Source organism: Streptococcus sp. FDAARGOS_522 (assembly GCF_003812445.1).
GTDB lineage: Bacteria > Bacillota > Bacilli > Lactobacillales > Streptococcaceae > Streptococcus > Streptococcus agalactiae.
Window position 1 is genome coordinate 807,399 of record NZ_CP033808.1, and the last position, 115,343, is coordinate 922,741.

107 protein-coding genes and 13 pseudogenes (2 of these 120 cut by a window edge) are annotated in these 115,343 nt (G+C 37.3%); 16 read left to right on the forward strand and 104 right to left on the reverse strand.

The annotated features are described in order from the left end of the window. From EGX70_RS03940 to EGX70_RS03995, 11 genes are all read right to left on the reverse strand, one after another. Positions 1-183: the start of an HAD family hydrolase gene (locus tag EGX70_RS03940; protein ID WP_000228641.1), read on the reverse strand. It extends 630 nt beyond the left edge of the window; only the first 183 of its 813 coding nucleotides appear in the window; the start codon lies at positions 181-183; its stop codon lies off the left edge, out of view. Between the two features lie 152 nt (positions 184-335). Beyond that, a complete protein-coding gene (locus EGX70_RS03945) occupies positions 336-1,175 on the reverse strand; it encodes an SDR family oxidoreductase (protein WP_000034790.1) in 840 nt (279 codons plus the stop codon). Between the two features lie 123 nt (positions 1,176-1,298). Next, positions 1,299-2,345 carry a mannonate dehydratase gene (uxuA, locus tag EGX70_RS03950; RefSeq protein ID WP_000426044.1) on the reverse strand — a complete coding sequence of 349 codons (1,047 nt, stop codon included), beginning with the start codon at positions 2,343-2,345 and terminating at the stop codon, positions 1,299-1,301. Between the two features lie 17 nt (positions 2,346-2,362). Beyond that, positions 2,363-3,763: a glucuronate isomerase gene (gene uxaC, locus EGX70_RS03955; protein ID WP_123947945.1), complete on the reverse strand. Its 1,401-nt coding sequence runs from the start codon at positions 3,761-3,763 to the stop codon at positions 2,363-2,365. Between the two features lie 16 nt (positions 3,764-3,779). Then, on the reverse strand, positions 3,780-4,397 hold the full coding sequence (locus EGX70_RS03960; protein ID WP_000934329.1) for a bifunctional 4-hydroxy-2-oxoglutarate aldolase/2-dehydro-3-deoxy-phosphogluconate aldolase: 618 nt from the start codon (positions 4,395-4,397) through the stop codon (positions 3,780-3,782). 116 nt (positions 4,398-4,513) lie between these two features. Next, a complete protein-coding gene (locus EGX70_RS03970) occupies positions 4,514-5,185 on the reverse strand; it encodes a FadR/GntR family transcriptional regulator (RefSeq protein WP_000113632.1) in 672 nt (223 codons plus the stop codon). A 28-nt stretch (positions 5,186-5,213) separates the two neighbouring features. Beyond that, positions 5,214-7,013, reverse strand: a complete 1,800-nt coding sequence (gene uidA / locus EGX70_RS03975; RefSeq protein WP_000966723.1) for a beta-glucuronidase — start codon at positions 7,011-7,013, stop codon at positions 5,214-5,216. Between the two features lie 16 nt (positions 7,014-7,029). Further along, a complete protein-coding gene (locus tag EGX70_RS03980) occupies positions 7,030-8,055 on the reverse strand; it encodes a sugar kinase (RefSeq protein WP_001062634.1) in 1,026 nt (341 codons plus the stop codon). A 66-nt stretch (positions 8,056-8,121) separates the two neighbouring features. Beyond that, positions 8,122-9,672, reverse strand: a complete 1,551-nt coding sequence (locus EGX70_RS03985) for an MFS transporter (RefSeq protein ID WP_000416102.1) — start codon at positions 9,670-9,672, stop codon at positions 8,122-8,124. 205 nt (positions 9,673-9,877) lie between these two features. Then, on the reverse strand, positions 9,878-10,870 hold the full coding sequence (locus tag EGX70_RS03990) for a D-lactate dehydrogenase (protein WP_000770077.1): 993 nt from the start codon (positions 10,868-10,870) through the stop codon (positions 9,878-9,880). A gap of 13 nt (positions 10,871-10,883) precedes the next feature. Further along, positions 10,884-11,942 (reverse strand): PTS transporter subunit IIC, encoded by a 1,059-nt coding sequence (locus EGX70_RS03995; protein ID WP_123947947.1) that lies wholly within the window; start codon positions 11,940-11,942, stop codon positions 10,884-10,886. Between the two features lie 192 nt (positions 11,943-12,134). Here EGX70_RS03995 and EGX70_RS04000 point away from each other — a divergent pair, with 192 nt between their 5' ends. After that, positions 12,135-13,019, forward strand: a complete 885-nt coding sequence (locus tag EGX70_RS04000; protein ID WP_000354837.1) for a LysR family transcriptional regulator — start codon at positions 12,135-12,137, stop codon at positions 13,017-13,019. Positions 13,020-13,055: 36 nt separating this feature from the next. Here EGX70_RS04000 and EGX70_RS04005 read toward each other — a convergent pair whose 3' ends face one another. From EGX70_RS04005 to EGX70_RS04015, 3 genes are all read right to left on the reverse strand, one after another. After that, positions 13,056-13,874, reverse strand: coding sequence for a hypothetical protein (locus EGX70_RS04005; protein WP_000600997.1), 819 nt, complete (start codon positions 13,872-13,874; stop codon positions 13,056-13,058). Positions 13,875-14,037: 163 nt separating this feature from the next. Beyond that, positions 14,038-14,811: an iron export ABC transporter permease subunit FetB gene (fetB, locus tag EGX70_RS04010; protein ID WP_000011926.1), complete on the reverse strand. Its 774-nt coding sequence runs from the start codon at positions 14,809-14,811 to the stop codon at positions 14,038-14,040. Beyond that, complete coding sequence (locus EGX70_RS04015; RefSeq protein ID WP_000121095.1) at positions 14,808-15,464, reverse strand: ATP-binding cassette domain-containing protein; 657 nt, start codon at positions 15,462-15,464, stop codon at positions 14,808-14,810. The genes fetB and EGX70_RS04015 overlap by 4 nt, the downstream gene beginning before the upstream one ends. Positions 15,465-15,680: 216 nt before the next feature. Here EGX70_RS04015 and EGX70_RS04020 point away from each other — a divergent pair, with 216 nt between their 5' ends. After that, complete coding sequence (locus EGX70_RS04020; RefSeq protein ID WP_000478529.1) at positions 15,681-16,319, forward strand: VTT domain-containing protein; 639 nt, start codon at positions 15,681-15,683, stop codon at positions 16,317-16,319. A 77-nt stretch (positions 16,320-16,396) separates the two neighbouring features. On the opposite strand, the gene EGX70_RS04025 is transcribed toward EGX70_RS04020, so the two are convergent. After that, positions 16,397-17,182, reverse strand: a complete 786-nt coding sequence (locus tag EGX70_RS04025) for a DNA/RNA non-specific endonuclease (protein ID WP_000825437.1) — start codon at positions 17,180-17,182, stop codon at positions 16,397-16,399. Positions 17,183-17,442: 260 nt separating this feature from the next. On the opposite strand from EGX70_RS04025, the gene EGX70_RS04030 reads away from it, so the two are divergent. Beyond that, positions 17,443-18,888, forward strand: a complete 1,446-nt coding sequence (locus EGX70_RS04030) for an FAD/NAD(P)-binding protein (RefSeq protein ID WP_000750939.1) — start codon at positions 17,443-17,445, stop codon at positions 18,886-18,888. A gap of 56 nt (positions 18,889-18,944) precedes the next feature. Here the strand turns inward: EGX70_RS04030 and EGX70_RS04035 are convergent, their stop codons facing one another. From EGX70_RS04035 to EGX70_RS04180, 32 genes are all read right to left on the reverse strand, one after another. Continuing rightward, entirely contained in the window at positions 18,945-19,616 is a 672-nt protein-coding gene (locus EGX70_RS04035; RefSeq protein WP_000462434.1) for an ATP-binding cassette domain-containing protein, read from the reverse strand. 211 nt (positions 19,617-19,827) lie between these two features. Continuing rightward, a complete protein-coding gene (locus tag EGX70_RS11135; RefSeq protein ID WP_000560510.1) occupies positions 19,828-20,022 on the reverse strand; it encodes a hypothetical protein in 195 nt (64 codons plus the stop codon). 8 nt (positions 20,023-20,030) lie between these two features. Then, a complete protein-coding gene (locus EGX70_RS11140) occupies positions 20,031-20,159 on the reverse strand; it encodes a hypothetical protein (protein ID WP_000962057.1) in 129 nt (42 codons plus the stop codon). Positions 20,160-20,259: 100 nt separating this feature from the next. Next, entirely contained in the window at positions 20,260-21,054 is a 795-nt protein-coding gene (locus tag EGX70_RS11280) for an ABC transporter permease (protein WP_001868413.1), read from the reverse strand. A gap of 9 nt (positions 21,055-21,063) precedes the next feature. After that, positions 21,064-22,293 carry an ABC transporter permease gene (locus EGX70_RS04050; RefSeq protein ID WP_001055322.1) on the reverse strand — a complete coding sequence of 410 codons (1,230 nt, stop codon included), beginning with the start codon at positions 22,291-22,293 and terminating at the stop codon, positions 21,064-21,066. Between the two features lie 123 nt (positions 22,294-22,416). Then, positions 22,417-23,478: an alpha/beta fold hydrolase gene (locus tag EGX70_RS04055; RefSeq protein WP_001033959.1), complete on the reverse strand. Its 1,062-nt coding sequence runs from the start codon at positions 23,476-23,478 to the stop codon at positions 22,417-22,419. Between the two features lie 34 nt (positions 23,479-23,512). Beyond that, positions 23,513-24,532, reverse strand: coding sequence for an alpha/beta fold hydrolase (locus EGX70_RS04060; RefSeq protein WP_001033939.1), 1,020 nt, complete (start codon positions 24,530-24,532; stop codon positions 23,513-23,515). Between the two features lie 34 nt (positions 24,533-24,566). Beyond that, positions 24,567-25,598 carry an alpha/beta fold hydrolase gene (locus EGX70_RS04065; RefSeq protein ID WP_000790430.1) on the reverse strand — a complete coding sequence of 344 codons (1,032 nt, stop codon included), beginning with the start codon at positions 25,596-25,598 and terminating at the stop codon, positions 24,567-24,569. Between the two features lie 31 nt (positions 25,599-25,629). Beyond that, complete coding sequence (locus tag EGX70_RS11155; protein ID WP_071659942.1) at positions 25,630-25,812, reverse strand: M13-type metalloendopeptidase; 183 nt, start codon at positions 25,810-25,812, stop codon at positions 25,630-25,632. Beyond that, positions 25,737-26,555 carry a M13 family metallopeptidase gene (locus EGX70_RS04075; protein ID WP_001865683.1) on the reverse strand — a complete coding sequence of 273 codons (819 nt, stop codon included), beginning with the start codon at positions 26,553-26,555 and terminating at the stop codon, positions 25,737-25,739. The genes EGX70_RS11155 and EGX70_RS04075 overlap by 76 nt, the downstream gene beginning before the upstream one ends. A 20-nt stretch (positions 26,556-26,575) precedes the next feature. Then, positions 26,576-27,661 carry a peptidase M13 gene (locus EGX70_RS04080; RefSeq protein ID WP_001868414.1) on the reverse strand — a complete coding sequence of 362 codons (1,086 nt, stop codon included), beginning with the start codon at positions 27,659-27,661 and terminating at the stop codon, positions 26,576-26,578. Between the two features lie 183 nt (positions 27,662-27,844). Beyond that, a complete protein-coding gene (locus tag EGX70_RS11040; RefSeq protein ID WP_172581983.1) occupies positions 27,845-31,162 on the reverse strand; it encodes a hypothetical protein in 3,318 nt (1,105 codons plus the stop codon). 45 nt (positions 31,163-31,207) lie between these two features. Continuing rightward, positions 31,208-33,865 carry a S8 family serine peptidase gene (locus tag EGX70_RS11045; protein ID WP_000165742.1) on the reverse strand — a complete coding sequence of 886 codons (2,658 nt, stop codon included), beginning with the start codon at positions 33,863-33,865 and terminating at the stop codon, positions 31,208-31,210. Between the two features lie 51 nt (positions 33,866-33,916). Beyond that, positions 33,917-34,432 carry a putative cross-wall-targeting lipoprotein signal domain-containing proteiin gene (locus EGX70_RS11050; protein WP_000145149.1) on the reverse strand — a complete coding sequence of 172 codons (516 nt, stop codon included), beginning with the start codon at positions 34,430-34,432 and terminating at the stop codon, positions 33,917-33,919. Between the two features lie 33 nt (positions 34,433-34,465). Then, complete coding sequence (locus tag EGX70_RS04090; protein WP_001288731.1) at positions 34,466-34,807, reverse strand: hypothetical protein; 342 nt, start codon at positions 34,805-34,807, stop codon at positions 34,466-34,468. A gap of 342 nt (positions 34,808-35,149) precedes the next feature. Next, positions 35,150-35,725 (reverse strand): hypothetical protein, encoded by a 576-nt coding sequence (locus tag EGX70_RS04095; protein WP_001068960.1) that lies wholly within the window; start codon positions 35,723-35,725, stop codon positions 35,150-35,152. After that, on the reverse strand, positions 35,694-36,905 hold the full coding sequence (cylJ, locus tag EGX70_RS04100; RefSeq protein WP_123947949.1) for a glycosyltransferase CylJ: 1,212 nt from the start codon (positions 36,903-36,905) through the stop codon (positions 35,694-35,696). Before cylJ ends, EGX70_RS04095 begins: the two co-directional genes overlap by 32 nt. A gap of 4 nt (positions 36,906-36,909) precedes the next feature. Next, positions 36,910-39,105: a beta-ketoacyl-[acyl-carrier-protein] synthase family protein gene (locus EGX70_RS04105; protein ID WP_000118223.1), complete on the reverse strand. Its 2,196-nt coding sequence runs from the start codon at positions 39,103-39,105 to the stop codon at positions 36,910-36,912. Next, the gene (locus EGX70_RS04110) at positions 39,102-40,055 is read right to left on the reverse strand and encodes an aminomethyltransferase family protein (RefSeq protein ID WP_001092618.1); all 954 of its coding nucleotides are present in this window, start codon (positions 40,053-40,055) and stop codon (positions 39,102-39,104) included. Before EGX70_RS04110 ends, EGX70_RS04105 begins: the two co-directional genes overlap by 4 nt. After that, positions 40,052-42,055, reverse strand: a complete 2,004-nt coding sequence (locus tag EGX70_RS04115) for a hypothetical protein (protein WP_000650748.1) — start codon at positions 42,053-42,055, stop codon at positions 40,052-40,054. Before EGX70_RS04115 ends, EGX70_RS04110 begins: the two co-directional genes overlap by 4 nt. Beyond that, the gene (locus EGX70_RS04120; RefSeq protein ID WP_000462408.1) at positions 42,052-42,930 is read right to left on the reverse strand and encodes an ABC transporter permease; all 879 of its coding nucleotides are present in this window, start codon (positions 42,928-42,930) and stop codon (positions 42,052-42,054) included. Before EGX70_RS04120 ends, EGX70_RS04115 begins: the two co-directional genes overlap by 4 nt. Continuing rightward, positions 42,923-43,852 (reverse strand): ABC transporter ATP-binding protein, encoded by a 930-nt coding sequence (locus tag EGX70_RS04125; protein ID WP_123947951.1) that lies wholly within the window; start codon positions 43,850-43,852, stop codon positions 42,923-42,925. The genes EGX70_RS04120 and EGX70_RS04125 overlap by 8 nt, the downstream gene beginning before the upstream one ends. Then, positions 43,842-44,318: a 3-hydroxyacyl-ACP dehydratase FabZ gene (gene fabZ / locus EGX70_RS04130; protein ID WP_000164166.1), complete on the reverse strand. Its 477-nt coding sequence runs from the start codon at positions 44,316-44,318 to the stop codon at positions 43,842-43,844. Before fabZ ends, EGX70_RS04125 begins: the two co-directional genes overlap by 11 nt. Beyond that, the gene (locus EGX70_RS04135) at positions 44,302-44,607 is read right to left on the reverse strand and encodes a phosphopantetheine-binding protein (protein ID WP_000611493.1); all 306 of its coding nucleotides are present in this window, start codon (positions 44,605-44,607) and stop codon (positions 44,302-44,304) included. Before EGX70_RS04135 ends, fabZ begins: the two co-directional genes overlap by 17 nt. Next, positions 44,600-45,322, reverse strand: coding sequence for a 3-oxoacyl-ACP reductase FabG (fabG, locus tag EGX70_RS04140; protein ID WP_123947953.1), 723 nt, complete (start codon positions 45,320-45,322; stop codon positions 44,600-44,602). Before fabG ends, EGX70_RS04135 begins: the two co-directional genes overlap by 8 nt. After that, positions 45,319-46,167 carry a CylD gene (locus EGX70_RS04145; protein WP_123947955.1) on the reverse strand — a complete coding sequence of 283 codons (849 nt, stop codon included), beginning with the start codon at positions 46,165-46,167 and terminating at the stop codon, positions 45,319-45,321. Before EGX70_RS04145 ends, fabG begins: the two co-directional genes overlap by 4 nt. After that, complete coding sequence (locus tag EGX70_RS04150; RefSeq protein ID WP_000533775.1) at positions 46,167-46,472, reverse strand: hypothetical protein; 306 nt, start codon at positions 46,470-46,472, stop codon at positions 46,167-46,169. Before EGX70_RS04150 ends, EGX70_RS04145 begins: the two co-directional genes overlap by 1 nt. 624 nt (positions 46,473-47,096) lie before the next feature. Beyond that, the gene (locus EGX70_RS04160) at positions 47,097-47,882 is read right to left on the reverse strand and encodes an ABC transporter permease (protein WP_000170564.1); all 786 of its coding nucleotides are present in this window, start codon (positions 47,880-47,882) and stop codon (positions 47,097-47,099) included. Between the two features lies 1 nt (position 47,883). Next, the gene (locus EGX70_RS04165; RefSeq protein ID WP_001080088.1) at positions 47,884-48,702 is read right to left on the reverse strand and encodes an ABC-2 family transporter protein; all 819 of its coding nucleotides are present in this window, start codon (positions 48,700-48,702) and stop codon (positions 47,884-47,886) included. 2 nt (positions 48,703-48,704) lie between these two features. Continuing rightward, entirely contained in the window at positions 48,705-49,697 is a 993-nt protein-coding gene (locus tag EGX70_RS04170) for an ATP-binding cassette domain-containing protein (protein WP_000061734.1), read from the reverse strand. A gap of 199 nt (positions 49,698-49,896) precedes the next feature. Continuing rightward, positions 49,897-51,048: a serine hydrolase gene (locus EGX70_RS04175; RefSeq protein ID WP_000251790.1), complete on the reverse strand. Its 1,152-nt coding sequence runs from the start codon at positions 51,046-51,048 to the stop codon at positions 49,897-49,899. A 60-nt stretch (positions 51,049-51,108) separates the two neighbouring features. Continuing rightward, the gene (locus EGX70_RS04180) at positions 51,109-51,303 is read right to left on the reverse strand and encodes a hypothetical protein (RefSeq protein ID WP_223297781.1); all 195 of its coding nucleotides are present in this window, start codon (positions 51,301-51,303) and stop codon (positions 51,109-51,111) included. Positions 51,304-51,314: 11 nt separating this feature from the next. On the opposite strand from EGX70_RS04180, the pseudogene EGX70_RS11160 reads away from it, so the two are divergent. Continuing rightward, a pseudogene (locus EGX70_RS11160) lies at positions 51,315-51,642 on the forward strand (transposase); the annotation flags it as partial. A gap of 1,080 nt (positions 51,643-52,722) precedes the next feature. Here the strand turns inward: EGX70_RS11160 and EGX70_RS11030 are convergent. The 3 genes and pseudogenes from EGX70_RS11030 to EGX70_RS04210 form a co-directional block, all read right to left on the reverse strand. After that, positions 52,723-52,899 carry a hypothetical protein gene (locus tag EGX70_RS11030; RefSeq protein WP_000557949.1) on the reverse strand — a complete coding sequence of 59 codons (177 nt, stop codon included), beginning with the start codon at positions 52,897-52,899 and terminating at the stop codon, positions 52,723-52,725. 386 nt (positions 52,900-53,285) lie between these two features. Next, positions 53,286-53,759: pseudogene (locus tag EGX70_RS11165) on the reverse strand (CHAP domain-containing protein); the annotation flags it as partial. Between the two features lie 237 nt (positions 53,760-53,996). After that, positions 53,997-54,602 (reverse strand): prealbumin-like fold domain-containing protein, encoded by a 606-nt coding sequence (locus tag EGX70_RS04210; RefSeq protein WP_000090279.1) that lies wholly within the window; start codon positions 54,600-54,602, stop codon positions 53,997-53,999. 70 nt (positions 54,603-54,672) lie between these two features. Between EGX70_RS04210 and EGX70_RS11170 the strand changes: the two are divergent. Then, positions 54,673-55,018, forward strand: a pseudogene (locus EGX70_RS11170) (transposase); the annotation flags it as partial. Between the two features lie 33 nt (positions 55,019-55,051). Here EGX70_RS11170 and EGX70_RS04215 read toward each other — a convergent pair. The 6 genes and pseudogenes from EGX70_RS04215 to EGX70_RS04240 form a co-directional block, all read right to left on the reverse strand. Beyond that, positions 55,052-55,654, reverse strand: a pseudogene (locus tag EGX70_RS04215) (class C sortase); the annotation flags it as partial. Positions 55,655-55,694: 40 nt separating this feature from the next. After that, positions 55,695-58,367, reverse strand: a complete 2,673-nt coding sequence (locus EGX70_RS04220; protein WP_001868236.1) for a SpaA isopeptide-forming pilin-related protein — start codon at positions 58,365-58,367, stop codon at positions 55,695-55,697. Between the two features lie 81 nt (positions 58,368-58,448). Continuing rightward, positions 58,449-59,300: a class C sortase SrtC2 gene (srtC2, locus tag EGX70_RS04225; protein ID WP_000746885.1), complete on the reverse strand. Its 852-nt coding sequence runs from the start codon at positions 59,298-59,300 to the stop codon at positions 58,449-58,451. Then, the gene (gene srtC1, locus EGX70_RS04230; RefSeq protein WP_000529914.1) at positions 59,257-60,174 is read right to left on the reverse strand and encodes a class C sortase SrtC1; all 918 of its coding nucleotides are present in this window, start codon (positions 60,172-60,174) and stop codon (positions 59,257-59,259) included. The genes srtC2 and srtC1 overlap by 44 nt, the downstream gene beginning before the upstream one ends. A gap of 1 nt (position 60,175) precedes the next feature. Next, positions 60,176-61,099, reverse strand: a complete 924-nt coding sequence (locus tag EGX70_RS04235; protein WP_000815035.1) for a collagen binding domain-containing protein — start codon at positions 61,097-61,099, stop codon at positions 60,176-60,178. An 88-nt stretch (positions 61,100-61,187) separates the two neighbouring features. Next, the gene (locus EGX70_RS04240; RefSeq protein ID WP_000777399.1) at positions 61,188-62,852 is read right to left on the reverse strand and encodes a SpaH/EbpB family LPXTG-anchored major pilin; all 1,665 of its coding nucleotides are present in this window, start codon (positions 62,850-62,852) and stop codon (positions 61,188-61,190) included. Between the two features lie 381 nt (positions 62,853-63,233). Here EGX70_RS04240 and EGX70_RS04245 point away from each other — a divergent pair, with 381 nt between their 5' ends. Together EGX70_RS04245 and EGX70_RS04250 are read left to right on the forward strand one after the other, a co-directional pair. Then, positions 63,234-64,442, forward strand: coding sequence for a YSIRK-targeted surface antigen transcriptional regulator (locus tag EGX70_RS04245; RefSeq protein WP_123948145.1), 1,209 nt, complete (start codon positions 63,234-63,236; stop codon positions 64,440-64,442). A 193-nt stretch (positions 64,443-64,635) separates the two neighbouring features. Continuing rightward, positions 64,636-65,130, forward strand: a pseudogene (locus EGX70_RS04250) (Hsp33 family molecular chaperone HslO); the annotation flags it as partial. 1 nt (position 65,131) lies between these two features. Here the strand turns inward: EGX70_RS04250 and EGX70_RS04255 are convergent. Together EGX70_RS04255 and EGX70_RS11060 are read right to left on the reverse strand one after the other, a co-directional pair. Beyond that, positions 65,132-65,360, reverse strand: a pseudogene (locus EGX70_RS04255) (plasmid mobilization relaxosome protein MobC); the annotation flags it as partial. A gap of 9 nt (positions 65,361-65,369) precedes the next feature. Continuing rightward, a pseudogene (locus EGX70_RS11060) lies at positions 65,370-65,558 on the reverse strand (hypothetical protein); the annotation flags it as partial. A gap of 81 nt (positions 65,559-65,639) precedes the next feature. Here EGX70_RS11060 and EGX70_RS04260 point away from each other — a divergent pair. Continuing rightward, positions 65,640-66,783 (forward strand): annotated as a pseudogene (locus EGX70_RS04260) (IS3-like element ISSag5 family transposase). A 120-nt stretch (positions 66,784-66,903) separates the two neighbouring features. On the opposite strand, the gene EGX70_RS04270 reads toward EGX70_RS04260, so the two are convergent. Further along, positions 66,904-67,236, reverse strand: coding sequence for a YSIRK-type signal peptide-containing protein (locus EGX70_RS04270; protein ID WP_000944932.1), 333 nt, complete (start codon positions 67,234-67,236; stop codon positions 66,904-66,906). Positions 67,237-67,418: 182 nt separating this feature from the next. Between EGX70_RS04270 and EGX70_RS11175 the strand changes: the two genes are divergently transcribed. Together EGX70_RS11175 and EGX70_RS11180 are read left to right on the forward strand one after the other, a co-directional pair. Then, positions 67,419-67,727, forward strand: a complete 309-nt coding sequence (locus EGX70_RS11175; RefSeq protein WP_001876114.1) for a TetR/AcrR family transcriptional regulator — start codon at positions 67,419-67,421, stop codon at positions 67,725-67,727. 28 nt (positions 67,728-67,755) lie between these two features. Further along, positions 67,756-67,944 (forward strand): TetR-like C-terminal domain-containing protein, encoded by a 189-nt coding sequence (locus EGX70_RS11180; protein ID WP_001878804.1) that lies wholly within the window; start codon positions 67,756-67,758, stop codon positions 67,942-67,944. Positions 67,945-68,072: 128 nt separating this feature from the next. Here the strand turns inward: EGX70_RS11180 and EGX70_RS04280 are convergent, their stop codons facing one another. The 41 genes and pseudogenes from EGX70_RS04280 to EGX70_RS04475 form a co-directional block, all read right to left on the reverse strand. Further along, positions 68,073-68,591 carry a ClbS/DfsB family four-helix bundle protein gene (locus EGX70_RS04280; protein ID WP_001267096.1) on the reverse strand — a complete coding sequence of 173 codons (519 nt, stop codon included), beginning with the start codon at positions 68,589-68,591 and terminating at the stop codon, positions 68,073-68,075. A gap of 320 nt (positions 68,592-68,911) precedes the next feature. Continuing rightward, positions 68,912-69,649: an acid phosphatase AphA gene (gene aphA / locus EGX70_RS04285; protein WP_123947957.1), complete on the reverse strand. Its 738-nt coding sequence runs from the start codon at positions 69,647-69,649 to the stop codon at positions 68,912-68,914. A 117-nt stretch (positions 69,650-69,766) separates the two neighbouring features. Continuing rightward, positions 69,767-70,012, reverse strand: coding sequence for a helical hairpin domain-containing protein (locus EGX70_RS04290; RefSeq protein ID WP_338322624.1), 246 nt, complete (start codon positions 70,010-70,012; stop codon positions 69,767-69,769). 216 nt (positions 70,013-70,228) lie between these two features. After that, positions 70,229-71,734, reverse strand: a complete 1,506-nt coding sequence (locus tag EGX70_RS04295) for a serine/threonine-protein kinase (protein ID WP_000247957.1) — start codon at positions 71,732-71,734, stop codon at positions 70,229-70,231. Between the two features lie 13 nt (positions 71,735-71,747). After that, the gene (locus tag EGX70_RS04300; RefSeq protein ID WP_000504420.1) at positions 71,748-72,521 is read right to left on the reverse strand and encodes a hypothetical protein; all 774 of its coding nucleotides are present in this window, start codon (positions 72,519-72,521) and stop codon (positions 71,748-71,750) included. A gap of 69 nt (positions 72,522-72,590) precedes the next feature. Continuing rightward, complete coding sequence (locus tag EGX70_RS04305; RefSeq protein ID WP_000102375.1) at positions 72,591-73,877, reverse strand: recombinase family protein; 1,287 nt, start codon at positions 73,875-73,877, stop codon at positions 72,591-72,593. Next, positions 73,840-75,081 (reverse strand): recombinase family protein, encoded by a 1,242-nt coding sequence (locus tag EGX70_RS04310; protein ID WP_000290969.1) that lies wholly within the window; start codon positions 75,079-75,081, stop codon positions 73,840-73,842. Before EGX70_RS04310 ends, EGX70_RS04305 begins: the two co-directional genes overlap by 38 nt. A 307-nt stretch (positions 75,082-75,388) precedes the next feature. Next, positions 75,389-75,496: a putative holin-like toxin gene (locus tag EGX70_RS04315; RefSeq protein WP_000123549.1), complete on the reverse strand. Its 108-nt coding sequence runs from the start codon at positions 75,494-75,496 to the stop codon at positions 75,389-75,391. A gap of 138 nt (positions 75,497-75,634) precedes the next feature. Then, positions 75,635-76,552: pseudogene (locus tag EGX70_RS04320) on the reverse strand (LysM peptidoglycan-binding domain-containing protein); the annotation flags it as partial. 108 nt (positions 76,553-76,660) lie between these two features. After that, a pseudogene (locus EGX70_RS11185) lies at positions 76,661-77,038 on the reverse strand (glycoside hydrolase family 73 protein); the annotation flags it as partial. A 1-nt stretch (position 77,039) separates the two neighbouring features. Continuing rightward, complete coding sequence (locus EGX70_RS04325) at positions 77,040-77,438, reverse strand: holin family protein (RefSeq protein ID WP_000661349.1); 399 nt, start codon at positions 77,436-77,438, stop codon at positions 77,040-77,042. 17 nt (positions 77,439-77,455) lie between these two features. Further along, the gene (locus tag EGX70_RS04330; RefSeq protein WP_000796413.1) at positions 77,456-79,312 is read right to left on the reverse strand and encodes a DUF859 family phage minor structural protein; all 1,857 of its coding nucleotides are present in this window, start codon (positions 79,310-79,312) and stop codon (positions 77,456-77,458) included. 12 nt (positions 79,313-79,324) lie between these two features. Next, positions 79,325-82,240: a phage tail spike protein gene (locus tag EGX70_RS04335; RefSeq protein WP_000966173.1), complete on the reverse strand. Its 2,916-nt coding sequence runs from the start codon at positions 82,238-82,240 to the stop codon at positions 79,325-79,327. Further along, positions 82,240-82,965: a hypothetical protein gene (locus EGX70_RS04340; protein ID WP_000589859.1), complete on the reverse strand. Its 726-nt coding sequence runs from the start codon at positions 82,963-82,965 to the stop codon at positions 82,240-82,242. Before EGX70_RS04340 ends, EGX70_RS04335 begins: the two co-directional genes overlap by 1 nt. Further along, positions 82,962-86,081 carry a phage tail tape measure protein gene (locus EGX70_RS04345; RefSeq protein WP_000918338.1) on the reverse strand — a complete coding sequence of 1,040 codons (3,120 nt, stop codon included), beginning with the start codon at positions 86,079-86,081 and terminating at the stop codon, positions 82,962-82,964. Before EGX70_RS04345 ends, EGX70_RS04340 begins: the two co-directional genes overlap by 4 nt. A gap of 294 nt (positions 86,082-86,375) precedes the next feature. Then, positions 86,376-86,795 carry a hypothetical protein gene (locus EGX70_RS04350; RefSeq protein WP_001249617.1) on the reverse strand — a complete coding sequence of 140 codons (420 nt, stop codon included), beginning with the start codon at positions 86,793-86,795 and terminating at the stop codon, positions 86,376-86,378. An 11-nt stretch (positions 86,796-86,806) separates the two neighbouring features. Continuing rightward, positions 86,807-87,376 (reverse strand): major tail protein, encoded by a 570-nt coding sequence (locus EGX70_RS04355; protein ID WP_000818569.1) that lies wholly within the window; start codon positions 87,374-87,376, stop codon positions 86,807-86,809. Positions 87,377-87,378: 2 nt separating this feature from the next. Next, a complete protein-coding gene (locus EGX70_RS04360) occupies positions 87,379-87,705 on the reverse strand; it encodes a hypothetical protein (RefSeq protein ID WP_001209972.1) in 327 nt (108 codons plus the stop codon). Between the two features lie 8 nt (positions 87,706-87,713). After that, a complete protein-coding gene (locus EGX70_RS04365) occupies positions 87,714-88,082 on the reverse strand; it encodes an HK97 gp10 family phage protein (RefSeq protein ID WP_123947959.1) in 369 nt (122 codons plus the stop codon). Then, positions 88,075-88,413, reverse strand: coding sequence for a head-tail adaptor protein (locus tag EGX70_RS04370; protein ID WP_000684963.1), 339 nt, complete (start codon positions 88,411-88,413; stop codon positions 88,075-88,077). Before EGX70_RS04370 ends, EGX70_RS04365 begins: the two co-directional genes overlap by 8 nt. After that, positions 88,413-88,670 carry a head-tail connector protein gene (locus EGX70_RS04375; protein ID WP_000988604.1) on the reverse strand — a complete coding sequence of 86 codons (258 nt, stop codon included), beginning with the start codon at positions 88,668-88,670 and terminating at the stop codon, positions 88,413-88,415. Before EGX70_RS04375 ends, EGX70_RS04370 begins: the two co-directional genes overlap by 1 nt. Beyond that, positions 88,667-89,875 carry a phage major capsid protein gene (locus tag EGX70_RS04380; protein WP_000040499.1) on the reverse strand — a complete coding sequence of 403 codons (1,209 nt, stop codon included), beginning with the start codon at positions 89,873-89,875 and terminating at the stop codon, positions 88,667-88,669. The genes EGX70_RS04375 and EGX70_RS04380 overlap by 4 nt, the downstream gene beginning before the upstream one ends. A 13-nt stretch (positions 89,876-89,888) precedes the next feature. After that, the gene (locus tag EGX70_RS04385) at positions 89,889-90,587 is read right to left on the reverse strand and encodes a head maturation protease, ClpP-related (protein WP_001225239.1); all 699 of its coding nucleotides are present in this window, start codon (positions 90,585-90,587) and stop codon (positions 89,889-89,891) included. Continuing rightward, positions 90,580-91,868: pseudogene (locus EGX70_RS04390) on the reverse strand (phage portal protein). The gene EGX70_RS04385 and the pseudogene EGX70_RS04390 overlap by 8 nt, the downstream one beginning before the upstream one ends. Before the next feature lie 67 nt (positions 91,869-91,935). After that, positions 91,936-92,262 carry a hypothetical protein gene (locus EGX70_RS04395; protein WP_000149740.1) on the reverse strand — a complete coding sequence of 109 codons (327 nt, stop codon included), beginning with the start codon at positions 92,260-92,262 and terminating at the stop codon, positions 91,936-91,938. Positions 92,263-92,287: 25 nt separating this feature from the next. Next, entirely contained in the window at positions 92,288-92,659 is a 372-nt protein-coding gene (locus tag EGX70_RS04400) for a type II toxin-antitoxin system death-on-curing family toxin (RefSeq protein ID WP_001221830.1), read from the reverse strand. Then, complete coding sequence (locus EGX70_RS04405; protein ID WP_001166641.1) at positions 92,656-92,913, reverse strand: type II toxin-antitoxin system Phd/YefM family antitoxin; 258 nt, start codon at positions 92,911-92,913, stop codon at positions 92,656-92,658. The genes EGX70_RS04400 and EGX70_RS04405 overlap by 4 nt, the downstream gene beginning before the upstream one ends. A gap of 70 nt (positions 92,914-92,983) precedes the next feature. Next, positions 92,984-94,576 carry a terminase large subunit gene (locus tag EGX70_RS04410; RefSeq protein ID WP_000220988.1) on the reverse strand — a complete coding sequence of 531 codons (1,593 nt, stop codon included), beginning with the start codon at positions 94,574-94,576 and terminating at the stop codon, positions 92,984-92,986. Next, positions 94,573-95,046 (reverse strand): phage terminase small subunit P27 family, encoded by a 474-nt coding sequence (locus EGX70_RS04415; protein WP_000290862.1) that lies wholly within the window; start codon positions 95,044-95,046, stop codon positions 94,573-94,575. The genes EGX70_RS04410 and EGX70_RS04415 overlap by 4 nt, the downstream gene beginning before the upstream one ends. A gap of 51 nt (positions 95,047-95,097) precedes the next feature. Next, on the reverse strand, positions 95,098-95,547 hold the full coding sequence (locus EGX70_RS04420) for a DUF4314 domain-containing protein (protein ID WP_000342208.1): 450 nt from the start codon (positions 95,545-95,547) through the stop codon (positions 95,098-95,100). A gap of 10 nt (positions 95,548-95,557) precedes the next feature. After that, positions 95,558-95,812, reverse strand: a pseudogene (locus EGX70_RS11285) (hypothetical protein). A gap of 77 nt (positions 95,813-95,889) precedes the next feature. Continuing rightward, positions 95,890-97,143 carry a DNA cytosine methyltransferase gene (locus tag EGX70_RS04430; protein WP_000176353.1) on the reverse strand — a complete coding sequence of 418 codons (1,254 nt, stop codon included), beginning with the start codon at positions 97,141-97,143 and terminating at the stop codon, positions 95,890-95,892. Beyond that, a complete protein-coding gene (locus EGX70_RS04435; protein ID WP_000211619.1) occupies positions 97,140-98,396 on the reverse strand; it encodes a site-specific DNA-methyltransferase in 1,257 nt (418 codons plus the stop codon). Before EGX70_RS04435 ends, EGX70_RS04430 begins: the two co-directional genes overlap by 4 nt. Beyond that, positions 98,368-98,823 carry a hypothetical protein gene (locus EGX70_RS04440; protein ID WP_000999418.1) on the reverse strand — a complete coding sequence of 152 codons (456 nt, stop codon included), beginning with the start codon at positions 98,821-98,823 and terminating at the stop codon, positions 98,368-98,370. The genes EGX70_RS04435 and EGX70_RS04440 overlap by 29 nt, the downstream gene beginning before the upstream one ends. A gap of 288 nt (positions 98,824-99,111) precedes the next feature. Next, the gene (locus EGX70_RS04445) at positions 99,112-99,477 is read right to left on the reverse strand and encodes an HNH endonuclease (protein WP_001138025.1); all 366 of its coding nucleotides are present in this window, start codon (positions 99,475-99,477) and stop codon (positions 99,112-99,114) included. Position 99,478: 1 nt separating this feature from the next. Further along, positions 99,479-100,516: a methionine adenosyltransferase gene (gene metK / locus EGX70_RS04450; protein ID WP_000578149.1), complete on the reverse strand. Its 1,038-nt coding sequence runs from the start codon at positions 100,514-100,516 to the stop codon at positions 99,479-99,481. 47 nt (positions 100,517-100,563) lie between these two features. Beyond that, positions 100,564-100,746, reverse strand: coding sequence for a hypothetical protein (locus tag EGX70_RS04455; protein ID WP_000166942.1), 183 nt, complete (start codon positions 100,744-100,746; stop codon positions 100,564-100,566). A gap of 179 nt (positions 100,747-100,925) precedes the next feature. Beyond that, positions 100,926-101,435, reverse strand: a complete 510-nt coding sequence (locus tag EGX70_RS04460) for a hypothetical protein (protein WP_000373917.1) — start codon at positions 101,433-101,435, stop codon at positions 100,926-100,928. Further along, the gene (locus EGX70_RS04465) at positions 101,428-102,804 is read right to left on the reverse strand and encodes a DEAD/DEAH box helicase (RefSeq protein WP_000777509.1); all 1,377 of its coding nucleotides are present in this window, start codon (positions 102,802-102,804) and stop codon (positions 101,428-101,430) included. Before EGX70_RS04465 ends, EGX70_RS04460 begins: the two co-directional genes overlap by 8 nt. After that, positions 102,785-103,066 (reverse strand): VRR-NUC domain-containing protein, encoded by a 282-nt coding sequence (locus EGX70_RS04470; protein WP_001208304.1) that lies wholly within the window; start codon positions 103,064-103,066, stop codon positions 102,785-102,787. The genes EGX70_RS04465 and EGX70_RS04470 overlap by 20 nt, the downstream gene beginning before the upstream one ends. 350 nt (positions 103,067-103,416) lie before the next feature. Next, positions 103,417-105,696, reverse strand: coding sequence for a phage/plasmid primase, P4 family (locus EGX70_RS04475; protein ID WP_001160916.1), 2,280 nt, complete (start codon positions 105,694-105,696; stop codon positions 103,417-103,419). A gap of 287 nt (positions 105,697-105,983) precedes the next feature. On the opposite strand from EGX70_RS04475, the gene EGX70_RS11260 reads away from it, so the two are divergent. From EGX70_RS11260 to EGX70_RS04495, 6 genes are read left to right on the forward strand one after another with little or no spacing between them, the layout of a single operon-like run. Beyond that, the gene (locus EGX70_RS11260; protein WP_001262782.1) at positions 105,984-106,118 is read left to right on the forward strand and encodes a hypothetical protein; all 135 of its coding nucleotides are present in this window, start codon (positions 105,984-105,986) and stop codon (positions 106,116-106,118) included. Next, a complete protein-coding gene (locus EGX70_RS04480; RefSeq protein WP_000041407.1) occupies positions 106,093-106,416 on the forward strand; it encodes a hypothetical protein in 324 nt (107 codons plus the stop codon). The genes EGX70_RS11260 and EGX70_RS04480 overlap by 26 nt, the downstream gene beginning before the upstream one ends. After that, a complete protein-coding gene (locus tag EGX70_RS04485) occupies positions 106,409-107,530 on the forward strand; it encodes a DUF2800 domain-containing protein (RefSeq protein ID WP_001868547.1) in 1,122 nt (373 codons plus the stop codon). Before EGX70_RS04480 ends, EGX70_RS04485 begins: the two co-directional genes overlap by 8 nt. Before the next feature lie 4 nt (positions 107,531-107,534). Beyond that, positions 107,535-108,098: a DUF2815 family protein gene (locus tag EGX70_RS04490; RefSeq protein ID WP_000208946.1), complete on the forward strand. Its 564-nt coding sequence runs from the start codon at positions 107,535-107,537 to the stop codon at positions 108,096-108,098. Positions 108,099-108,114: 16 nt separating this feature from the next. After that, positions 108,115-108,279, forward strand: coding sequence for a hypothetical protein (locus tag EGX70_RS11065; RefSeq protein WP_000464240.1), 165 nt, complete (start codon positions 108,115-108,117; stop codon positions 108,277-108,279). 49 nt (positions 108,280-108,328) lie between these two features. Next, positions 108,329-110,284, forward strand: coding sequence for a DNA polymerase (locus EGX70_RS04495; protein WP_000905644.1), 1,956 nt, complete (start codon positions 108,329-108,331; stop codon positions 110,282-110,284). A gap of 38 nt (positions 110,285-110,322) precedes the next feature. On the opposite strand, the gene EGX70_RS04500 is transcribed toward EGX70_RS04495, so the two are convergent. The 4 genes and pseudogenes from EGX70_RS04500 to EGX70_RS11265 all read right to left on the reverse strand — a co-directional run. Then, on the reverse strand, positions 110,323-110,892 hold the full coding sequence (locus EGX70_RS04500; RefSeq protein WP_001122250.1) for a hypothetical protein: 570 nt from the start codon (positions 110,890-110,892) through the stop codon (positions 110,323-110,325). 408 nt (positions 110,893-111,300) lie between these two features. Beyond that, entirely contained in the window at positions 111,301-113,169 is a 1,869-nt protein-coding gene (locus EGX70_RS04505; RefSeq protein ID WP_000459852.1) for an ImmA/IrrE family metallo-endopeptidase, read from the reverse strand. A 238-nt stretch (positions 113,170-113,407) separates the two neighbouring features. After that, positions 113,408-114,626, reverse strand: a pseudogene (locus EGX70_RS04510) (amidohydrolase). Positions 114,627-114,938: 312 nt separating this feature from the next. Next, positions 114,939-115,343: the 3' portion of a Rib/alpha-like domain-containing protein gene (locus EGX70_RS11265; protein ID WP_301182246.1), read on the reverse strand. 648 nt of this gene lie beyond the right edge of the window; only the last 405 of its 1,053 coding nucleotides appear in the window; the start codon falls outside the window, past its right edge; it ends in the stop codon at positions 114,939-114,941.

A 115,343-nucleotide genomic window follows, 5' to 3' on the forward strand; every position in this document is an offset into this window, starting at 1 on the left:
AGTTCTTGAATAAAGATTGACTCTATCCCACTCTTTTAAAAAACTTGTTCTTTCTTGTTCTGATATCCCAAATATATCTGCAGCAATTGGACCGAAAAAGAGTTGATGCTTATATGTCATTGTATCCATTGCGCAACCATCGGAATCTATGCAAAAAGCGATTTTGTGATTTGTATCTACCATATTATCTCCAGTTTCTAAATTTATCTAACTTATGAGGATTTTCCAATTAGCAACCTACCCATCATTTAGTGGTAAGAGCATTAAACAAATTTCCTTAAAAAACCACTCAACTCAATAATCTCTTATATGTTAAGTAGCTATTATCTTATAAATTAAACACCAGAGTAAGCAGCAAATCCACCATCAATCGGAAGGACAACGCCATTAACAAAACTTGATGATTTTTCATCTGCTAAAAAGAACAATCCGCCAATCAGCTCACTTGCTTCTCCAAATCTTCCCATTGGTGTATTATTAAGAATTTTCTCAGCACGCGCAGTTGGCTGACCGTCCTCAGTAAATAACAAGCTTCGGTTCTGATTTGTTACCAAGAAACCAGGTGCAATAGCATTACAACGGATACCAACTTTTGAGAAATGAACAGCTAGCCATTGTGTGAAGTTACTAATAGCTGCTTTAGCTCCAGAATAAGCTGGTATTTTGGTCAGAGGGGTGAAAGCATTCATTGAAGAGATATTAATAATATTCGCTCCTTCACGTCCAACCATATCTTGGGCAAATACTTGCGTTGGCAATAATGTTCCTAAATAATTTAAGTTAAAAACAAAGCTAATACCAGCTTCATCTAACTCAAAGAAGGTTTTTGTTTCTGAAGGTAAGTCTAATTCGTGAAATTCATTATCAGTTGTGGCTTTAGGATTGTTGCCTCCTGCACCATTAACTAAAATATCAGTTGGTCCAAGATCCTCTAAAACGGCTTGATGTACTTCTTCAAGGTTTTCTTTAGACAAAACGTTAGCTTTATAAGCCTTAGCGATACCACCTTCTTCTACAATTTCATCAGCAAATGTTTGAGCAGCTTCTTGATTCAAATCTAATAATGCCACTTTAGCGCCTGCTTTCGCAAATTCTTTAGCCATATAACCACAGAGAACACCGCCTGCACCTGTTATGACGACAACTTTATTGGTAAATGTAATTATTTTTGACATCTTATCCCTCTCACTAACTTCTATAAGTATTCTACTCTTAGCTAAGTACAATCATATTATGATAATAACTTTCCAAATTTCTCTTGCAGGAGATTGGAACAGGAGAAATTTGGAAGCATCGCCTTATTTTGAACCTTTAATAACAGCTTCGTATAAACCAGAAAGGTAAGTGGCTCCTAAAGCTCTATCGTATAGGCCATATCCTGGACGACCTGTTTCTCCCCAAATCATACGCCCGTGGTCAGGTCGAATAGCACCCTCAAACCCAAATTCATGGCATAACTTAATAACTTCATACATGTCTATTGACCCGTATTCTGATGGATGAGCCGATTCTTTAAATGACTTTCCATCACCTAATTTAATATTGCGAGCATGAACAAAGTTTACACGATCTAACTCAAAAGCACGTCGCGAAATCTCTAAAACATCATTCTGGGGATCAGAAGCGTAAGAACCCACACATAAAGTGATGCCATTACTTTTACTATCGTACAATTTCACAAAACGCTCAATAGCCTCTAACCCAGTAATAATGCGAGGTAAACCAAAAATAGAATATGGTGGGTCATCCGGATGAATGGCCATTTTAACGCCTACGGCTTCCGCTTCAGGAATAATACGTTTAATAAAATAAGTGAGATTTTCCCAAAGTTTTTCCTCATCAATTTCAGCATAGGCATCCATGATAGCCTTCATTTCTTCTTTACTATAGCTGGCATCCCATCCTGGCAAAGATAATTCACCGTTTACTGGATCCATTTTTTTAGAAACCGTCTCATCAAATATCAAAGCTGTAGAACCATCTGGATATTGATATGCTAAATCAGTGCGTGTCCAGTCAAATACTGGCATAAAATTATAGCAAATAGTATCAATACCTTCCGCAGCCAAATTTTTGACGGTTTGAATATAATTATCAATCAAGAGGTCACGTGTTGGACGTCCCAATTTGATATCTTCATGAACAGGAACTGATTCGATAACCGAAATTTTAAGCCCTGCTGCCTCTACCTTTTCTTTCAGCTGTTGAATGCGCTCACGTGACCAAACTTCTCCTACTGGTACATCGTATATCGCTGTAACAATCCCTTTCATTGTTGGAATTTGACCAATATTTTCTAAAGTAACGGGGTCGTCTTCACCATACCACCTAAATGACATTTCCATGATTTCACTCTTCCTTTTTAGTTCTTAAAATAATTAACTGCATTTTGATAAGCAATGTCTTTAGCCATACTTCCTAAAGCTTGATAATCTTCTGGAACTTCTCCTTCTTCAATCCATTCTCCTAAGTAGGTACATAAAATACGTCGAAAATAGTCATGACGTTGATAAGATAGAAAACTTCTAGAATCTGTTAACATACCAATAAAATTCGCCAACATGCCTTGCTCTGCTAAGGCATTCATTTGACTAATCATCCCTAATTTAGTATCTGCAAACCACCAACCTGCACCAAATTGAAGGTAAGATCTCACTCCAAGTTCGTTAGCTTGAAAATTTGCCAAAGTGTTAGCTACTGCTATATTGTAAGCTGGATTGAGATTATACCAAATCATTTTAGGCAGACTATCTTTTTTAACCAAGGAATCCAATAAACGGTTCATATTAACAGTTAAAGCCACTTGGTCACCAAGTGAATCCACACCCACGTCAGCTCCCAATTTTTCCAAAATAGTAGAATGATTATTTCTCAAAGCTCCAAAATGCACCTGTGTTACAAAACCATATTTTTTATATAATCGGCAAAGTTCCATAAAAACAGCTGTTTGCCATTTGCTGATTTCTGATTGATTTGGGATATAGCCTTCACAAACTTTATTAAATAAATCGTTCAACTCCAATTCATCAGTTTGTTCAAAGACGATTTCCGTAAAACTGATATCGCTAGCCCTACAACCATTTTGAGCAAAATACGCAATGCGTTCTTCCATTGCTGCTATAAATGTTGAAAAATCTGTAATCTCTTTTTGAGTAATGTCACCCAGTTTAGTTATAAAATCAACAAAATGTCGATGTTCAATAAAAGCTTCATCCGGCCTAAATGTCGGAGCAACAACTGTTTTAAAACTCTCATCAGCAGCCAACTTTTTATGCCACTTGAGAGTATCAAGAGGATGGTCTGTAGTACCAATAAACATAACTTTGCTATCTGCAATTAAACGTCTAGGACTTATTTTATGCTCTTTCAAGAAATGATTTAAACGATGATAAATTTCCTCAGCATTTGATTCTGTCAAAATCTCATTAACACCAAAGACATTTTTCAATTCCATAGCAGACCAATGGTAAACAGGATTACCGTATGCTCTTTCTAGTGTTCTAGCAAATGCTTTAAATTTCTCAAGGTTGGATGCTGGACCTGTAATTTCTGCTTCAGAAATACCATTAGCCCTCATAAGACGCCATTTATAGTGGTCACCACTAAGCCACAAATCCACAATATTATCAAAAATACGATCTTCAAAAATGTCCTTTGGATCTAAGTGGCAATGATAATCAAAAATAGGTTGCCTCTTGACCTCTTCATACAGCTGTATAGCTGCTTGATTTTTTAACATAAATGTTTCAGTATTAAACGTCATATTCTTCTCCTACTCACTAATCAAGTGCAGAAACAAACTGTTTAGCTATTTTAGTAACACTATCATAGCCTTCTGTGGCTACTTTACTAGATAATGCTGAGCCAACACCAACCGCAACTGCTCCTGCTTTTCTCCATTCAGCTACATTTGAAACAGAGACGCCACCTGATGGCATTAAATCAACATCTGGAATAGGACCATGAATATCTTTGATAAAATCTGGGCCCACAACTCCACCTGGAAAAAGCTTTATAATCTGACATTTATACTTTCTAGCTACCACGATTTCTGTTGCCGTTGCACAGCCTGGGAAATAATAAACCTTGTTTTCATTAGCTAAATTAGCAATATCTGAATCAAAGTGTGGGCTAACCAAAAATTTAGCTCCAGCATCAATAGCATCTTTAGCAAGTTCAGTTGTCATAACCGTTCCGGCCCCCACAATAATTTTTTTATTATTTTTAAAGTCATCTGATAATTGTTTGATGACTTTGCTTGCTTCAGGAGTCGAAAAAGTTACTTCAATATTCCGAATACCACCTAAAATAGCATGCTTTGCGATTTCTAGTGCATCCTCAGATGATTTTCCTCGAATAACAGCGAAGAAATAGTTGTTTTTCAATTGATTTAACATAATACCTCCCAAAATGTAACCGTTATCTTTATCTATATTATATAAGTCGTCTGATGAATTGTCAAGAAGAATACTAAAAAAATAGCTATTCAAGAATAGCTATTTTTCTTCTTATATTAAGCTTTCAATGCTGAACGTCTAACACTCATGATATGCATAAGCATAGCATCATGTGCAGCTACTGGATTTTTTTCTCGGATTGCTTTGATAATTTCTCTATGTGCTTCTAAACTATCCGACTTCATCTGACGATTTGTATAATTCGCATTTATCAGATGAATTGACTGGTTGATGACTGGCAAAAGGCTATCCATTGCAATATTACCACTGTATTTAGCTAGCATGGAATGAAATTCCACATCTAAAAGTAAATGTTTCGGATCGCCTGCGTGAACAGCATCTTCAATATCTCCAACAAGCTTTTCGAGTAATTGTAACTGATCATCTGTAATTCTATAAGCTACCAGCTCCGCTATTCGAGGTTCCAATAAAAGGCGTAGTTCAAAGAGATCTGATGTCAACCTATCTGTGTCCTTTATTAGAGAGAACCCTAATGGATCCTCAGAAACACCCTTTTTAGAACTAATATATGTTCCAGAGCCCTGTCTGACTTCTAAAATATTACGCGTTGCTAAACTTCTGACTGCTTCTCGGATTGTGCTGCGACCAACATCTAGATCTTCCGCTAATTCATATTCATTGGGGAGCTTAGCACCAACAGGGTATTCTCTTTCTAAAATTAAATGCAATAGACGATCTGCTGTTTGTTCTACTAAGGGTCTAGCCATATCATCACCTCTTCTAAAATAACTACCCCTATTTTACACTATTTTTTTTATTATGGTAATGAGGAATAGTCATCCAGCGTTTTTTAAATTCTTTGACGACTTGTTTTGGCTGGCGATTCCTTGAAAAGAGACCTTTGTGATTCCCCTGTACACGAAGTATCATCAGATTAGTTTCAAAGTCTGCAAAGTTCCAGACTTGCTCACCAACTAAATTAGGAATACCATCAAAAACACGATGACTCATTTCATAAAAATCACATTGAAATTCTTCTGTATATGGAATATTCCAAGTAGAGTGTAATCCCGGCAACGTATCAGCGCCATACTCCGTTATGATAATTGGTTTGTCAGGAAATTTATCTTGCCATTCTAATAACTCTTTTCTTAGACCTACTTCTGCATTTGTTAAATCACCGTGGTCAACGTACCAACCATAGTAACGATTAAGGCAGACAACATCAACCAGGTCCATCACTTGGTCTCTATCTGGGGTTGCCATTAAAATATTAACCAAGGTGACAGGACGTTTTTGAGGGTCTAAATCTTTATAAAGTTTTACTAATGGCTCAAAATAATCGTGTGCTCCCGCTTCATGACTAGCCGGTTCGTTAGCGACTACCCACATCACGACGCTAGGATGATTTTTATCACGCTTCACTAATTCTTGGATAGCTTGTTCATGCGCAGCTTTTGTTTGCATCAAACTCCACGTACCATTATCTTTTGGTGACAAATCTAAGGAAGCGTTAAAGTTTTGAAATAACCCTACTGCTGGAACCTCATCTATCACTAACACTCCCATTCGATCTGCTAAACGCATCATTTCTTCAGAATAAGGATAGTGGGATGTTCTAAAAGAGTTTGCCCCTATATCCTTCAAAAGATTCAAATCCATTAAGTTAGCAGCTTCATTCAAACCTCTGCCATTAATGAACGTATCTTCATGTTTACCAAATCCTTTAAAATAAATAGGTTTGCGATTCAATAGGAATTGACCATTTGTCACTTCTATTTCTCTAAGACCAAAATTTTCCTCATAGACATCTTGGAGTTGATTATCAACAAAAATTTCAACACGCGCTGTGTACAGATAGGCATTTAAAACTTCCCAAAGATGGACATCACTAAGAAATAATCTGCTATCCTTCGTTTCACCCACTAGTTTGTTATCTTCATCAAAAACGCTAATTCTAACTTCGTCAACCTTTTGATTAGTCTCAACTAAAAAATGTAAATCTGCTGACTGTAAATCATCTGATAGACGACTTGTAATTGTAATATCAGAAATATGATTTTTAGGACGTATCATCAACTTAAGAGGACGATGCACACCTGCATAATTGAAGAAATCAAAATTCTCACGTACTTTCTTCTTAATGCTACCATCTTCTTGAATGATTTCACTATAATTTCCGACCGGAAGCGTGGTATAGTCTAAAACGTTATTAGCACAAATTGATACCTTAATTTTCTCATTATTGTACTTACATTCAGGAACAAGAACTTCAAAAGGAGTAAAACCTCCCTTATGCTCCCCTACCAATATACCGTCAACATAAATTTTAGCTTGATGTGTCACTGAGCCAAAACGTAGCACCATCTCTTCACCCTCTGATACTTTAGGTACTTCAATGACTTTTTCATACCAAAAATCACCTATATAATCACGTTTTTCTTTACTTACCATCAAATCATTAAATGAAGTCGGGATAACCATGACTTCATCTGAAGGTAGTAATTCATTTGGATTATGTTCTCCTAATTTAAAGTTCCAAATACCGCCTAAATCATAAGTATTTCTTGTTTTTGTCAATAATGGATATAACATACACTCTCCTTTTACACTATCGTTTAATATCATTTGTTTCTTTTTCAATGAGGTAAGCAATATCATCTCGTGTCATGATATTGATATCTCCTTGAATGGTATGTTTGTATTTAAATGTAGTCATAGCAATTTCTAAGGCCCTTTGAGGAGTTTCTTTTTCCAGAAGCGCATGAATTAAACCTGCAGCAAAGGCATCTCCCGTCCCCACACGATCTAATACTTCAACGCCAGTTTTATCAGTTTGATATAACATATTATTATGATACAAATATGATTTTAACATATACTGATTAGTATATCCCATTTCCCTTTGAGTAAAGGCAATATAGTCTAACCCATATTCTTGAACAATCTTTTGAGTTATCTTTTCAAGTAATTCAATATCAAGGTAAGGTCTGGATAAGCCCAACTCATCTTTTAAATCTTCACTTTCACCAGCTAAATAAATCGGCTCTAAGCCAAAGCAAACATCTGATAATCCTAATAGTGGCGATAATTGCTCACGCGCCTCTTGAAAAGATGACCATAAACTCTCACGAAAATTGAGATCAATCGATACTTTTACACCTCCTTCTTTAGCTTTTGTCATAAGGAACCGAGTCACCTCATATAAGTCCTTGGTTAGTGCTGGAGTAATTCCAGAAACATGAAACCAATCCACTCCCTTAAAAATAGAAGTAAAATCATAATCACTCAAGGTACTTTCCCAAAAAGATGAATAGTTACGATCGTAGATAACCTTATTTGTTCTTACCGAAAATCCTTGTTCATAATAATAAATTCCTAGTCGTCCTTCTTTTTTAATTATAGCAGCTGGACTAATTTGCTGTGACAATATAAATTGTCTTGCCATCTTACCCAAATCATTATCAGGCAAAGCTGAGACTAATCCTACATGGTGACCTAGTTGAGCAAGGCTTGCTAAGACATTAAGTTCTGAACCACCAAATTGGCATTTTAGGTGATTAGCCTGCATCAGTGTGTGATATTGAGGTGGAGATAATCGCAAAAGAACCTCACCTAATGAAATAATTTTTGCCATAAGAATCCTCCAATGGTAGCTCTTATTTAACAAAATAGCTGCTCTATTGAAGAGCAGCTAAACTTTTTAATCTTTATCAATAGGATATTTTGTTACATCAACATAATCCATATCTGTCAAAGGAACATTACGAGCAATATCTTTAGCACGTTCCTTAGTAGTTGCTGCTTTCATAACTTGAATCTTCTCTTGAATACGAACCATTTCTTCTTTATCTAGTTTGTAAAATTTTATTAAAAGAAGGGCTATAGACAAAGCTATAAATGGAATGGCCACAAGGAGACTAATAGCTGCCATTTTTAAATCAGGGGTCAGTGGTGTTTCGATAGTTGGAAACGATTTTGAAAATCCAATTCCTGCTAACACAAAACCTACTACCATAGGAGCAAATGAAGAAGCAATCGAATCTGTTAAGGAGAAGATAGTTCCAATCATTCCTGATACATAACGACCGGATTCAGAAGTTTCATAGTCAGAAATATCTGCTCCCATAGTCAATACTAAACTAGCAGGTGCTTGTGAAGCGTATCTCGCAATAATATTAGTAACGATAAATAAAATAGTATAAAGATTTAGGCTTGTTAAACTAAGGTCACCAGGCTTACCAACGTAAAGAACTGCACCAAAAGCAAGTAAACCAATCATACCGATCTGAATTGCTCTGACATATGAAAAACGAAGACCTTTTTTACGAGCAATTGTTGAGAACAAAATATTAATAATAACACCAGGAACAATGAAAAGAAGTGAGAATTGTCCTGATAAAGCATAATTACCAAATAAAATACCAAACAATAGAACCATAACAACGGAATCGCCAAAGAATTGGATGGCAAATTTTACCAAAGCTGCAGCAATGGATAATATCTGAAGCGGTTTATTTCCTTTCAACACCTTCCAGTAATCTTTTAGAGCAGTCTTTTGGGTATTTTCTCCTAAACCAAAGAATTCTTTTCTGTCTTTTGCCCAAATCCCAATAATTGCAACGATTGCTAAAATAGCTGAAATAAGAATTGTTCCAAAAATAAGGACATTGAAGAATTGAGGTGTAAAATTACCAAATTTTGGTACTAAGAAACCTGAAACGACAAACTGACCGCCTGTCATTAATGATGTTGTCATAACTGCATCAACGATATTAAAAATAGGACGTTGCTTAGGGTCATTTGTCAGTGCTGTTTGCCCTGCTTTAGTTATTGTCTGTTGCATTGAGTATCCAATTTTATGGATAATTAGAACAAGGACAAATAATGGGAAACGAATATTTTCATCGACACCTCTCAATGCAAGAAGAAAAATCAATGACAAAGCCGTAATAACGTTCCCAATAATCAAAATAGGACGATACTTACCAAATTTTGTATCAGTTTTATCAATCATAATACCAATAGCTGGATCAATAAAACCATCAAAAATACGGATATAACCCATAATTTGACTGACAAAAATGGCTGCCAAGCCAAGAACGCCAGTTGAGAAATAGGTAACAAACATAAACGTAAATAAGTATATATTTGTAGAAGCATTGTTCATGGCAAACATAACTAACTGCCATACTTTCGCTCGGTTATAAGATACAACTTCTTCACGTTGTTCCATATCCATTGTTTTCTCCATGAGAGAACCCTCCTTGTTTTTTGTAAACGCTTTTATGATTAAATAATACTATTCATCTGATGTTTTGTCAATATTTTTATAAAAAATATCTTTTTTTATTATAAAAAAGACTTTTAAGCTATAAATACATAAGATGTTTTTTACTTTAAGATTCATAATCGTCATATGTTTTGTTAGTCCACAAAAAAAGATGCCTAAGCATCTTTTAGTTGACTCTCGTAGTAGTTGTTCCCGTTTCAACCACTTCTACACAAGCATTTAAGGCACCCTCTACTAGATTTTTGACCGCTTCATCTGTATAATAAGCCGCATGAGGAGTGTATATTACTTTCGGATGGTTAATCAGTCTTAGGAAATCCTTGTCTGAAATGTCCTGACCTTGACAATTTTTAGGTATATATGGCCCCTCAAATTCATAAGTATCAATACCAGCTCCCTCCAAAAGCCCTTGATCTAAAGCCTCAAGAAGATCTTTGGTTTCCACCAATGCTCCACGTGCCATATTCATTAAAATAGCACCTTTTTTAAACTGTTTAAACATATCTAAATTAAATAGATGCGTATTTTCAGCAGTTGGTGGCATATGTAAGGACACAAGATCAGCTTTTTCAACAGCTTCTTCTACCGAATTGACATACTCAAGGATACCATCTGCCATTGGATTATGGTAAATATCATAACCAATAACACGACATCCGAACCCTTTAAAAATTTTAGCAGTCGCTAGACCAATGCGACCAGTTCCTATTATAGCCACAGTCATGTTACCTAGGACTCGTCCTCGAATTGGCAAGGTCCATGAAAAATTCTGTTCACGAACATTAGCTCTAATAAGCTCAACTTTTCGAATAAGGTTAAGAGCGATTGTCACTGTAAATTCTGCAATAGACTCCGGTGAGTAACTTGGCACATTGCTAATGATAATACCATGTTGCTTAGCTAACTCAAGATTATACATATCGACACCAGCACTGCGCTGAGCGATTTGCTTAATTCCCATTTCTTTGAGAAGAGGATAAATAGCATCATCTAAAGGCCCAATCTGTGCATTAGCAATCCCATCAAAACCTTCTACCTCATTAACAGTTTCCAATGTCAAAGGTCCTTCACTCATAGAAAGTTCCACATGATTTCGGTTTGCCCAATCTTGTGCTAATGTTGCTTCTTCTTCTCTAACATTAAATACTTTGAGTTTCATCACTAATATCTCCTTAAATATCTAATTTATAGTCCATTGGATCAATAATTTTAAGTACTTTTATAAAGAGGTAATTAAAAATTAAATTCAATATAATTGGTGCAGCAACAAATATTATAATTATCAATAACATATTCATAACTGACCATCCACCTTTTGCTAAATTAAGAGCATTAATCGGTCCAATCAAACCACTGATACCAAAACCTGCACTAGCTGGTGTTCCTTGAATATTAAAGAGAGCTCCGAGAATTCCTAGTATTGCTGCTGAAGATATCATAGGTAGCATAATCTTCGGTTTTGCTAATACATTAGCCATCGAAATCTTAGGAGACCCTAAAACATGCGCTAAGGCTGTCCCCTTAGAATTGACTGACCACCCAGCCATACAAAGCCCAAAACTAGCAGCACAGATACCTAAATTAGCAGCACCAGAACCAATTCCGGACAAACTAATTGCCAAAGCAATCCCAACTGTTGTGATTGGAGATACGATCAAGAAACAGAAAATCATCGCAATTAAAATTGACATCAAAACAGGTTGTAAACCAAGTAATGAAGCAATCCCTTGTCCAATCATGGTGGTAATCATTTTGACATAAGGTAATAACACATGACCTACTCCTCCAACTAGTAAGAGTGTTACTGTTGGAATGACAATCAAAGTGAATGATTTCGTCTTGTCAGATAAAAATTGGATCAAAAGGACACCTAAGGCAGCAGTAATTCCCATATTAATGATATCGCCTGTTCCTTTTAGCATAATAGCGCCTTTAAGGAAGGTTGCAGCTCCACCTGCAAACATAACCGCTAATCCTAGTGATGCTGATTGAATGGGATTAAATTTAAAATTGAGACCAACCATAATACCAATAACAAGCCCCATCATACTTGTTGCAACTGCTGTTGCAGCGATTAAAGTTGCAAATCCGCTCCACATTGGCAGTAAAGCTTTCATTAATTCTCCAAGGATTGCTCCTGGTATCAAGACAATAACAGTCCCTAAAGCTAAACCATTTAATACGTTCATTATAAACGATTTAGCTGTTTGTTTTTCGACAACATCCGACATAAGATGCCTCCTACTAATAATGATTGTTTGTGATTTCACTAACTATATTAACTATATCATAGCTATTTGCAAAAGGAAAATTGGAAAAAATTATATAAGTATAGCTTTTACTAATATTATTGTGGAAATAATCATAAAGGTCAGATTGATAGACTTGTGCTATACTATTACTAAGAAAAAAGGACAGATATTATGGATATTAGACAACTTACTTACTTTATTGCTGTTGCAGAAGCAAAAAATTATTCACACGCTGCAAAAAGTCTTTTTGTGACCCAACCTACACTTTCACAATCCATTAAAAAATTAGAAGCAGAATTAAATACTATTTTATTCTTACAAAATGGTCGTCAACTCGCTTTAACTGAAGCAGGAGAAATTCTCTATGAGAAAGGACAATTGTTGATGACTAATTTTAATCAAATGGTTACGGAAATCCAGCAATTAAATCAAGAAAAAAAGGAAGGTATCCGTGTAGGGCTTACTTCTCTTTTTGCTATTCAATTTATGAAACAGATTTCAACTTTTATGGCTACACATTCAAATGTTGAAGTATCTTTGATTCAAGATGGTTCCCGTAAATTACAAGAATTGTTAGCAAAAGGAAAGATCGATATTGGCTTATTGTCCTTTCCAAGTACCCGCAATGATATCACTATCGAACCACTGCAAACCTCAACTAAAGGATATAAAGTAAGCATTGTCATGCCAAAATCGCATCCTCTTGCAACACTTCCTGAAATTGAACTTAATGATTTAAGAGATTACAAAGTTGCCTCACTCAACGAACATTACATGCTAGGAGAGATGTTGCCTCGTAAATGTCGTGCTTTAGGATTTGACCCCCATATCGTCTTTAAACACAATGACTGGGAAGTTCTTATTCATAGTTTACAAGACCTCAATGCAGTCACTATTTTACCAAGTGAATTTGAAAGCATTAGCCAAGTTCAAGATTTATGCTGGGTCCCACTTAAGGATAAAAATAATTTTTATCCGATTGGTATTGCTTACCGAAATGATACTTCTTTTAGTCCTATGATTGAAGAATTTTTAAGTCTTTTAAAGACCAATTAATAGCAGTTAAACCAAAAAGTTTAAAACTTTTTGGTTTTATTTATTTTCCAAATGACAAAGAAAATCATAAACTTTTTGATTCCACTCATAAAGTGTTTCGTTACAGTAATCTAAATAATAAACTCTGTGTTTCAAGTCATTAGGCACAAGGCTTTGATAATCTTCTTGATAATGTTTTGGGATAACACATGCAACTAAATGTTCTGCTAAAGAAAGTTGATTTTTAATTTTAGCAGGATGATAACCATCAAAAATAGAATCAGGATGATTGATGATATCTTGATAATTAAAATGAAAGCTGACCCCTGGCTTAAAAGCTACTGTTAACTCCTGTTCAGATGGTGCTTTGCCTAACAATCTTTCCATTACTAAACGATAACCAGAATTGGTATTTGACCAGTTCAACATCACATAGTCAAAGTAATCTTTAGGGTCTCCAGCAGCATTCCTCTTATCATTTACCAGTACTTCAGCAGGCTTATTAAAGGCTTTAACTGCTGATAAGATTTTACCTTCTTTAAAAATTAGTTTTGCAGTTTCAATCGTACATGTATGGCTTAAAAAATCAGAAGTTAAACTAATACCATCCTCATTAAAAGTAGCTGCCGCTTCTCTATATTTGGGAATATAGGGAAAAGTAAAACTATTGTATTTTAAAAAATGAACAATTTTTGTGAGGAGATGTTTATCGTCACATTGTATCTCAATTTTTCTTTTATATTGTTTCTCGTAAGCTATGAAAGCTCCTATCCTTTCCAATTCAAACGCCTTAATTCGAGGATAATCCAGCAAAGCTAATTGGTAAACACCTCCCCATTGTAAACTATATGCTGCACGACAAATTTTTAAAATCATTTCTTCCTCCTTTTGATAATCCCTATAACAATTTCTATTAAATAGTAGCATTTAAACGTAATCGACTCAATAACTTAGTCAATTTTCGATCAAAAATAAGATTAAGATACCAAAAAAGCCTGGACTATACTTACCAGACTAACATACTGTTTATTAAAATGAATCAATCTTTTGTTACTACTAATTGCTTACGATTATTAAAGAAAATTTTATAAGCCAAATAAGTAGCTACAAAAGAAGCTATCGAAGTCGTTGCTAATAGCATAAACGTCACCATCATTTGGTATTTAACCGCTTGGATAGGTGAAGTTCCAGCAAGAATTAACCCTGTCATCATCCCTGGCAAAGATACAATCCCAAGTGTTTTAGCTGAATCAATTGTAGGTACCATACCGGTTTTGATAACATCACGAATAATATCAATCGAAGCTGGCAAAATATCTGCTCCTAAAGCTAATTTTGTCTCCACTTCCTCTTGTTTACTTCTAAATTCGGACAATAATTGTTTATAGCACAAACCGATTGCTACCATAGAATTACTAATAATCATACCACCTACAGGAATCATTTGATTCGGAACAAATTTTAAAATTCCTGAAAAAATCAAGACAGATAAAGTGATTATAGTCCCTGACCCAATAGCTATAAATGAAATAACAAACCCTTTATTAATCCCTTTACCACGCTTAGCTGCGTTATAAGAAGCATTAATAATCATGAATAGCATTAAAAGAGCTGTGAAAATAGGATTTTGATAACCAAATATATAGTCTAGCAAAAACCCCACTGCTAATAATTGAATCACTGCTCGGATAGCGCTAATAATCACTTCTTTTTCTAGGTTTAACTTTTGCCAGTAAGAAAAAAATAAAGTAATCAAAACTAATGATGATGCCATTAGTAATGACATTAAAGAAATAGAATTTGCACCGCTCATTTTATAACCTCCATTGCTTCAATACTACCATTGACAACTTTTAAGACTTTATTGGCAAATCGACGACTCTGCTCCTCATCATGCGTAATCCACAAAATCGTTATTCCTTTGTCATGTAATGATTTAATAACCTTTTCAACAATAACTTTATTATGATTGTCTAAAGCCGAAGTAACTTCATCTAAGAGTAAAACTTTAGGTTCAAACAATAATTGCCTAATCAGAGCAATACGTTGCTTTTCTCCTCCTGATAGTTTTTTGACATCCTGTTTCAGGTAAGACTGGTCCATTTCAAAACGTTGAAATAAATCATCAACGCGTCTATAATCTACTTTTTCGTGTCGAATGTGGTAAGGAAAACTAATATTGTCTTCCACTGTATTACCAAATAAATGTGGCGTTTGAAAACAGTAAGAAATCATTTTTCGACTTTCAATCGGTTCTAATTGGTTCAAATCTTTTCCATCAAAGAAAATATGACCTGCAGTAGGACTCATTAAACCACTGGCCAATTTTAAAACAGTACTCTTACCACTTCCAGATGGTCCTACAATAGAAACAAAATCACCTTCATCAATTGCAAAGTTGATATCATTTAAAACCAACTTATCATCCGTTTTAAAATCAACGTGTTTAAAGGTTAAATAGGACATTGTTAAGCTCCTTTACTTCTTATTTATAATCATTATAATTAAGTCTAACATAAAAATCAAAAAAAAGCTCTTTAGAATAATTCTAAATTAATAAGTAAACTTATTTTACCTCTTATTAAAAATTTTCTGATAAAATAGGCTTTGTAAGAGGCCTTATAAACAAGATAGTTATCATCCAAGTCTCTGCACTTTAGTTGATCAATAAAGGAGACTCCTATGTTTTTAATCGATTTTATTTTACATATTGATACTCATATCTATGCTATGGCTAACACTGTTGGTAATTGGACCTATCTATTGCTCTTCCTCGTTATTTTCGTTGAAACTGGGGCTGTCATCTTTCCATTTTTACCAGGTGATAGTTTATTATTTGCTGCTGGAGCCCTTGCTGCAAATCCAAAAATGTCCTTCAATATTGTAACTTTCCTTATTATTTTCTTTATTGCAGCATTTATTGGTGATAGTTGCAATTTCTTGATTGGTCGTACATTTGGTTACCGTTTTATCAAACATCCTTTCTTTCGTCGTTTCATTAAAGAAAAAAATATTCGAGATGCTGAGCTTTATTTTGAGAAAAAAGGTACTGCTGCCATCATTTTAGGGCGCTATATCCCTATTATCAGAACCTTTGTTCCTTTTGTAGCAGGTATTAGTCAGCTCCCTCCAAAAGTATTTATCAAACGCGCCTTCATTGCAGCATTATCTTGGTCAGTTATTGCAACAGGTTCTGGTTTTCTCTTTGGTAATATTCCTTTTGTGAAGCAGCACTTCTCGCTTATTATCTTGGGAATTGTATTTGTTACCTTAATTCCTGTCCTTATTTCTGGTGTCAAATCATATCGGAACACTAAGTAATGTATCCAAAAATTTCTATTTAACACTATTAATCACTAAGAATGACAACAAAAAAAGAGCAATTAGTTGCTCTTTTATTAATTTAGTGTTATTTCTCCTGTTGCATAATCCATAGTGTATGATGCTTGTGTGTTTGGAATAGCAACATTAAATTCTAATGTGCCATCTTGTGATTTAGCTTCTAGGTGCATTGCAAATGGAACTAAATCAGTATCATTACGGTACAATGGAGTTACACGGTAACGAACACGTTTGTTTTGGTCAACCGCCTTACGAACTAAGCTTTCATAATAATTTTGTCCACGATTGATTTTTTGATTTGATTGGTTGGAATGAGCTGTTTGTGTGACAACATTTTGAGGATTTGACACGGAAGCATCCCAACCTTTGAAATTTCCAGCTAAAGCATAGGCAATTAAATGCCCCTTGTCGACTGCATGCCCATAATGGTCATTAGTAGCTACTTGATGCCAACCTAATGGTTTCCAATTTGCATCGGGAAGAGTGGTATCTCTGCGATTTTGATATTGACGAATGGTTCTATCAAGCATTGCATTAGCAGTTGATGGTCTTTGTTGATTGTCAATTGTATTTTGAACATACGCTTTAACATTGACATCAGCATTTAAATTTGTTTGATTATTATTTAATTCATAAATACCATTAACATATTGAAATGGTAGGTTACCAATAGCATTTTTTAAATTATTTTGAAATTCCTGGCTCGTATCAACAGATGAATTGACATCAGCATGTACTATCGGTGTTACGTTTTGCGGCTGCGTTGGAAGACCAAAGGTCATTACCCCCAACATACCTAATGTAGCAATTACGGTTATAAACAGTTTATGTAATCTTTTCATAAGCTTTACCTCTTTCTAATTACATTAAACAAGCGTCTACCATATTGATATCCGTTTTAGCTAATTGCTCTCCTTTTGTCACAACCATATCATATGCCTATTATTTAAGCATGTCAATCATTTATTTAATCTTATCTTAATTTAATATTACTTTAAATTTAATTTACTCGTTAAATTAGAAATTCTGCAAATAATAGCTTTGTTCATCCCCTAACTTAAATCAAAATTTATGCTATGATAGTGGTAAGGAGGCTTGTTCTGTGAAAAAAACAATTGGTATTATAGGTATGGGAGTTAGTGGTTTAGCTGTTCTACTAGCACTTTCTCGTAAAAAAGAGAAAGAGTTAAAACAGTTAGCTATTTTTTGTTTTGATGATACTGTCCACTTTGGACGAGGAATTCCTTTTCAAGAAGACGTTGACTCAGCTTTAATCAATTCCCCAATCAACGATATTTCATTTGATTATCGCCATATGTCTGACTTCATGGATTGGTTAGAAGAAAATTACTATGACACAAATCTAACCTATGTATCAAGGACACTTTACGGACAATACCTTTCAGAAAGAACTAAATTACTTTTAGATAAACTCCCTGTCACGGTTATTAAAACAAGAGTGGATAAACTAAACTATTTATCAGATAAGCAACAATGGCAAGTCTATATTCAAGATAAGCTTTTTCCTGTCACATTTGATGAATTACATTTAGCTTGTGGTGCTCTGCCTGTTATAGACCCTTATCATTTGGAAGGGAAGACTGATTATATCAAAGACCCTTATCCTATCAAACACTTGGCTCAGGAAAATTGGAAGGGAAAAACAGTTGCTATCATCGGGACTGGTCTAGCTGCAATTGATGTTATAAAATGGTTGCTACTCAATACACAATCTTCTGTTAAAGCATTTTCAAGAACCAACTACTTCCCTAGCGTCCGTATTGTTAATGATTTACCACTTACTTGGCACTTTTTTACCAATGATAACCTTAAAGCATTTCTATCACATCCTTCAAAAACCTTCACTATTGCCGATTTTAATGATTTGATGTCTGGTGAATTGGAGCATCTTGGCTTTAAAAACTGGAAAAATACAACAGAAACCTTTTTATCCCCAGGAATTGATGGTCTCAAGCGAGCCTTTAAGTACCCTAAGCAACTCTATCTATTACAACAACTAGCTTCACGAATCACTGTCTGGTTAACTGACCTTTGGCCACTCATGTCATTATCAGATAAGAAAGAGTATAAAGCACTATATGGAAAAGCGATTATTAACTTGCGAAATCCTATGCCTGATGAATCTGCTAAAGTAATTTTGAAAGCTGCACAAAAAGGGACTTTTTCCCTGATCAATAACGTCAAGACAATTGCAAAAAATGACGAAGGATTTTCAATAGAAAAAGAAAAACAAAATCATATATCTGTCGATCGCGTCATTAATGCTACTGGTTACCAGTTAAATACTAAAAACTGGACAAAAGCCAATCCACTCCTAAAATCGCTCATCAATCAAGAATTTTGTCAAATTGACGATCAAGGAGGGATTACTATTTTAACTGAAAATGCACAAGTTTTGTCTCCAAAATATGGTCCAATGCCAGGTTTATATGCGCATGGTGCACTGGTTAATGGTGTCGTTTATCAGAATAACTCTACAATTAAAATTCAACAAATGGCAGAGCGAGCCTTTTCTGATAATAAATAACCATTTCTAAAAAATACCTCCTCTTTTATTATTTAAGAAAGGGAGGTATTTTTTTATTATAAATTCCTTTGTTGTAATATAGACTGTGCTATACTTTCTTTTGATAATTCTTTTAAGTTATCTCCTGTCAATTGTAAAGCAGTATCAGCCATATGAGCGATTTCTCTACTATGTGTCACCATAATAACACATCGTTTTTCCTTATGCGCAAAATCTTTAAGACGCATCGTAATATCACGTGCAATGTCAAAATCTAAATTCCCCGTAGGTTCATCAAGTAAAATAGCTGGTGTTCCTGCAACCAAAGCCCTCGCAATAGCTACACGTTGTTGTTGCCCTCCTGATAATCTCAAGATATTTCGCGTTAACATATCTTCTTTTAAACCTAAATCCAACAATAATTGTTTATCTGCAGTAGGTTTTACCAACTGAACATTTTCCAATGGGGTTAGATAGTCTAAAAGGTTATAATTTTGAAAGACCAAAGCTATATTCTTTTTGCGATGCTGAGCATAACCTGCTTCTTTAATATCTTTTTTGTTAAATAATACTTGTCCCTCAGTGGGCGAATCAAGACCTGCCATCAAGGATAGAAGGGTTGTTTTACCTGAATCAGAATTCCCTAATATAGTATAAAATACCCCTGACTGAAAACTATAATTGATATTTTCTAATGTTTTATTGTCGTTCCCCTTATAACGATAAGCAATATTTTTTAATTCGAACATAGATTTCCCTTTCTTGAGCTATGTATTCAATAGCAGAGCATATTCATTTTAACCGTTAATATAGATGTCACTATTGGTCGGTATACTTATGGCACTTTAGGACAGTTTTGATAAGATTTCCCTTGGTTTGTAGCGAGCAATAATTAAACTAGTAGTAATAATAGCAAATAAGACGATTGCTAAACCAACTAGAATTACTAACCAGACTTCCTCAGGCTTCACTTGTACATTTCGTTTGCATAAACATATCTGTATCACTATCAGACCCAAGCTGCATATTCCCAAACCCTTTCATAAAGTCTGCTCTGACAGTTCTAGAGGCCTGATACACTAAGGAGTCTGCTAATTTTTGACCAATAAATTGACTGATAAGTACTGATAAAGCAAAGGCTGGAATAGCAATCATTAGTACTTCTACTGCGTACTGACAATGATAATTGCTTTAGACTTACCAATAGCTAATAAAATACCTGTCTCATGGGTTCTACCACCAATCCAGAATAGCAGAGCCATCATCACTAGAATAATAGATACTACTAACATGCCGCCTTGTAGAGAAGTAATTAATTGATTCAAGACATCTATACTTTTTGCATAACTTGTTAGCAAGGTTGCTGTAATTGTCAGTTGGTATTTATTCCAATCAATAGGATTGTTTTTTGATAAAACTTTTAAGAGTTTCTATATCAGCATTCTTTTTAGGATATACAGTTGTTTGGCGATAAAAGGCCTTACCTTTAGAATAGCCGTATAAATCCTTAATCAATTGCGTATCTGAAAAGGCTGTATTTTCTAGCATCTCATAAGGGTAATTTGATTTTTGTACCGTTTTACCTTTATATATGCCAACAATAGTTGCTTCAACTAATGTTTTATCCTTACTGTTTCTAACGGGGTCTTTTGAAAACATTAACTTATCGCCAACTTTAAGATGATTTGTCTTCGCAAAAGCCTGATGAACAATTATAACTCGCTGATCTTTCGGCGTGATATGTCGCCCTCCCTTAAGAGAAATCATCCCCGCTGTGTATTTAGGATCTGTATCGGAGTAACTATTACCATGAACTTGTAAAACTTGTTCTTTATATTGTTCTTTATCATTTGGTCGTGTAACCATTTTTTCCGAGGTTAGTCCAGCATAAGCCATCAAATTATTATTAACGCGCTTAACATTTAGATTACTTGCTATGTTAACTATTGCTTTTTCAGGGATTTCTCCAGATCCGTAACCATCACCAACAAGGTCAGTACTATCCGATGAAATATGCAAAATTGATCCAGTTTGCCTTGAAAATGTCTTCTTAGCAGTAAGACCAGCATTTTTTACCGCAATACCGCTAATTAATGTAGAAGCAACTAGCCATAAACATACGAATAAAGTGATACTCTTACGCTTTTTACGGCTAACATATAAAAAGGAACGTTTAAATAAATTCATATTAACCTCCTATGACATTCGTGACAATATTTGCTTTGGTTGTAGTTTAAGAATAGAATAACTAGATAATACAACTGCAAATAAGCAAATTAAAGCACCCTGAGCATAGAGTCTAAAGACATCCATTACTCCAACAGAAACAGCGAGGTTATCAATTCTATCAATAATTAGACTACTATTTTGTACAATTTGTGAACTCACACCACCATTAACTTGTGATAAAAGGCCAGCTGCAAATGTTTTTCCAAGAAAGACACCACCAATAATAGATAGTGTGAAGGCAGCACCTGCTACTAACAGTACTTCTATCAGATAATGACCTATGATTTCAAACTTAGTTTTTCCGATAGCGAGTAAAATTCCCGTCTCTTTAATGCGGTTATTAATCCAAAATGTTAGCATGACAACTAATATTGCCATCGCCACGAGACTAACAATAAGAATGATTCGTCCCACTAGACGATGCAATGTCTCGATATTACGATAAGAATCTCCATAAAACTCTTTAGCTGTTTGAACATCTAATTTCCCGAAATCAAGCGGCCATTGTTTGATGTTTTGGATAACTGTATCCACTAAACGTTTATCACTTAAGCGCACTGCAACCGTCTGATAACCTTTTTGTTTACTAATCTTCCTAACCAATGTTGCCTGAGCAATCAATGTATTATCAATATTGGGATTAAAAGTATTTTTAGACTTAGCACTATTCGCATCATAAATTCCTGCAATAGTAACATTTTCTTTGCCTAATCTCAATTTGTTACCCACACTTAAATGATTCTTTTGTGCTAATTTCAATGAAACTAGTACTTGTTTTGTATTATCGGCCGCTAAATGGCTTCCTTTCTTTAAGACCAATGCTTTTGTCTGAAAAGCTCGTAAATCTTCTGTACTTTGATAACCTGCTAATGTAACTTGATTCTCTTCTTTAGAAGAGTTATATGGTGATACAGATTTTAAACGGCTACCAACATCAATGCTTAAACTTGCCTCTACTGACTCAACCATTTTTGCTTTTTTCAAAGCTTCGTATGCTTGTTCAGGCCAATAAGCCTTTTCTTTGGAGGTTAAATAAATGCTTTTCCCTTGTTTTGTTAGGATATTTTTTTCCAAAGAATGCTGAATACTCATCAGACTGATTAAACATGTGCCTATAGTTAGAAAAACTAAGAACAAGGTTACTGTTTTCATTTTTTGACGTTTCAAATAAGCTAAACTTAATGTCCATAGGTTCACTATTTTCCCTCCTTTTTCTATCTTAATAATCTCTAGAATAACGATAGAAGTCGTTAGATATTCTCTATCGACTTCTACGTTATCTATCAATTAGTGATTTTATAGCACTGTTTCTAAAAACAATTATTTCTCAAATGTTTTCATAAATTGGTTAGTATAATCAATTACTTCTTTAAGGTTAGTATCATAAATTTGGTGAGTTCCGTCTAGTGTATGAATAGAGACTTCTTTTGGATCTTCTGATAACTCCTTATGTTGCTCTTGCCAACTGCCTTTAATTGGTATATCTAAACTACGTAATTGAAGCCCTAAGTCACTTTCACGTGCTAATAAATACATAGCAGGAATTCCCTTTGGAATCTTATAGTTGGCACTTTCGTTAATCATATTAGAAGAATTCTTCGCTTCTTCTTTCATATTAGAATTATTAAGTATCTTATGTCCAATAGCAAAAAATTGTGCATTAATATCGTCGGATACTTTAGGAATTTTAGGTAATTCTTTTAACACTGGAGCAGCGAAATCAACTTGCTTACCACCTTCCATACCCGGCGTTGATGTATCTAAACCTATTAATCCTAGCACTTCCTTTGGATAAGTACTGATGTATTTAAGGGCATAAACACCACCAATTGAATGAGAGGCAATTACATATTTTCCGGTAATACCAACTTTTTGTAAAGCTTCGTGGATATCTGAGGTAATATTAGCTAGATTTCGTGGTTGGTCAATGACATCACTTAAACCTGAACCAAATGGCTCAACTACCACAACCTTATGAGTTTTACTTAAATTACTAATCAAATTATGGTACTGATGTTTGGCAGTCACCGTCCCTTGACCAGGAATAAAGACAATTGGTACTTTACCTTCTCCAACAGTATAGACATTCATCTTCTTGCCTTTGACTTCAACCTTTTGACCATATTCTTTGATAGGTGTTTTGATATATTTTTGATATTGTTTGTTACTAATAAAGCTCTCTGTGCCTTTATTATATTTTTCAAGTTCTTTCGTTAACTTCATTCGCTTGGCTGCTGTTGCCTTGTCTTCCTTCGAATTTGCAGTTACGTTTTCTTGCTTAGGATCCTCAGTTTTAGTTTTTTGATTATCTTTATTGGTAGAACATCCAACGCAAAGCATTAAAGTCAGGGCGATGGTTGATAATGTCGTTATTTTATTCATCTTTTCTCCTTAGTAAAATAATTGGGGGGAATAATTATTTTTTATGCGATTGAATCCACTCGTCAATAGCCTTCGCCATATGTTTATATTGCGTATGATAAATCAAGTGGCTAGCATCTAGTGTCTCAACAGAAACGTCTTTTGGATCTTCAGATAAGTCAATATGTTGTTGTTCCCAGCTTTTAAGCTTAGGGAATATTTTTTTACGCATTTTTATATCTTCTGCTGACTCATTAGCTAAGAAATACTTAGCTGGCATACCTTTAGGGAACTTAACTTTTTCCATTTTATGAAGATTGTCACTAACACGCCTATCTTCATCGCGCTCTGTTTTATTACCTGATTTTTTAGCACCGATTGATAAGTATTGTTCATTGGTTTTCTTATCAACTTCTGGAATGGATTCTGCCCATTTTAAGGTTGAAGCTGAAGATTCTCCAGTTGTGCCATCACCTTCCATATTTGGTGTGCTTGTATCCATGCCAATGAAACCTTTGACATCGTTAGAATATGTCTTAGCATAATTTAGACCGTATATGCCACCTAACGAGTGAGCCATAAGATAGAAATTTTTGACACCGACTTTTTCAAGAGCTGTATGAATCTCTTTGGTAATATTTTCAATCGTACGTGGCTTATCTGTCATATCACTAAGCCCATAACCGAGCGGTTCAACCGTATAAATTTTATATTTTTTCCCTAATCTATCAAGCAAGTTTTTGTAAGCATAACGTGGTGAAATTTCAGCTTGACCAGGGAAGACTACTAGCGGAATTTTCCCTTGACCCATTGTATATATGTTCATTTTTTTACCGTCACCGACATCAATTTTTTGTCCGTAATCTTCAATTGGTTTCGCTTTATATTTAGTTAGGTCAATAGCACCTTTAGCAATCATAGCTTTTTCTGCTTCTCTCTCTTGTTTTTGCTTAGCGATTGACTTTTCTTGCTTAGGCTGCTCAGTTTTAGTTTTTTGATTATCTTTATTGGCAGAACATCCAACGCAAAGCATCAAAGCGAGGGCAACGGTTGATAATTTCGTTATTTTATTCATTTTTTCTCCTTGACTTAGGTATTTCATTCAACGATTACTTTTGATGGGATTGGATAAATCCATCAATAGCTTTAGCCATATGTTCATATTGTGTTTGGAAAATATTGTGACTACCTTTAAGAATTTCAACGGAAGCATCTTTTGGATCTTCAGATAAATCAATATGCTGCTGATCCCAATTTTTCAAACCTTTAAAATCTGCTTGACGTAGCTTGATTCCCTCCACAGATTGATCAGCAAGAAAATACTTAGTTGGCATCCCTTTAGGGAATTTTACATTCTTCAATTTACCAAGATTATCACCTAAGCGCTCATCTTCATCTCGTTGAGACTTATTGCCGTTAATTTTTTTCGCAATTGACAGATACTGTTCGTTAGTCTTATCATCAACATCTGGTAATTTCATTGCCCATTTAGCACTTTCAGGGTCATACTTTGTTTTTTGTTCCCCTTCCATCCAAGGTGTACTGGTATCCATACCAATAAATCCTCTGACTTCTTCTGGATAATTTTTAGCATAATTTAAAGAATACATACCGCCAAGTGAGTGAGCTGCAAGGTAGAAATTTTTAACTCCAATTTTATTTAAGCCTGTGTGAATTTCTTTTGTAATGTTTTCTAGCGTACGTGGTTTAGTAGGAATATCACTGAGACCATAGCCTAATGGTTCTACTGTATAAATTTTATATTTTTTACTTAACCGCTCAATTAAATTCTTATAAGCATAGCGTGGCGAAATCTCAGCTTGACCAGGAATAAAAACAATTGGAATTTTTCCCTGACCAGTTTCATAAATGTTCATTTTCTTGCCATCACCAACATCGATTTTTTTACCATGATCTTTGACCGGTTTTGCCTTATATTTTGTCAAATCAACAGCGCCTTGGGGATGCATCTCTTGATCAGCAGCTTCTTTGTTTTTGGGTTCTTCTTTTTGCTTATCTGTGAGTTTAGTTTGTTTAGGATGATGAGACTGTGTTTTAGATGTAGACGTGTTTGATGCAGCACACGCCGTACAAAGTAGTAGGCTTAAAGCAACAGTTGATAGCTTTGTTATATTCTTCATGCATTCTCCTTATTGTCTGGAAAACATAGCTTTACCAAAGTGTCAAACGTTTTTCTGGTTTTAGATACATTGAATCGCCTTTTTTAACACCAAAGGCATCATAAAATTCTTGGAAATTACGTACTGGGATGTTAGCTCTCAATTCATATGGTGCATGAACATCTGACTGAATTGAGGACTTACTTTGTTCTTTGGTTGCTTTTTGACGCCAAATACTTGCCCATGATTCAAAAAATTCTTTATAGTTTGGATTTTTTCAGTCTTAAGAGCTTCTAGAGATGCCATAACACCACCATTATCTGCAATATTTTCTGCTAAAGTTAATTTACCATCAACTTTACCGCCATCTGCTTTAAGGCCATCCCATTGGTCAATCATAGCTTGTGTTTTTTTCTTATAATGTTTTAAATCTTCTTTAGTCCACCAATCGTGAAGATTCCCTTTCTCGTCATATTTCATACCATTAATATCAAATGAGTGTGAAATTTCATGACCAATAATTGCTCCGATAGCTCCATAATTTTGACTAACTGTTTTAGTTTTATCGTAGAGTGGTGATTGAAAAATCGCTGCTGGAAAGACTATGGAATTGGTATTAGGATCATTATAAGCATTTACAGCATTGGCACTCATTTGCCAATGTTCACGTTGATTAGACTGGTTAAATTCTTCAAATGTTTTCTTGTTCGATAATTTTCTGTAGTTATCATTGTTTTCAAAGAAGCTTGCTTTACTATCAAATTGGTACTGACGATAAAGATCAGGATAATCTTCTGGATAGCCAATCATTAATCTCATGTTATCAAGTTTCTTAATGGCCATTGCTTTTGTATTTTCTGATAACCAAGTGTTGTTTTTTAACCGTGTTTTATAGACATTAATGATTTTCTTAGCCATATGTTCGACGTCTTTTTTAGCTGCCTCACCAAAATATTTCTTACCATAATAATCACCCAAAATATGGCCAAAAGTATATTCTAATTGGGTGTAAGCATTTTTTCTTTCGATTCAATCTGAGTCAAACCAGACGCAACATTCTTAAAAGCACTCGCTGCTTGACGATTTTGTTCTCCTAGAAAATCTGATTGATCAACTAGCATAGAAATCATCATCCATGCTTTCATATTGGCTAATTGTTTACTATTTATAACATCATTAACCTGTTTAAAATAAGTTTTATCTTCTACATTGACTGCCTTATTCGTTGGCCCAACTAGTTTTTCAATCAATTCTTTAAAGTCAAATTCCTTGGCGTAATTGTGAACCGTTTCCATACTTTCAGGGTTATATCGCCCCGCAGCTGTCTCACTTTCAGCTGTGATTTTACTTTGATCAACTTGCGTTTTTTCTGATAAGAGTCTATCAAATGCTATAGCTTGTTTAACTAGTTTTCTATCTTCAATGTTACTTTTTCCAGCTTGTTTAAGCAAAGCCATTGCTGAAGTACGGTAAGCTGATAATTTAGCCTCACCTTCTTTATTGCCCTTCTTATATTGGTCAGGTGATTCAAGTAATGCGGGTGCTTGACGAAGCACCAATTGCTTTTGGCTATTATCTCGAGCATTGGTTTCCACAGTCAAACCAAATGGTAAAACAAAACCACTCATCACAAAATCATGGGCCAAACTTTGAAAGTCTTTCATTGAAGAGACTGCTTCAAGTTTTTGTAAAACTGGTTTTAGAGGTTTGAGACCATTTTTATCTCTTGTTTTAAAGTCCATACCTTGTTTATAGTATGCAACCATTTTTTTCTGTTCATCATTGGTTGTTTCAATCTTTCCTGAGGCCATTTTAGCCATATCAGACACTAACAGTTGCTTTAATTTATCCTCAATTTCTGAAAAACTATTAACACTAATCTGCCCTTGTTTGAGTTTTGTATTGGCTAGCCAATTATCATTGACAGCCCTGTAGAGATTTTCTCTCGGACTGACATTATTTGCTTTCTTCTCACTGGCAGATACTGCATGTAACATAGCAATATCTTTAACCACATATCCTGATATAAGACAAGCTGTTAAAGTAAGAACACTCATGGATTTTAAATAGGATTTTCTTTGCATAAATGACACCTCTCTTTCTTATTCACTTTTAGTATAGCAAGTAGGGTGTTAAATTCTTGTTAAGAATTCACTTTTTTACACTTATACAAAAAAGTAGTAGCTAATGAGCTACTACTTTTGATTTAAGAGATAAAACCTTTTATCCATCACAATTAATGTTGCTAAATAGATTTTATTTTATCATTAATATTTGCTTTTAAACTTTTTAGCTAAACTAAATAATACACTCAGCATAACGATAGCCATTCCAGTGATATAATAACCACGTTTGCTGTCACCAGTGGATGGCAATGTATTTTTAATTTGTTTTTCAACATGTGTCTGATGTGAAGTTATCTGTTTATTGTCTGTTCTAGCCATATGAACTGCGGAAACTGTCTTAGTCTTTGGTAAATCAGACGCTTTAACTGTAGTATCAGTTTGATGAACGTTATTAACCTTGTAGCCTTCTTCAACTATAGGTGCTTCTTGGGTTTTATGTCCCTCTTCAGCTTTACGTGCTTCTTCGACTTTATGTGCTTCTTCAGCTTTACGTACTTCTTCAGCTTTATGTGCTTCTTCAGCTTTACGTGCTTCTTCAGCTTTACGTGCTTCGTCAGCTTTATGTGCTTCTTCAGCTTTACGAATAGCTTCTAAGTCAACTACTTTAATCGGAACATCAACTTTATCAACACCACCATTTACATAATGAATCGATACTTTAGCGTTTGTTAACATTCCTGATTCATTTGTGTTTGGAGCTTCGTCGATTGTTAATGTATAAGCTCCTGCCATTTCTGGAACAACTAAGTGCTTCATCAACATATCCACAGTTACTTTAGCTCCTTTGTCAGCTGTCATTTGGCTTGCTTTAACATCAAAACGGTTTCTATAGATATGAAGGGTCTCATTACGACGATAATTTGATAAGTCAACAGCAGATAACTTAATAATATTATCTCCAAATTCTAGTGGTACTGTCATATCTTTAGTGATTTCTACACCATTTCTAAAACTATAAAGACCGGTTTTATCAACAGATTCAAGTAATGAATCATCTTGATATAATTTTAGTTTTAGAGAGTCATCTTTGGCAACGATGTGGATAAGAGCAGTATCAGAAGTCAAATCACGTTTAGCAACTGCTGTGTTAAGCTCTGGAACTGATTGGTCAAAGAACATGCGACGAACAATACTTGCTTTCTCTCCTGCTTCTGTTACCACTTCAACCCTAATCCAAGTGTTAAAACGACTAAGTGGTAATTTAGCCCGGAACTCATATTGTTTACCGGCATAAAGTACTCTACGTCCACTCATTAATGGTTTTGTTCGATTAGTCAAGTCTTTACCTTGAATAATAACAGGGGTTCCTAGCATGTCTCCATTTTCATTCACCATTTTGACTTCAACATGCTTGCTTTTATCACCATCCTTGATGTGACCGATAATACCAGATGCTGTGATTTCCTTACCATTTAGAGTTGCCTCACTAGCAGTTTCCAATAAGGCAGGAGTTAAGAGAAATACTGATGGGTATTTATGTTCACTAACAGGATCATCTTGTGGTCCAGCAACTGCAAACTGTCTCATCATCATATTTTCAGTAAGAGCACTCGCTCCTTTAACAGCATTAAAATTAAGTTTAGTATCTGCAGTGAGATTAATTCGAAGGACTAGACTGTCACTTGTTTCGTAATACGCTGAATCTTTTTGCATAGTAAGTAGCATATCCCTCATATGCTTATTTTTAGATAATCTAGGACTTAAAGGAAGTTGTTGAACTTTCTTACTTACACTACCCGTCTCCATAATCAAACTTTTAACATTTAATGAATTTTCTGTTTTATGTAATACAAATGTTGTCCATCCTTTAGTTAAAGGTAACTCACTACCTTTACCAACTTCTTTTCCATTCACAGTAACCTTACTATAATGTGACCAGTCAATATTAGCAAAGGTTACTTTTGCTGTATTTTCATTGGCTTGAGTTGAATGACTGAGCTGTTCACCTTTTTTAGTCATATCTTCTTTCTGATGACTATATGGATCTTCTTGCCCTTTATAAACAACTTTAAGACTTGCACCACTGGTTAATTTAAATTTAAGGTTAATTGCATCTTTATAAATATAGTATCCATCTATCTGACTTTCAGTTAAACCAAAACTAGAGTCAAATTTTTTCAATTCATTTGGAACACCATTTTGGATAAGGTATATTTTTTTAATAATTGAAGCTGGGTCTTGAGATTGTTTGAAAAACATATCTAATTCAACTGTTCCAGTTTTTGCAATAAGTTGTCCCTTAAATTCAGAATCCTTTCGTCCAAGTCGAATAGTTTTAAACTTACTCATGTCCATATCGTTTATATCCAAAGAAACATCTTTTTGTTCAACCAATTCTGGCATCTTTCCATCTTTGAAAGTGGTCATGATTTCTGAACTTGAGTTAATGTTATTAATAGTAAACTCTAGACGACGATTTGTCGGGTTGTATTTTAATTGGTAAGTTTTGCTGAGATTAATGTCTTGTTCATCATTTTTCAAGATATTATCAACAGTTTTAACCTCATTCAAACGACGAACAGATAAACTATCAATATGTCTGACATCATTTGGTAATTCAATACCAATCTTAACAGATTTATCTTTAAGCGCTATACGAGAAGTTTCTTGCAATTTATCGTTAACATAAATCTTACCACCCTTGTCTTTAATAGCAGCAAAGCTTGAAAATACAATGGCATGGTAATCTACTGTTTCACCAGTAGCTAATTGCTCAAAAGTAGTATTGCTCAAATAGTCAACCGCTGTGATATTGACATATTTTGTATCTGCAAAATAATCTGTTGTGATAGTAATTTCTTTATTGCGATTATTATTACGATAAATTTTAAGACTAGTGTCATCAAATTGATTAGCTGACAAAGCATTTCTAGGAATGACTAATTTGCCATCAGATTCGACTTGTAATATTTTGCCATTTACTTTGCTAGCTAAAATAGGGTCATCAACAAAGCTAAGTTGAAGAGACTTAGCATATTTAATTGCTCCTGATTTATCTTCAATAGCGTCTTTTTTACTATCCTTTGGTGCTTCATCCGGCGGCGTGTTTAAATCTGGGAAACCTGGAGGAGTTGATAAACTATCTTTGGGTTTGCTTGGCTTAGTTCCCGGTGGGGTTGAATAATCAAAACTTCTCATTGAAGTTGGTGCTGGTAAATCAATTCCTGGTGGACGGTCTAATTTTGGGTTTTCAACTTTTTTATCTTCTTTTTTAAATCCTGGAGGTGTGATAAGGTCTAAATTATTATTGCCACCACCAACATACTTAACAGATTGAAGATAAACGTCTTTCAAACCAATGCCAGTATCCTGAACTTTGAAAGTAATTTTTTTCCAGCGATCTTCTAACTTCTCTACAGTAGTCTTATCTTTGGGACTTAAGTAAGGTTTATTGTTGTCCATTTTGATATAGTATTGATAAATTTGGACACCATCGCCACCGACACCTTTATTATTCAACTGTACTTTAATTTGATAAATGTATTGTTTATCCCCTTTTGCAATTTAATCTTTAATCTTACCATCCCAAATAGAATCTGGCATCATGGCAAAACTATTACGATAATCTAGGCGATAAAGTTTTCTAACGTCGTGTGATCTACCAAGTACACGAACTTCTTTATTGGTATCTGGATCTATAATAGAATATTGAACATACTCCATATTACGCAAAGCTGCAATACGAACTCCTGCTTTGTCATAGAAAGGACTATTAGGAGAGAAAAATACTGTATTGTTATAGATTGGAAGACTCAACATGCCGTTAGTTGTAAAGGTTGATGAGGTCTTGTTGGTTTCTTTATTAACATAGAATTGAACGCGACGTTTTTTGTCACCGTTACCAATTTCAGAAATGCCTTCAAAAGCATCAATAGCTTTTTGCTCTGTCCATGAACCGTAAAAACCTAAAAATGGTAAGTGTAAATCGGCTACACCTTCAGTATCTTTTAAGTTAAGATAACCTTCCAAGAAATTATTGCGAGTTAAAGCCTCTGCATCAGAATAATCCACATCAAGGTCAACAGCTAATGTCTTACCTGCTTCTACAGTAACTTTCCTTGTAACTGCATCAGCTTTTTTTGATACTAGGTGTTCTGAATTTTGCGTACGAAATCCTTTTTCATCAACTGGGTCCGCAATCGCTTCTGATGAGATGATATACGTTTTATTAGTTTTTCCAAAGTTACGAAGTAGAATGCGTGCTTTAAATTTTTTCTCTTTTAATTCACGTAACTCCAACTTACCATCTGCATTATTATCGTTAGTCCCTGTTACAGTTGCAACGACTGTCGTAACAAGAGCTTTGGCAAGATTCATTGCTCCGCTACCTTGTTGGCGCACAAAGTAAGGTGTTTTGCCATCTTTTGATTGTTTATTGATAATTGGCTGTGCAGTGTTCATCAAGAGTAATTTAATAAAATCAGCAGCATTATCAACAGGAATTTTTTTATCTGTAATGTATTGTTTTAAAACTGCAGCTGCCCCAGCTACCTGAGGTGCAGCCATTGATGTTCCTGATTTATCAGCATATTGATTATCCTCCACAGTTGAGAAAATATGACCACCTGGAGCTGTAATCTCAGGTTTTAGACGTAAGTCTGGTGTAGGTCCCCAAGAAGAATAAGAAGATAATTGTCCTGCTAAACTATTATCAATAGCTTGACGCTCTGTTAAAATAGTAATAATTTTATTGCTATTATTTTTGATATTGTTATACGTGCTTCTGGTAATGCGAGCAATATTAAATTTAGCTGCTTCTGATTCAACTAATAATTGACTGCCTAAATCATCTTTAACCTTCGCATTATTGTAAAGCAAGATAGCAGCTGGATTTAACTTAGTAATCGCCTGTACTTTTTCTAAAAATCCATTAGATTTATTATCTTCTGGAATTTCAAGCATGGCGATTTTACCACTTAAATCAAAATGTTTTGACAATTCCGAAGGAGCTCCTGCTCCCAAATCTACAGCCAATCCAATAATAGTTTTTGAAGCGTTTGGGGCAACATGAAGATTAATGACTTCTGTAACTTCTGTTCCAGATTTTTTATCTTTAAATTTCAAAACATGAGCATGCTTTTTAAGGTTCTCCATAGAGGCAACAGCCAAGGTATTATCATCGAGGGCTGGGTTGGCAATCAAGGCTGTATCATAATTTTCTGCTAGCGGCTTAACACCATAAGTATTACCGTCAGTGATATTTCCTTCATTACCTGCTGCTACTGCAATGACGATTCCTGCCTTACACGCTCTTGCAATAACTTCAAGTTCAGGATAGTCTTTCCCCTCATGTACAAATCCAGCAGGTGTTCCAAGACTCATATTAACAACATCAGCTTTTAGTAAAATAGCATCGTCTAGAGCTTTTAGCCACACATCTGTGAAGGTTGTGGGATTTTGTTGGTCATCTGAAAATACCTTCATCGCTAAAATTTGAGCATTTGGTGCAACACCATACAATTTTTGATTATCATCATTAGCTCCTACGATACCTGTTACATGCATACCATGCATTACACCGTAGCTATCCTTGAGGTTATCATTATAGTCATAATAGTTATAACCATAAGGTACTTTTTCGGAATAGAATTTTCCTTTGAGATTCTTTTCATGAATCAGTTTTTCAATACTAGTTTTATTATACTTAGCACGATTTGGTTCTTTGATTTTTAGTGCTTGGTGTTTGAAATCAACCCCTGAATCAATAACTGCAACAACAGTTCCCTCACCTTTATACTGGGAGTTGTTCCAAACTTCTGGCAAACCAATAAGTTGCCCTGAGGAAGATAGTAAAGGTTTTGTCTGAACATATTCTTGTGAGACATAGACCCTTCTAACATCAGCAATCGTTTTTAATTTTTCAATTTCTTGAGCTTGAATATCAAGTGCGACACCATTAATAATAGCATCGTAACGCTTCACTTTGCTTGAATCAAAGTGAACACTTTTTTCAATATTCTTAAGAACTTTATCTTGCTCTTGCTTGATGCTTTGTAATTTTTTCTCAACATCAGCTTGATTTAACTGTGCAACTGTTTTTTTCTGTTCTGTCGCATAATCTAAGATAGATTCCTTATTAAATTCAACAATTACTCTTACTTTTTGAGGCTTTGGCACAGCCGGAGTAGCTTTCTCAGCAACCGCCCCCTGTGGTTTAGTCACAGTAACTGCCTTAGTTGCTTCTGTACTCTTATTGCCTTTCTCTGAGTTTTCTTACTCGTATTTAGGCAACTGCTTTGGCTGATTAACAACTTCTGGTGTAACAGTTACTTTTGGAGCTACCTTCTTAGTATCTTGAGCTAAGTTAGGAATCTCAACTGTTTTTTCATTAATTGTTGGGGGTGTGGTTGTAATAGGTTGGCTAACGTCTGAGTTAACACTAGCTTTTACTGTTTCTGGCCTTTCTACTACCTTATCTCTAGGCATTACTCGGCTCTCAGATTGAACAGTTTCACTTTTGACAACCTTATTCTCCTTAGCTTCAACAGGAGTTGTAGTTGCTTGTGTACTGTGAGTCTTAGAGGTATTTAGAGCTGTTGTGTCTGCTTGAACTGGCTGAGGTACTTTCGTTACAGTGGTAGGTGAGGTTGTTGCTTCATCAGCGTGAATCTCTGTACTTGCTGTAGCTAGACTAACAACTGCTACTGTACCCAATAAAGCACCGCATAGGCTGCGGCACACTTTACTTTTCCTAAATCCAAATTTGTCCGTCTTTTTATAAAATGTCATGGCTTCCTCGTTTCTAAATTTTTGTCTACATCTTTAATCATCATTAAGAAATAATCCATGCTGAATACTCGGCAACGGATCAACCATATCATCACCATTGTCATAAACAATATGATTATCTAGCCCTAAATTGGTTATATTATCAACGGTACTATTTTTCAAAACAACAGTTACATACCGACATATGTCTGAAAATTCTAAATAATGAAGACGTGAATCCATAAAAAAGACTTTGATAGGCTCTTTTTGAGGAGGAATTTCGACAACAACTTTTCCATCATAGTGATGAATATATTTCGTATTCTCTATAATTCTTAAAATAGTATTAGATGAATCATTATGACCAATAGGTTTGGCTGAAAGGAATTCACTCATAAAAGAACCTCACATTACTTAACCGGTTTGTTAACCAGCTAACGAAATTTTAGCACTCCTCTAAGTACTTGTCAATGGCAAATGTTAAGTTAAAATCGTTTTCAGCAATAAGTTCTTTTATCTTTTTTTACATTAGAAAATATTTCAGTTTTTATTATTTCTAATTATTATCACAAAAAAACACCTCTATTTTCTGATTTTCTCATAAAATGTGGAAATGATCAGTTTATCATATCAACTCTAACCATAATTGTTAAAGACTACCCAAGGTATTATAAAAAGCCCTTGAAATACTTCAAAGTGCTTTTTATAGATGCATATGTAGGAACAACATGTTGCGAGTTAGTTATCTGGTAATAATTCTTTTAAGTAAACCGCTTCTACTTTAAAAGTATTATCAAAAGCATAACCATAAATATAGCCATCTATCATTGTTTGATAGGTAATATCTATAGATTTCCCACATTTATAGGAAATTTCTTTTTGTAACCATGCCTTATAAAATAATAATTTAGAATCCATATCACTACTAACTGATTCTCCTAGGTAGTTTTGGTAGGTTTGTTCTGATCTATCTTTGTATTTCTCAATATCAACCCCAGTTGAACCACTGGGAGCATAGGTTAGAATATGATAGTCACCAGAATTAGAGTAACTAATTTTCCCCTTTGGCAAACCAATTAAATAACTACTAACACTAGAAAAAGATTCCTGACAAATCTTATTGGTAAAACCTAACTTTTTTAAGCATTGGTACACAAAATAACTCCCTGTTAACAGTTTATCTTTGCTTACCTGTCTATTTGCTTGTTGATATCTCATCAACCGATCGCCAGATAAATTATTCTCCAATGTAGACTGCCTATTTTTATAAATCATAATATAGTTAACTTTGTCTTTTTCTGATAAAGGATTCAATTTCTGCCTCCGCTTTTTGTAAAGATGCCTCTGCTTCTTCTTTAATTCCTTGGCTTAGTCTTATCATATAACTTTTATAGATATCATAGTCTCTTTCAAGACAGCTAATTGCTTTACGTATCTCTCTTACATCAGGTTTCTTTACCAAATAAGCGCACTTTTCTTTACTGAACTTCTTAATATTCCAAAATTGTTCGTTAAAGAAAGGGATACCTATAAAGGGAATACCTTGTGCAGCCATCGCATAAACTGTTCCTTGCCCACCGTGTATAATAGCGAAATAAATCTCTTTATCTATGGTTTTAAAATCAATAAAATCAACTATCTCAATATAACTTCCTGGAATGTTTATAGCCTCACCACAGCTTGTCAGTAAATAATGATAATGCCTTGGTAATGTCTTTAAAAAAGATTCCACCCAATCTCGTTTAAATGAAGTACCAAAGCTGAGCAGTACAGTCTTATTGTCTTGATTAATTTGGCTGCATTTTGGAAAACCTACATTATCTATCAAAATAGGTCCTATCGTTTTATAGGACGAATCTTTATCAAATTCATAAAACAAAGAGTAATCTGTTACCAAGTTTAGATCACCAGTAAATAATTCTAAAGCATTATTAAAAGGTTTGCCACCATATTTTTTAATATAGTTATTCCACGTTTTAACATTTGTTGAATAAGTAGTGATTACTCTTTTGATAAAATCCTTTGTTTGAGGCTTACTAGCTTTACTTATCTTCCCATTAGGCAATATTCCTTCTGAGTTTTCAACAATTTCACTGATATGCGTTGCCCCTGAAATAATCCAAATTAATGGTATGCTTTCTAAACGACAACTTGTAACAATAGATAGACGGTAACCTGTCAATACAGCATCAAATTTTTCTTGGCGTAACAAGTCTCTTTCAATAGAACAGATGCGTTCAATTTCTTCTTCTGATAAAAAATTAAAGTCTGTTGAAAGAGAAAAGAAAGCATCATATCGCTTACTATTATAAACAGATTTATCTTCTACACAGTGGTGATAGCGATAAGCATCATTATTAAATAAAAATGGATAATAATTGTCTCCAAGGATATGAATATCATGTCCTTGTTCATATAAACAATTAGCCAGTTTTGATAATCTTTGGCTCTCTCCTAAATTCATCATGAAAGGAGCAAATAAAAATTTACTCATTTTATCACCTTTTTTCAATAATAGCAAAAGAGATACCACCGAAGATCGAATAAGATAGGACTAAATAATAGCCCTTTTCTATACTTTCATTAACAGTATAGTCCAGTTCTTCACCAGCACCATTAGATGAAAATCCAAACTGACCAGAAGCAAGGTTTGGCATATTATAATACTCAGACAAGTTCGCTAAGAAATCATAATCTGAACTAACTGCCTTCTTCCGCTCATTCCAAACGAAACCTTTGATATCTTTTATGGTTAGTCCTAAGTCTGATAATAAATTTTGAAGCGCAGCATCAAAAATAGTCATCACATCTGTGAATGTTTTATGGCTATATTTTAATTGTTTACTACCTAATATTATAGGAGAATTATCCAATGCTTGACGAGAGAGGACTTGTGCTGAACAATAATCAGAACCGACAAACATTTGACTATCATAGTTTAATTGTTGCCACCACATAAAACTCATGTCTGTCCACTGATTAGCAGAAACAAGAATCACATAGTCTAGATTATCGTTACGCATCATTTCCTTGGCATATTGTATACCATCAAGCGCTCCACTATTTGTCGAAATGACAGATAAAGGACCTGTTATTTTAAAAATGATAGAAAGCATACCAGCTGCTGCATTCATTACTGTAAACGGGAATCGTGAAGCAGAAACATGTGCATATCCTTCTGTTGTGATTTGCTTTTCAATACCTTCAACAACCTCAACTGGTCCAGAAAGTGTTGTAAATACAATTCCTACTTTTGAAGTATCTTGTTTTTTTAGATTAATATTGCTTTCTATTAGTGCTTGAGCTGTTGTTACGGCAACCATTTTGGAAAAATCATCCATTTTCCTAAATTGTGCTGGGTTGACAGTTTTGGGTGGTCTAGCCCCTTTAAAGCGTAATGCTTCAAAGTCGTTGAAATTACTAGCAACTTTTTCATAGGTTATAGAAAGTGATTCATTCTTAGAAATGGAAGCAACAGATGATAAGATAGCCATTTTAAGATTTTCTCTAGCAGGTAATGTTTCTAGAGGTGAATCTAAAGATGACAATAAGACACCACTATTATTTCCACCAAAAGCAAACGAAAAATTTAAAGCATTTCTTATTGGGTATTCTCTCTTTTGATGATAGACAAAATTTTCTGGAAAACCTTCTATCCCAATCTCATTTTTAGTTGCTGGTACAGTCTGTTCCTCTATTGCCGCTAAACAATTAATCAATTCGATAATACCTGCAGCCCCTAGAGTATGACCCGTTTGCCCCTTGGTACTGCTGATCAATGTCGTTGTCGGGAAAAACTTACCATACATATTTTTTTCCATTTTATCATTAGCTTGAGTACCTGTACCGTGACCGTTAATATAGTCAATCTCACTGTAGTCAATACCTGCTTGAGTCACTAGCTGCTTTGCAATCTGTGCCGCCCCTTCACCTGTTGGCTTAGGTGCTGTTATATGATAACCATCTGAAGTAATAAGACCACCGATAATTTTTCCATATTTAGCTAAGGACTGATCTTTGACAAGAACAACAAAACCAGCGCCCTCACCCAAATTGATTCCTTTTCCAGAAGAATAGGGCTGACATGCCATTTCTGTATTAATAGCTCCTAGTGATGTGAAGCCTGCTAAAGAAATATCACTTAACTCATCACAGCCACCACAAATAGCTAAATCACAATCGCCATCTTGAAGTAATTGTGTTCCTAATATTACGGCATTATTACTTGCAGAACAGGCGGTTGAAATAACATACGAAGCTCCCACAATATCATGATAAGCCATCAATTCATCAGCAATATGGTAAACAGATGCTTTTTCTAATAAACTAGCATCTACTTGACGCTCTCCTTCTTCAAATTGATACAAGGCATTTTGACCAGCACTCTTTCCCCCAAGTGAGGTCCCTAAACACACAGCAATATTATGATAAGCTTTTAAATTAACACCTGAAGAAGCAAGAGCCTCTTCAAAAGCGGTAAAAGCAAATTTAAAATTACGTGTCTCATCTTTGTATTGCTCAGGAACCTCTGGGTCACTAGTTATGCTTCCTGTATAAGATTCTAAAATAGAGTCGTGATTTTTATATAAATGTTTAGAAATTCCTTCTTTTAAGTCGAAGAGATGCTGTTTATGCTCGCTATAATTCTTTCCCAAAGAAGAAATAATTCCTATTCCACTAACATATACGCTCATTCTTTGTTCCAACTTTCTGGGATACAATAAGGGCTTGATTGTGTTTTCAAAATTTGGCCATCTTCTGTTACAAAAGTAACTCCTGAATGAGCATATGTTTGGTTAACAATCATCAAACCTAGGTAATTTTCCGAAGAGTCTTTCTCGTCTGCTATCCAAAAAATCTTTCCAACAATTTGGTCATCAAATAGCACTGGTGTTCCTGAAGCGAGTTTTTCCTTCGTTGAGAATCCAACACTTTTAACTGTTGCTGATCTGATGTGCTCTAACAAGCTATCGCGACCTCTAAATTCTTCCTTTGTGAAATCTAGATTCCAAGAATAACCTATTTCATATAAAGAATATTCTTCTTGTTGATAAATATCAGTAATGGGTTGTCCCACTTCAAACCTTAAATATCTATCAAGTTCATCCCCATACTCTGCTATACCTTCACAGACATCCGAAACAAAAGTAGCAAAAATAGAAGATGGTAGGAAAAATTGATAGCCAAATTCTCCAGAAAAACCAAATCTAGCAAGATAACCTTTCTCACCTTTATAAGTCATCTCTATCAAAGTACGAAAATTAAGTGTTGAAATATCATATTCATAAAATGACTGAGCAATTTCTCCCGAATATCTTCCTTCAATTTGCAGCATTTTATACTCGTCAGAAATATCTGTTACGGTATAGTCAAAATTGATGTTGTCTAAATAAGAATCCAAAGCTTTATGACTAGCCAACCAATATTTATCATCAAATTTGTAGAAAGTCACATCATCATAAACTGTTCCATCTTCATTGAGTAAAAAAGTGTAGCCACAAGTATCTGTATCTGCAAATACAATATTCTTAGGAATCACAAGGTCTAAGGCTTCTTCACATTCTTCACCAGTAATTTCATATAAATACCCCTCATAAACTTTATAACCTTTATCTGTTCTCAATGTATTATAAATAGTATTCATTTTTCTTCACACTTTCTATATTCTGTAATGCTCACATTTGTAGCATAAGGTGAGTTCCTTTTAAACATGCACCTTATTTTTAAATGATTGTTCTCTTTGTAAGAATAAAATATTCCATTTTTAGCAGAAATTAGTATATATTTATCATCGCTAGCTACATACAATACTAATTGTTGACTATTTTCCAAAACATAGGATTTATTATCATATTTGACATGTTCCCCTTGGCGGATTTGGACAAACTTTCCTCTAATTCGATAATCAAAAGAAATAGAATATAATTCACTGTCTCTTGGAATTTCATTCTTAGGCAAAACAATCTGATTATAGGCTAAAACCAGTTTGTGACTAGGATAATGCTTTCTGTTAGCTATCATTCTCTTGATGCCATAATCCTTCTCTTCTTCTAATGTTAGGTTAGAGATATGTTTTAAAAGGTCAGTTGCTGACGCTTGGTAGTTGCTGTCCCATATTGGCTGTTTTTTTAGATTGATTAACGCCTCCTCCGATGATGCTTGTGAAATCCTAAAATGATAAGTCAGTGGAAAAGAAAGGCTATCTGTATCAATAAGACATAAGGGTCTAAATTGCATTTGATTGCTGGCTTTGCCAGGAGGAGAATAGGAAATCATTTTATCTTCATTCGGGAGGTAATAATGGAATTGTCTATCTTCAAACTTATCTGCTCGAAGAAAATCATCATGCTCAATCGGGTAACTTCCTGGAACATTCACAAGATAACCTTCACTATCTCTAATCAACTGCTCTTGGCAGTGTAACTTGAAAGTCTGTTTCAATAATTTTGGGAACATCTCTTTAGCCTTTTGATTACATTTATAAACACAAGTGATTTCTTCGTCACTTGTAAATGTCATGATTTTCTCAATTAAAGCACCTTGATAGAAACATTTGATTGTAATGTGATTTTCTTCTTCTTTTACAACTAATTTCTTGTCCAAAGGTTGGCTAAAAATCAAAAAACTATCTTCAAGTATCTTTCTTTTCTGCTTTTCAAAAATAAGGCTGCCATTTGGAGAGATAAGTAAATCATAACCTTGAAAAGTTCTCTTAAGACAAATAGTTGCATCTCTATAATGCTTTTTTCGACGTTCCAGTTGAACATCGATATTACCATAAAGGGTTTCCACAGTTGCTTGAATGTAATAATAATTGGCAAAACGACTTAAAGTTAGGCTAGGGTGAGCCCTCGTTAAGTTTGCCAAGTGATATTTTCCAGTTTTAACCCGAACCCTCTTTACTTGTTCCGATAAAAAGTCAACTTGTAAAACATAACGGTTATCTAACCTAGCAATTTCCATTTGAAACAAGCTCATTTTTAAATAATAAGGAAGTGAAGCACTATCTTCTGCTTTAAATAATATTTCTTCATCAGAGACTTTGGTCCTAATTTCTGTCTCCTCTTCCAAGGGATTTTCAATTTCCTCCATAATTTGAAAAGTTGATATGTCGTATGTTTTACCATAATAATTCGAAATACGAAACGTATTCAATATCTTAGGGAGGTGACTACGCAATGATCGACAATGCAGTATGTCTTCATATGTCTTATCATACTCTTTGAAGCCATTCAATTTTGATAAAGCTAAGGAGGGTTTATTGTAGTTACTGATTTCGGTATAGATATTAGAAAACTTCAGTTTTGTTATCTTCTTTAAGATAGTTTTATATAGATAAGTGATTGCCTGTCCACTACGACTTTTCGAATCAATTAAAAGAAAACCACTAAAGCTACTATTCCAATCTAAACAACCATAGGTAATAAATTTAAAGAAAGCTGATGTTCCAATCAAAACACCATGATTTTTCAGTAAAAATAAATGTGTCACTTCTTTAACTTTTAACGTTAAATCAAGGTCATCAACAGTTAAAGGACTACCGTCTGGAAATTGATAAACATGATTCCTATTAAATAAATGAACCACTTCAGAATAATCTTCTAAGGAAGCTTCAGAAATCTTTAATTTATTATCATCTTTCATTTTTTAACCTTTTTAATAATAAAATGAATTGCCAATAAAATAAGAATGAGGGCAATGATATAAATCAACATAAAGTGATTACTCAGCCTTTCTCCATCAGCATTACGCAAAACAACACCATATGATTCTTTATAGTTAGAGACAGTGGCTTCGTTGGCTTTGTCAAATACCTTCGCAATAGAACCCTTCATTAAGACCTGTTTCAAAAGAGAATTGATTTGAGTCAATGGAAACCATGTCATAACCTGTTGTAATGCTTTTCCTACCGAGCCAATTGAGAGATATACTCCTGAAATAAAACCAATAAAAGTCCCTACAATTGTGCTAAGAGTCGTAAAAGCTGAACTAGTATGAATAAAGGCTAAAATAGGTAAAATCATCGCCGCAGATAAAACAGTCCCTAAGGAAACGATCCCTAAAATAGTTAAATAATCCATAGCTGAATACTCTAGCAAGGAATTAAAGCCGTTAAAAATACCGATAGCAAAGATGCAAGAGAACATCGTCATGACAATACCAAATAAAACGGCAAATATAGCATAGGACAATTCAATTTTGATATTTGATATAGGACTGACCTTAAAATCTTCATTTAATTTTTTTTCTTTGTCGGACACCATAACTCCAAAGGCACCTAATGTACTAGTCATTGAAATAATAGTCGTCAAACCTGCAATGAGCCAATAATTAACCATGTGAATAGTATCACTGGATACTGTATTACTCCTCAATGCTGCTTTTATAGCATCTAATTGAATTTTTCCCAAGAAAATCTGATAGACCAAAATTAAGATAATAACTGATAAAAAAGACATGAAAAACGCTAACCGATCTCGCGTGTAAACTTTACGATTTCTAGAAATTAGTTCAAACATTGTTTTTCCTTTCTTTTTCTCTAAGCAAGTTGAGATACGCCGCCTCTAAGTTCGAATATTCAACATTAAATGTCTCAATAATAGATTTATCTTGATTGTCTGAGATAACCTGCATCATTTCCTCAACAGAAATATCCTTAAATACTATCTCCCTTTCTGAAAGGACTTGACATTTATTAACAAAATCAGCTATCGAAAGTTGGTCTAATGACTTTTCTGGTTTCAATACCACATTCAAGTTTGTTGTGGAATGTTGCTCAATAAAGCTTTTAATATCTCCCGAATAATAAATGTTTCCTTCAATAAGAACATTTAAAACATCACAAGCAGACATTTCTTCAAGATAATGAGTAATTAGTACAACTGTCATCTGCGATTGTTGATTTAGTTGTGCGATAGCATCCCATAAATCGCGACGAGATTGAGGGTCTAAACCAGTCGTTGGTTCATCTAATAATAATAGAGAAGGTTGTGGCAGCAAGGCGCGTGCAATATCAACTTTTCGTTTTTGACCTCCTGATAAACTGCCATATTTTTGGTTTTTTATTGCTGTGATATCTAGATACGTTTGAAGATCTTTAAGGCGATTACGTACTTGTGATTTAGATAAACCGTACAAAGCACCTCTAGAAATTAGATTTTCCTCAACCGTTAAATTATCATCTAAGCGATTACTTTGGAAGACAATACCAATGTGACGATAAAAATCTTTAATAGATAGAGGTTTTCCATCCACCTCCCACTTAATATCGCCTGACGTTTGCTTAAAATTTTGAATTAAAAGGTTAAATAAAGTTGTTTTACCAGCTCCATTAGGTCCAAGAAGGCCATAAAATTTTCCCTCTTCAAAGATGAGATTAATGTCTCTCAATGCTTCAAAAGAACCATATTTTTTTCCAATATTTTTGAGTTTAATTTCCATTTTCTGATACCAACATCCTTCCTGAGGCAACCTCTTTTTTATTCTCATCTCTAATAACGACTTGAATTTCTAAAAGATGCCCCAATTTTGATTGAGATTTACATGTAATGTTTAGCTGGTCTCCTGGAGTAACAATTTTCTTGAATTTGAAATTCTTCACACTGGCTAAATAACCTACTTTTTCTGCTATTTTCTCTGCTGTTAATTCATCAAGAGAGGGGAGGCTACCATCAAGTGCATCTAAAATATAAAGTAAAGCTGCAGATTGAGCTGCCATCTCAATCATCAAAACACCCGGAACTATAGGACGTTGTGGAAAATGTCCTTGAAAGTAAGGTTCGTTGATAGTAATATTCTTACGACATTCAATGATACCTTTTTTATAACTCTGCACTCTATCCACCATTAGAAACGGATAGCGATGAGGTAACATTTTTATAATTTCTTCACTACTTAGCTTGGTCATCTATATCCTCACTATTTTCAATCACAAAATCTGCTAGTCTATTTACTGATGATAATATTGAAATATCATCATCATTTAGTTCAACACCAAACGTTGTTGAAATCCCTATTGACAGTTCTAGGGCATCAATAGAGTCTAGCTCTAATCCACGACCAAATAATGGTTGATCATTCATAATCAGATCTTTATCAATATCCAACATTAAAGAGTCAATCAAAATACCTTTAATTTCATCAACTACTTCTTGACGTGTTTTTATTATTTTACGTTCTTCAGCCCAGTTAATCATTAATCATTCCTCCATCAATCACAATATTTTTTCCTGTAATATAGTTTGCCTTCTCACTTGCTAAAAAGCTTACGAGCCAAGCCACCTCTTCAGGTTGTCCAAACCCTTTTAGAGGAATAAGATGCTCTTTTAGCTCTTCTTTATTTTGCAATTCATTTGTCATATCTGTTTCAATGAATCCTGGACTTACACAATTAATCGTAATACCATCTGATGCAAATTCTTTCGCTAGAGTTTTAGTAATGGAAATGATAGCGCCTTTCGTTGCTGAATAGTTCGCTTGCCCTATCTGCCCTGCTATACCACTAGTTGAAGAAATATTGATAACCTTTCCCTGTATACGCTTAGCCTTCATGATTTTTAACACGGCTTTACTCATGTTAACTAGCCCCATAATATTTATGTTAATGACATCCATCCATTTTTCCTTAGACATCATCAAGAAAAAGCCATCTCTAACAATACCAGCATTATTAACTAAACAATCAATACCGCCATATTCTCTAAAAATTTTAGTCACCAATTTTTGTACTGCTTTTGCATCTGAAATATTGCATTTATAAACGTCTAATTTTGGTAACTCCTCTTGTAAAGCTCTTGCCTTAGCATCATTGCTATTATAAATAGCAATGACTTTGTAACCTTCTTTGTATAACTCTTTTGTAATAGCCCTTCCAATTCCTCTGGTACCACCAGTAACTATTGCTACTTTCATAACTGTTTCCTCCCCCTCTTTTTCATTTTTTGCAACTGACTAGAAATAAACCTATTAGGAGAAATATCAATAATCTCCGCATCCTTTTCTATGATAGTTTCCTTAATCGCACGCCAGTTAAAGAGATTGGTCCACTGATATAAAATTTCATCTACCAATTGATCACAATGAAAAATATAGTCATAGTCATCATTTTGCGAAATATCTAGGCTTTCAATCAATTGTTTATACTGCTCTTTAGATTCATTTAAAAAATCAGTATGATATGGTGCTTTTACGCCTAACTGCTTTAATTTATAAAAATAACCTTTGTTAGTCATCACGTCATCAAAGAAAGAACGGTTGACTTGATCCATAGCAATTACACCAGCTCTATCATCAGTAATAATAGCTAATTTTACTTTCTCAGACTGTTCTTTTAAAACATCCTTACTAAACATATCAATGTTTTCAACCATCAAAAGCCAAAGCTCTTCAGACACATGACAATTTTCTATAAGTTGGGCACGACGTTTAATAAAGTGAATAATGTTTTCCAAACTAGTACTACCACTAGCATATAACACATTGAAAATACCGGCGCTATGAGCTGAAAATCCTATCCCAGATACTATTTTTTCATCGTTTGTTAGCCAATCATTATATAAAAAATTTGCTAACATAGACGCATGAACATTGTCTAAACTTACCTTGTGGTTAATGACATCCATCATTAACTGATATGATTCTAAATCAGTTGCTTGTAACTTTGAAAAAAGAATTTCACCTTTTGGAGTTTTAACTAGTTGACAAAGGTGTTTTGACTGAACATTACCCTGTCCTCCATATATTATTACTGTTTTCATTATTCAATCCTTTCCATTAATAGTATTGGCATGTTATAATCAACGACACTGCCATCAGCACAGTACTTCTTGATTACTTTGATATCCCCATAACTTTTATATTCATAAGAAATTCCTAAGGTTATAACTTCCAACAAGGTTTCTCCCTTATGATATACACCACCTTCCGTAAGAAACTCAGAATACCTAATATTTCCAACCAGTTGGACTACTAATAGTAACTTGTCTTTAAGCCGCGTTTTATACAAGCCACATTGATTATCAGAACATTGTTCACACCTACTCAAAATATTAGAACGTCCCATATTATCACCTTCAACTAATCATCTTCGCTCTGATATCAGTACTGTTGGAAAATAAAATATTTCTAAACATCTACTTCAAACACTACTATGGACAAGCCGTGCATTGCCTTTCTTATGTTTTCTTCCTTTCTGTGTCGTCTGAAACTCTTTAAAATGAGGTCATGACTTAAGTGTTGAATTCACAAAATCATGAGTAAAACACTGCTATAAACATTAGTTTAAATTTAAAATAAACATTATAAAAATTAATTATAAATTCACACTCTAATTAAAATATCATTATTATGTTAAAATAGTAACAAAGTATTTCATCTTTGTCAACACTTTCATAAATGACATCTGCTTTTTGCTTACCTTTTATAGACCAAAAAACGCTCTTAGAAAGCACATCTAAGAGCGTTTTTAACTTTATTTTGGTAAAGATATGGTAATTATTGTTCTATGAGGGACATTATTCTCAACACTAATAGTCCCTCTTCACCTGATATACTCCCCTTATAGTGGACAGTAAAAAAACCAAAATTCACTAGACACTATAAGGGGAGTATATCATCACTAACAAAGCTAAGTTAGTAAGCCTAAAACTTCTAAACACTCAAAAAAATTAATGGCTTGCCTTACTAATCAAGAACCCGCACTCTCATATACTTCTACTCCTTTATGCCAAAGTATTAGTGATACCATAAAAGAAATCAAGGAAATCAAGATAACCCCACCAATATTAAAATAGACATTTCTATCTTGTAAGAAGTAAGCAGCGGGATAATAAGCTGTAAAAGCAAATGGAATGACAAAACTAATGATCCAACGCAATAGATTATTATATATTGCGACAGGATACTTAGCAAAGTCATTAAACATATAAAAAATATAGATAACAGCACCAGATTGTTTGGTCCAAAAAGCGATACTTGACGTAGCAATCTTCAAGGAGGTATAAATCAAAGTTGCAAAGGGGATAATAAATATAAATAATAATACTTTTGGCACGGTCCAGCTTATACTAGATACTGTGGTAGATAACAGAATAAAACCAACCAATAACTCCCCCAATGCATCTACTTGAAAGGTTTCAACTAGGACATGAAATAAAGGACTGATCGGCCTGGTTAAATACTTATCAAATTCTCCTTTTCGAATAAGCCTTTGACCAAGAGCCCACAAGTTATCAAAGAAAAGGTGATCAATTCCTTTTGGGAGGAGAGAAAAACCATAAATAAAAGCTATTTGCTGAAAAGTCCATCCTTCTAAAGAAGGGATATGTTGAAAAAGAACATTCAGAAATAAAAGATTTAGCCCTTGTGTTAAAAATACTCCTAAAACGCCTACAAAAAAGTCTATTTTATACTCCATGATTTGCTTCATGTATTGTTTAATAAAAATAAAGTGCATTCGCTGATATTTTGTCATCTCAACCTCCTTGGATAGTGATATGCGACTGTACTTTTTTCCATATTAATTGAGATAAAGCTACCATTACTATTAGCCAAAATATTTGTAAAAGTAAGGCTTGCACAATTTGACTGCCATCATATTTACCAATAATAATCATTACTGGTGTGTAAATTAAAGATGAAAATGGTAAAAATCCTAAAATATCAGCAACGATTTTCGGAAAAAAAGTAAGAGGAATCAAGCTCCCCGACATAAATGCGACTAACGAATTTTTTAACAGGTTTGACCCCCATAAATTTTTAAAAACAAATGCCGAGAAGCCAAAACAAATATTAAAAAAGAAGTTAATCAAAAAAGCTAAAATAATGCTAATAATATAAAATACCACTAACACTATAGCTTGAATCAAATCAGTCCCCAAGAAGAGGCGTACCCCCGTAATAACAAGCAAAAACGGTACCCCTATACTTAAAAAGATGAGCCATCTAGAACCAATCTCCATGAAAAGGTAGGAAGCAGCAAAGTGAACTGGACGTAAGAGTCGCATAATAATTGAACCGTCTTTTACTTCGTCACCTATCATAAATGAACTATCAGTTCTTGTTAATAAATTAGTCACAAAACTCATAATAATATAGAGAATCATATCTGACAGCTGAAAACCTTGGATTAAGGATTGACTTGAGGAATCGAAAACTGCTTTCCATAGATAAAATGCAACAAATGCTCCTATCACATCACCTATCCTATAAAGGATGAAATCAACACGATATGTGATTAATCCTTGGATTCCTGTACTAATAAAAGGTTTATAACGTCTCCAAATTCTGTTCATCCTTATAGCTCATTTCTATAGAAGCGACGAATGATATCTTCAATATCCGCATCTGTCATTTTAAGGTCACGTACAGAAAAATCTGCTAATGTCTGCTGAATTATGTCAGCAGTTTGGTAGCGAGAACTATCATACTGAATATCTAAAACTAAGTCATTACGTTTAATATTAATCTCCGACTTTCCAATTAAACTAGAGCTGATATGCTCTTGTCCTGGGCGCAAATCAAAAGAAAGAGTTTTCATCTTTCCAAATGTCTCTTTTAGCTGAGAAACTGTGCCATCAAATATTTCTTGTCCTCTATCAATCATAAAAATACGATGACAAAGTTGTTCAATATCACTGAGGTCATGTGTCGTTAGTAAAATCGTTGTCTCTTCTTCTTGATTAATTTGTGTGATTGCACGTCGGATATTATCTTTCACTGAAACGTCCAAGCCAATGGTGGGTTCATCTAAGAAAAGAACCTTTGGGTTATGTAATAAAGAAGCTGCGATATCCGCTCTCATACGCTGTCCGAGAGACAAAGTTCTAACAGGATCCTTTATAAAGTCATTTAGTTCCAAAACCTCATTTAAAAAAGCCATGCGTTTGCGAAATTCTTTATCAGGAACGTCATAGATTTCTTTTAACACTGTATAGGTTTCTTGTAGAGCTAAATCCCACCACAACTGCGTACGTTGCCCAAAAACGACTCCAATATCCTTAACATAATTTTGTCGGTTTTCTTGTGGCAATTTGCCATCAATACGGCAAAAGCCCGAAGTTGGTTTTAAAATCCCAGTTAACATTTTAATTGTTGTAGATTTTCCTGCACCGTTCGCTCCAATAAATCCCAAAATTTGTCCTTTAGGCACATCAAATGTTAAATCTTTAACAGCTTCAAAGGTGTGTTTTTCAGGACGAAGAAATGATTGAAATGCTCCTTTTAACCCTGGTGCTTTAACGGTTTTTATAAAATTTTTCTGAAGGTGAGAAACTTCAATCATTGACATATTAATACCTCTTTTACTCAACAGTATTTTTATAGCTTAAATCAGCTCGACAGTTAGATTATTAAACTATAATAATGATTAACAGCTATTTATTATAGCACAATTAAAAATTCAATGCAAACGTTTTCTTAGATGGTGTTACTGCTTATTATTGAATAAAAAAGAAGGCCAACTTAGCCTTCTTTTTTATTCATGTGATTTAGAGACGTTTCTTATACCTTCTTTTCCTAAACGAATGACGTATTAAAAGCATTAAAAAGAAAGAAAATACAAAGTAAAAGACTAAGTGGAAAATCTTATTAAGGAACATAAATTTTTGATAATATTCAAATGCTTTTGGTGCCACGTGACTAGCATCACTATAGACTTTGTTATTCATAAAAAGCACCATTGTATCATGCGTCTTTAGATCTGCATAACCAAAACTTGAATACTGGAAAAAGGCCCCATTAGAATTAACTATACGACCATGCATGTAAAGCCCACCATAATAATGTGATATCGCATCATTTTGATGTTTGGTATATTCATCCGTTGGGAAAAAGTACCCTTTAGAAAAAGACCGCATCAACACCCAAAAGTTCAGCGGAGTTGTGAAAAAATCTCCAGCTCCATATGCTGTGGATACTTGATTAAAGATATTAATTTTATTTAACTTGCCGTTCTTTCGCATTGGGCTAACTAAGTCATGATTAACAACTGATTGGTAACTTTGGGTATCATCTAATCGCAAAGGATTTTTTATCACATCATCAACAAGTTCAGCGTAGGTCCTTCCCGTAACTTGAGTGGCTATACCTGTTAGGAAACTAAAGTTGATATTAGAATAATACCACGATTTCTTATTAACAAAGTTATAGTGTTTTAAGCAAAATTGTAATTGTTCTCTCTCATTTTTTAGATAAGGAGACACCTTAACACCTTTTTCTCTTAACCCACTCGTATGGGTCAACAATTGGTGGATGGTAATACTATTACTACCTTTTACTTGGGGAAAGAACTGAGACAATCGGTCGTCTTCACTCAAGACATCTTGATCAATTAATCTTTGGATAATAATTCCTGTCATGAGTTTTTGGAGAGAAGCCATTGGAAATAATTTATTATTTTCAATATCCGTTTCAACTTCCCCACGGTTAATCCCATGCGAGATGGTAATCGGTTTACCAGTATTATCGCTAACAATCATCATTCCATTAACATTATTTTTTCGCATAAAGCGATGCAATAAAATCGGTGTAATATTCCCTTTATTTTCTGGAATAAAAAAGAAACATGCCACTGAAATACCGGTGGCGATTACTGCTATAAGAAAGAGAGATAGGAGCGATTTTAAAAATTTACGTACCATAAATAACCTCCTTAATATCATAACACAGGGCTAAATTATTTCAAAGACATTTTATATATTCTAGCAAAAAATATGTTCGTCGCTAATATTATTTTCAACTCCTATCATTGCTACCTCAATATTTCCTTTTAGATTCTCACTATGATCTTGATAGTTATAACTCTTCTGATAAGTACGGATTCCTAAAAAAACTTGGTAATTATCTTCAGTCACTTTAGCCTTCTCAAAATTTTCTGTTTCAAGATAAGAAGATATCGCTTCTCTATAAAAAACATTATGAAACTCTATCAACTCCTCCTGCTTTACTTTCAAGAGAAGCAAGCTCACCATTTCTTTACCCTGTTTAAAACACTTTCTCTAGTGTCACTCCAATCTTTTAAACTGTTTTTAGGACATTTTTTAAAGACAGAGATAAGGTTATCAATGTCCTTGAATCGCCTTATTCAAACACCAAACTTGAGCAACCAATAATCTCATCAAAATCATCAAGCACAAACATTTAGCTTTAGAAACTTTGAATATTTTAAAAAGAGAATTCATATCACTTTGAATATCAAAAAGGAGAAAACCAATTTGGTTTTCTCCAGAATATAATTTTTCATCAACCCACTACAGTTGACAAAGAGCCAAAAAACAAGGAATCAATCAAGAAATTTTGATTGATTCCTCGTTTTATGCTTATATGAGATACTTTAAACAAATTTTTTCAATGAGATCCAACTATCTAGTGACTCCTCGATATCCTTTTATATCTCTCACGATAGCTTTGAGGAGTAAGTACTATTCCATTCGTTTTACCTATAATTTCACCAAATGCATACATACCATATCCTATATAACGGCTATCGTTTTAAGAACAATTTATTTATGTTGGCAGAAAATAATAATAGGAAGCAGAAAAATCCAATAATATTCAAGAGAAAAAGTATAGGTGATAGCTCTCTAAAAAAATTTGATATTGAAACTATAAGAAACCCTGTAGATACGATAGTTGAAACAACCTTTTTCTTATCCATATTAATAACCACCCCTTAAAACAATTTCATATCCTATATACTTTGTACGCATAACGAATCCCTCCTAAATTATTTTTTTGTCTGTTGCAACCCTGACAAGTTAGTGTAGCACGAAAAAACGATTATATTCTCAAAATCTTATCTTCTAGCTGCTCAACTTCTTCTTCAATACGAGGGTCTTCATCATTCTTAGTGTTAAATAAAGCGAGATTGGATCAACCAGTGTCACGTTAGCCTCTCCAAGCTATTTATTTTTCTAGTAATCAAAGGGATTGGTTCATAATTCCAAATCTCTAGCCGATGACTTTGAAGGATGTATAGTTGAAGACTTGATTCGAAACTTTTGTATCTTTTCCTTGAAATAGTATAGTCTCCGTATTTTTCCGAATCATCAAGCAAGCCTAGATATGATAAGTCTTTAAAATAAGTCGGTTAAAATAATAGCTCTTGTTTTAATTTTTGAAAATCCTTATCACTTATAATCAACGCTTCTCTAACTGGACTATCTATTAGATCTTTGGACTCTTCAAATATCATATTTTTTGGCTTCGCAAATTGGTAAGATTTCTGTTTATTATGAAGCCATCCACGCTCTTTAAAATTTCTAAAGCAACAATATAAGTTTTAGAATAGAAAGATCGGTTAGCTGACTTACTTCTTACATATCAATGATTAAACCTTTAGTATGTAATAATAAGGTAATCAATAACTTTTGTTCAGTCGGAGACAACCGATTATCAAGTTCAATTTTTTTAGTTAATTTAGAATATAGAAAACCTAATTGTGGGATAAGAGCATTTTCTTGATAGTCAAAATAAGACTTCCCAACATGCATTAACTTCTCCTTCTGCTCATCAGATAGCTTATTAAAAACTAGAGTAATGCCCATTTCAAACTATTTTTAGATAGCTTGAGCTTGTTTGACAAAGTTATCTAAACGACCTGACCTTTTTTCTTTAACCAAAGGGAGGTGGAATCCTAACAGTTAAGATTGAAAATTCATATCGTCGACGAAAAACAATTAGAAGTTCTAGAACTATTAGCTATATTTGAATTTCAAAATGGAAAGCACTTAGGATACTCTTGATTTTTTAAATATCCATATTTAGCTCCTACTATCATTATATTTGCATCTTATCAAACATAATGATAATATGCAAACTTTTCGATAAAATGGACAAATACGATAATAAATATTTCATTTGTTAGTATATCCTCACTTTACTTGGTCATATAAGCAAAATTCATGGTACTATCTGTAGATGTAATGTGACGAAAGATATAGTTCCGTAGCCTATATACGAACCATAACTACTTTCCTAAAAAGAGAGAATAGTACCTTCTTTTGGAACTGTATCAGTTTCACCATCTAGTCTTTCGGCTGTTCCAACCCAATCCTGACCATTTCCCATTGAACTGGTAATGGTAATCTTCTCACCATTTCAACCTTTGAGTTTCAGTCCCACTGATTAATTCGTGCCGCAACTCCCCAAGTACATTTGCTATAAGCATAACCCATGACATCATCACCGCCCGAAATCGAATCATTACGGACACTTTCTAGTGCCTTTGGATCATTCTGGGCGGTTCCCCTTTTGGTTGACTAAAGCTACGATCGACTTGGTAGTACCACCCCGTTGCGCTGGTTTGGTGTTCAATGAGCTTGTCCCCAGAATTCCCCTCCCAATGGATGAGAACTCGTGAATCCTGTTTTTCCATATATATTTTTCCTCCGTAAACTAAAAAAAGAGAACACTCTAGAAATGTTCTCGTAATGCCAGAAATTTATCTGACGTATCTATTTTTTTGTCTACGCAAGCCACTTCAAAACAAACGGTCACGTCAATATGTTTTTTAATACCTTTTTTATGTTAAAATCACTCTTTTCAATAAAGACAAAATGCTTGAAAAAGTGCTTAAAATAAAGGATTTTTACCCTTTGCTTCGTTGTAGCAACGCTACGCACTCCACATGGCTGGTATTATCAGCCATTGGGTAATCAGCCTCTTTGAAGTTAGCTTCATCCACAATTGTCGTTTTTCCTGAATTTTGAACGACCACAACATAAGTCTTAGGATCAAGTACGTAAGCATTCGGCGCTTTCGTTTCTTTAAGGTCATAAAATCCAGGTTTAAGGTTGTCAAAGGTAAGAGTTGTCCGACCGACTGTCGTCTCTTTGCTGACAGGAATGAAATCTCCTTGTACTTGATGATCTGCCGCTACTGTTGTGCGTTTAGACAAGGTGAAGGTCGCACCTACTAAGCCTTCTTTAGCTTCGTCAATCTTGTTAATGCTGAACTTCCTGCTCTTTTTATCCGTAACCGTCAAAATCGATTCCGGAATTTGTGACTTAATCGTTGTCCCAATAGCTTGAATCTGAGTGGTGTAGTTTGCATTAATAGGTGGTGTAAATAAAGTGCTGGAGTTGTTAGACCAAGCTACCTTAATATTATCTGCTGGAAAAAAGGCGCCAAAAGAGGATGATAGAACTTTTGGATCTAAATATCTCGATCTATCACTATATGGATCGCGCGCCACTAAAAGATAAGGAATAACTCCTAATGGCTTCATGATATCAAAGCTAGACTGACTTTGAGGTATAAAAGTTTTCTCAGATGAGCTCCGCTATTATAACGACCTTTATCAGCTCATACTCTTTCATTTCTAAGAAAAGCGAACAACTGAATTCTTTAGCTTCATAGATGATAACGTAACAACTGGCAATTCTGCTTTTAAAATGGTCTTTAGGACCTTCATGAAGTACAAAACTTACATCACAAACGCCCTCAGCTATCCCTTTCCAATGCCAAATTAGAAGCGACCAACAAGCTTATCAAAGACATCAAGCGACAAGCCTTTGGCTTTCGCAACTTTAAAAATTTTTAAAGCAAAATTCTCATCGCTTTGAACATCCAAAAAGAGAGAGAACCAAGCTGATTCTCTCTCGTTGTTAATGATAAGTCACCCATTACAGTTGACAAAGAGCCCATATAAGGTGTACAGGTCAGAAGGGTAACATAATCTTTATCCTCTTCAATGCTCACGGCATCCAATTGGCTAGGTTCAATCACCATGATACGATCCACTTGATAAGCCAAGGTTTCTTTCAGATTGGTAACATAAAAATAATCACCTTTTTTCATCTTATCCAAATCCGCAAACAACCGAGCAGCTGACATACCTCTTTGACCGCTCAAGACCGCATGTGTAGAAGCCCCTCCAATCGGCAAACTTATCCCTTCTAGATGACCAACTCCCCGTTGCAGATTGTCCTCTTCTGAACCAGCGTAGATTGGTAAATCCTGATTGATTTTTGGAATCATCACATGGTCAACCTGCTCTCTGACTTCTAACATCCTAGCGTATTCAGTCCACCCTGCCTTTTTTGCTCCTCAGAATAAGAATCTCTCAGCACAGATTGAGTCGACTGACTACTTGTTCCAGAAATACTAGCATTGTAGGCTTTAGCCAGACCTAACCGTCGTTGAATCTCCGTACGGTCAATGGTTGTAACTGTTCTTTTAAAGGCATTAATATTGGCATGAGAAGCTTGATAATAACTAATCTGACTGACAATAGGGAAAGGCCAAAACTAGTCATTTTCTATTATTTAATAATTTCAACGACACCTTACAATTGTTTACGACGGAAAGAACAAATGGTAAGTATCATAAAAGTAGAACCAACTAATATATAGACAATTGTACCAATTCCCCCTGTTTTAGGAAAAACACCTGGTGGGCGTTTGGGAGTGTTGGTAATAAGATGTTTACCATTTCCTTCAAGATACCCGATTTGATTTTTATTAGCATTTGGATCTGCTTTCAGGTTCGTAACTTCTCCATTTTGAATTGTAAATGTCACAACAGGTTTCGTTTTAACCTCTATATAGCCATCTGGACTTGAAATTTCATATAATTTATAGTTACCATCTTGAAGTGCTTTAAAATAAATTTTACCATCATTCTTTGTTGTAACATCACTTCCCTCTGGAACAAATTGCTTATACCCAGAAAAATCTTTTTCTATCTGAAGTTGAAACTTAGCTCCCAAAAGCGATTCTGAATGTTTGTCTTTATTAACTTTAATAAATTCAACCTCACCCATTTTCTTCTGATTACTGATGGTTAGTACCGGAAACTCACGAACATCACGAATTTTGGGAATTGGGAAATCACGAATAGTATTTGGTTCTTTTTCACTCTTCGGACTTAGCGTTGTACGATTATTTGTATTGTAAAATTTGTTACTTATATAGTTATCTTTTAAACGTACATCATAGGTAAGAACTACTTTTTGTCCACTTCCTAAGTTCAAATGATTGATTTTGATGGTTTGAGATGTCTTATCATAAGTCACTGTAACATCTTTTAAAATTCCCCCATCACTGTTTGGTCCACCAAGAGCCACACCATTTTTTAATTGACTGCCATCATTTCCAACCAAAACGTAATCATCATGTGTAAAACTTTGACCATTTTTTAATTGGAATTCAATCATCTCTCCCATAGGATCAGTCACATTTCCATCAACAATAGAATGTTTTTCCTCAACAATTGTTTTAAAGTATTTATTTAGCTCATCATAAATTTTATTTGTATCATCAACATTAGTATAATTTTCTGTTTTACTTGATATTGATTGCATAAATTTCTCAGCTTCAAGAGGAGTTGCACCAGGATCTCCGTTTACACCAATCCCAACAGTAAAAATGTCATAACCTTTAGGTCTTATATTTCCATTAAAGTATAATGTTGTTGGCTCACCATGAGTTTTGATTTGTTTCGTTGCAGAAACTTTCTTTGTCTTAGGATCAAATGGATAGACCCAGTTGTAATCTCTCCAATAGAGATAAATATATCCACTATTAATTGCATATCCCTCATTACTCATTACAGAGAGTTGATTTTGCGGTACTCGATAAGCTGCTTGTGTCGTTCCTCCAGTAACAGGAACTTTTCTATCCGAAAACAGTTTAAAACTCTCTCCATCTCCTTTTACTATTTGATAATCATCACCATTGATTATAAAATCCTCTTGGAGAATACCACTTCTATCTGGTATTTTATTTAAAAAAGAATTAAACTGGTTTTGGTAAGATGTTGATATATAAGGATTAAAATTTATGGCATAAGACATCGTAGGGACACCATCAGTTACGTGAAAAATAAGTTTTTTTCTAGCATTAGAACTTTGTGTCTCTAAAATTTCATTTGCTTTCATTAGAGCTTTTTGAGTAAATGTCGCACCAAATTGATAGAGCGTGCGATCCCCATTTATATGCTCCGCTTCCTTTGGAATTCTTGACTTTAGAATATTAACTTCGTTAGCATCATTTGTTAAATTTAAATAACTGTAATTATGTGTAGTTGCTGTAAAAGTAGTTTTATGATAATCCCATGATACACTATCATTCAGCGCTTTACCATTTTGATCGGCAACTCCCTTTGATACGGTCGCTTCAGTACCATCAAAAATGGTTGAGGCATATGTCACAAGAGCTACTCTATTGTCTTTATTTGATGTAATTTTATCAATCAGCTTTTCAACTGCTTCCCCAGCTTTTAATGCTCTTTGAGAATTATTGGCTCTTTCATTATTCATACTATTTGAATTATCTAATAGCACAACGACATCTAGTGGTTGATTAAGTTCTTTCGTTTCAACAGTGGTTTTACCCTCAACAGTTAATTCAATTTTATATTTATTCTTATCGAGATCATTGACCCCTGTAATTTTTTTTGATAACCAACCTTCAGCAATCTCTCTTCGACCATCTTTTCCATTTATTGGATTCAATGCTTTGTATTGTTCACCAACTTTGGAACCCTCTACATTAACTAATGGGTAATTTTCTTTTGTATCCTCATAAATAGCTGATTTTGGATATTGGGCATTCAAAACTTCTTTTCGTTTCTCTGCTTTATCTGCATCCATACCCTCGATTATTGTTGCTCCGTTATCTGCAACTTTAACTTTCCAGGTTTTATCAGTTTTTTTATAACCAATTGGTGCTGTTTCTTCTCTTAATGTGTAGTCTCCAGGTTTTATGTTTTCAAAGGTTGCTTCTCCAGAACCCTCTACCGTTTCGTGACTTGTTTCTGACTTATCATTGTCATTTTTTAACACAAAAGTCGCTTTGCCTAATGGTGTAGCATTGTCTCCCGTTTTTTTAACAATTACTTTTCCAAGTGCTTGATTGGTATCTTGGGTTTCACCTTGTACCAATATACCAAATGGAATTTGGGACAGGATTAGTAAAGTAACTGATAACCCTCTCCATATTTTTTGTCTCTTTTTCATTTTTCTCCCTTCTAGATAACCATTATTCACAATCATCATTAGTCACCTATTTGATAAGTAAGTAAGCCATTCACAACATCGTTATTGACGATGTTGCATCCATCTTCTCATCATTATCACGATGAAGAGTCCAATTAATAATACTAGTAGTATCTTCAACACTAGTGACAAACGATAATCTTGTACGGTTTGTTCTTTGTGCTTTTCCGCCTCGGTAGAATCATAAGGAATACGCTCTCCTTTTACCAAGAGACGATGACTATTGATCATGTAAGGTGTGCAAGTCAGCAAGGTTATATAATCCTTACCATTGACAATCTTAACCTCACTTAAAGCTGTTGGATCCACAACTTTGATAGACACGACTTTGTAGGCAAGTGTTTCCTTGATGTTCGTCACATAGAAAATCTGGCCTTTTTTAACTTTATTTAAGTCGGTAAATAGCCTAGCTGTTGGCAAGCCACGGTGGGCAGTTAGTACTGAATGGGTTGACAAACCTCCCACTGGAAGACTGGTTCCCTCCAAATGCCCACTACCTTTCTGAAGCACAGTTTCGGATGTTCCAGCATAAATTGGAATATCAACCCCAATACTTGGGATTGCCACATGACCTATTTGCTCATGAACTTCAAGCATACGAGCATACTCTCTCAAACCTTCTTTTTGCTTACTGGTAAAAGGGTCTATAAGCAAGGGATTCCTTGATAACGTCTCATTGTAAGCATTAGCTAAAGCGATGCGTCGTTCAACCGTATTAGTATCAATCTTAGCGACTTCCCGCTTAAATTGATTAATATTTTGATGCGAAGCAAGGTAGTAACTTACCTGGCTCACAATCGGAAATAAGAGAATCAGACTTCCCATCACAAAAATGAGGGTTCTGATTTTATTATTTCGAATTATTGTGACTATTTTGACTAGCCGCTTTTTCATTCTTTCTCCGCTTTTTCTGTTTCGTCTTTTTAAACCAAATGAGAAGCGACAGCAAGATAAGTCCAACGACTACCCACATAGCATAGGTTAGGTATTGTTGTTGCCTGAAGGTCTTTGAATCTTTCTGCACTGTTTTTTCCACATAAGGAATTCGCTTGCCTCGAACGAGGAGGCGATGACTATTTATCATATAAGGTGTGCAAGTTAATAGGGTGACGTGATCTTCTCCTTGAATCACGTACAAATCCTCTAACTGATCAGGGGCGATAACTTTGATTTGGTCTACCTGATAAGCAATCTTTCCGCCGATGTGTTCAATGTAAAAACGGTCACCTACTGTTACCTTGTCTAAATTGGTAAATAGCTTGGCCGTTGGTAGCCCTCGATGGGCAGTTAGAACGGCATGAGTTGACTCACCACCGACTGGAAGACTGGTCCCCTCTAAATGTCCAACGCCCCTCTGAAGATTTTCTTCAGCAGAGCCAGCGTAAATAGGGATATCCTGATTAATTCTTGGAATAATCACATGACCTATTTGTTCTTTGACTTCAAGCATGCGGGCGTACTCAACGACCCCTGCCTGCTTTTGTTCAGCAGAGTAGGGGTCTTTAAGCGCTGGATATTCGCCATTAGTTTTGGCACCTGCTATACTGGCGTTATAAGCATAAGCAAGTTCTAAACGCCGATTAATCTCCACCCGGTCAATCTTGGTAACAGCTTCTTTAAAAGCATTAATATTGGCGTGAGAGGCTTGAAAGTACATGACCTGACTAACGATGGGAAATGCCAAAACAAGGAAACCCGCTAAGAAAATTAAACGAAAAATCCATATACGAATATTCGTAGCTAGAGATATTTTTGATTTTTGTCCCATGCTAATCCTTATTTTGATGTTTCCGATGTTTTGATAGTAATCGTAAGGCTAAAGCAATTAAAATACCACCAATAATTACAAGTGCCATTGCCTGTTGCTCACCTGTTTTGGGAATAAGACCTCCTCGAGATGGCACTTTAGGTGTCGGAACTTTTTTATTTTCAATCGTTACTGTTACTGTTTTTGATTTTTCAATAGTCACAGCAGTCTCTGCCTGTCCGATCTGATATCCTGACTGTGTCTCGATTTCTTTTAAGACATAGTCCCCATGGATGAGCCCGGAAATTCTGATATGCCCTGATGAATCTGTTTCTAAATGTTTTGCAGCGTCAATATCTTGAGAATGCACCCCATTTTTCACACGAATAGGAGTCCTACCATTCTTTTCATAAAGTTCAAAGACAACGCCTGCTAGTGGTTTTTTGGTATCACCATCCACACCAACTTTAAGCAAGTCCAACTCACCTGTGGACCAGATGATTTTAGGATAAATCACTTTATCCTCAGACAAGTCAACCAAGAAAGCTGAGACATTACGATTTTTTTCACCGGCTTTAACCGCCAGACCATAATAAATTCCATCTGGTAGTTGGTTAAATGTAGCCTTTCCTTGTTGATTAGTAGTGGCTTCAAAAACCTGCTGCGCCTGTTTTTTCAATTCTGTGATAGTTAGGGAATTCCAATGTGCCAACAAATCGCCATCTTCAGTTGATTTTAATTGGTACAACTGATAGAGTACTCCTTCAATTGGAGTCCCTTCTTTAGGGGCAATCTCCAACTGTGGATTTGGACGATCAATATCCCTTGCTTCAAGATGAACAATCGTCAACTGATGAGTTTCTTGCGCTAAAACAGTTTGGCTAATTCCAAACATAGTCCCTAACATCAACAGAAAAGAAAACATAAGTTTTAATGTTTGTTTCATGATGTTCCTTTATTTTAAAAACGACAAAAAGAGAAATAAGGCTATTTCTCTTTTCTTAAACATGGTTACTTAAGAAGTAGCCTTTTATTTAGTTATCTTTTGTACGACGCTTCATCCCCTTAACAGCAAAAGCCATCACCGCAGCACCGATAGCGACAAAGATAGCCGTACCAATACCACCAGTATTAGGGATTGAAGGACGTTTGTTGTTTTTAATTGTATCAGGTGTTGCATCAGCACTATCAACCGTGATGTCAGTTGGTTTTGTATTATAAGATGTTTGTGATACTGTAAACTCGATTTCTTTATCAGGGATTACATAACCTTCTGGTGCTTTTGTTTCTTTTAATTTGTAAGTTACTGCTGTACCCTCTGCATTCGCATCAACTGCATAAGCCAAACCTTTAATCTCAAACGTACCGTCTGTATGTGATTTCAATTTGATTGGTTGCCCAGTAACAGCTTCTCCAGCAATATAGTTTTTATTAGTATTCGCTTTAATAAGAGCATCTGTCCATTTTACTGCTGTCCCATCAGAAGCCAACAAATCAAACTCAGCACCACCTAGTGTTTGTGTTTCTGTTGAGTCTTTCTTTACAAATCGTTTCCCACCAGTATGAACTTCTGGTTTTCTTGGAGGATTAGATGGTTTTGGATTGTCAGCTTTATCAGGAGTATGGTCATATTGAAGTTCAAAAGTATTTTCAATTGCTTTTCCTAAAACTGCTTTTTCATTAATAGTTGATGCAACTGGAATTTCCAAAAATGCCGCATCATCTGTATTTGCAGTAGCTTTATCAAGAGCATCTTGATTTTTAACAAGGGTCATTCCTTTAAGTAGCTCAGCAATTTCTTTAAATTTCTCTGGTTTAAACGTAATTTTTAATGTATTTTGGTTATCAACTGTTGGTTCATCAATAGTGTAGTGCTCATCTCTATTCAGTGTTTTCGAACCAATCTTGATTTTTCCAACAGATTTATAAGTCAAGCCATCTGCAAATTTATCAGTAATTTCAAATTTTTCATAGTCACCTAAATTGGCAGGGATTGTAGATTTCAAGAACCATTTGAATTCTTCACCAATCGTATAACCTGCATCGTCCTGACCTAATTTTTTAACATCTTTATCTGTTTTTGGTTCATCAGTTACAACGTTTTTAGGGTAAATATTAATTTCAGAAAGGAAACCTGTACCTGTAGAGTTAGCAACTGGTAATTCCAACACAAACGGTACAGCATAAGCTTTGGTAATGTTTGAAGGTGAATTCTTTAAATCTTCTACATACAAGTATCTCACATTACTTTTTGAATCCAGAGCATCGACGACCAAACCTTGAGCATTAGTTTTTTGAGGTAGACTGACACCTTCTTCAAGAATCGTTCCAACTTTTGCATCTGCTGCTTCAACTGTTGTCAATTTTTTCAATTCATCAACAGAAATATCCGTCTTGACTTTATAACGTTTAAACTGTACACCTTGCAAACCTTTTACATTGTCACCAAGTTTAGCATAGTTAGATATTACTTCGCCGTCTTTATTCTCGATACCACCATTAGAAGTAATTTCCGATTTATAACTATCAGCTTGTAATTTATAGATATTTACTGTTGTTTTCGCTGGGCGTTCTTGTGACACTTCTGCAGCTCTTACAATACTCATTCCAGTCGCAAACTGAGCTACTGGTTCAACAGTTGACCCCGCCACTATTGTTAAAACAGCAGCCGAAAACAATAACTTCTTCGATAATTTCATTAAAAGTTCTCTCCTCGCTTTTCCCTTTGTTCTTTGTAAGTGCTGATTATTATTAAGCACAAAACTATTAAAGTTTAGCACAGATTTTCTTAAAAAATTTGCTTATTTTAAATTCGTGTTTATTTTTACTATTTTTATTTATTTTTTCAGACGGAAGATTAAAAATATATGTGGATTTTCAAAGTTATATTTTTAACAAAATCACCTTTATTTGTCATATAAATAGTAGTATAATAATGGTGAGAGATGATGAAGAGAGAGTTTGCTAATTAGCGTGTCTTTTTAGTGTATCCACAAGATAGTTGTTTTCATCATTTTATTTTGTAGTCTTTACAAACCTAAAGAAAAATTCTAGAAATGATAATGAAGGCGGTCTATCAAATGGTTACATTCGATTTTAAACATGTTCAAACATTGCATACCATATCTCAACTACCTATTTCAGTCATGTCACGAGACAAGGAACTCGTTCAGTTATATGGTAACGAAGACTATCTGTTGCCTTACTATCAGTTTTTAAAACATTTAGCTATCCCTTATAACCAAGATATCACTGTTTATGAGGGTCTTTTTGAAGAATCATTCTTAATTTTTCCTGTCTGTCAATATCTTATTGCTATTGGACCATTTTATCCCTATAGCCCTGATATCAATAGGCAAGAACAGTTATCCAGTCGCTTTCTAGAACAATTTTCTCATCGTAGTAAAAAAGAAATCTTATCCTATATAAAGCTTGTCCCTTGTTTTCCTACTACCAGTATACGTAGTCTTCTTGTGTCTATCGATGCCTTTTTCCAAACACAGTTTGAGGCTAGTTGCCAACAAGCCATCAATCATTTATTAGAAGAGTCAGAACAGATTGTTGCGGATCCTGATATTGTTCTTCACCTAAAACATACTAAGAAAAACTCTTTTCAGTTACCCACTGTTTTAAACCATCTCAATCACATTATTGATCTCGTTAAGCTGGGTAACACTCAACTGTTAAAGCAAGAAATTAATCGCCTCCCATCATCCAGTGTTACCTCATCTTCAATCCCTGCCCTAAGAGCTGAAAAGAACTTAACTGTTGTTTACTTAACAAAATTACTAGAATTAAGTTTCGAGAAAAATACTGATGTGGCTAAAAGTTATGCGCTGGTAAAGCACTATATGGCTTTAAACGAAGAGGCTCCTGATCTTATTGATGTTTCAAGAATTCGCTGTGCAGCTCTTATTGATTTTTCAGAATCCTTAACCAATAAGAGCATCTCTGACAAGCAGCAAATGTACAATAGTATTCTCCATTATGTGGACAACCACCTCTACTCCAAACTCAAAGTATCTGATATTGCCAACTACCTATATATCTCAAATTCCCACTTACGCTCGGTTTTTAAAAAATACTCTGACATTTCCTTGCAAAGTTATATTCTAAAGGCAAAAATTAAGGAGGGACAATTACTACTGCAAAGAGGGGTACCGATTGGGGAAGTAGCGAAATTATTACATTTTTACGACACCACACATTTTCTTAAAACCTTTAAAAAATACGTGGGAATATCTTCAAACAAATATCTTACTAAATATCGTGAGACCTCATGCCAGTAACATAGCAATCCATGAAGGTACGGAATTATTTCATCGTCCTTTTGCCTTCATCTGAAACGACTAAAAACAGCCTTCTCGTTTAAACGGAAGACTCTTTTGTTACCTTTCAAAATCCACTGGCACTACTTTTTAGTCTAAAATTTTCAGCTAATCCAGTCCATACAAACTCTCTCTTTGTGCTATAACATAGGTTATGGATAAAATTATTAAATCAATTTCTGCCTCTGGTGCCTTCAGGTCTTATGTCCTCGATAGCACCGAGACTGTTAAATTGGCTCAGGAAAAACATCATACCTTGTCGTCTTCAACAGTTGCTCTTGGTCGCACCCTGATTGCTAATCAAATATTAGCGGCTAATCAAAAAGGCGATAGCAAGATTACGGTTAAAGTCATCGGTGATTCTTCCTTTGGTCATATTATCTCTGTTGCAGATACCAAAGGGCATGTTAAGGGGTACATCCAAAATACTGGTGTTGACATCAAAAAACGGCCACAGGTGAAGTTTTGGTTGGCCCTTTTATGGGGAATGGTCATTTTGTGACCATCATCGACTATGGCACAGGTAATCCCTATACCTCAACAACGCCTCTTATTACTGGGAAAATTGGTGAGGATTTTGCTTATTACTTAACCGAATCAGAGCACCCCCCCTGCTGTTGGGCTTAACGTGCTTCTCGATGAAAGTGATACTGAGCCTGAGAAATTAGATGGCTTTGGTTGATAGCACGCGAAATTTGATTGATGTTATTTCCAATCCGTGTTAATCGTGACAAATGACATATTGGGATTAAGAAGAACTCTTCTAGCATAGACTGAGAAATTTTGACAATTGCTCTTAGCAATCCGCTCATTTAATTGATTCAATTCTGAATCTGTTAGAAAGACTTTTTTGAGATTGGTACGATAACGATAAACAATTGCAGCCTCCTAACCCATATACTTTTCACGAAACTCACGACTGAGTGGCTGTGTTTGATTGACTTCCACAATCAATTCATGAACGCAGGTCAATAAGATTGACACGTGTTCATGAGTCACTTGATGATTCTCTCTTGCGATAATCAAAACTTCCTGCACATCTCAACTAATCTGCTCAAACTTTTGGTATTGCCAAAGGGTAGATGTATACTATAAAAGTAGACAAAACTTTGTGTGTTACAATCTGTTTTAAAAGACACAAAAACGAAAGGACAACCTATGTCAACATTTAAACGCTATGATGAAGAATTCAAACAATCTCTTGTTAACCTTTATCAAACTGGAAAAACTCAGTCTGAACTCTGTAAAGACTATAGGGTATCCACTTCTGCGCTTGCAAAATGGATCAAACAGTACTCTCAATTCAAACTCGAAGATAATTCTGTACTTACTGCCAAGCAAATACAAGAGTTACAAAAACGTAATGCGCAGCTTGAAGAGGAGAACCTTATCCTAAAAAAAGCAAGTGCCATATTCATGCAAAACTTAAATAAGACTCCTCGCTGTCTATCGGTTACGCTTTGAACACGCCACAACAACCTTGTGTCGTGTTTTACGTGGCAATCGCTCCACTTACTATAAATTTCTAAAACATAAGCCCTCAAAAAGAGAATTGGATAATCAAATTTATAAAAAACAAATACTTGAGATTTATACCAAAGCAAACAAAAGACTTGGTGTGAAGTCTATCAAAGTCATTCTTCAAAGAGACTACGACACAAAAATCTCTGAAGGAAGAATTTACCATCTGATGAAGAATATGGCGCTCCCTAAAATGGCTACCGTTAAGCCAAAAACAGCTCTTAAAAAGACTCAAAAAACGTATCCTCAAAACTTACTCAACCAGAAATTTTATCCTGACAAACCTAATCAAGTATGGTCTACTGACTTCACCTATATTTCTATTGGATATAAGAAATATGTCTATCTCTGCGCAATACTTGATCTCTATTCTAGAAAATGTATTGCTTGGAAATTGAGTCACCGTATGGATGCAAAGTTAGCATGTAACACTCTAGAATTAGCTCTTAATAAAAGAAAGATTGAAGGAACACTTCTCTTTCATTCCGACCAAGGGTCACAATTTAAGGCCAGGGAATTTAGAAAAATAATTGATGACAACAATATCATGCATTCTTTTTCTAAACCTGGATATCCTTATGATAATGCCGTAACTGAAGCATTTTTCAAGTATTTAAAGCATAGACAAATCAACCGAAAACATTATCAAAATATCAAACAGGTTCAATTAGACTGCTTTGAATACATTGAGAATTTTTATAACAATTACATCCCACATACGGCTAATCTAGGACTAACCCCTAATCAGAAAGAAGAAAATTATTTTAACGCAATAAAATAACACGGTTTTCTGTCTACTTATTTGACATTAGTCCACTCTGTGAATTCAGATGTGGAAGAAGAAGTAACTCGCAATGTTTTATTTGCTTCTTTTTCGTGTGTCACTGGAACCGCTGCATCTTCAGCATTCTAATCCTACAGCATGCTCCGCTGATTCTGTAGGATTAGAATGAGATGCATCTGTTGATAACACTGCTGAAGTTGACGTATCTGTCGCAAGACTTGTTACATCTGAAGTAGGCTGTGTAACAGTAACTTCCGGTTTTACACCAGCTGTTTGTGGTACCTCAGTACTCATAATGCTTGACTCATCCGCCAAAACAGAATGACTACTCATTCCTAGAAATGTCAATCCAATTAATACCGATGCTACACCAAATTTGAATTTCTTAATCGAAAAACGCTGTTTCGTATGTGCGACATTATAATTTCTTTGCTTATACTTCCTAAGCATAACTTCTCTCCTTTTCAAAAGTAAAAATAGATTAACCAATAAAGTTATCTATTTTTACTTTTTTTAAAGTTTTACTGTTTTACATTATCTCGATAAATGTGAACTATTATTTGAATTTGTATTGTATAATCACATTCGATAAGATTTATAACTTTAAGATTTTATATAAAGGTGATAGTATATTGGTAAGTTCAGATAACACTAATTTAAAATTTTTAAAAGCTTTCTCAGAATTGTTAAAGATGAGGAGCTTTGAGCAAATTAAAGTTAGCGATTTAGCAAAAAAAGCTCGACTTAGTAGAAGATCTTTCTATAATCATTACAATTCAAAAGAAGACTTCCTTAGGGAGTCTATTTTAATAATCTTTGATGATATCACAAAAATTTTAAATAATGATTTATTATATGAAGAAGTGGTCTTAAAGGAGATGCTTAGCTATATGTATATAAATAAAGAAATTATTAAATCCTTTGTTTTTTCCGAATATTGACAACATAATTAAAAACTATATCAAAGAGATGATTACACATTCCGATATACCAGACTTACAAAAACAACTGGAAACAGCATATCAAGTTCCATATTCTTTCGCTCTTGGTATTTATATCTCAACAATTGAAAGTATTATTTTAAATTGGATAGATCATGACTTTACTGAAGAGCCTGAAGAAATAGCAAGATATATTACATCTATCGTGAGAATTTAATATTTGTATTAGAAAAAATAATATTTCTTTTCCTCATCTAATACTTTATAAAGAAAAAGACGATAGTTTTTTCTTCTATCGCCTTTGGTAACCATTTTTATGAAATTTTTTAAAGTTAAAAATATAATTTATAATACTATCTTCTTCCATTTTCTGATTTTAGTTCTGAAAGTTCCAAAAGGTGCAACCGTATTTACATGAATAAACTTATACACTTCCCAAGTCGCTGTTTTAGTCGCTTCATCAGCCCACTTTCTCATATGCGCTTCAAATAATTCTTCCTCACTCAACAAATCAATCATTGCATAGATAGAATTAATATTTTCATTTAATTTTGCTTTCAACTCTTGCAGAGATAAATGAGCGTAGGTATCTGTGAACCACTGATATAATTCACCAAGTTGATTCCATTTAAATTTATCCGATGGTGTTTTTACTTGAAGTCCCTTTCTTTCATCTTCTTCCCATTTAAGAACCAAGTTGGTCCAGCCAACCTGATAAGAAAGGTTTTCTGCTGGAGTTCTATCAACTTCATCAATTCTTTTATCTTTTAGATTCTCTGGAATATTATTAAATTCCATAATGTATTTCTCAAATGTTTTACTTATTTCTTTTTTCAACTCTTCTTTATTTTCATAAACTCTCAAAAAACATCTCCTTTCTGATACATATTATTAATAATGATACGGAAACAACCCCAAAGTATTGTATTATAGAATTAGATGACTGATTACAAATTCCTTGTTCACGCCAAAAGAGTTATTAAAAAATTATGATTCAATTTTTTTAGACAGGCATTTGTTAGAAAAACTTCTTGTTACCGAGAGGGGAGAAGATCAGTCATTAATAATCAATCTAAACTACTCCAACTTCCCTTATTAGCATATCATTGATTTGCTACTTTTTTAGCACTTCTTATTACAAATCTAAAAATTGATAGATAATACTATGTTAACTAATAAAGATACTAGTAAGCTGAATTTTCGAGAACCTCTTCACCGTAGCCTCCAGCTTCTGGTAAAGGTAGATTTGTAGAATTAGGTGCTCTTAAAATTCTAATTGGTCTAGCACCGGCCTCCCTAGCTGCATGAATATCGTCATCACTATCTCCATAATGAATGTCTGAACCATATTTCTTAATATAATATGATTTATCATATTTGTATGGCTTTTTAGGTTTATCGCCTGTATAATTTACAGCAATTGGTTTGTCTAATTTAAAATCTTTAGCTAAGGCTTTAGCTGTTTTATCAACCTCGCCCTCCTTATACATTGACCCTCTTGTCCTACCTGTTATAAAAACAATTTTATCTCCTCGTTTTTGATGCATAGCAATTAATTTTTTAGCATATTCTTTGGGAATGGAATCTTGATCTCCTCGTTTTGCAACAAGATCCCAGAATTTTTGTTTATGAAGAAAATCAAACGATCCAGGAGTTACATATTCTTTACCATATTGAAAATATTGACTACTGAAAAGCAGTGTATCATCAATATCAAAACTAACAGTAATCGGCTTCTTACCTTCTAAGCTTTTTTGAATCTCGTCAATAGAAATAGTAGTGACTTTATCTTTATTTGTGTCCGAAAGAGCAGTCATTCCCTCTTGTGTATAAGCTACTTTTGGCCCCTTAGCCTCAACTACTGTTTGTAACGTTATCGTAATCCCTAAAACCCAAAGACTACTCACTAACACTTTCTTCATAAGAACCTCCATAATAAAGTATAAAAATTATTTCTTTAATTAGTTTATCACAAAAAACATAAGAATGAAAGCGATATCATATATGGTTATTTTTTACTTATGTTAAGTCTACAGTCTTCAAAGTGATTTTTCTTCTGTCTCTTGCTTAGGAGTGTTCGCTTCACGAGATTTAATATAATCTTTCATTTCTTGGTAGGTTGTATAAGTCTTCAGCATATCGTCAAAAAATTCTTGAAGGGCATCTCTTTCTATTTCAAATTCTTGGATACTTTGACTGACATCTGCTATGGTAATGTCTTTTGGAAGAACTAACTCATCTAACAGCTGCATAGTTGGCAAACTATTTCCTGGTGTTTGTGCAATGGCAAGTAGAGCCCCTTCGATTTTTTGGTAATAGGTCAGTCGATTATCTAAGGCTTTTTAATATTCCTTTCGTTAAAAAGTTTCTAGGCTTTTACGAGCAGAGCCACACACTCCACATGTGTTGATAGGTATTACCTATATTATGGAACGAAATGAGATTGGTCAAAATTAGGATTATACTATGGAACGAAAATAATTCTCTTTGCTAGCAATAATTCATCTTTCTAAGATGTCTTCAATTAAAGGTTCTAATCCACGTGCCTTTAAATCATCGATTTTGTGTTGCGCATTAAATCGATTAACTTCAAAAGCAACATATCTCAATATTGTAGCTGCAACTTCATTTATAGTATAAGTAAAATTCCCTTTCAAAATTCTGTAGGCAAAGTTTGCAAAAATATCCGCATCTTCGAATTTCTTTAACTGAGTTTTATAATGAGAGCCTATCTGTTGGACTATGTAGATTGCATGACTATCATCTATTTTTACAAATTCAAATAGCGCATCTAAAAAAATATTACCTTTCTGCATACACTTTTGACATAAGTCTATACCAGATAATTCATAGATATAATTTTCCACATCCGAATCAATTTTTTGATTTGAAATCTTATCCCATATCATTACTTCATATTTTTCATCACCTCTGATACTAACTAATCTATTGAGTTTTTCTAACATGTTAGTAGCATCTTCATATCGATATTCTGGATTTAAATTAGTTGCTTTCTCACTAATTGAACGTAATGAGTGGGAAAAATCGTTAGGATTTTTTGTCATTACAAAATTTATTATACGTCCTAGTGAGTAAACATCACTGCGTTTATCAGCATCTTTCAACAGGGTAAGTTGCTCTGGAGCACAATAAAAAAGTTGCCCAAAAGACGCCGTATCCATAGTTTGATGAGAAGTTAACGTATTCAGATTTTTCCCCAATCCAAAATCAGCTAATTTAATTATACCATTTATGAAGAATATATTGGTCGGACTCAAATCTCTATGTAGCACGCCTCTTTGATGAACTAGTGACATCGAATACAAAATTTGTCGAATAATATTAATTTGAGAATCCTCTGTCAAAAAACTTTCTTTAACAAAGTCATCCAATATATTATCTGCTTTCTCCATAGTATATGAGCAATTACCAATATCAAAATCATACACTTTAATGATACTTCCAATATCTGAACAAGATTTAGTTATTTCATATTCACGCTTAAAGCGGCTTCGGATTGAAGCGCTTCTTGCAGATTCCTCATTAAGTTTTTTCAATACTAGTCCTGTTGATTTTTGGAAATAAATATTTGCAAAACCACCACTACCAATTTCAATCAGATCTAAATCAATTTCTACTAAATGAAATGCACCATCTTTTTGAGATAGTTTTAGCGAGTAAACCGAGCATACTTTATTCAGTTCATCTAATATTCTTTGTTGATGCACAAGTGCATCAATTTCACTGATTTGTCTTTCTGTTAAAAGATACTGTTTAGAAAGAATTATATTGAAATACTCATCAATCTTTCCTACTGAAGAAAAATCTAATAATTTTTGATTTACATATCTCCACCTTGTTGGAAAGCCCTGTCCATAGCTATCAGATATTTTGAAATTATTATTAAAAAAGTGAACTAGGTCTGGGCCGGATTTGTACTTGAATAGTTCTAAATCATCTCCACAGAATATTTTAGCTATTTTTTCATAAAACTCTGGATTAACCAAAACATTTCCCCTTTTAGATAGAATAACTTTTTAATTTAACAAAAGTAGGTAATTCCGAACAACTGAGTTTTTCAATGAGTTTTAGCCTTTTGTTGGATATCTTAAAAATATTAAACTCATCACGTACAATAGTAAGTAAATAAGTTTCAAACGATTGTACCTTTATGTGCCTGTAGGCGAAAAGAGAAGAAAAATCATAGCTTATTGCATTTAAAATGATATCATCTAGTTCATTAGTGCTAATTTCTTCTTCCGTATAAAAAATGTAAGGGAAAAATAAAAGGAGATTTTTCTGCTTCTCAAGCATATTTAGGACTTTTATAATATCTTTTTCAAGGCATTGTTTCCTAACATGTTGACGCTTTACCTTGAGTCGTATTAAATCAGATACAGTTCTAAATCGAAACGCAGCATGAATCTGAGTTGCTTTTATTTCCCCGTTCGGATTTCTACTTTCTCCAATTGCAGTAATCCCATTTCCAAGATTAGTGATACTAGGTGAAAATAAACTGCTTGCCTGCAGTCTACTACTTGAAGAAAGAAGCTTGAAGTCTATCTTGTAATCATCTGCTACAGCATCACATTCCCCGTGGCTCTCGTCTTCAGGTGCGTGAAATTTAGATTTACCTTTTTCCCGAAAATATACTGATTTATTAAGCAATTCCAATAGATAAATTTCATAATTACATTTGGTCTCACCAGCTACAAAACCTTTGATTATTGTAGCTGGAGGTAATTGTTTAAATATAATTCGAGGATCTATATTAGAATTCAAATTTTCACCCATGCTTTATACTCCTTAAGTAATTATACCACTAAAACCACAAAAAGACTGCATCCTCTCAGTCACAGTCTCTTATAATTCTACTTCAGTTCCTTCTAGGAAAATCACGATAATTTGTCCGACTTCTGAAATACTGATGTGATCTAAAACTTTGTTCATGATAGTTCCATCAAATTTCTCTAAATCTAGTAACTGATACATTTGTTTGGCATAGTGCTTATGCAGCAGATTAGTTCCCTTTTCTAACTTTTGCCACTTAACCACCACATCTGCTCTATGTTCCTGAAGCAATTCCACTGCCTTCATGAAGGCTTTCTCAAGCATTTCTTCATCAATATGGTTGTTCTGGCAACCAATCTGTCCCTTGACCTTGTAGCGGTTGTTACACTGCCAAACCTTGCGTTTACCTCGACTGGTCGTCCAGTTCTTTCGTCCAAAGGCAGAACCACACTCGGCACAGAAGACCTTAGTGGTAAAAGGATTGTCGTCACTTTGCATGATATAGGTTTTCAGCTTGTGCTTTTCTCTGAAGTCTTTTCGCCTTGCCAATTCTTCTTGAACAGTGTCCCACATTTCTGTATCAATAATGGCTTCATGATTATTGGTCACATAGTATTGATTGACCTGCCCATCATTCTCTGTTCGCTTTTTTGTAAGGAAATCCACCGTGTAGGTTTTCTGAAGTAAGGCATCACCTTTGTACTTCTCATTCTGAAGCATTTTGAGAATACTGCTAGGATACCAGTTGGCTTTTCCTGACCATCCCTTGATACCGTTAGTGTTAAGTTCCTTGGCAATGCTTTCTGGACTGTAGCCTTTTAGGAACTGTTGATAGATATGTTTAACTACCTCTGCTTGCTCTGGATTAATGACTAGCTTACCATTCTCATCTTTATCATACCCCATGAACTTGGTGGTATTGACACGAACCTCTCCACGTTCAAACTTCTTACGAATGCCCCATGTCGCATTCTCTGAAATGGAGCGTGATTCATCTTGGGCAAGAGAAGAAAGAATCGTGAGTAATACCTCACCTTTAGAGTCAAGGCTATCAATATTCTCCTTTTCAAAAGTGACACCAATCCCCAATTCTTTCAGCTCACGGACATACTTGATACAATCCAAGGTGTTTCTGGCAAAACGACTAATGGACTTAACTAAAATCCTATCCACCTTACCTGCTCTACAATCCTGTATCAGTCGGTTAAAGGCTTCTCGTTTTTTGGTATTGGTTGCAGAAATGCCTTCGTCCGCATAGATGTCCACAAGCTCATAATCTTCATGTTTTAAGATGTAATCACGATAGTAAGATACTTGGTTCTCATAGCTTGATAGCTGTTCGTCTTGGTCGGTGGACACCCGACAATAGGCTGCCACTCTTATTTTGGTTGCTTGCTGATGGGTGACCGTCAGCTGCACTTTCTTGGCTGGAATAACTGTAATGTTTTTGCCCATATTCGTTCCTTTCTATCACTGTTACAGGTGTCCTAAGTTTCCACTCTTCAATAGCTTTCTCAGGCACGCGCATGCCTCGGCAGGAAGCCTTACCTTCTTTAATATACTTGGAACAACACCAAACTATTTGTTTCTTGTAGGTAACCTGGCGTTTGAGGGTTGACCCACAATACTCGCATTTAAGCATACTCGTAAATCGATAGTGCTTATTGACTCCCTGTTTCCAAGTTTTGCTTGCAAGCTTATCTTGGACAGCCTGCCAGACTTCTTTTGAAACAATTGGCTCATGGTTATCTTCAATCAAATATTGCTCTACCTGACCTTGGTTTAATCTCTTAGGCCAATTGATACCAACATGAAAATATTTTTGAAGAAGGACAGTTCCTTTGTACTTTTCATTCTTTAGGATATTTCGAACAGTTGTATCATGCCATTTAGCATCTGTCACCGTAGGCACATTCTCTTGATTTAAAAGTTTAGCTATTCGATGCATCCCCATACCATCAAGATAAAGTTGGAAAATCCGTCTCACAATCTGTGCTTCTGCTTCATTGATGACCAACTCTCCTTTATCGTCCACATCATAACCCATGAATCGCTTGGTGTTGATGACCATCTCCCCACGTTGAAACTTTCTCTGAAAGGCCCACCGCTGGTTGTCACTCATGCTTTGCAACTCTTCCTCTGCCAAACTGGCAAGAACTGAAAGCATGCCCTCTCCTTCATTGGATAAGGTATTGATGTTCTGCTCTTCAAAATAGATACCAACACCTAGGGCTTTCAACTCACGACTGACTTCAAGTACCGTCATGGTATTCCTCGCAAACCGTGAAATGGACTTGGTATGTATCAAATCAATCTGACCTTGCCTACAAGCTTCAAGCATAGCTTGAAAACTCGGTCGTTTCTCCTTAGACCCAGAAATCCCCTTATCGTAATAGACTCCGAGAAAATCGACGTCCTCCCGATTGACATAGAATGTTTCAAAATAAGCCTTCTGGTTTTCAAGGGAATCAAGCTGACTACTATTTGTTGTTGACACCCTAGTATAAGCACAGACACGTTGTTTTTTACGATTACTTTTTGTCTTAATTAACCTTACTGCCATTCAGGCTCCTTCCTATAACTTTTGTACACCATATATCACTCTAAAGGGAAGATAAGTCAAGCTTTTCGCAAACCTACTCCCTCCATATTACTAAGTAAATTTGGAAACAAATTTTCCGCAGTTTTTGGAAAAAGCAAAAAGGAAAAGCGTGGCTATTTCAACACGCTGAGATACAAGTATGTTATAATGAACTTATAAAAAGGAGCTGGACGGCAATCCACCCCCCAATGTAGGACCGTTAAAAAGACGGTGACTCGTTTAATTAGACTATAACTCGTCCAACAACTCGGTCAAAAGTGGGGACGGGTTATTTCTTTTTGTCGTCATCTTTGAAGATTTTATAGCACAAGCCAATCAAAGCAACGGTAAAACTACCAAAACCAATGATGATTTGCACGACTTCAAAAGCGGTCAAAAGAAAGCTCCCTCCTTTCCATCAGATTTTGATGAATTGCCCATAGGCATCACCTCTCTCTTTCAGGATTTAGGAACCACCGTCTTCACTTTTCTACACTTAATAGTATACCATTAAAGCTGCCTATTGTGTAGCTTATTTTAGTTTCAACTTCTGTCCAACTGAGATCAGACTTGGATTGATGATGCTGTTAAGTCGCACCAATTCACTGACACTGGTCTTAAACTTCCGTGCAATACCATAAAGGGTATCACCCTTTTGAACCGTATAAGTCTGTTCACTATGTCCGTTCGTTGTGCCTTTGACATCTTGTTCCAAGACCCATGAGTTAATTCCCTCAAGCAGGTAGGCTTTCTTACTATTGGATTGATTAACATCCTTCACACGAATAACCTTGAAAGTTTTGCCTTTAACCCATGACGAAATCGCTTGACCTGTCTGGTAATGCGTCGCATGTTGTTGAACAGTAACAGGGTCACCAACATGATAGGAAGTAACCCTTGATTGAGGAGTATTGGGACTGGGTGAAATTACTTGAGCTTGCCCAGTGATGGCTTGTACAAATTCACGAGCCATACTGTCTTTATTGGCTTCATAGATGCCCACATCACTATTATTATCGATGAAGGCAATCTCCACCAATCGATAATTGTATCCTCGACTTGCTGAGACATTGGCATTGTAGAGCCAGTTCACTTGTTTAAAACCACGATTCGTAAAACGCTTGGCTAGAATAGCTAGCAGTTTTTGGTCTAAACTATCAGCTGTGTAGCCTGAATAAATCAGAATTTCACTTCCTCTCGCTTGTCCATTAAAAGCGTTGAAATGAAGTTCCGTAATCGACTCATAGCCATTTCCCAAACTACCAATACTGCGGTAGTTATAGACATTATGGTCAGTGATGTAATCAATCCGATTCCCAGAATACTTCTTCATCAGATTCGCAAACTCACGAACCTTTCCTGCTTCAGTAATACCTAAACTAGGATTCGTTGCTCCAGGATCATAACCTGTTTGTCCTTGTCCATGTCCGCAGATAACTAAATGTTTACTCATAGTCGTTTCTCCTTTTTTGTTTAAAATACGGTCATCCCAAGTGTTGAGATGATGTGCTTCAATAAGTGTAATCAATTTTGACCCATAGTTAGGATCTGTCGCATAACCTGACGCTTGTAAAGCGAGACAGGTTTTTTTATAGTCTTCTTCACCGAGCACGTTTTGGTAATGGCTACGTCGCCATGCTGTTTCTGAAAAGAACAACGCATGATCTTTAATGGATTCCTCCCATGAGTCATACTTTCTAAAGGTAGCCTCAACCGTGACGAATTTCCCATCAATGTATTCTTGAGTTGGAAGGTCAACACGTTTTCCCTTCCAATCAGAACTAGCTTTGATTCCAAAGAGATTATGATTAGGGTATTGTGCTAACAAAGACTCTCCCCAACCACTCTCTAAGATAGCTTGTGCTGCTGACACGGAAGGAAGAATACCATGCTCCCAAGATGCTAAACAACCGTCTTTAATCTTTGATAAAAAAGTCATCCTAATCTCCTTGTTTCAATTGTTTCAGCACATCTTTCAACTTCTCAGGAACTGGTAGTCCAATCCTAGCCGCATTCTCAATGATGGACAAGCCTTCATTTGAGAGATAGTAAAAGATGATGGCAGTACGAACCATGCCCCCTTGTTTCAAGACATGCTCATCAATGATTTGTCCTACTGCTACCAAAAATAAAAGGACAATTTTTTTGAAGATGCCCTTAAACCCAATATTGCTAGCTAATTTCTTCTCAACGGCTGCTGCCATGAGACCTGTGATGTAATCGATGGAAATAAAAACCATCAATGCAAAGAGAAAGCCATCGACTTCTCCAAAGATTGATCCGATAAGTCCTCCAATCGCTGAGAAGAGGACTTTATTTGTTGCCAGTAATTCTTTCATAATGACACTTTCCTTTCTTATGCTGCCCTACGCCAACGGTAAACCGTGACGTAAGGTTGTAAGTTATTGTGTGGCTTACCGCCACCAGTATTTCCTGTGTTATTTCCTTGCGGATAAATCGTAGAGCTGCCATCTGAAGAGTAGTCACGACGAACAGCTCCTGAACCATTGTTAGCCGTCACATACTGAGCGTGTGAGTGAGATGGCATTTCATCAATGGTCAAGGTATGTGTCTTACTACCACCTGACTGATTGACGCTATTAAACTCACTTTCATTCTCAGACACACCAACCAAGATCCGACCGTTGCCAAACCGCTCCCAAGTGCCTCCCATAAATGTTGAGGGATTAGAGCTTGAAGTTGACTCGTAAATAACACCCACTGGATAGAAAATATCAAGAAGTTTCTTATTCTTCATATAAATGTCCCCGTCAAAATAAGCAGGTAAGCTCCCATCCACATCGAGCACGCCTCTTGTCCAGGCTTTCCCTATCCCCATACCAGATGAACTTAAGCCGTAGACAACTTTTTCTGGACCAATGGTAAATTCAAAGGTCGTGGAGTAAAAGAGATCTTCTAGCCTTCCAATAATGGTGTAGGATTTGGTGGTATCATAGGTGCCACCTAAAATAGCTTGGAAATCGGTCTTTGTGTGTTCCGTAGTTGACGTCCAGTTGGCGGCACCACCAGCGTTTGTGACCTTCTGACCGCTTGCTAAATCGACTACTTCCCATGTCAAGGCCGCCTTGTTCTTTTGGACACTATTGATGGTTAAAGGGGCAATCTTAAGCTTTCGTATGACCGTCACCTGATTCATACTAGAACCAGCTCGAACCGCTGAGAATGAAAAGATAGGCTTGAAATACTCTAATAGGGTTATCTCCACTTCTTTTCGAGCACTTTGTCGCCCTCTCGAATCGGTCACATAGGCAGAGACCTTAGCTCGACCAATCCAGTTTATTCCACCCAATAGTCCGTTATTACTACTAGTGACATTTTGAAGTTGAACCCACTGATTGTTCTCAAACTTAAAGACCTCTGCGCGAAAACCCGTCGAAGGAATCGTCGATCCGTAAATACCCGCTCCTTGATTGAAGGTCACTTTAGGATTGGACACCAACTGGGCAAAACTGGTGCCAGTTAAAATCGTTTTTGCAGTGGCATGGGATTCTGAAATAGAAATACTGCCCAAGGTTGGAACAACTGACGTCGGTAGGTTGAGGGTAATGGGAATTGTCATAGAACCTATTGTCTTACCACCATAGATAGTGGCCAGCGTTAAATGCCCATTACCTGAGGTGCTATTTGGTATTTGAGTTGCTAGTTGAGAAATCGAAGGCATCCACGTTACAGAGGTCGCAATGCCTGTTCCAATCGTGCCGCTTAGACTGCCAAAATGCCAGGTCATGTTATGGGTAAAATCACTACTGGCACGTTTAATCGTTATGGTTACGGCTTGTCCCATCATATTCCCAGAAACTGTAGCACTCGATGACCGTGGGATATCACTTAAGCGTAGCGTTTGTGACCCTGTATTTAAGGTGCCAGGTGACCAACCACCAGATCCTGAGAAGGTCGCAGAAAAACTGATGGTTTTTGACCCATTAGAATCATGCGGCACAGTAATGGTCTTATCAATCAAGTGAAGGGAACTATGAGCCGTGTACATATCTGGTCGCCCTGACCAAGAAAGTGTCTGCCCATTGATAGTCACACTTGCCCTACAGTCATACATCCCAAAGGTCGTATAACCATTCTTTAGCCAGAGTTGGACTCGAACAGTAGATGTGTTATTAGCGGTCGAAGTGCCTGTTTCTTCCACTCGCAAAAGTAGGGTATAGCCCCTATCATTATTTGAACCATAATCTGCCATAAAGTCTCCTTTCTACTTGGCATCAATAAAACGACAAACCAAATGCTTAGCATTATGCCTTGCGGCTTCTAGTCGATAATAACCAACCTGTAAGGTCTCCACAAATACCCCATGATGAATCTTAATGACACCAGCTGTCACCGTCATGACGGCATTACCAGCTGACTTAATCATCATCCCTTGTGGGGTTAATTCGATAACCTCAGAGTTATCCTTCTTACCAATAATGACCCCATTATCACCAGCTCTCAGATAAGTATTCACAAAGTTAAGCAAGAGACTGTTGGCTTTAAGATCGGCTTCAATCGCTGCGATACGAGCTGTATTATCAATAAAGTCTTGATTAAATTGCGCAAGGACGGCTTCATTATTTTTCTCAAATTCTTTATAAGACTTGAGCCAATCGGCCACTTCTTTTGCCAACGCTCTTGCTTCAAGATCCACTCGGAGAGATTCTGTTTTTTCAGTTAGAAGGTCTAATTGCTGCTTCATGAAGCCATTATCTGCCTTGGCATCAATCTGGGCGATAAGATCATTCAAAGATGGTCCTGGAGCTGAAGCAACGTTGCCATCTTCTAGTTGAACATTTCGAAGATAAACCACATCTCCCACCACCCATGTTCCTGACTTCAGGTAAAAGACATAGGAATGATTCTGGGCACTAGTAACTTTCCAAGACACCGAATACCGCTGCCAGCTAGAACTAACTTGAACAACCTTAGTACCGCTCAGTTCATTTCCGATGGTAAGACTAACCGTCTTGCTTGCCTTGAGATCAATACTAAACGTCATGTTAGCACCAACTCGACTTCGTAAATCATGGAAGTTCCGATGAAAGCCGCCAGTACCTGCTTTGGTACAGGTCATCTTCACAGTCACGCCACTAACTGAACTCGTATCTTCAATTACCTCCTTCTTCCACTCAGAGGTAACAGATGAAAAAGTCATCGCTTTCATGGCATAATCGTCAATGTAATTGCGCCCACCGAGTTCTGTTCCTTCAAAAAAGGACGACCAGGTATAGTCACTAGGATTGGTTGAAGGCGTTGCGCTCTCCCTATTAACTGCTAGTCCGAGGTAACGTTTGCCCGTTGAGACGGCAGAAATCCCATCTCCCTTGTCACTATCTGCGTACATGCGCCAAGTGTATAGGGTCTTTCCATCCTTACCAGCCTTTCCATCCACACCCTTGTCCCCATAAGCACCGATGACAACAGGCGTTGTGACTGTCGTTGAGCCATTGGTGAACGTGGTTTTTTCATAATTCCACAAATACTTAAGGGTTGAAGTTAGAGAAGGAATCGTTTTACTCCAACCAGTGCTTGTTGTCGTAAGACCAGTCTTTTGTGCAGAAACTAAGTAATACTGCTCCCTTGATTGAATACCGACCCCATCTGCTCCAGCATCACCCTTTGGTCCAGGAGTTAAAGAGATGGTTTTAAGATCAGCTTGTGTCACTATACTTTCCCCTCTCACCTTTAAGAGTGGCGTATCAATGGAAAGATTCCCATCCCTATCCAAACTAAAGACTGGGGTATGTTGACCTGGAATAACGACCCTGTCTGCCTCGACCTCTAAACTCTTCACATACTCTGATAGAATCTGTTGGGAGACAAGCCTTGTCATCCATGCTGAACTAGAGACGGTCAACTCATCAATCGTAGCTTTTTGAAGGGCTGCGACTCGTGCTTCAAGGGCATCCGTTGCCAGATAATCAAGGGCAGCTTTCTTCCCAGAACGCTCGCCTTCTGCTTCGGCCTTAGCGATACCATCTTCAACTTCTGTTTGAAGACGCTCAAAGTGCCTATCAAAGACCTTGTTAAAATTAGCTCGCTCCTTAGACGCACGGTGTTCTGTAACCGACTGATGGACATCAAGAATGGTCTTAGCCGCACTGGTTAGCGAATGGGGCCCAGATGATCCAGAGGTTGTAAAGCTAACCTCATCATCAAAGGTCACCGAAAGATACACTTCTTCTAGAGCGTCAAAGGTATAACCAACTGCCTTTTTCTTAACATCTACCTTGTGCTTTTGACTTTTAAGAGTGACTGTATCTCCAAGATGGACTTCTTGACCATCAAGCTGATAAGCTTCAACGGTTATCTGTCTAGAGATGTGATCGATGTGCTCATGTGTGAACTTAGCCATCACCCATTGGCGTAATTCTTCCTCTGTCTGAAGCGTGTTATTCTCATACCGTGCTTCATAGATATAAGGGTATTGGTTAATGAGGGGACTTTCCACAACGACAGAAAGAACGGTAGCCTCATCACTACCTTCTATCTGAAAGGTTGAGGTCGCATAGATGCGCGTAATGACCTTCTCAGAATCACCCTTATCCTCAAAAGCTTTCAGATTGTGATGGCTTGTGAGAATAACTCCCTTATCGTTGCCACGGTGTTTCTTAACTATCAGCTGAAAGTTATCACGAACGAGCTCACCTTCCCAGGTTCCAAGGATGGAATGTTTACCATCCATTAGAGCTTGATAAAGTGTCAAGTCTTCGTCAGACACATAGGTATGACGCTCCGTCACATCACTGTCAAAGCTAAAAAGTCCTAAATCAGATGGACAAACCTCAACCATCCTCATAAGGGCTGATTGGCAGGTGGTATTAGTCGCAGAAAAGGGCTTAATTTGACGTTTCATCACATCATCAGAAATGTGAGAGCACTCAAGCTCTACCGTATCGTCTTGAATTTTTGCCTGCTTAACACGAAAGAGCTGTTTTCCTAAATCTGGAGTTGGACACAAAATCAATTCATCTGTTCTAAGGGTTTCATGAACACCTGAATCTGTAATGGGATAAGTTAAGCGAAGCTGAAAGGTGCCATTCAACTTTTCTTCTACCGTCGCACTTACTGCTTCAAAGAGGGGCTGGCCGTTCCACTTCGCTGTCCTTGTTTGACCATCAAGTAAGTAAAGCATCACACCCACCCCCAATTCGTTTCAAAAGTAAGCGATAAGATCCCACTGCCTAAAATCACTCCGACAGATTGTGTTGGATGACTAGCATCAATCGTGATGAAGTCCCCAGACCACTTGACAGCTTTCCCTGATAGGGTCTTAAAACTAGGACGGTCTGGGTGATTCACCATAACAAGAGGCTCTGTAAATTTCTCAATCCGTATCACCTGGTCACCTACTGTAAACGAAGTCTCTGATACGGATTGACCAGTTATGGTAATGCTAGGAAAGGCAAGGGCAGAGCCTTGTGTTTTTAACACACCATTGGCACTCAAAACTTGCCTATCCCCACTCTTAAAAAAGCGAGTGGGGTGACAGATAAAGGTCACATCAATCACATACACATCATGGTCATCCTGTTTGATGTCAAAGCTATCCGTTCGGTAACACCAGAGCCTAGTGAGCTTAAGGCGTTCGCTTTCTAGCCAAAATCCTTCCTGCATGAGATAAGCCGAGAACTCATTGACCTCTTTCTCACTCGCACCAATCAGATACAAGCGGTAAGATTTCTCAATCACTTCACGATGCTTATTGGTTTGAACAATCGCCCCACTCAACCCACGATGGTCTAGGAGTTGCGTTTTAGACCGTGGCACTTGAATACTCGGTCTATCTTCCACAAGAACTTTAAAAGGAAAAGACGAGGTGCCTTTTCCATTCAGTACTAATTCATTATGTTTAATCACACTGTTCCTCCTCTCAGTAAGGCTTGTCGTGCCATTTCATCAGCTAATCGACCAGCTACATAATCGGCTAGTTTTTTCATATCCGCTTCTTCACGAATCACAACATCTGTGATATTGACCGTTATGGTTGTTCCCTTGCTAGGCATGGTGGCTGCGATGCTGCGTCCGATACTGCCAAGAGTTTGGTTATTAAGAGGTAGAACTGCTTCACGTCCTGCTTCTCCTCCAACCATCAAGCTGTTCCCTGTCATACCAAATGCCGTTGGTTTAGTCAGAATCCCACCCTTGGCGTACCACTGAATGGAAATCTTAGGTAAGCCACCTTTTAACCAATCAAGGGGATTGGCAGAACCTGACACACTAAAGTGCGGAAGAGGAATATGTGGCCACTTAATCTTGAAGTTAAAGAGATTCTTAATGGCATTGATGGCTGAAGAGACCGCATTTTTTGCCCCATTGATGGCATTTGTAATGGTCGATTTGACCCCATTCCAGACAGAGGACACTGTGTTTGAAATACCACTTAGGACACCTGAGATAGTAGCCTTCATTCCGTTCCAAACGGAAGATACCGTTGAGCCAATACTAGATAGAATGGAACTAATCGTGGACTTAATGCTATTCCAGACATTACTAACGACAGATTTGATACTATTTAGTAAGTTTGTCATGGTGCCTTTAATGCCATTCCAGGAATTGGAAATGAACTGAGCAATGGCACTTAGAACAATCGAAATCAGTGACTTGATGGCTTCCCAAACTGTAGAGACGACCTGCTTGATGGTTTCCCAGGCACCTGACCAATCACCCGTGATAATCTGCATAACTGCCTTGATAATACCTAAGACAACATTGATAGCTGTTTCAACGACCACTTTAATGATGTCCCAAGCTGTCGTGATAATCAGTTTGATATTCTCCCAACTGGCTTGAAGGTAAGGTCCAAGAATGGTCATGATGGTTTGAATGACTGTTGAAATAGCTGTCCACACAGTGTTTGCGGCATTAAGAATTAGCTGTTGGTTCTCTGTCCACCAAGTAGTCAAGGTTCCCCATATCGACATGACAAAGCTTGATATCTGTTGGATAATGACAGATAAAAAGGCATAGATGGCGTTCCAGATTTCTGTCACAGCTGTTCTAAACCCTTCGTGATGTTGCCAGAGTTGTTGAATCCCAACAACCAGTAAGGCAACAACGGCAATAACACCAAGAATAATCCCTACAATTGGAGCTGCTGCAGTTATCATCCCCATGATGGTAGTTCCCATTGCCATAGCAGCTGCTTGCAGGGCAATGAAAATCGGGAGGACTAAGCCAAGGGCTGCAACCAAACTTCCGACAATGACAATAAACTGCTTGACTGGCTCTGAAAGACCAGAGAACCATGTGGCAACAGCTTGAAGTAAACTCGCTAATATTTCCAAGATAGGAGCTAGGGTTGCAGCAATAGCGTCTCCCATTTCAGCCATCGCTAACTTCGCCGTGTTTTGAGCAGTTGTAAACTGATCAATAGGATCAAGCGTCCCCTCATAGGTCTGAGTGACAATCCCAGCTGCTTTATCAGCTGTTCCTGCTAAATCTTCAAAAGATAAAGCCCCACGCTTGATGGCATCAACCATACGTGGAGCTGCTTTACTACCAAAGATTTCTGAGGCTAGAGAAAGAGCCTCTGTTTCACTCGTTGAGGTTTTAATTTGTTCAATGGTTCCAGCAAGTCCTTCTTGAAGCGTTAACCCATCACCCGCATACTTAACAGCTGCCTTTGAGAGTGACGAAAGTGCTGCAGAAGAATCAATCCCTGCTTTTTCAAACTGCCCCATCAAGGTGACGCCCTCATCAAAAGAAAGGCCAAGGGCTTTAATTTGTGGTGCTCCAGCTACTGCCTTGTCCATCAACTCTTGGACACCGACACCAGTTGACTGACTGGTATAAGTAACCGTGTCTAAGACACTTGATAAATCAGTCGCTTCAAGTCCATAGGCCTCAATCGCTTGTTTGGCTGAAATGGCTGAACTCGTCACATCACTCCCATTGATCTCTGAGAATTGAATTAACTGGGTAGAGGCTGATTTAAGGGCATCTCCTGTTAACCCAAATTGCGTATTTAACTCCCCTACGGCACTTCCTGCCGTATTAAAATCTGTTGGCAGTTCAGTGGCTAGGGTTTTGGCGATGTCTGTCATCTCTTCAAGGGCAGAACCAGTTGCCCCAGTTTTCGTGACAATGATATCCATGCCCTCATCAACTTCAAGAAATGCGTCAAGCGATTGTTGACCGAAGTCAATCAACTTCTGCGACAACTCTCCCAGTTGGTCACCAAACTCCATGAGAAGATCAGCCTTTAAGAGACTATTTGTTTCTTCCAAAGAAGCTTTGGAACTCGCAGAGCTAGATGCCAACTCCTCCATCTCATTTTGGAGATTGTTGTAAGCTGTCTTGGTCTCATTAAGTGTTTTCTCAAGCTTGTTAGCTTCAACTGAATTCTCCCCATATTCACTCTTCGTCAAAGAGAGCTGTTGTTCCAGATTATGTATCTGTTTCTCAAGGATTTCTGAATGAGAAGCAACCTTTTGTTGAGCAAGTGCTAACTTATCGGCCTCACTTGCGGTAGTTGCTAATGCTGATTCTTGTAGCTTAAAGGAACTTTGGAGTTTTTCACTTTCTGACACCAACTGTGCCTGCTCATTTTGGAGACGATTAAGTTTGGACTGATTGGTTTCAACCTGCGCTCCGTTTTCTGAGAGAGCTCTGTTAACACTTTCTAGCTTTGATTCATAGCCCTTTAAGACTGTTTGAGTACTCTCCACCTCACGTTGGAAGGCACGGTATTGGTCTGCACCGATGTTACCGGCCTTGAACTGAGCCTCGACTTGGGCTTGAGCTTGACGAAGCGTGGCGAGTTTCTCTTTAGTCGTCTCAACTTGTTTGGCTAAGACTTCCTGCTTCTGGGTCAAAAGAGTGACATTGCCAGTGTCAAACTTGAGTGCCTTGTCAATCTGACGCAGTTCTTTGGTGGCTTCAGAAGCCTGTTTATTCAAACCCTTTAAGGCAGTTTGTAAGGGCTGGGTATCGCCACCAATCTCAATGGTAATCCCCTTAATGTTTCCTGCCATCGTCACACCTCCCTCCATCAAGATACTAAGGGCGTCAAAAGCAAAGTAAAAATAGGAGATGGAAGAATGGTGCTTGCACTAAAGTCCATCTCTCTTTTTTACACAGCTTTTAGCCCGTGTTCAGTTCCTATCAAAAATTGTCAAGGTCTGCTTGGGTTGCTCTGCGAACTCCAGTCTCATCTCGACTTCTTAGCTCCACATAATCCGTCTGATAGTCAAGTGCCATGCCAATTGTGATATGCTTTAAATCGTCAATGGAAAGGCCAGTCTCCTTACAACAAGAGAGGTAGCTTTCTACCGTGAAGACTTCCTCGCTCGCTGTTTCGGAAGTTTCTGCTTTTTTCTGGTTGTCATCCCTTGGTTAAGCATGGACATTAAGACGGGGCCAACTTCCTGAAGAGGGAATTCCTCCATCGACATAAAGAAATCCTCGAAGGGCTTGATTCGAGGATTGGCTGACTTGGCAAAGACCCAAAAGAGACGGTGGAAAAAGGTCATGTCGAAGTCAGATAAAATAGACAAGTCAATCTGACTAGCCTTTAACTCTTCCCCTTCTTCCAATTGCTCAAGCTGAGCCATGATGGATTCCGCACTCAACATGTTAAAGAGGTCTTGGAAATAATCTTTTCCGAATTGCTCTTTATAAGCAATCGGTGTATAGGCGTTAGTGGCCAGGGGATATGTTTTTCCACTAATCGTGATATTTTGTCGCATGTTCTCCTCCTTTAAGCAGCTGGTTCAAAGACCGACTTAAACCAGTTCTCACGAATCTCATCACTGGTTTCTTCCGTTGTTCTGCGTCTCACCACCTTATCAAGTGGTCGTGGGCTTGCCGTAAAGGTCAACTCTACCTCATTGATATCAGACCCAGACTTGGTTTTTGAGCCAACAGTTGGGCGAGACGCATAACAGTAATAAAGCACATGAAGCGTCTCTTTTTTGTCCCCTTCAAATCGGAACATGAGAGCGAAGTTCTTTTTCTTGCTACTGGCAATCTCTGAAATGGTATTGGTGGTCGCATCCAATTTCTCACCTAGAACACGAGTCAGAAACTCCTGTGATAAGAGGGCAACTTTCAGTGTTCCCTCATAGCCGTCATTAGATTCAGTCGTGTAAAAGTTGATGTTGTCTGCCTTGTAAGACCCCTTGTCTCCAGTGGGTTCAAGGGTTAGTTCTGCAGCACCACGAAGTCGCTCGACAGTGCCATAAGTCAAAGCCCCGTCAGCTCCCTCACTGGTGACTTCTGCCCAGTGGACATCTTGTAGGCCAAAGGTGACCTTGTTTTTTTCTGCCATGGTTATCCTCCTAATAGTGTGATGGAATAAATGGTTTGGTAGAGTTTCTCACTAGTGATGTAAGTCTCTACCTTGTCAAAATAAAGACGGTGGGCATCAAGGACTGATTCCACCGTTTTTTCTGTTGCTAAATCTTTCTTAGTCGTGTAAAGCTCAATCTGTACGTTGATAGCTTTGTGATAAGCCCAGTTGTCTGCCCCAAGATTGTCTGAATCCGTAACCAGATAAACCATAAAAGGCGGACTTGGACTGTGCCCTTCCTCAAAATGGTGATAGGCTACTGGGAGTTTGGTCTTTTTTAGAACAGGAAAAAGCTCTTCAAATCTCATAAGCCACCTCACAGTTTCTGTCGCAATTTGTCTTCAAACGACTGAATCGCCTTTTTCTCGACAGGAGCGATGTGCTTTCGCCCTTCAACCCGACCACCATTTTGTTTAGCATGCCCATATTCAAGGAGGTGCGTCAGTCCTGGTGTTCGGTTGTGAATGGTTTTCGTCAGAGCGGTATTGGTGTCAGTGGTTGCCTTGATTTTCCAGCCCTTGGCATACTTCCCACGACGTTTTGGGGAAGTAACGGTTAAGGTATCAACGGCATCGTCTGTCACTTCCTCAACCACCTCACGCATGGTCTCTATGGTCTCTTTGGCATAAGTCGTTAGCTCCTTTTCGATGACAGAAGTTAAATCATCAAGTCCAATCTTAGTCATAAAGCTCCTCCTTAGTCGCAACGATGTAAATCAAGCTTCGGGCCACAGTATCACCATCAATGGACTCGATAGCGTAAAACTGGTCACGGAAGTAAATCCGAGTCGTTAAAGAATTAAGGGCAAGAACCTTCTTGTCATATCGAAGCGTAAACTGTACCTTGTTGTGAATGAGCTTGGTAGCACTCCCATCACTCTCTGTTAAAGCAAGAGGACGACAAGAACACCAACGCATAAAAAGGTCATCCCAAATGGCTGACTCGTTCCCGATATCGTCCTGCTTGAGTCGCTTTTCTTGAAAGACCAGCTGTTCTCTTAGAGGCGCAATCTTCATCAGAACACATCCTTCCTGTCAGCTAAAAGCAAATGGTAGAGAGTTTCCTTTAACTCTTTGTGATTGGCTTCTTCACGGTGTTCATAAAGATAGGCAACCCCATAGAGGATTGCCGTCTTTAGAACTTCTGAAGTGGAGTCCTCACGAAGAATATCTCCACAGAGCTGTTGGCTAGTTGCCATTAACTGCTGGATAAGAAAATCCTCCTCGTCATTTTCCACCTTCAGATAAAGCTTGACTTCTTCTAACGTCATCATGCCGTTTTACCTTTGATGGTCAAAGTCTTCACCGCTTCTGGTAGAACGAGTTTCCCATCCACACGCTGGCTGGCAAGAAAACCAATCTGACCATTGTTAGCGTAAAGCTCATTGAGACGTTTGAAGGTACGCCCTTGACGGTCCGCAATCCAGTAGTAAGAGAAATCACCAAAAGCAATAGCTTTGTTTCCTGCTTCTGGAAGTGGCGCAAAGGTTGACGTGTAGTAAGGACGGTTTAGAATCAAATCAGGTTGACCTGCCTGTGTAGACGGTTGCCAGATGTAATTGCCATTATTGTCCTTAAGCTTGCGGATAGCTTTTACCGTAGTGTCATGTAAAATCCAGACCGCATTCTTACGGTAAGGAGCTGGAAGTGAGTGATAAAGCTCAATCATGTCATCAAAGGTGATGTCTTTGGTTGTGGTCGTTGGTCCTTCTACGTCTGCTTGCGTAAAGATACCAGTTGGTTTTTTAGAACCATCACCTACCAAGAAAGATTTTTCTTCTTCTGTACCAATACGACGTGCGAACTCAGAAGTCATATAAGACTCAAGGTCAAAGACAGAGTCATTGAGCAATTCTTCAGAGATACGGATTGCTGTCCCAATCTTATGCGAATCAAGCGTCACTTGACCAAAAGTCTCATCCGTCTCTGGATAGAGTCCATTCTCGTCCATCCAAGAGGCTGAACCGTGACCAGTTACAACTGGAATTTTACGCTCACCACTAGAGGTTTTAATAACAGTCGCGAGACTACGGAAAAAGTTTTCTTCCTGAAGACCTTGAACCAATTTCTTTTCGTACTCATCAGGGACAAGATGTCCGCCTTCTGTATCTTCACCGACACGAAGAACATCCTTCACGTCATAGAAGTGTCGCTTACGGATACTGGTCCAGAAAGTTTGGGTGTAGATGCCTGATGCCACACCTTTCTTTTCATCTTCTTTTTGGTTATCGACAATGACTGTTGGCTGCGTCGTTAGAGCATGTGAGTTCGGTTGCGCTAGTTCAAGGTCAATCTTTTCTTGGCGCTCCAAGCGAGCAATTTCTTTATTGTAGAGCTCGATTTTTGCTTCCATCTCTTCATAGCGTTTGGAATCTTCATCTGATACCAAGCCGTCTTCAGAGCGAACAGTATCCAGAAAGGCTTTCGCTTGAGCCCAAGCAGCGTTACGTTTTTCTTTCAATTCAAGTAGTTTAGACATAGGTATTCTCCTTTTATTTCAATAGGTTCAATCGTTTTTCCAACTGATTGATGGGGATTGATTTCTGTGGTTTGGGTGGTTGAAGGCTCGCTTGCAGTTTCACCACCAAATCATGAGCAGCAGTCACTCTACTAAAGGTGTAGCTATTTTGATCATCCTGCTCAGGTGTCTCCTCTTTCTCAAAGAGCACCTTATCCGCAAAACCAAGCTCCACAGCTTTCTTGGCATTGAACCAAGATTCCGAATCCATAAGATGAGAAATCTTGGTTCTGGAAAGTCCAGTTCTAAGCTCATAGGCATTGATAATGGACTCCTTAATTTCGCCAAGCATCTCAATGACCTTGGCCATATCTTTCGCTTCACCTTGCGCGAACGTCCAAGGATTATGAATCATCATCATGGCAACTGGACTCATGGAAACTGTTGTCCCTGCCATGGCAATGACACTGGCAGCACTCGCAGCTAGACCATCAATGATGACATGGACATCTCCCTGATAATCCATAAGCATGTTATAGATTTGAGCGGCCGCAAAAACATCACCCCCTGGACTATTGATCCATAGGGTGATATCGCCTGTTCCAGAAATCAAGTCGTTCTTAAATTGCTGTGGGGTGACTTCATCCCCAAACCAAGTCTCGTCCGCAATCTGTCCTTCAATCCTAAGGGTACGGACGCCACCTTCGTCTGTAAAATTCCAAAATTTACGCATCTACTTCCTCCTCTGTTGCGTTTTCAGTTGGCTCAGTTTCCGTAGGTTGTTTCATAAAGCCACCAGCATCTTCTAGTTTGGTCATATTGCCGTTAATCAAGTAGAGGTTTCCACCTTCTTCATCTGACAACAAGTTCAAATCTTCCAATTCACGGATGTCATTAGTTGACAGCCAACCGTTTTGTCTTGCGATGGCATAGCCATTCATTCGACTTTGGTAATCCCCACGAAGTAGACCATCCACATTGAATTTAACAAAGTATTGTTTTTTTCTTCGGGTAAAAAAAGAGACCTCTTGAAAGCTTGTTCTAAACGAACTACCCAAGGGTCTAAGGTATATTTGACAAATTCAAGTGACTGTTGTTCGATATTTGGAAAAGACGACTTCTCCAAATCACCAACCATGTGTGGTGGGATACGGTAAAGTCGTGCAATTTCGTTAATCTGAAACTTCCGTGTTTGTAAAAATTGGGCTTCTTCAGGGGGGATTCCCACTTGAGTATACTTCATGCCTTCTTCGAGTACAGCCACTTTATGGGCATTTGTGACCCCATTGTAAACGGCATTCCAAGAATCCCTCACTCGTTTAGGGTCTTTAAGGATACCTGGGTGCTCCAAAACACCACCTGGGTTAGCGCCATTTTTAAAGAAAGATGCCCCATAGTTTTCGGTAGCTAGGGTCATCCCAATCGCATTTTTAGCCATCGCAATTGGTGAGTAACCAATCAAGCCATCAAACCCAAGACCAGGCACATGAAGAATATCTTCCTGCTTCAATAAGACAGTTCCCTTATCATTGAAATTAGGGTTTTCTTCTGTCTGGCGCTGGTATTTGTAGTAAAGTCTCCCACTATCATCACGATGGACAGACATCTTATCAGGCAAGAGTGGATAGAGACTAATCACTCGTCCACCCTTATCTCTGATAATCTGCACATATGCATTTCCCCATATTAACAAATGACTCATCATGGTTTCTCGAAAAATAAAGGATGACATTTCTGGATTTGGCTCATCATGAAGAAGAAAGTACAGTGGGTGGTCCAGCTTTTTCTCCTTCCCAGTTTCTGTCCGTTCATAGACGTGAATAGGAAGTGACGCTACTGCTTCAGCAAGGATACGCACACAAGCATAAACAGCCGTCGTCTGCATAGCCTTAAACTCATCTACGGTTTCACCACTGGTCGTCCGTCCAAAGAGATAGGAAAAATCCTGTCCCTCATAACTATTATGTGGCTTATCTCTTGAGCGCTTCGATCCAATCCAATCTAAAATACCCATTTGACCTCCTTATTTTTGGGTACGAAAAAAGCACATCATTTTGAAGTGCTTTCAGTCTAATTATACATCAATCAAATTCATGTCTGACATCTTCAAGACGTGTTACTTTACTTTCTTTGATTTTGTCATGTCCAAGTAATACTTCCTTTTTCAGTGCTTCAAATTGTAATTGATTAATTCGAGCATCGAAATAGTATTTGGCAAGCCATTCGGCTTTTTCATTTTCATTAGGTAATGCACTAACCTGCTCAATTGCTGAAGCATTTAAACCTGCCAAAAATCCTAAATAGTCTTTAACAAGTTCCTCTAGTTTCAAATCAGATTCAGTACAAACTTCACGAACGCTTGATAGTAACTCATTTTCAACCTCTAGAGACAAAATACTGTGAGTCATTCTATTCACCTCGCTTAACTATTAATTAATGGTTCCTGATATACTCCAAGATTGCGTTATAATCTAATTCTGACGCAGCAACCCCAAGACCTAGCTTAACAATTTCTTCATCAGTCTGATTTAAAACGATACCATTTAATTCGAGGAAAATAATCATGACATAAACTCCAATACGCTTGTTACCATCAAGGAAGGCATGATTATTAACCAATGAATAACAAAGTCTAGCAGCTTTTTCTTCTATACTTGGATATTTTTCAATACCAAAATAAGAACTAAAAGCTGAAGATAAAGATGATTCTACTAGACCAGCATCTCTGACGCCATCTAAACCGCCAGTAGCTTGAATTAACCTACTGTGCAGTTCAATAACTTGCTCAACAGTTAGTATTCTCATTTGGCCAATTCCTTAAATGCATCAAGATGACGTGATAATACTGAAGTCGCAACCTCATCCAATGTTGTTTGTTCAACAACTACTGGTGTATCTTGCTCCTCTTTAATCAGACTTTGGTAATCTACTAAAACGTACTTTGGTGTGTTATTTTTCAAAATGACTGCAGTACCGTTAGCATCGACCATGCGGGCTACTTTAGAGAAGTTTTGATTCGCTTCAGAAATAGAGACTAAGTTTTCAATATTAATTTGCATAGCTATTTCCTCCTTTACTCTATTTTATCACTTTTTAGGATACATTCAACCTATTTAGGTTGTTTTTATCCTAAAAACTCAAAAGTCCTCGCTCATCATAGACACTCGTTTCATCATCCTGGTGGCGAATGCAACGGTCAAGTCCCATGATAAGAGCCACAATACCGTCAATCTTCTCAACGGATTTTTCTTTGTCTGGCTTGATGTTGCCAGCAGGATCTTGTCGCATGACCACGTTTTGTCCCATCCATTTTAGAACAGGATGACCACCGTGTTGGATTTTCCCTTCCATCATGAGCTTGTAGAGTTCCTTGGACGGTGGACTCATATCCTTATAGCCTTGTCCAAAGGGCACCATGGTTAAGCCTATGCCTTCAAGGTTCTGAACCATCTGCGTCGCATTCCAACGGTCATAAGCAATCTCTTTGATGTGGTAGGTTTCAGAGAGTTGTTCGATAAAGGCTTCAATGAATCCATAGTGAACAACATTCCCTTCCGTTGTCTTGATGTAACCCTGCCTTTTCCAAACATCATAAAGGACGTGGTCACGACGACACCTCAATTCCAAGGTATCTTCTGGTAACCAAAAGAAAGGCAGGATGATGTAGTTCTCCTCGCTATGTCGTGGCGGAAAGACTAAGACAAAGGCGGTGATATCTGAGGTGCTCGATAAGTCAAGCCCTGCGTAACAGTCACGACCTTTTAGAGCTTCATAGTCGATGGGGGCATTGCCTTTCGCATAGACATGTTCAGGAATCCAAGCCACATGGGAACTCGTCCACATGTTGAGACGGAGTTGCTTAAAGACATTCTCTTCAGCTGGGTTATCAAGAGCCTGTTGGTAGGCTTCACGAACACGGTCAATCCCAATGGTATGACCAAGTGAGGGATTGGCTTTTAGCCAGTTGGCTTCGTCATTCCAATCATCTTCATCAGACAATCCATAAACCACTGGATAAAAGGACGTGTCCTTCTTTCGACCTTTAAGAATGTCAAGTGCCTTGGTGTGGAGTTCATAACAGATGGAGTTTTTAACCGTTCCAGCTGTTGTGATGATGAAAAAGAGGGGTTGTTCCCTGGCATCACCAGAACCCTTGGTTAAAACATCATAGAGATGGCGATTGGGTTGGGCATGGATTTCATCAAAGACAAGACCTGACACGTTGAGTCCGTGTTTGGTTCCTGTCTCAGCTGAGAGGACTTGGTAAAATCCAGCATTGGAATAATTCACTATCCGCTTGGTTGCTGCCATAATCTTGGAACGTTTCTCTAGCGGACGACTCATCTGAACCATCTGTTTTGCGACATCAAAAACAATCGAGGCTTGATTACGGTCGCATGCTGCACCATAAACTTCCGCACTGGCTTCATTATCTGCATAAAGAAGGTAAAGAGCAATAGCAGCGGCCAGTTCAGACTTTCCGTTTTTCTTTGGAATCTCGATATAGGCTGTCAGAAATTGACGATTGCCATCTTCCTTAACAATCCCAAAGAGGTCACGAACTATCTGTTCCTGCCACGGCAACAAATCAAATTTCTTCCCAGCCCACTTCCCCTTGGTATGAGATAGGTTATTAATAAAGGTCACTGCTCTATCTGCCTTTGCCTTGTCGTAACGAGAAGTCGGAAGCATAAAGGGACTCGGTTCGTAGTGATAGGTCATAAAACACCTCCTAATAAATCCTCCATCTCATCACCAGTGCCAACCTCTGCGTCCATGGTCGCCAAGCGATTACGAGCTGATGGTGTCAGACCAAACTGCTCACAGAACTTAAGCATGATTTTCAGATTGGTCTGGCTGATAGATACCTGTGGCACTTGTTGGAGATAACCATTTGGAGTCTTGATGATAGACCCATGTTTAGAGAGAAACTCTTCGGCTTCCTTCCAACGGGCATAGGCTTGGCAATAGCCTGCGAAGGCTGTCATATCCATCTCCGTTAATATCCCTATCTGTTCGAGGATTTTGCCCATCCGCTTCCATTCCTTCTTGGCATCGTCTTCGAGCCACTGTGGGCAACGTGGGGCTTTCTGTTTGGGTTTAACCTCGTTAGTAGGTAGAGGTCGTTTCCCAGGGTTTCCTTCAAGTATTTTCAAATTTGTAGGCTTTGGTTTTCGCCCTCTAACTGCCACGGTCTCACCCCCTTTTTGGCACAAGAAAAAGGCTTCTTAGCGAAACCTTGTCTATTCTTGTATTGCCTTTTCTATTTCTTCTTTCGTCAAGACAGTTGTCGGCTTAAGATTAAAATGATTACATTCATCAATGTAGATATCAATTTCAGTTTGCGGATGCGTACTAGTCATAAGAGTGATGACTTCTTCGTGGGTTAACTGTACAGGAATATCACCACTATCAAAAACAAATTCATTGTGCCCAGCTCTTAAATAGCAATAAATACTTCTTATAAAATCATGCCTATTTGGTTCTACAATAACCACCCTATCAATACCATGCAACACGTTTAAGCTCTGCCCATTGTCCCAAGAAACGATTAGCGATCCAATATCATCCACATCTTCTACTGTTCCTAGCATACCTATTGGAACACTGTAAGGGGCGTCCATATGCACTAAACGAACTCGAGTACCAGTTGGGTATGTTTTTCTTAACCGTTCAAGGGTTTTATCATCCATTTGCTTCTCCTTATCTCACAAAGGTTTGAGATACCTCGGCCCATAACACTTCGGTGTCTTCGTAAATATAGCGGGCTTCCAGTTCGTTAAACCCACCAAGTTCGATACCATTTGTAATATCATTCAATAAATCATTAATTTGGTCAAGATTTCCTTATTCAATCACATCTAGTGAATAATTTCTCGGCTTAGTGTAATGTTGTTTCATTACAGTTAGGTGAATAAAGCAGCTATCAATAATTTCGTTGAACTCATTTTTTGTCATCGTTTTGACTTCCTTTGTCTTTTGGTAACAGCATATTACCGTAAGGTTCACCTTATATCCAGTGATTAGCTACTAGTCTAAGCAGATAAAATGGCCTTCCCAATAGTATAAACCACCGTTACCGTCACGCCATTACCAGCTTGTTTGTAGAGCTGGGCATCAGAGTTGACAGCCTGAGCTTTGTCAAATAAGTCATCTGAAAAGCCTTGGAGCCTGAAGCACTCTCGTGGAGTCAAGCGTCTGATTTTTACGACTCGACCATTCCAAACCACAGCTCCCATCCGTCCACCACAAGATAGATTGTGGGCGATGCCTTTCCCAACCTTAGCTCGTCTCGTTTGTGAGCCTGGATAGGAAAGATCAACTGAATCTCCAAGTTCTGCCACTTGGTAGCCCTGCTTTGTGCCATTTCTGACCTTGATACCCTCAAGAACACCATGTCGGTCTTGAGAGGTAAGAGTAAACATCGGCTCATCCTGTTCCTTAAGCCGTCTGCCATTTTGCCGTTTTATTACCCTGTCTGGTGTTAGAATGGGTTGGACTTCAAGGACACCAGAGTTCATGGCAGTTCTCTTTGTAGCACCTGCCGTGTAGCGAGCGGTGATACACCGTGCTTCATCAGTTAGCTTTGATTCAGTCAAAGACTGGTCAATCAGATAAAGACCTGTCTTAGCTCCCAGTCCTCCACCCTCACCAACAAGGGTTGTGGCAATGCCACTAGGGTCGTAGACTCGGTAGCTCTGCATACCACCTATAAGTTGCTTAAGATGGCTACCGCTTTCTCCGCTGAGAGGTAATACTTGTCGTCGACCCCGGCTTCTAAGATGTCCGAGAGTATAGATGCGTTCTCGGTTTTGGGGAACTCCGTAATCTTTTGAGTTGAACACTTGCCATTCGAGGTCATACCCTGCTTGGTCCAGGATAGAGAGATAGTCGAGATAATCTCGTCCTCCGCCACTTGATAGAAGTCCCTTAACATTTTCAAGGAGTACCCACTCGGGTTTATCTTCTTCTTTTTGGCTCTGGAGGAGGTCAACAAATGTAAAAAAGAGTCCACTTCGCTCACCGTATAAGCCTGCTCGCTTTCCTGCGATAGACACATTTTGACAAGGGCTTCCCGCAGTCCATAAATCTGCTTTTGGAAGTCGTGTGGGGTCAATGCTTGTGATGTCGTCATGAAACCATTCTCCTTCTGTATCATACATTGCTTCGTAGGACTTTCGTGCAAACTTGTCCTTTTCACAGTAGCCAAGACAGGTCATCCCTGCCAACTCCAACCCACGACGAAAGCCACCCACTCCTGCAAAGAAATCAAGAAAGGTTAGGGTCATGAGTGTTCCTCCATTACTTCTAAGGCTTGGTCATAGCTCAAAGTCTCACCGTTTCGGAGTACCGACACATCTCTATTACTAGTTGACTCCATGTAGCGTTTGACAATGACATCCACAAACTTTTCATCAAGCTCAATCCCATAACAAACTCGACCAGTCTGGTCTGCTGCCATGAGGGTTGACCCTGAACCAAGAAATGGATCAAAAACAAGCGTTCCTCGCATGGATGAGTTTTGAATAGGATAAGCCATAAGCTGAATAGGCTTCATGGTTGGGTGGTCTTTACTAGACTTAGGACGGTCGTATTCCCAGATAGTTGTCTGCTTACGGTCGCTGAACCACTGGTGTTTTCCCTTTTGTTTCCAACCAAAGAGACAGGGTTCGTGTTGCCATTGGTAAGGACTACGTCCGAGAACCAGTGAGTTCTTCTTCCAAATGCAACTCCCACTTAAATAGAAACCAGCGTCCTTAAAAGCCTTCCGGAAATTCAGACCTTCCGTGTTTGCATGGAAAACATAGATAGACGCATCGGCTTCCATATGACTTTCCACTTGAGTGAACATATCAAAAAGGAACTGGTAGAAGTCCCTGTCCGACATATTGTCATTGAGGATTTTTCCAGCGGTCTCTTCAACGTCCACGTTATAAGGCGGATCCGTCACAATAAGATTGGCTTTCTTATCCCCCAGCAATTGCTCGTAGTTTTCTGATTTGGTGGAGTCACCACAAATCACTCGGTGTTTTCCGAGTTGCCAGATGTCACCACGTCTTGCGACCGTTGGTTTCTTCAACTCCTCATCCACATCGAAATCGTCTTCAGACAAGTCCTTGTCATGGATGTTGGACAGAATGTCATCAATCTCTGGTGGCTCAAACCCAGTCAAATCAAGGTTGAAATCAGACTCTTGCAAGTCCAAAAGCAAGTCAGCGAGGAGCTGGTCATCCCATTGACCAGTGATTTTATTAAGGGCAATATTCAGTGCCTTTTCATCTTCCTTGGAAAGAGAGACAATGACGCATTTTGCGGTTTCATACTTGAGGTCTTTAAGAACCGTTAGGCGTTGGTGACCACCGATGACCGTCAAATCGTCATTGACAATGATGGGGTCAACGTAGCCAAACTTGAGTAGACTCTGTTTAATCTTTTCGTACTCCTTATCGCCCTTCTTCAATTTCTTTCGAGGGTTATAAGAGGCCGGCTTTAAGTCACTTAGGGGGAGTTCCTTAATTTCCATATTGGGTTGAGTTGTCATGCACTACTCCTTTTCTAAATCGATGTTCTACGTAACAAGGGTGTCCGCAGAACTTCCTTGTTGGATTGGCATAGGATAAAAAAGACCTGCCACAGTTTTGGCAAGTCAATTCATCGTATGCAGTTTTGGTTTTATCATGTTGGCTTTGATGGTTTCGCCACCAGATAGCTCGACACCTATTTGAGCAGAACTTTTTAGGTCTGCCTTGGACAGCATGGTGTAACTTTTTCATGCAGTTCTTACAATATGAACGTTCTCCTTCATCAAGCTGATACTTGACAAACTGACCCATTCCTTTTAACTTTGGGTGTCTACGGCAATATTGCTTCACCGAACCAAGAGACATGTTTAACATTTGAGCAATGGCACCATAGCCAAATCCATCTCGCCTAAGTTTCCAAATGCCTCGCCGCTGATTATCGTTCATTTGTTTTCCTCCAAGAACTAAAAATGGTTAATTTCTCTATTTTTCATGTATTTATCCCTTCAAAAACAGGCCAAAACAAACACTGGCAAACGATACTTACCCTGCTAGAAAGATTGACACCATAATGGTTCAATGCACTTTTTAACTGTTTTGGGTATGCCCCTAACGAATTTTGCGAAAATGCACTTTTGAGGGGGCGTCGGTCTTAGTCTCCCAAGGTTTTAGAGATTTCATCCCCCCTCCCCCATAGGGTTAAAAATTAGATACTTTTGTAACGAAACTCTAAATTTAGAGCCGATAAGTATACTCCACATATCGGTCAGTCGTCTTGGTCTTTCGGTCATGACAAGACTTACAGAGGGCTTGCCAGTTGGATGGATTCCAGAAGAGGTCTTGGTCACCTCGGTGGGGAGTGATGTGGTCAACCACCGTTGCCTTGGTCAGTCGTCCTTTCCTTTGGCAGTAAACACAGAGAGGATGGAACTTGAGGTAACGAAGCCGTGCCTTGTTCCATCGAGTATCGTAACCTTTGGCTTTAGTTGACTTGGCATCAAGGCTGTAGTTAGCTTTGTGGTCGTCACAGTATTTGTTTCCATAGGTCACAAGGTTAGGACAACCATGCTGCTTGCAAGGGGTGCTTGGTCGACGTGGCATCTTACTGCTCCCAAGGAAGATAAGGCTTGGTGAAATGCCCAAGGCAAGTGGTCTTGGTGTAGTCCACATCCAAGAGATTCAGCTCCTTGATAATTCCTTGTGGGGTAAGATCATAGCGTTCACGAACCACTCCTACTAGTTGTTCAAGAGGATAATCACTTGTCCCAAAGATGTTCACATAAACACCTACAGGCTCCGCAACCCCAATGGCATAAGCTAACTGGACTTCACAGCGTTTGGCATACCCTTCACGAACAAAGTCCTTTGCAATCTTCCGTGCCATGTAGGCGGCTGAACGGTCGACCTTGCTTGGATCTTTCCCAGAGAAAGCTCCACCACCGTGACAGGCAAAGCCACCGTAGGTATCTGCTACAATCTTACGACCAGTCACACCAGCATCAGCGTAAGAGCCACCAAGAACAAAGCGACCAGTTGGGTTAACCAAAACCCTGAAGTCAAGGTTCTGACGGTAGCGTTGAGCAACCGACATCATAGCTTGGGTGACAATTCGTTTGACTGAGGCAAGGTCAACCTCCTCGTCGTGTTGGATAGACACTAGGAAAGTCTCGATACACTTGTTTTCATAGTCGTATGTGACTTGAGCTTTGGCATCTTTGCCCAAGGCAGGATGACCAAGGTTCATCAGTTTCTCAAGCACTCGAGTCGCAAGTACATAAGGTAATGGTAAGAACTCAGGTGTTTCATCGGTCGCATAACCAAACATAATCCCTTGGTCACCTGCACCACCCTTATCCACACCTTGAGCGATGTCTGGGCTTTGAACTCCAAGAAGGTTCGTCACCATGACATCTGTCATACCGTAAGGTTCAAGAACCTTTTTGACAATACCTTCAAGGTTAAATAAGTGCTTGGTTGAGACTTCACCTGCCACAACCACTTGGTTATCTTTGATTAAGGTTTCAACCGCCACACGGCTGTTCTTATCATGCTTGAGACATTTCGTCACAATAGCATCTGAGATTTGGTCACAGAGCTTGTCGGGGTGTCCACTTGAAACTTGTTCACTGGTAAAAATCATGTTTTCCTCCACGCAAAAAGCCCAACCCTTGAGGGCTAGGCTTTGATTTATTTTACTGATTGTTGGCCTGCTTCGTAGGCTCTCTCGAGTGCTCTTTTAACTCCCCAAACCGAAACATCGTAGAAATCTAGGTTATCACTTTTTCGTGTTTCCAAGGTTTCAACCAAAAGTTCTTCTTGAGCAATCGCTGTTAAAAGAGCGTTGAGTTTTTCTTGTTGGCGTTTTGTCAATTTCGTTTTCATGATAGGTTCTCCTCTTGTTTTTGTAGCTGTATATTACCGTACAAGCGGAAGGTTATCCAATCATTACTGGGAAAATTTTTATCTTTTTTGACATCTTAAGTATAGCACAGTCTCAAAATAAAAACAGTTCGAATTTGGTACAAATTTGGTTCGAAAACAGTTCGAAATTAGTTCGAAAGAGGAATTTGAAACGCTGATTCATCAAGATCAATACTCCTACTCATCCAACCATAACATTTCTTTAGTTGCTGATGCACCTTACGTTTACGGTAAGAAATTGTGGAACGACTAATCTCATAGTGGCTAGATATATCGTCCCAGCTCATCTCATTGAAAATCAAGTCCTTCGAAAACTGCTTCAAGTCATCTGGTATAAGGTTGACCATACTTTCAAAGAACTCGAGTTCAGTCTTTAGAAAATGATAGCACTCCATCAAACTATCCCAATATTCCTTGTTTTCTTTTTCCAATTTTTCTCTGAAACTGAGAGCAATAGTCTCTGAACGTGAATTGATCTGAGAAGTCTTTACCCTCTCCATATCTGGTTTTTCATAAACCAATGACTGAATCACACTCTCCTCGCTAATGGGACGAAAGTTTAGAAGTTGATTTTCCACCAATGCAAGCTTCAACTTCACATCGCTATAGTTTTTCATCAAATACTCAATTCTATCCATTCATTCCTCCTACTTGTGCTTTGACGGCTTCAATCAGCCGTGACTGCTGGGCGTCTTTGCTTTCCAGTGCTTTGAGGATTTCCTCGTCAATAGTTCCTTGCGTTACAATGTGCTGGATGACCACAGTATCTGCTTGTTGCCCTTGTCGCCACAGACGAGCGTTGGTTTGTTGGTACAACTCCAAGGACCAAATCAAACCAAACCATACCAAGTGATGACCACCCTTTTGCAAGTTCAAACCATGTCCAGCACTTGCTGGATGTAATAAGCCGACAGAAATTTTCCCTTTATTCCACTCACGAATATCCTCCTCAGTTTTAAGGATTGTGCCCTTAACCTTGAGCTTTACCAAACGTTCCTCAATACGCTGAACATCATGTTTGAACCAATAGGCCACAAGAACTGGCTCACCATTGGCAGCTTCGATGATATCTTCCAGAGCATCCAGTTTTTGGTCATGTAGGCTCACCACTTGATGGTCGTTTGAGTAAACCGCACCATTTGCCATTTGTAGCAACTTGTTTGAAAGGCTTGCCGCATTGGCAGCAGTCACCTCGCCATTCTCAAGGTCTGCAAGTACGTAATCTTTCTTGAACTGCTTATAATCAGATTTTTCTTTGTCAGTGAGATGAACCACCTTCTTGGTCGAAATCAGTTCTGGCATCTCAAGATAATCCATAGCTTTCATGGAAATGGTGATGTCGTCAATCTTGTCATAGATTTGGCACTCCGCATAATCCATAGGGAGGTAGTTATAAACCACCTGACCATTGCGAGCTCCCTCACGGAAGTAGCGACTACGATACTCTCCGATGAATCGCCCCAGACGCTCGCCACCATCAATGACCTTGAACTCTGCGAACAAGTCCATAAGCCCATTTGAACTCGGTGTGCCAGTCAATCCCACGACACGCTTCATGTAGGGACGCATGACCATGAATGCCTTGAAACGTTTGGACTGCCAAGACTTGAAGGACGATAGCTCATCAATAACTACCATATCCCACTTGAAATAGGGACTACATTGTTCCACCAGCCAGGGGAGGTTTTCACGGTTGACGATGTAGATATCCGCATCTTGCTCAAGGGCAGCTCGCCTTTGTTTTGGTGTTCCCACAATCTTGGCATAACGGAGGTGTCTTAGTTCCTCCCACTGCTCAATCTCATCACTCCACACCGTGTTTGCGACACGAAGGGGCGCAATCACCAAGACCTTTGAGACCTCGTAACGGTCAAACATCAGCTCGTTGATGGCTGATAAGGTTGTGGCAGTCTTTCCCATCCCCATGTCTAGGATGACTGCCGCATAAGGTGTCCTTATGATAAAGTCCTTGGTGACTTCTTGATAATCATGTAAACTCAATTTCATCTAGCACTTCTCCAATCTTCTCAACACTATCTAGCACATGTACCTTGAAACCCAATCCGTCAAACATCTTGTGCCTTGTCACTTGTAGTAAACGTGGCTTTCCACCAGGGGCTTTTACTTCCACCATGCCAAACTTACCCTTGGGTAAAAACACCAACCTGTCTGGCACACCGCCAAACGAAGGCGACACCCATTTGGGACAAACCCCACCACGCTTTTTCACTTCACTCACTAACTTCTGTTCAACAATTTTTTCACGCATACCCAATCCTTCCGTCAGAAACATCGCCAAAGGAAAAGTGCAGTTCACGCTAGTCAGTTACATTACTTTCCTATACCTCTTTTTATCTTTTTTTAATTTTCTTTATATCTAAGTTATAGAAAAGACCTACTAAACCTGCACTTTGAAATCCCCTATGACAACTTTTGTATATGACCTTCTCGACTTGCACTTTTTAAGACCCGTGAAAGTCGTGATAGTTTTGTCTAAACTCTTCTCACTACCAACGAATAATAACTCTCCGTGTTTCAAAGATTTAAGTTGTGACTTGACTATCACGGCTTACACCAACACCCTCTGATGATAAAAGCAACTTTCACTGATTTTCACGGTTAATCAAGAAAATCATCTTCTAATTTCAACTGTAGACCTTTTACCATGACACCCTTATTAGTTCTTTTCTTGGTGAATCCAGCGTTTGCCAAAGCTGTATAAAAGTCCGTCGTGCTGCGCGTGTACTCATTGATACGAGCACAGTGAGCTCGATAAGCAGAGTAAAGTTCTCCTGATTTCTCAGTCAAGTGGTCACCGATTTCACAACAATCTCCAAGGAATTGACCCATCCAGTCATTGGCTTCTCGATAAGCTGAGACAGAGTCCGCAACTACTTGTGGCAAGATCAATTTGAAGTTTGCTTTGATGGCTTTTTCTGCTCCCTCAATAATCCAAGACATGATAGCTGGTGCTGCTTCGTCGTAAAGGTAGTCCGCAAAGTTTTTGATGTCTGACCGACCAGTGATTTTGGCATTAAAAGGAATGACAATCAGTCGTCTCCAAATCCCATCATCGTTCGCACCTACTTTAGGCAGGTGGTTAGTGTAAAGAACCAGCGTATGTGATGGGACAAAATGGAAAGGTGCCTTGTACTTTTTCTCAGCTAAAATTTCATCTGTCGAACAGAGCTGTTTAACCATGGCTGTATTCAATCGCATTCCCTCACTCATCTCTGAAGCAATGATAAGACGTTTCCCTTTAAGTTCAGCCATTTCTGGACTGACATTCCGTCTCACACTCATGGTCAGAGCTTCAGCCGAGAGTTTTCCTGAATAGTTACCAAGAACTCTTGCAATGGTGTTCCAAAAGGTAGACTTGCCGTTTGCACCGCTACCGTAGGCAATAATCATATGCTCTTGATAAACTTTACCAATAGCAGCCATGCCTACAATCTCTTGAACATAATTGATAAGATCTGTATCATCACAAAAGAAGGTCGCAAGGGTCTCCTGCCACAGACCATCTCCCTTATCACTCGGAGAGGCATTGGTCATTTTGGTTAAGTAATCAGCAGAATCATGTTCCCTAATACCAGACAAGCCTTGTGATAAATCAATAGTCGCCTCTGGAGTATTCAGTAAGAGTTCATTCTTATCTAAATCAGACACACTCATGCGAACCATATGTTTGGCCATTTTGGCGATTGCTGATAAATTTCGATAGTCACGGTATTTCATAACAAACTTATAAAACTCGAATGCTTTCTTATAGTCCTGATAAGCAACCAGTTGAATTGGTGTCTCAATCGCATTTTCTAGCTTTTTACCACCTTGTTGGATTAGCATTTCAGGAATACCAGATTGCTTCAGTTTTTGAGTGGCATTATTAAGCTTGGTTACTGCAACTTCTAGCTGCATATCAAGGAACTGATGAATTTGACGCATGGCTAACTGCTCATCTTCCACCCAGTGCTTACCATCGTAAGCGAGGTAGTCTGTTTCCCTAGTAAAGGCAATCTTGTCACCAAACTCTCTAGCGAGAAGACCTGCTTCTCCGATATCTGAATAATCATCTGGTTGCATCTCCCCACGTTGAAACTCTTCTGGAGATTTATAATCTTTTGAGTTTTTGATGGTTTTGTTATAGAAGCGAACAGCACTGCCCCAAATGGTATCAAGCTCTGCTTTCTCAAGAGGGGGAACACATTTGAGAGCTTGTTCATCAAAGCCGTCTCGTGCTTCTTTTGTTACACCTAATCGCTTAAGGATTTTCGCCGCAAAAACCGACATGGTTGAGTTCCGACTACCTTCTGTGATTGGTCCTGTTGGTGGTTGATAGAAATCTGCATCGAAATCTTCTTCATCATCAAATGATGAATCCAATAAATCAGCATCTATAGTTAGCCATGAGTCATTCCATAAAACTTGTGCATTGGGATTACCAAAAAAGAAACGTGCTGCATCTTTGGCGTTCGTATCAAAGAAGTTATACCGATTCGTCATCTCTTCTTTTAGAAAGGCATAGGCATCTTTATCACTGACTTCATTGATCTGGAAATAAATATGGAATTTAGGTCTTGCTACCTTACTGCCTTTTTGAACCATGTGGTTTCGACTTGTAACCAAAGCAAAATGGTAATCCGAAAACAGTATTTTTAGGTATTCCTCTGTAATCCAATCATCATGATTTTCTGTATGGTCATTATCAATATCCATGACTAATACATCTGACTTAAGGAAATTAGCGTTCGATCGAGTGTTATTGGAAAACAATCCTGCCACATGGTCGTACTGAGCAATACGTTTTAGACTAGTTTCATCCGTGATTGTCACTTGGTGCGGGTAGACCGTTGTTGTTTGAACACCAGATTGCCCTGAATGAGATAAGGTAAATTGCATGCATCATGCCTCCATCTTTCGTTGTTGAATTAGGAATTACTCTTCCTAACTTACTAAGTAAGAATCCGACAGGATTTTCCGCACTAACAGAAAATTTTTTCTAAAAAAATAAAAGTTTCCTATTAAATGCACAGGAAACTTTTTTTGATGAGCAAATTTTTTCTTATCAGGCGGAAAAATTTATCTCAACCCTACTTAGTATGGTGTAAGAGATAAAAAATTAAAAAATCTCTTCCAAAGTGGAAAATCCACTCAAAACCTTACTTAGTAAGATAGGAGGACCCAATATGGCAAACGAACCATACATCGAACCTGATGATGATGTGGCTGATACCCTCATAGCCATCAGCGTTATCTCAAAACTACTCGCTCGGAAAATTACGGAGGAAAGACAACATGAGCAAAATGAAACAACTGAATGAACTGATTAATGAAATGGAAGGCACAGCCAAATACTATCTTCGCTTAGTAGATGAGTTCAAGAAGATCCTCTCTACTGAGGAAGAAACTACAACAACTTCAAAAGAACCAAAACATAAACCACAAAAGGAACTCAAACTCGAAGACGTTCGTTCCGTCCTTGCGACAAAAGCCAAAGATGGCTACAAGAACGAAGTTCGTGCTCTTCTCAATAAATATGGTGCAGAATCCCTATCAGCCTTAGCAACTGAGCACTACGCAGCGGTTCTTGAAGAAGCTGGAGGAATTGGCCATGACTAACCATGCTGTCCTATCTGCTTCCGCATCCCATCGCTGGCTCAACTGTCCGCCTTCTGTTCGCTTAACCGAGGACATGCCAGATGTTACTTCTGAATTTGCCCTTGAGGGAACTGACGCTCACGAGCTCTGTGCTTACCTTGTTGAGAAGGCACTAGGCAGAAAGGCGCGTGATCCAACTGAGGATCTGTCCTTCTACAATGAAGAGATGCAAAATTGTGCCGAGGAATATCGCAACTACGTCATGGAACAGGTCGAGAAAGCTAAAGACTACTCTCATGACCCAACAGTACTTATCGAGCAACGTTTGGACTTCTCCAAATGGGTACCTGAAGGGTTCGGTACTGGCGACTGTCTGATTGTGGCAGATGGACTTCTTCAAGTGATCGACTACAAGCACGGTTTGGGCATTCTGGTCGATGCCGACCACAACCCACAAATGATGTGCTATGCCCTAGGTGCTCTTGAGATGTTCGATGGAATCTATGATTTTGATAATGTCACCATGACTATCTTTCAACCACGGAAGAACAATATCTCTACCTTTGAAATGGATAAGGCTGAACTGCTTGAATGGGCGGAAGACCAGCTCTCACCTAAAGCTGAACTTGCCTTTAAAGGCGAGGGAGAACTGAAATCTGGTAAACACTGCCAGTTCTGCAAGATTAAGAATGTCTGTCGCAAACGTGCGGAGGATAATTTAGCACTTGCCAAGATGGAGTTTGCGGATCCTGCTACTCTAGACTATGAGGATATTGCAGAGATTTTGCCTAAACTGGACTTACTGGTTTCATGGGCAAACGATGTCAAAGCCTATGCTTTGAAAGAAGCTACTGAGGGACACTCCATTCCAGGCTACAAATTAGTAGAGGGACGCTCAGTTCGTAAGTTTTCAGACGAAGCTGCCGTCAGTCAAGCTGTGATGGATGCTGGCTTTGATCCTTACGAAAAGAAACTCCTAACTATCACTGCCATGACTAAACTCCTTGGCAAGAAAACCTTTAACGACCTGCTTGGTGGTCTGATTGTAAAACAAAGCGGTAAACCAACACTCGTTCCTCTTGACGACAGTCGTCAAGAATTGAACCTAGCTACTAATGAATTTAAAGAGGATTAAACGTATGACAACTAAAGTACAAACTACAAAAGTAATCACTGGTAAAAACACACGCTTCAGCTACTTGAATGCCAATGAACCTAAGTCCATCAACGGAAGCACGCCAAAGTACAGCGTCTCTCTTATCATTCCAAAGGATGATATTGAAACTGTCGATAAAATCAAAGCAGCCATTGAGCTTGCCTACAAGGAAGGCGAGTCCAAACTCAAAGGTAATGGAAAATCTGTCCCAGCACTTTCTATCCTTAAAACTCCACTTCGTGATGGAGACTTAGAGCGTCCTGATGATGAAGCTTATCGCAATGCCTACTTCGTCAATGCCAACTCACCACATAAGCCTGGGGTTGTGGACGCTAATCGACAAGAGATTATAGATACTTCTGAACTCTACTCAGGTATCTATGGCCGTGCGTCTATTTCCTTCTATGCCTTCAACTCTAACGGTAACAAGGGTATCGCCTGTGGTTTGAATAACTTGCAAAAACTCCGTGATGGAGAGCCACTTGGTGGACGTACTCGTGCTGAAGACGACTTTGCGACTGATGACGATGATGATTTCTTGAACTAAGAACGGAGGACTAAATATGTTTGAAACAATTTTCTTTTACTCACTTATTGGCATTTACCTATTCTTTGGTCTGTACCTCAACTACATGACCATCCGTGATGATATTCGTCGTGAAAAAGAACGTAAGGCTGAAAAGAAACATCATAGCAACAACACAACACCGCTACATCGTAGCCGATAACACCTCCGGTGGCAGCCACTCCTGCCACCTTTTTATGAAAGGACAAGCTATGCTAATAAAAGAACTATCCATCGACTTAGAGACCTACTGTGAGGTAGATTTGAGAAAGTCTGGTGTTTATAGCTACGCAGAAGATGATTCTTTTGAAATCCTTCTCTTAGCAGTCTCTGTTGACAATGGTCCAGTAACAGTTTATGACCTAACTAAAGAAAATCTTCCTGATCAAATCCTACAAGCATTGGTGAATGACTCCATTATTAAGTGGGCTTTTAATGCCTCATTTGAACGCATCTGTCTGTCTAACTGGCTAAAGAAACATCATCCAAAATTATTGTCCGAGGGCTTTCTGTCTCCAAACTCATGGCGTTGTAGCATAGTTTGGTCAGCATATCTTGGACTTCCACTCTCCCTTGAAGGAGTCGGAACAGTTCTAAAACTCAAAGAACAGAAGTTAAAAGAAGGCGGGGATGTGATTCGTTACTTCTGCCTGCCCTACAAACCTACCAAAATTAATGGTGGACGAAAACGAAACTTCCCTCATCACGCACCTGATAAGTGGGCAGCCTTTATCAACTACAACAAGCGTGACGTTGAGGTTGAGTTAGCCATCAAAAATAAACTCCGTAACCACCCTGTTCCTGACTTTCTTTGGGAAGAGTATCATCAAGACCAAAATATCAATGATAGTGGGATTGGTATTGATGTAGACTTTGTCAAAGCAGCTATTACCATTGACGAGGAAAGCAAATCTAAAATTCAAGAGGAACTTAAAGAACTTACTGGGCTTGAAAATCCCAACTCTGTTCTTCAAATGATTGGCTGGCTACGAGAACACGGAGTAACGACTAATTCTCTTGATAAGAAAGCTGTCAAAGAGCTATTAAAGGTAGTCGATGCAAAGACAACTAAAGTCCTAAAGTTAAGACAACAGGCGGCTAAATCTAGCGTTTCTAAATACCAAGCTATGGTGAACTGTGTTTGTTTGGATGGTCGAGCTAGAGGGATGTTCCAATTCTACGGAGCAAATCGAACGGGTCGTTGGGCTGGGCGATTGGTACAACTTCAGAACCTCCCACAGAACCATCTTCCTGACCTTAAAGAGGCTAGAGACCTCTTCAAAACTGGTGACTTAGAGGCAACTGATCTCCTCTATGGTACGCAAGATACCCTATCTCAACTCATCCGTACTGCTTTTGTACCTAGTGATGGGAAAAAGTTTATCGTCTGTGACTTTTCTGCCATAGAAGCGCGAGTATTATCTCACCTAGCTGGCGAAAAATGGCGAAGCATGGTCTTTGAACAAGGCAAGGACATCTACTGTATGTCAGCTAGCCAGATGTTTGGAGTGCCTGTTGAGAAACATGGACGTAACGCAGACTTGCGTCAGAAAGGGAAAATTGCAGAGTTGGCCTGTGGCTATGGCGGAGCAGTCGGGGCACTTAAAGCCATGGGGGCTATTGACATGGGGCTTGATGAACAGGAGCTGCAGCCTCTTGTGGACTCGTGGAGACAAGCCAACCCAAACATCGTACTCTTTTGGTGGGATGTTGATAAAGCTGTAAAGACTGCAATAAAATACCAAAAGCAAACTGAAACCCATGGTATTCAATTCAAAGTAAGAAAAGGGATGTTATTTATTACTCTTCCTTCTGGACGCAAACTCGCCTATGTCAAACCTAAAATGGGAGAAAACCAATTTGGTGGAGAGTCCGTCACCTACGAAGGTACAGGAACTGCTAAACGTTGGGAGAGACTTGAAAGCTATGGTCCAAAATTTGTCGAGAATATTATTCAAGCTATAAGTCGAGACATACTCGCTTACTCTATGAAACAACTGAAAGACTTCAGAATTGTAGGACATGTGCATGATGAAATCATCATTGAGTGTGACCAGAGCCAAAATCTTGAGCAAATCGCAACTTTGATGGGAAAAGCACCATACTGGATGCCTGATATTAACCTCAGAGCTGATGGATACGAGTGTCTCTTCTATCAAAAAGACTGACAAAAAATCGCCACCTCAGTTGAGATGGCGATTTGGTTTTATTTGTTGAGTTCTTTGTAAAGTTTCAGCCCTTCTTTCTGGGCATTATTGACTTTCTTATAGCCTGCAGATTTCTTAACACCTAGGTACTCGAAGATTTCTTTATTCTCATAACCTTCAAAAAGCATATCTAAAATTTCTGGTGCTTGGAAATTGGTTGCTGCGAGTTTAGCTTTCAAGAAGTCCAGTTGATCCATTACTAGATATAGTTCAATACCTTCATCAGCAATTGCTAAATCCTGCTTTTCAGTGAAGACTTCCCAGGAGGAGACCTCTAAAGTATTCTTTTTAGGTTTACGAAAATCCTTGAGATAATCATTGACTGAGTTGTTATACCACCAAACCATTTGTTCATACTCCTCTTCTGCCACAGGGACAAAGGCTGTTAGAATGGGAATACTCATAATACGGCATTGTCGAAATGTACCACGAATCAGTCCTGAATATTCTGAGGACATATAATAGTCCTGAACGAACATTGGCGCTAGTACTTCACCCTTTGATGGCTCCACACCAGTTGATGAAGATTGAGTTTGACAGTAGTTGAAAAAGTTGACATTGATTGGCATGCTTTTGACTCCGTTTCTTTGGCAAGCAAAGAAAAAGAGTATGACAAACCAATATTCAGTTGTGTATTTGACCACATCAGCAATTCCTTTGCTTAATCATGGTCAACTGGCTTTATAAGTTGAGCTGCTTTCCCTAAAAACACAGTTAAAGCCAATAATGTAGGAATATTCCCCATTACAAAGTATTTTTAAAGAGACGATAACTTGTAGGATTAATCTTTACTCTCTCAGTATATAGTTTTACTTCTATCAAAAACAGGTAGTCCAAACTTCCGCCTTAAAACGCCCTTGGCAACAGATTTTTGGAATTTTTATGTAGTAAAATCATACTAATTCAATCTCAAAACCGGAAGCTGACTTTCCGCTTTTTGAAACCAAAAAAATAAACCATCACAAATTTGTGATGGTTTATAAGGTTTTCATTTCTGCAGCTTGTAATATTGAATTTATTTCACCCAAGGGTTTATAGTAACTTGTTGATAGCAACATTTTATATACTTGGTGTGGTGGAGAAATTGTAAGTTGATGACCTGCTTTCTTTATCATATCGTCACTAAGTTCAGGTCTTAATTTTAAAGCAAAACAAAATGACAATGTTAACTCAAGCCTTGGTAAATTATCTTCTAGTGTTTCATAATCTCTCAACGTTCGTTCTGTAATTCCGACTAGCTTAGCCAAAAATGGTTGTGTGCAATTTTTTCGCTTTCTATGACTACGTAATGTCCCAGAAAATTCAAAAGGTAGTTCTTTCAATAATTCAGAGATTTTTTTCCCGAGTTTCATCATATCCAGTGGAGGGAGCTGATCCATCAAACTTGGATTCTGGAGAATATCTACAAAGTCAGCCTTAATCTCACTTTCCTTTGTTACGCCTCTATTCAGTACATAATCATAGTATGTCTCATTAGAAATCGAGGTGAAATTTTTAGACTTTACTTTAAAGATTAGACAACATTCATCCATGTGCTCGTAAGCATAGTCAGTCATAATTGGCCCATCTTTTGTCATATAAATAAATTTCTTATCCTTTAAACAAAGATGGTTATCAACGTAAATAAACTTATTTCTATCAATAATCTGTCTAAAACTCTCGTTAAAACAATACTCAAAACACAAGTCATTTGAAGTAATAGTATAACTACTTCCTTTATCAAATGCTTCAAGTTCAAAAGCAAAGTTATGCATATATCTATCATCAAGATAATTATATACACCATTTGCTTCCTTAAATCCTAAATCAATCATTCTAATTTTAGCAGCCTGTCTAGATACCTCAAAGAAAGTAGCTAAGTTGTCTACCACTTCTTGCACTAATTCAGAACGACTTATATCAGGATTAACCAATGTCAAAGTTTGAAATAGCTCCCTAATCTTTATTCTAGTTTGGACTTTGGGCATAAGAATTCGGGGAGCAATTCCATTAGCTTGCCACTCCATCCAGTCAAGCGACGTCCACATACTAGAATCAGCTAAATTTTCTTCTGTCCAGCTACTAACTTGTGAGTGGTCTTTATCAAGTACCATCTTGACTTCGTGAAATACTTTATGGAGTTCCCAGTGAACACATTCATGGATGACCGTATTGTTATACGAACCTACATTCCGTTTGAAAACAACATCCTTATCTACAAGGATACTCCCTTTGTTAAAATGCTCAGAAACTAACTGCTCATCCTCTATGACCTCAACATCAGTATCTTTAAAAACCATTTTCCCGAAAACTGAATTATCTATAGTTAGTTTCTCTTGATGGATAGACAGTCCCATTTCAGAAACTATTGTCTCAACTGGAACAGGGGTTGGTTGAGTCAGGGCTTGAGGATAGTACTTCCTTAAGAATTTTTCAGCAATAGCATCAAAGTCCTTCTTCCTTATATATGGAACCCAGTCTTTACTCAATTTTAAGTTTCGGGACTTTTTGTACTGATCTGATTTAAATTCTGTATTGTAAATTCGAAAGTTTTTGATACCAGAATCAAGTTCTACTTCAGCATATACAGACACAAACTTAGTTTTAGTATCAATCTCCATCTCACCTTTGATATACTGCCGAACAATTACATTAGCAATTACAATGATTTCAAGATTTAATTCGCAATTATTAATAATTTCATAGTTTATCTTATATAACTCAAAATTATCAAACTCAATAAAACCATTCGGTTCTGGCACCATGTATGTAGACAAATCAGTATTATCTTTATTATTAAAAATAAATCCTTTAACAGTTTTGACTATTTGCTCATAGTAGGTATCAAAAATATATTTATCGAACATGACTGAACCTCACTTGAATGTAGTAAGAGTATTATACCATTTTTTGTAAACGCTTTTAATGATTGTTTGATCATTAGAGCAAGCTCTATTTATGTTATTACTTATAATATGATGGAGAAATAGAGGAAAGAATATATATCTTGTTATCGAGTACTTACTTATCCAAAAGACTGTCAAAGCCAATTCAGACTTTGGAGATTTTAGTATACCTTGCTTTTACTTAATATGTAATTATTCTCTATTTGCCAAGATACCGTAAAATAGCCACAACTGCAGCTTCAGTACCAGTTGTTAAGGTCGGTTGAATAGCTGGTGCAAACTTAGAATTATGGTTTGAATAAATCTCTTGTTCTTTCGTGAAACCTCCGAATCCCCAATAAAGATAAGGGATTCCCAATGCTCTAGGAATATATGAAAAATCTTCCGAAGCAGTCATTGGATGGTAGGCAGAAACCCTATCTATCCTCACCTAAATATTTCTGAAATGCTTCCGTGACTTCCTTGGTTATCTGGGGGTCATTATCTGTTAGGGGATACTCATCGTAAGTTTCTACTTTGGGGTCAATTATGCAACCACCTACTTCACATTCTGATTTAACAATACGTTTAATACTATCAATTACTTGTTTTTGAATCTGTTCATCGTAAGCTCTAATATTCAATAATAATATTGCTTTGTCAGGAATAATATTCGCTTTAAAACCAGATTGAAAAGAACCAACAGATACAACAGCAAATTTAAATAGATTTACTTCTCTTGAAACTATTGTTTGTAGTTTTATTACAATATCACATGCTATAATAATAGGATCAATACTTAAATGTGGCATTGAACTATGAGCACCTTTTCCATACACAGTAATCTTTAATGAAGTGGCACTCGATAAAAAGGGCCCTGCTAGCGTACCTACTTTACCTGAAATGGGTTCAGTTAAAACATGTTGTGATAAAGCTAAGTCTGGATGAGGTATCTTTTCAAAAAGTCCATCTTTTATCATAGATTTAGCCCCTGCAGCTATTTCTTCACCTGGTTGAAACAAAGCAATATAAGTTCCTTGCCACTCCGATAAATGATTAGCCAAAGCCCAAGCTGCCCCTAAGCCAGCTACAATATGAACATCATGACCACAGGCATGCATCACAGGTACTGTCTTACCATCTAAGTCTTTCATGACTACTTTAGAAGCATATTCCAATCCTGTTTCTTCTTTTACAGGCAGAGCATCCATATCCGCCCTAAATAGTACTTTAGGACCATCTCCATTTTCTAAAATACCAACAACGCCTCCTCCAATTCGTAGAGTTTGGTAACCATAAGACAGCAAGGTTTTATAAATAAATTGACTAGTATTTTTCTCTTGCATTGATAATTCGGGATGGCTATGAAAATATTTGTAAGTTTCCTCTTGCCACTCTTTAATCATTATCAAGGACTCAAGCACACTTTGAACTGACATTAAATTACCTCCAAAATTAACTTTCTACGTGCCATTATACGCGACGAAGATTATAAAAACAATTCTTTTAAATATTTGCTATATTTTAAACTTATTAGATGCTTACCAAATATTTCTAGAATACTTACCCTTTATTGTTTAACATACAAAATCAAAAATCTATCGAGATTCATAATCTCGATAGACTTTTTCAAGAATTAATCTCGAAAAATTGAAACACTTTAGTTAATTAAGTTGGAGAGAGAGATAACTTTGTTAAAGTGCTCACACCAATAAATGGCGAAAAGTTTAATGACATTTTAGGTCAAACGATTAATCCTCTTTTTTCTTTAAAATAGATAGTAAACCAACTGAAGCTATAATTGTCAAAGCAGCAATGTTAAAGAATGGGTTCTCATCCTCACCTGTTGTAGGCAATTTATTTCCTCTATCTTTATTATTTGCGATACTTGATAAAGCTTGTGTTTGGTCTTTAGCCTTAGGTTCGTTCTTATCAGCGTCTGTACTTGGATCTACGACTTTAACAGTCACATCAACAGTATCTGTTGAACCATCTGGGTACGTCACGACAACTTTACCTGGCTTGTCACCTGCTGTTGTGGTATCAATTGGTGTTTCAAACTCTACTTTAGTTCCATCTGGTAAATCTTTCAAGTTTTCAATTGAATCTTCTGCCTTAGGTGTTTCCCCAATGTTAACTGTTTGGTCTTTAGCCTT

Bases quoted from the DNA above. Each gene is read 5' to 3' on its own strand.
- EGX70_RS03945 (WP_000034790.1), bottom strand. From the start codon at position 1,175: ATGTCAAAAATAATTACATTTACCAATAAAGTTGTCGTCATAACAGGT.
- uxuA (WP_000426044.1), bottom strand. From the start codon at position 2,345: ATGGAAATGTCATTTAGGTGGTATGGTGAAGACGACCCCGTTACTTTA.
- uxaC (WP_123947945.1), bottom strand. From the start codon at position 3,763: ATGACGTTTAATACTGAAACATTTATGTTAAAAAATCAAGCAGCTATA.
- EGX70_RS03960 (WP_000934329.1), bottom strand. From the start codon at position 4,397: ATGTTAAATCAATTGAAAAACAACTATTTCTTCGCTGTTATTCGAGGA.
- EGX70_RS03970 (WP_000113632.1), bottom strand. From the start codon at position 5,185: ATGGCTAGACCCTTAGTAGAACAAACAGCAGATCGTCTATTGCATTTA.
- uidA (WP_000966723.1), bottom strand. From the start codon at position 7,013: ATGTTATATCCATTATTGACAAAAACAAGAAATACTTATGATTTAGGC.
- EGX70_RS03980 (WP_001062634.1), bottom strand. From the start codon at position 8,055: ATGGCAAAAATTATTTCATTAGGTGAGGTTCTTTTGCGATTATCTCCA.
- EGX70_RS03985 (WP_000416102.1), bottom strand. From the start codon at position 9,672: ATGGAGAAAACAATGGATATGGAACAACGTGAAGAAGTTGTATCTTAT.
- EGX70_RS03990 (WP_000770077.1), bottom strand. From the start codon at position 10,870: ATGAAACTCAAAGTATTTAATGTTAGAGAAGAAGAAGCAACATTAGCA.
- EGX70_RS03995 (WP_123947947.1), bottom strand. From the start codon at position 11,942: ATGTCGGATGTTGTCGAAAAACAAACAGCTAAATCGTTTATAATGAAC.
- EGX70_RS04000 (WP_000354837.1), top strand. From the start codon at position 12,135: ATGGATATTAGACAACTTACTTACTTTATTGCTGTTGCAGAAGCAAAA.
- EGX70_RS04005 (WP_000600997.1), bottom strand. From the start codon at position 13,874: ATGATTTTAAAAATTTGTCGTGCAGCATATAGTTTACAATGGGGAGGT.
- fetB (WP_000011926.1), bottom strand. From the start codon at position 14,811: ATGAGCGGTGCAAATTCTATTTCTTTAATGTCATTACTAATGGCATCA.
- EGX70_RS04015 (WP_000121095.1), bottom strand. From the start codon at position 15,464: ATGTCCTATTTAACCTTTAAACACGTTGATTTTAAAACGGATGATAAG.
- EGX70_RS04020 (WP_000478529.1), top strand. From the start codon at position 15,681: ATGTTTTTAATCGATTTTATTTTACATATTGATACTCATATCTATGCT.
- EGX70_RS04025 (WP_000825437.1), bottom strand. From the start codon at position 17,182: ATGAAAAGATTACATAAACTGTTTATAACCGTAATTGCTACATTAGGT.
- EGX70_RS04035 (WP_000462434.1), bottom strand. From the start codon at position 19,616: ATGTTCGAATTAAAAAATATTGCTTATCGTTATAAGGGGAACGACAAT.
- EGX70_RS11135 (WP_000560510.1), bottom strand. From the start codon at position 20,022: ATGATTGCTATTCCAGCCTTTGCTTTATCAGTACTTATCAGTCAATTT.
- EGX70_RS11140 (WP_000962057.1), bottom strand. From the start codon at position 20,159: ATGTTAGTAGTATCTATTATTCTAGTGATGATGGCTCTGCTATTCTGG.
- EGX70_RS11280 (WP_001868413.1), bottom strand. From the start codon at position 21,054: ATGAATTTATTTAAACGTTCCTTTTTATATGTTAGCCGTAAAAAGCGT.
- EGX70_RS04055 (WP_001033959.1), bottom strand. From the start codon at position 23,478: ATGAATAAAATAACGACATTATCAACCATCGCCCTGACTTTAATGCTT.
- EGX70_RS04060 (WP_001033939.1), bottom strand. From the start codon at position 24,532: ATGAATAAAATAACGAAATTATCAACCGTTGCCCTCGCTTTGATGCTT.
- EGX70_RS04065 (WP_000790430.1), bottom strand. From the start codon at position 25,598: ATGAAGAATATAACAAAGCTATCAACTGTTGCTTTAAGCCTACTACTT.
- EGX70_RS04080 (WP_001868414.1), bottom strand. From the start codon at position 27,661: ATGCAAAGAAAATCCTATTTAAAATCCATGAGTGTTCTTACTTTAACA.
- EGX70_RS11050 (WP_000145149.1), bottom strand. From the start codon at position 34,432: ATGACATTTTATAAAAAGACGGACAAATTTGGATTTAGGAAAAGTAAA.
- EGX70_RS04090 (WP_001288731.1), bottom strand. From the start codon at position 34,807: ATGAGTGAATTCCTTTCAGCCAAACCTATTGGTCATAATGATTCATCT.
- cylJ (WP_123947949.1), bottom strand. From the start codon at position 36,905: ATGAGTAAATTTTTATTTGCTCCTTTCATGATGAATTTAGGAGAGAGC.
- EGX70_RS04105 (WP_000118223.1), bottom strand. From the start codon at position 39,105: ATGAGCGTATATGTTAGTGGAATAGGAATTATTTCTTCTTTGGGAAAG.
- EGX70_RS04110 (WP_001092618.1), bottom strand. From the start codon at position 40,055: ATGAATACTATTTATAATACATTGAGAACAGATAAAGGTTATAAAGTT.
- EGX70_RS04115 (WP_000650748.1), bottom strand. From the start codon at position 42,055: ATGAAAGATGATAATAAATTAAAGATTTCTGAAGCTTCCTTAGAAGAT.
- EGX70_RS04120 (WP_000462408.1), bottom strand. From the start codon at position 42,930: ATGTTTGAACTAATTTCTAGAAATCGTAAAGTTTACACGCGAGATCGG.
- EGX70_RS04125 (WP_123947951.1), bottom strand. From the start codon at position 43,852: ATGGAAATTAAACTCAAAAATATTGGAAAAAAATATGGTTCTTTTGAA.
- fabZ (WP_000164166.1), bottom strand. From the start codon at position 44,318: ATGACCAAGCTAAGTAGTGAAGAAATTATAAAAATGTTACCTCATCGC.
- EGX70_RS04135 (WP_000611493.1), bottom strand. From the start codon at position 44,607: ATGATTAACTGGGCTGAAGAACGTAAAATAATAAAAACACGTCAAGAA.
- fabG (WP_123947953.1), bottom strand. From the start codon at position 45,322: ATGAAAGTAGCAATAGTTACTGGTGGTACCAGAGGAATTGGAAGGGCT.
- EGX70_RS04145 (WP_123947955.1), bottom strand. From the start codon at position 46,167: ATGAAAACAGTAATAATATATGGAGGACAGGGTAATGTTCAGTCAAAA.
- EGX70_RS04150 (WP_000533775.1), bottom strand. From the start codon at position 46,472: ATGGGACGTTCTAATATTTTGAGTAGGTGTGAACAATGTTCTGATAAT.
- EGX70_RS04160 (WP_000170564.1), bottom strand. From the start codon at position 47,882: ATGACAAAATATCAGCGAATGCACTTTATTTTTATTAAACAATACATG.
- EGX70_RS04165 (WP_001080088.1), bottom strand. From the start codon at position 48,702: ATGAACAGAATTTGGAGACGTTATAAACCTTTTATTAGTACAGGAATC.
- EGX70_RS04170 (WP_000061734.1), bottom strand. From the start codon at position 49,697: ATGTCAATGATTGAAGTTTCTCACCTTCAGAAAAATTTTATAAAAACC.
- EGX70_RS04175 (WP_000251790.1), bottom strand. From the start codon at position 51,048: ATGGTACGTAAATTTTTAAAATCGCTCCTATCTCTCTTTCTTATAGCA.
- EGX70_RS11030 (WP_000557949.1), bottom strand. From the start codon at position 52,899: ATGCATGTTGGGAAGTCTTATTTTGACTATCAAGAAAATGCTCTTATC.
- EGX70_RS04220 (WP_001868236.1), bottom strand. From the start codon at position 58,367: ATGAAAAAGAGACAAAAAATATGGAGAGGGTTATCAGTTACTTTACTA.
- srtC2 (WP_000746885.1), bottom strand. From the start codon at position 59,300: ATGAAAAAGCGGCTAGTCAAAATAGTCACAATAATTCGAAATAATAAA.
- srtC1 (WP_000529914.1), bottom strand. From the start codon at position 60,174: ATGGGACAAAAATCAAAAATATCTCTAGCTACGAATATTCGTATATGG.
- EGX70_RS04235 (WP_000815035.1), bottom strand. From the start codon at position 61,099: ATGAAACAAACATTAAAACTTATGTTTTCTTTTCTGTTGATGTTAGGG.
- EGX70_RS04240 (WP_000777399.1), bottom strand. From the start codon at position 62,852: ATGAAATTATCGAAGAAGTTATTGTTTTCGGCTGCTGTTTTAACAATA.
- EGX70_RS04245 (WP_123948145.1), top strand. From the start codon at position 63,234: ATGGTTACATTCGATTTTAAACATGTTCAAACATTGCATACCATATCT.
- EGX70_RS04270 (WP_000944932.1), bottom strand. From the start codon at position 67,236: ATGCTTAGGAAGTATAAGCAAAGAAATTATAATGTCGCACATACGAAA.
- EGX70_RS11180 (WP_001878804.1), top strand. From the start codon at position 67,756: ATGATTACACATTCCGATATACCAGACTTACAAAAACAACTGGAAACA.
- aphA (WP_123947957.1), bottom strand. From the start codon at position 69,649: ATGAAGAAAGTGTTAGTGAGTAGTCTTTGGGTTTTAGGGATTACGATA.
- EGX70_RS04300 (WP_000504420.1), bottom strand. From the start codon at position 72,521: ATGGGTGAAAATTTGAATTCTAATATAGATCCTCGAATTATATTTAAA.
- EGX70_RS04310 (WP_000290969.1), bottom strand. From the start codon at position 75,081: ATGGCAGTAAGGTTAATTAAGACAAAAAGTAATCGTAAAAAACAACGT.
- EGX70_RS04325 (WP_000661349.1), bottom strand. From the start codon at position 77,438: ATGAAAGAATTACTGGCAACAAATAAAGTCCTCTTCTCAGCGATTGGA.
- EGX70_RS04330 (WP_000796413.1), bottom strand. From the start codon at position 79,312: ATGGCAGATTATGGTTCAAATAATGATAGGGGCTATACCCTACTTTTG.
- EGX70_RS04335 (WP_000966173.1), bottom strand. From the start codon at position 82,240: ATGCTTTACTTACTTGATGGTCAAACAAGGACAGCGAAGTGGAACGGC.
- EGX70_RS04345 (WP_000918338.1), bottom strand. From the start codon at position 86,081: ATGGCAGGAAACATTAAGGGGATTACCATTGAGATTGGTGGCGATACC.
- EGX70_RS04350 (WP_001249617.1), bottom strand. From the start codon at position 86,795: ATGCGACAAAATATCACGATTAGTGGAAAAACATATCCCCTGGCCACT.
- EGX70_RS04355 (WP_000818569.1), bottom strand. From the start codon at position 87,376: ATGGCAGAAAAAAACAAGGTCACCTTTGGCCTACAAGATGTCCACTGG.
- EGX70_RS04360 (WP_001209972.1), bottom strand. From the start codon at position 87,705: ATGAGATTTGAAGAGCTTTTTCCTGTTCTAAAAAAGACCAAACTCCCA.
- EGX70_RS04365 (WP_123947959.1), bottom strand. From the start codon at position 88,082: ATGACTAAGATTGGACTTGATGATTTAACTTCTGTCATCGAAAAGGAG.
- EGX70_RS04370 (WP_000684963.1), bottom strand. From the start codon at position 88,413: ATGAAGATTGCGCCTCTAAGAGAACAGCTGGTCTTTCAAGAAAAGCGA.
- EGX70_RS04375 (WP_000988604.1), bottom strand. From the start codon at position 88,670: ATGATGACGTTAGAAGAAGTCAAGCTTTATCTGAAGGTGGAAAATGAC.
- EGX70_RS04380 (WP_000040499.1), bottom strand. From the start codon at position 89,875: ATGTCTAAACTACTTGAATTGAAAGAAAAACGTAACGCTGCTTGGGCT.
- EGX70_RS04385 (WP_001225239.1), bottom strand. From the start codon at position 90,587: ATGCGTAAATTTTGGAATTTTACAGACGAAGGTGGCGTCCGTACCCTT.
- EGX70_RS04395 (WP_000149740.1), bottom strand. From the start codon at position 92,262: ATGACTCACAGTATTTTGTCTCTAGAGGTTGAAAATGAGTTACTATCA.
- EGX70_RS04400 (WP_001221830.1), bottom strand. From the start codon at position 92,659: ATGAGAATACTAACTGTTGAGCAAGTTATTGAACTGCACAGTAGGTTA.
- EGX70_RS04405 (WP_001166641.1), bottom strand. From the start codon at position 92,913: ATGCAAATTAATATTGAAAACTTAGTCTCTATTTCTGAAGCGAATCAA.
- EGX70_RS04410 (WP_000220988.1), bottom strand. From the start codon at position 94,576: ATGACCTATCACTACGAACCGAGTCCCTTTATGCTTCCGACTTCTCGT.
- EGX70_RS04420 (WP_000342208.1), bottom strand. From the start codon at position 95,547: ATGGATGATAAAACCCTTGAACGGTTAAGAAAAACATACCCAACTGGT.
- EGX70_RS04430 (WP_000176353.1), bottom strand. From the start codon at position 97,143: ATGACCCTAACCTTTCTTGATTTCTTTGCAGGAGTGGGTGGCTTTCGT.
- EGX70_RS04435 (WP_000211619.1), bottom strand. From the start codon at position 98,396: ATGACAACTCAACCCAATATGGAAATTAAGGAACTCCCCCTAAGTGAC.
- EGX70_RS04440 (WP_000999418.1), bottom strand. From the start codon at position 98,823: ATGAACGATAATCAGCGGCGAGGCATTTGGAAACTTAGGCGAGATGGA.
- EGX70_RS04445 (WP_001138025.1), bottom strand. From the start codon at position 99,477: ATGCCACGTCGACCAAGCACCCCTTGCAAGCAGCATGGTTGTCCTAAC.
- metK (WP_000578149.1), bottom strand. From the start codon at position 100,516: ATGATTTTTACCAGTGAACAAGTTTCAAGTGGACACCCCGACAAGCTC.
- EGX70_RS04460 (WP_000373917.1), bottom strand. From the start codon at position 101,435: ATGGATAGAATTGAGTATTTGATGAAAAACTATAGCGATGTGAAGTTG.
- EGX70_RS04465 (WP_000777509.1), bottom strand. From the start codon at position 102,804: ATGAAATTGAGTTTACATGATTATCAAGAAGTCACCAAGGACTTTATC.
- EGX70_RS04470 (WP_001208304.1), bottom strand. From the start codon at position 103,066: ATGCGTGAAAAAATTGTTGAACAGAAGTTAGTGAGTGAAGTGAAAAAG.
- EGX70_RS04475 (WP_001160916.1), bottom strand. From the start codon at position 105,696: ATGCAATTTACCTTATCTCATTCAGGGCAATCTGGTGTTCAAACAACA.
- EGX70_RS11260 (WP_001262782.1), top strand. From the start codon at position 105,984: ATGGCAAACGAACCATACATCGAACCTGATGATGATGTGGCTGATACC.
- EGX70_RS04480 (WP_000041407.1), top strand. From the start codon at position 106,093: ATGAGCAAAATGAAACAACTGAATGAACTGATTAATGAAATGGAAGGC.
- EGX70_RS04485 (WP_001868547.1), top strand. From the start codon at position 106,409: ATGACTAACCATGCTGTCCTATCTGCTTCCGCATCCCATCGCTGGCTC.
- EGX70_RS04490 (WP_000208946.1), top strand. From the start codon at position 107,535: ATGACAACTAAAGTACAAACTACAAAAGTAATCACTGGTAAAAACACA.
- EGX70_RS11065 (WP_000464240.1), top strand. From the start codon at position 108,115: ATGTTTGAAACAATTTTCTTTTACTCACTTATTGGCATTTACCTATTC.
- EGX70_RS04495 (WP_000905644.1), top strand. From the start codon at position 108,329: ATGCTAATAAAAGAACTATCCATCGACTTAGAGACCTACTGTGAGGTA.
- EGX70_RS04500 (WP_001122250.1), bottom strand. From the start codon at position 110,892: ATGCCAATCAATGTCAACTTTTTCAACTACTGTCAAACTCAATCTTCA.
- EGX70_RS04505 (WP_000459852.1), bottom strand. From the start codon at position 113,169: ATGTTCGATAAATATATTTTTGATACCTACTATGAGCAAATAGTCAAA.